Source organism: Salmonella sp. A7, assembly GCF_020181675.1.
Taxonomy (GTDB): Bacteria; Pseudomonadota; Gammaproteobacteria; order Enterobacterales; family Enterobacteriaceae; genus Salmonella; species Salmonella enterica.
This window is the reverse complement of the sequence record NZ_CP084001.1, coordinates 1382444-1495627: the sequence shown is the minus strand read 5'-3', so window position 1 is coordinate 1495627 and position 113184 is coordinate 1382444. Positions and strand designations below refer to the sequence as shown.

The window sequence follows — 113184 nt, the reverse complement described above, 5'->3', positions numbered from 1 at the left end:
GCCAAGCACAATAAAACCTAAAATAGTTTTAATCGTGCCTTTTACCACATCGGAAAACGCTTTTTTCTGCGCCACCAGACCAATCAGCGCAATTAACCCTACAAGCACCGATGGCACTTTTAAAATATCAACAACAAAATTCAGCGTTTCAAGGATAAACATATCCACCTCGCCAGCAATAATTATTGTTTAGCGAACCATGCGCGCAGCTGCGTTTCCAGTTCGTTGATGTCGATGATGTTATTGATCACCACCAGTTGGCTTTCCGGTACGCTGGCGCTGGCCGCGATATCTTTGGCCATTACAAAAAGATCGGCAGCCCCGGGCGTGGCCGATGAGAGATCGGAGTGTTCCACTTCAGCGTCAATATTGAGTTTCTTTAATACTTTTTTAATGTTCATTTCTACCATAAAACTACTACCCAGGCCGGAACCGCAAATTGCCATGATTTTCATTATTGTCACCTTTTAAAAGTAGAGTTGGTCTGCATCACGCACGGGCGTAATGTTATTTACCGCAAGAAAATGGAATAAAATCAGAAACGGTCAATAATCGTTTTAATGTCCTCCAGGTTTTTTGCCTGATGTAATTTTTCCATATCTACATCACTGGAAAATAATTCCGCCAGCGCCGATATCATTTCGATATGACTGTGCTTATCAGGCGCCGCCAGCATAATAATGATGTCAACCGGATCGAATTCGTCTGCGCCAAATGAAACGCCGCGCTGTAGTTTCAGTAACGATAAACCTAACCCTTTCGCCCCCTCTTCCGGCCTCGCATGCGGCATCGCTAACCCTGGCGCTAATACATAATACGGCCCAAGCTTTTGGTGCTGCTGAACAATCGCCGTAATGTATTCCGGTGCGATAACACCTGCGTCCAGCAGGGGTTTGCCGCAAATTTCCAGCGCCTGCGGCCACGTTTCCACGCTCTCCTGTAGCGTGATGGTTGCGTCAGATAACCAGGTTCCCAGCATGTTATTCGCCCCCACGGTGTATGAAATTATGAACAAACTTTATTCAAGCCATTCGATATTAGCTGCGATCGTTATCACAAAGATAGCGCTACCAGCGACTATTACTCAGAATTGTGATAGCGCTATCAAATTAAAATCATGGTGTGAAATCACAGCAAAAAAGCGGATTTAAGGCGTATACTGCCAATTATGCGAAGCAAAGAACGACAATAAAAAAGCATCTCAACATGTTGTAATGACGCAGGAATTTGTATGTCGATACCCCGTAAACGGCGCAGTACCGGTAAAGTGACTATCGCCGATGTAGCCCAACTTGCCGGTGTAGGCACGATGACCGTATCACGAGCCTTACGCACGCCGGAACAGGTCTCTGATAAACTCCGGGAAAAAATCGAAGCGGCAGTGCATGAGCTGGGCTATATGCCTAATCTCGCCGCCAGCGCGCTGGCGTCTGCCTCCTCGCACACCATCGCGATGGTCGTACCGAACCTTGCGGAAGCGGGGTGTTCTGAAATGTTCGCCGGGCTGCAACAAATTTTACAGCCCGCTGGCTACCAGATTATGCTGGCGGAATCGCAGCATCGCGTGGAACAAGAGGAGAAGCTGCTCGAAACGCTGCTGGCCTCCAACATTGCCGCGGCGATTCTGCTTAGCGTCGAACATAGCACTACCGTGCGCCAGTGGCTGAAAAATGCCTCTATCCCGGTGATGGAGATGGGCGCGATTCGCAGCGATCCTATTGATATGAATATCGGTATTGATAACGTTGCGGCAATGTATGAGCTGACGGAAATGCTGATTCAGCGCGGTTATCAGAATATCGGGCTGCTATGCGCCAATCAGGAGCAGTGGATTTTTCAGCAACATCTGCACGGCTGGTACAAAGCGATGCTTCGCCACCATATGTCGCCAAACCGGGTGATTAATGCCGCCTTGCCGCCCAATTTTTCTACCGGCGCGTCGCAACTGCCGGAGTTTTTACTGGCGTGGCCGGAGCTGGACGCGCTGGTATGCGTATCGGATGAGCTGGCCTGCGGCGCGTTATACGAGTGCCAACGACGGCGGATCAAAGTTCCGGACGATTTAGCGGTGGTCGGGTTTGGCGATAGCGATGTCAGCCGGGTCTGCCAGCCGCCGTTAACCACCATGGCCGTACCGCACCGTAAGATTGGCAGTGAAGCCGGACGGGCGCTGTTGGAAAGGTTAAATCAGGGAAACTGGAGCGATCGAAAATCCATCGCCTCCAGTTTATGTATGCGGGAAAGCTGCTAAAACGCTTATTCCGTCTCTTCCGGTTTCTCCTGGAGCGCGGCTTCGTTTTTGGCGTTGCGGGTCATCCACAGCGCCAGCGCTTTGAGCGAGTCCGGCGTAAACTCATCACAGCGCGCGGTGATCTCCTCCGGAGTCAGCCAACACACTTCGCTGACTTCATCTTCCTGAAGCGCGAAAGGCCCGTGGGAAACGCAGCTAAACAGAGCGCCCCAAACCCGGCAATGTGAGTCTTCAAAGTAAAACAGACCGTGTTCGGCAAACGGCACGCCTGCAATACCCAACTCTTCTTCCGCTTCGCGGCGGGCAGATTCCAGTAGCTGCTCATCAGCCTGGACCACGCCGCCTGCGGTAGCATCTAACATACCGGGCAAAAAATCTTTTGTTTCGGTACGACGCTGCACCAGAATTTTACCCATACCATCATGAACGACGATATACGTCGCACGATGCCGTAAGCGTTGCGCACGCATCTGTTCCCGGCTGGACTGTGCAATGACTTCATTGTCTTCATTCACAATATCCACCCATTCCGTACTTGCCAAACGACGCTGTTCCACCATCAGGAAACCTTCTTATTTCTGGCGCTCTTACGGCGCATTTACGTTTGTGAGGTAAATTACGAGTTAATTGCAACCTGCGCAATGATACTTTGATCATTGAGTGCGATTACGCTCAACACATTATCATCCAGAATACCGTAGCTTGCCGCATACCCGCCTTTCGGGATGCTCACTGACCCAGGATTAAAGTGATACAGTCCTTCCTGCTGTTGCGCCACCGGCAGATGCGTATGACCATAGACCAACACATCGCCAGTATGCAGAGCGGGCAGATTCGTCGGCCCGAAGAGGTGCCCATGCGTTAAAAATAGCCGCCTCTCTTGCGTCAATATTTGCTGCCACGGCGCTGTTATCGGGAAATGCAGCAGCATCTGATCCACTTCGCTATCGCAGTTGCCGCGCACGGCAATGATTTGCGTCGCCACCGCGTTCAGGCGTTCGGCGACCTGGGCGGGCGCATAGCCTTCAGGCAGCGCATTGCGCGGCCCGTGGTTAAGGACATCGCCTAATATCACCAGCCAACGCGCGCCGCTTTGCGCGAACCGCTCAAGCACGCGTTCCGTGGCGGGTAAAGAACCATGAATGTCCGATGCGAACATCAGTTTCATCGCTCACTCCTCGTTGTGAAAAACGGCGTTATGATACTGGAATATGAATAGATTTTCAGCCTGAACGCTTCGAGGAAAGCGCAATAAAACGCTGTACGGAAGCACGCTGCCACTGGAATGTCGCATACGCCGCCAGCGACGCCGGCACGTCATCGCCATGCAGCGCCAGACGATTGATCATCAATGCCAGATCGGTATCGGCAATGCACCATTCACCAAATAAATTTTGCGTCCCCTGCCCCAATAGCGCTTCAGCCGTCGCAAACAGTTTTGCCGCGCTGGCTTTTCCAGCCTCGCTTAGCGGCGCTTTTTTCGCCCCGGCAAACACCACGTCGGTAGGCCGTTCTTCGCGAAGCGGCAGTAAATCGCTGCGTAGCCACGCCTGAATCTGTCGCGCGCGGGCGCGTTTTTGTAAATCGTGCGGGTAGATACGCTCCCACTGCGGCGGCGCGAAACGCTCCTCCAGGTATTCCGCAATAGCGGACGACTCGCTCAGCTCAAAATTGTCGGCCTCAAGCACCGGTACGCGCTGCGTCAGCGCATATCCCCGCCAGCCAGGTTGCAGATGTTCTCCCTGGTCCAGATCGCGGGTTTTCAGAGTAAAGGAAAGCCCTTTTTCTTGTAATGCCACCCAGGCGGACAAGACGTAGGGAGAGAAAAAGTTCGCATCCGACCACAGCACAATAACAGGCTTACTCATAATGTCCTCTTGAGGGCGTATTAGGTTTCTTCCCAAAATATAGCGTCTTTCGCCTGCTGTCACCTGATGAAAACTCACACACATCAGGAGGCTTTCTATACTTAATTCAGCCCAGACTCTTTACGCATATGCAGGAGCCAAAATGATTGACCTTTACTACGCCCCCACGCCCAACGGGCATAAAATAACGCTGTTTCTGGAAGAGGCGGAGCTGGCGTATCGTTTGCTAAAAGTAGATATCAGCAAGGGCAATCAGTTTCGCCCTGATTTTTTGGCTATCTCTCCCAATAATAAAATTCCTGCCATCGTCGATCACGCCCCGGCAGACGGCGGTCAACCGCTTAGTCTTTTTGAATCCGGCGAAATTCTTCTCTACCTGGCGGAAAAAAGCGGCAAACTGCTTAGCGGGGAGCTGCGTGAACGCCATACCACGCTGCAATGGCTGTTCTGGCAGGTCGGCGGGTTAGGGCCGATGCTGGGCCAGAATCACCACTTTAACCACTTTGCGCCGCAGGCCATCCCCTATGCGATTGAACGCTATCAGGTTGAAACGCAACGCTTATACAACGTCCTGAATAAACGCCTGGAAACCTCCCCGTGGCTGGGCGGCGACCACTACAGTATTGCGGATATCGCCAGTTGGCCGTGGGTTAACGCACATCAGCGTCAGCGAATCGATCTTGATACCTACCCGGCGGTGTATAACTGGTTTGAACGCATTCGCACGCGTCCTGCGACAGCGCGCGCACTGTTACAAGCGCAACTGCACTGTAACAGTACGAAAGCGTAACGCGGTAGCATACATCATGTATGATGTAGAAGTGTATACACGGAAAAAACCTGCGTCCGGCACCCTTATTCGTATTAAAAACCTGACATTAGGGAAGAGGAAATCCTCCCTACTCTGGAGGTCATATGCAGATTCTGATTACCGGCGGTACGGGCCTGATAGGGCGTCATCTCATTCCCCGGCTGTTAACACTGGGGCACCAGGTGACGGTCGTTACGCGCAATCCCGATAACGCGCGTCAGATTCTCGATTCCAGAGTGACATTATGGAAAGGGCTGGCGGAACGTGAGCACCTCAATGAGATTGATGCCATCATCAATCTGGCGGGCGAACCGATTGCCGACAAGCGCTGGACGTCGCAACAAAAAGAACGGTTGTGCCAAAGCCGCTGGGCTATCACGCAAAAGTTGGTGGATTTAATTCATGCCAGCGCAACGCCGCCCTCGGTGTTGATATCCGGCTCCGCCACGGGCTATTACGGCGATCTGGGCGACGTTGTCGTCACTGAAGATGAGCCGCCGCACAACGAATTTACGCATAAACTTTGCGCCCGCTGGGAACAGATTGCCTGTCGTGCGCAGAGCGACCAGACCCGCGTCTGCCTGCTGCGTACCGGCGTTGTCCTGGCGCCGCAAGGCGGGATTCTGGGGAAAATGGTTCCGCCGTTTCGCCTCGGACTCGGCGGTCCGGTGGGTAATGGTCGGCAATATCTGGCCTGGATTCACATCGACGATATGGTCAACGGCATTCTGTGGCTGCTGGATAACGATCTTCGCGGTCCCTTCAATATGGTCTCGCCGTATCCCGTCCATAATGAGCATTTTGCTCATGCGCTGGGTCGCGCGCTGCGCCGTCCGGCGATTATTCGCATTCCGGCGACGGCAATTCGCTTATTGATGGGAGAGTCGTCAGTGCTGGTGCTGGGCGGACAGCGGGCGCTGCCAAAACGGCTTGAAGCCGCCGGATTCGCATTTCGCTGGTATGATTTAGAAGAGGCGCTGGCGGATGTGATTCGCTAGTTCCCAAAGCGCCGTATCCTGCCCGGTAAGCGATGCGCCGCCGGGCTTCTTTTATTTCAGCGAGCCTTTCAGGAATTGCTGTAAACGCGGGCTTTGCGGATTGCCGAACACCTGCTCCGGATCGCCCTCTTCTTCAATTTTCCCCTGATGCAGAAAAATAACGTGCGAAGAGACATGGCGAGCGAAGCCCATTTCATGCGTGACCACCACCATCGTTTTGCCTTCTTCCGCCAGTTGTTGCATGATGCGCAACACTTCGCCGACCAGTTCAGGATCGAGCGCCGAAGTAGGTTCATCGAACAGTAAAACGTCAGGTTCCATCGCCAGCGCGCGCGCAATAGAAACGCGCTGCTGTTGGCCGCCGGAGAGATGGACGGGATATTTGCCCTGAGCGCGCTCATCAATCCCCACCTTCGCCAGATATTTCAACGCCCGCTCGCGCGCGTCGTGCTTGCTTAATCCCAGTACCTGAATCGGCGCTTCCATCACATTTTCCAGCACCGTCATGTGGCTCCAGAGGTTAAAGTGCTGAAACACCATCGTCAGGCGGGTACGCAACAAGCGTAGCTGATTTTTATCCGCCACTTTGAGCTGCCCGTCTTTGTCGCGCACCAGATTAATGTTCTGACCGTTCACGATAATCGCGCCTTCGCTCGGTTTTTCGAGGAAGTTAATACAGCGCAAAAAAGTGCTTTTACCGGAGCCGGACGAGCCGATGATGCTAATCACATCTCCGGCGCGGGCCTGCAGCGATACCCCTTTCAGCACTTCATGACCGCCGTAGCGTTTGTGCAAATCGATAACGTGTAATTTATTTTCTGACATCATGTTACTCGAATTATTTAGAGGACACGTGCTGCAACCAGCGTCTTTCCGCCCGACGGAACAGGCTTATCAGGACATACGAAATGAGTAAATACAACACGGCGGCAATGCCAAACGCGGTAAACGGCTGGTAAGTCGCTGAGTTAATATCGCGGGCGATTTTCAACAAATCCGGCACCGTCGCGGTAAACGCCAGCGCCGTAGAGTGCAGCATTAAAATCACTTCGTTGCTGTAGGCAGGCAAGGCGATGCGTAATGCCGACGGCAAAATAATGCAGCGATACATTTTAAATGACGAGAAGCCATAGGCCCGTGCCGCTTCAATTTCACCGTGCGGCACCGAGCGAATCGCCCCGGCGAAAATTTCCGTGGTGTACGCGCAGGTATTCAGCGTCAGCGCCAGTACGGTACAGTTCAGTCCGCTGCGGAAAAACGCGTTAAGAAGATCGGTGCCTTTGACTATCTCCAGCGTATACATCCCCGAATAGAACACCAGTAGCTGTACGTACAGCGGCGTGCCGCGAAAAATATACGTAAACAGCCAGATGGGAAAACGGATGAATTTATTACTGGAAACGCGGCCTACCGCCAGAATCACCGCCAGAAGACCGCCCATCACCACCGATGAAATTAACAACCACAGCGTAATCGCCACGCCGGTAAAACGATAGCCATCCGTCCACAGCAGGGATTTCCAGTACTCCTGAATGATCTCAATCACAAATCGGCCCTCTTCACGCCCACGGAATAGCGACGCTCAAGTAAGAGCAGCACACCATTGGAAACGGTGGTAAATACCAGGTAGATGAGTCCACAGACCACGGCAAAATAGAAAGGCTCCCAGGTGCTTTTACCGGCAAGCTGCGTGGCTTTGACGACATCTTCCAGACCCAGCAGCGACACCAGCGCCGTCGCTTTGAGTATCACCTGCCAGTTATTGCCGATCCCCGGCAGGGCGTAACGCATCATCGCCGGGAACATAATCCGCCGGAAGGTTTGCCCGTGGGTAAAACCAAAGGCCGTCGCCGCCTCGATATGGCCTTTCGGCACCGCCATAAACGCGCCGCGAAAGGTTTCGGTAAAATAGGCGCCGTAGATGAAACCAAGGGTGATAATACCGGCCACCATCGGATCAATATCTATCTGGTCGATACCCAGCGAATCGGTCACCACGTTAAGCGCGATTTGCAATCCGTAAAATATCAGCAGCATTAAGACCAGATCCGGCACCCCGCGAATCAGGGTGGTGTACCCTTCAAAAATAAGCCCCGTTACCCGGTTTTGCGAAAGCTTCGCCCCCGCGCCGACGAGACCAATAAGCACGGCCAGCACAACGGAACTGAGCGCCAGTTCCAGCGTGACGATCGCGCCCTGTAAAATTACGCCTGAAAACCCGTACAACATGCAGCCTGTCCTGTTGTGTGTGGTGAAGTAAGAAGCCTCTTTTGCATTTTTGCCTCACATCACGCCGGATGGCGGCTGTGCCTTGCCCGGCCTACGATGCTCCCCGTAGGCCTGACACGCACAGCGCCATCAGGCAATGCAGACAGTCAACATTCTTTGGGCTTTATCTGCACCGACGGTGATTAACCGCCATAAACATCAAAATCAAAGTACTTTTTCGCCAGCTTTTCGTAAGTACCGTCAGCACGCATTTCAGCAAAGGCTTTGTTCAGCGCTTCGCGCAGCTCGTTATCCTCTTTGCGCAGCCCCATACCGGTTCCTACGCCGAATAACTTCTCATCTTTCACCGCCGGGCCGCCGAATTTATAGTCTTTTCCGACGGGCTGTTTAAGGAAACCTTCGCTGGCCGCGACCTCATCCTGGAACGCCGCATCAATACGACCCGCCGTCAGATCGGAATAAATGTTGTCCTGCCCCTGGTAAGAGACGATCTCAATCCCTTTCGGCGCCCAGTGCTCATTGCCGAAGGTCTCCTGCGTCGTCCCCTGTAGCACGCCGACGCGCTTGCCTTTCAGCGACGCGACGGTTGGCTGAATATCAGAGTTCTTCGCCACCACCAGACGGGAATCAGCGGCGTAAAGCTTGTCGGTAAACGCGATTTCCTGCTGGCGCTTTTCAGTGATGGACAGCGAGGACATGATGGCATCAATTTTCTTCGCTTTTAAAGACGGAATCAGCGCATCCAGCGGGTTTTCCACGAACGTACACTGTGTGTTGATACGTTTGCACAGCTCTTTGGCCAGATCGATATCAAAGCCGACCAATTCACCTTGTGCATTTTTGGATTCAAACGGTGCGTATGTAGGATCGGTACCGATACGAATCTTTTGTGGAATAGCGGCAAATGCTGCGGTAGCGCTGGAAAATGCCAGCACCAGAGAAAGGGATAACGCCAGTTTTTTCATAACTATCCTCAACAGACTGTCTTTCCAGGAGATCTTTACAGATCCGATGCGACTATCGTGCCATTAATCAGGCCGACAAGGCAAAGCATTCTACCTTGTCAGCCGGTTTATTTTGCATAAAAATCGATTAAGTATGCATTTATGCGCCTGTTCCGCAACGGCTTATGCACCAAAAAGGTGCAAAACATCTATTTTGCACCGTGATAGTTCCCCATCGCGGCGCGTTATCCCCTTTTCTCAATCGCCGTAGACATTAAAATCGAAGTACTTTTTGGCCATTTTGTCGTAAGTTCCGTCCTGGCGCAGTTCGGTCAGCGCTTTATCAAACGCGGCTTTTAGCTCGGTATCGTCTTTGCGCAGCCCAACCCCCGTCCCGTCGCCAAAATATTTTTTATCCTTCACGGAAGGACCGGCAAACGCATACTCTTTGCCCGCAGGCTGCTTCAGGAATCCTTCGCTGGCGGCGACTTCATCCTGTAATGCGGCATCCAGACGACCGGCGGTTAAATCGGAATAGATAAGATCCTGGTTGGCATAAGCCACCACATCCACACCTTTAGTGCGCCAGTTATCATTGGCATAAGCCTCTTGCGTGGACCCTTGCAGCACGCCGACATGCTTGCCTTTCAGCGATTCCAGCGTCGGCTGAATGGGAGACCCTTTTGCCGCAATCAGGCGTGAATCCGCCGCGTAAAGTTTGTCGGAAAACGCAATTTCTTGCTGGCGTTTATCGGTGATAGAGAGCGATGAAATAATGGCATCAATTTTTTTCGCTTTTAGTGAGGGAATAAGCGCATCAAAGTCGCTGGCGACCCAGGTACATTTCACCTGCATACGCTTACACATTTCATTACCGAGATCGATATCAAAGCCAATAAAGTCGCCTTTGGCATCTTTCGATGAGAAAGGCGCGTAGGTGGTATCTGTTCCAATACGAACCGTTTGCGGAAGCGCGGCGTAACTGGCCGCCGTCGCGCCCAGACCTATCAGCAAAGACAAAGCGAGAACGGTCTTCTTCATACATACCCCTCAAGTAGCGTTATTTTCTTATGTTTTACGTGGTGTTGTGTGTTTGCAGACTTTTTCATGCAGGTCTTATGCCATTTTCACGTCAGCAAAACGATTCGACGTTAAATTTGTTAATAAAACGTTGCAATATTGTCCTGATGTTGAAGATAGCAGGTATGACGGTTGAACCGCAGCGTTTCGACGGCTTTTAACGAATTAAATGTTGAGGATATGATCGCGGTTACAAAATTGCCCTGAAACAGGGCAACAGGGACAATAATGCACGCTAAACAGACAACGCTATGCGCCCTGCCAGCGAACAAAAAGATCGTGCGGAAGGGGGATATCAAACTGATCCAAAACTCGGTTAACCGTTTGATTTATAACATCATCTAACGTCTGAGGAAGATGATAAAAAGCCGGAACCGGCGGCATAATCACCGCGCCTATCTCAGCGGCCTGGGTCATTAAACGCAAATGCCCGATATGCAGCGGCGTTTCGCGCACACACAGCACCAGAGGTCGCCGCTCTTTTAATATCACATCCGCCGCGCGGGTAAGCAGTCCGTCAGTATAACTGTGGACAATCCCCGACAGCGTTTTAATCGAACAAGGCAAGATAACCATTCCCGCCGTCGGGTAAGAGCCCGAGGAAATGCTGGCGGCAATGTCGCGCGCATCGTGCGTCACATCGGCCAGCGCCTGCACCTCGCGCAGCGAAAAATGGGTCTCCAGCGCCAGCGTTTGCCGGGCCGCCTGGCTCATCACCAGATGCGTTTCCACGCTATCGACATCGCGCAAAATTTGTAATAAGCGCACGCCATAAATCGCTCCGCTGGCGCCGCTAATTCCTACAATGAGTCGTTTCATGTTCTCTTACCGTTTACGAGCGCCGTTCATCCCACTGTGTTACGTAATCGGCTCAAAGTGGGTCTGAAGAGATACCATGACAAAAGAATCCCTATCATAAAAGCCAGCTCAACCAACATTATCACTACCCCTTGCTCACTAAACCAGGTGCCGACCATAATGGCAAAATTGGTGATAATGACAAATCGGGCCGTCCAGGGAAAAAGCGGCGATCGATAGCGTAGCAAATCGCTGGCGTACGTTCCATTACGCACCGATTGTCGGAAGCGATACTGGCACCATCCGATGGTTATCCATGCCAGGCAACCCACCTGCCCGGTACTGGCGATCAGATATAAATAAAATTGCTGTGCGGGAATATAGCGGGTCAGCAACGACACCAACGCCAGCAAGGCCGTGATTAAAATAGCATACACCGGCACGCCGCCGCCGTTCGTTTTCCCAAAGCAGGCTGGCGCAAAGCGATCGCCCGCCATAGACCACAGCATACGCGAACTGGCGTAAATGGCCGAGTTAGCGGCAGAAACCGCGGCGGAAAAGATCACCAGCGTCATCAGCGTATCCGCCCCCGGAATGCCCGCGTGGGAGAATACCCATACAAAGGGACTTTGTCCATTTGGCGTCAGTTCATGCGGATAGACCAGCGCCAGCACCGCAATCGCCAAGCCGTAAAACAAAATGATTCTGAGACCGATCCCCAGGATCACTTTCGGTAAAATAATGTGCGGCGATTCGGTCTCCCCTGCCGCATTTCCTACCAGTTCCACCCCCTGGAAGGAGTAAATCACGATCGTCATACAAACCACAATTTGCTCCCAACCGTGGGGAAACCACATTCCGTCTGTTTTTAACGTCGGGTGCCAGTCACTATGGCCCATTAGCGAGTAGATCATGACCCCGCCCGCGCAGATAAACAGCACGATCGCGAAGACCTTAATGGCCGAAAGCCAGTATTCGCATTCGCCAAAACTTTTTGCGGAGGTGAGATTGATAGCCGTCAGGATGAGCAGAATCGCCAGGCAGAACATATATACCGGAACCGCGGGGAAAAGCTGGTGAGCAATAAACCCTGCGGCAGTGAGGTCGGCTGCCAGGGAAAAGACCCAGCTAAACCAGTAAAGCCAGCCAATGGTATAGCTCCAGCAAGGTGACGGCATAAACATCAGCGCGTAATGTTGAAATGAACCGGAGTGAGGAAAGGCGCATGATAATTCGCCAAGACACATCATCGTTGCCAGCATAATGGTTCCGGCAAACAGATAGGCCAGTAAGGTTCCCGCCGGCCCGACGCTGCTTAACGGTTCGGCAATGCCGATAAATAAGCCGGTGCCAATCGTGCCGCCCAGCGACATCATCAGCAGATGCCGTTTCTTCAGGTTACGCCGCAGACCGCCTTCAGGCTCTGCTGGCGGTGATTGTTGCAGGGTATCCATCGTTACTCCCTGTCTTTCGTGAGGTCAAAGATGCCGCCGCGACATAGCCGCGGCGGTTATGCGTTAACGCGTAAACCTCCAGGCGACGCCTTTGGTCTGGCAGGCCATTAACAGGCCCGTATAATCCAGCTCAAAGCGAACCACATCGCCTACTTTTAGCGACTGACGACAATCTTCAATATCCACCAGCGTATGATCGCTGGTTTGCCCTAAGATAGTGATAGCGTCGTCGCATGGCACACAGTTATCCGATGGCACATCCTGACGACCAAACGCCAGCAATGCGCGTCGGCGTATGCCACGATCGACAAAGGTTTTACTTTGCAAAAAGGCATCGACGCCCAGCTCCCCGACCGGGACGGTCGGTTTACTGTTCAGTTCGATGATTTCCGCTTCCAGGATATACATATCGGAACAGGCTTTATCGACCGGTTTTGCGGAGTGGTGAAATTCATTCAGGTATTTCATGTCCACATATTCAATGCCGAATTCATGCAGTCCGCCGATGCGCAGATGATTCAGCCCCTGCGGCCAGATACCTTTATCCAGCAGGTGATAGCTGGTGCAATTTCCCGCAGAAAGCCGCCGGACAGGAATACCGCTGTCGGCTTCCAGCCGGGCGGCCAGCGCCAGAAAATCCTCGCCATTTTTTACCGTTGGCAACACGGTGCCGTAACAATTAAAGTTGGTGCCCAGTCCATATAATTCCAGACCGGGCAGACCCGTAATCAGAGTCACGGTCTCAAGAATGCGTTGATATTCACCAAACCAGATACCCTCGCGTAAATCGCCCATATCCACCATCAGTAATACCTGATGCGTTTTCCCCTGGCGTTGGGCTTCCTGCGATAATGCCCGTAATACCACCGGCTCGCTATTTAAACTAATATCCGCGTAGCGCACCACATCTTCGATTTCACTCAGACACGGGCTGCGTAACAGGCAGGTCGTACATCCTGTCTCGCGTATTTTTTTCAAATTATAGGTTCGTGATTCAGCAATAACGGTAATTCCACCGTTGAATACCGCCTGCGCGGTTTCCACGCAGCCGTCAAAAACTTTATTGACAGCCATCACGTCAATACCGCTGCTTGCCAGCAGAGCTTTTTCCGTGCGGGCGTTTTCTTCCAGCTTGCGTAGATTTATTTCCAGAACTGGCATATACATTTTATTTTCCTCCCGCCATGCTTAAACGGGCATTACGTTTCTGCGCCCGATGGTAAATGTACTCCGCGACGACAACCGCCAGCACGGCTCCGCCAATAATCTTCCCGGCGTACTGGAAATATCCGCCCATATCAATTTGAGAAGGCGGAATAAATAACAGCGCAACGGCAAAGGCGATAGAAAGAAAACCCAGCGCGGGTAAAATAGCCGGTAAAACCTTGCCCGGAATTTTAAAACTTCTTGGCGTATCCGGCTGAGTCTTACGTAAACGCCAGAACGCCGGGAACATCACCAGATAAGGAATAAAATAGGTGATGGTCGTTAGCGCCGTTAACATCCAGTAAGCCGCCGCAACGCTTGGCGAAATAAAAGTCGAAAAACACAGGACCGTGACAATAATCGCCTGTACAGTCAAGGCAAAGGCGGGCGTTTTCCACACCGGATGTAATTTGCCGATTCGGTCCCCCAGCAGATTATCTTCACGCGAGGCTTCCTGGAGCATATAAATCGGCCCCACCAGCCAGGAGTTAATCTGCCCGAGAGCGCCAAAAAACATACAGATGGCCATAACAGGAATTAACCACGGCATATGCAGCGTGTCCGCAGCAGCATGCATAGCCTGCATGACGCCTGCCACGATGTCGGTTTTCCCGGCGGGTAAAAGCGTGTTTAGCGCCCAGGTACCGACCATATAGATCCCAACGATAACGGCGGCGGAGACGGCCATCGCTCGCGGAAAATCACGCTGTGGATTACGGGTACGCCCGGCAATCATCGGGGCGACCTCCAGTCCGGCAAACGCAAACATCATGCTGGATAAGAAAACGATCGTATCCCAGTGCCCGAGATCTGGAATCCAGTTTTTCGCTGTAGTGTAGTCCGTCTGCATCTGGTGTCCGGTACATAGCCATACCACCGCCAGCAAAATGAGGATGGCGGAGGGAATAAATACGCCGCACCAGGCGCTGATGCTATTAATAATTTTTGTCCATTCCATCCCGCGGATATTCATCAGCGTTAATAGCCAGAAAATTACCGCGGAACCAATACCGATAAATGCTTTATTTTCCGCCAGGCCGCCGCCGATCATATAGCCCAACGCGGTAAAGCCGAATTGCAGCATTAATGGGAAAAACAGTACGCAGGAAAAGAGAAAACAAACCACGACAATCCATGCAATACGTTTACCAAATGCCTCTTTAATCCAGACAAATATCCCGCCATCTTTCGGCCAGCCGGTTGACAGCTCGCCGCATACCATCGCTAAAGGAAAAAACAAGCAGAATGCGGCTATCACCCATAACAACATGGCCGATGCCCCGTAAGGCGCCACGTTAGGGATTTGCCGCAAACTCAGAATAGCGATGACATTCATAAAGACAATGTCTTTGATGCCAAGTAAGCCAGAATTCGTGTTACTCATGGCCATCTCCTGTTATGCATTCAGGCATCACTGCCCTCTTCTTATCATCTGACGACGGGCTTCAGCATGAAACTGAAGCCCAAAACAGTATTAATAAATGTCGTACTTGACCATGTCTTCGTAACTGTCTTCCCGACGAATCAGACGCGTCTCACCATTTTTATCGATCATCACCACGCCCGTGCGCGGACGGTTGTTATAAACGGTTTGACTTTCAATGGTGTATGCCCCGGCATCAAGAAACGCGACAATATCGCCAACATGAGTCTCCTTCGGCAGTAAAAACTCTTCGCCTTTCACTCCCATGTGGAAATAATCTCCGCCATCACACAGCGGCCCGGCTAATTTTATCCAGGCGTCATGCGCTGCCGTCATGCGAGAGGCGTTATAGACATAAAAGAACCAGTCAAAATGCTGGCTGTCAGAGAGTACGCTGTAACCAGCGTCGACAAATTTCCATTCAACGTGGCATTCCACATTGCCGTTAAGATCGTAATTTGTTTTACGTTTTTCGCAGGAGACTTCCGTCAGTAAAACCGCCGCCGACCCGGTCACTTTACGTCCCGGTTCAATACATATTTCCACATCGGTACGCCATTTATGCACTTCGCGAATGACCGCATCGGCAAAATCCTGGGCGGTAATACCGGCATACATATTATCTTTTAACGGGTCGCCATTCTCGTCGTCATATTTATAGGGAACCGGAATTCCGCCGCCCACGTTGATCAAATCAAATTTAATACCGAGCACCTCTTCCAGGCGACGGGATTCATCCACCAGCACTTTAGTCGCTTTTGCGAAAGGCTCTGACTCCGGCACCTGATCGCCCACATGCATATGCAAGCCGCGCAAATGCACATAAGGCATCGCCAGAATGCGGCGGCAGGTTTCTTCCGCCTGTTCCAGGTCGAGACCCGACTTCGCATGGAAAGCGGTAACCAGTTCCGCATGCGTCGCCGAGGGAACATTCGGCTCTACGCGGACGCAAACATTGGCGACTTTCTTCAGCCTGCGAGAGATGGCATCAATATGTTCCAGCTCATAGAGGCTATCAACATTAATAAGATACAGATCGTTAGCGATGGCATATTCCAGATCGGCAGGCTTTTTCACCACGCCGTTGAAGACGATCTGATCGCCGCGAAAGCCTATCTCCAGACACTTGCGAACCTCATATTGTGAGTTTGCCTCCGCGCAAATTCCGGCGTCACGAATGGCTTTCAACACCCCCATGACCGAGCAGGTTTTTGACGCAAAGAAGGTTTTGGTATTTTTATGCGCCGCAAATGCCTGCTGGATTTCATGAATGTTACGAATAATCTCCGGCTCAGAAAACACATAGAACGGCGTGGGGTACTGGCGCGCCAGAGCGTCCAGATCGACCCCTTCAAAACACAAATGACCGTCTTTGTGCTGGAAACGGCGATCGCCGTTGATTACCTGCTCACGTAGCTGGTTGTAATTCTGCATAATCGAGTCAGTCATAACGCCCTCTGCTTAATGTTTATGGTAAAAATCCGCATTCTTTACAGGGATAAAGCAAAAGGTATGCCACTATTTTTTATCAAAATAATCAATTAGTTATAAAAATAAGTTTTTCCTCATTTTCGTCATTGAGTTTGCTATTCATCACAACGACGAAAATTCGTCACTTTTATAATGACAACATGAACAATAGATATGAGGAATGCGTGTATGGCATCCACCAATCAGGAACTGGCCTCGGCGCTCAGGATGTTTTCCCGCTTTTTCGATTTGATTCATCAGCCGTTGGCCGTCATTAATGAGCGTGGTGAATACGTTTACTACAATCAGGAAAGCGCGGATCTGGACGGCTACAGTATTGAACGGGCAATGGGAAAACATATGCTGGATGTCTATCCGGGCATGAAAGAGACCCAAAGTACGATGCTTTCATCGTTAAAAAAAGGCGTGGAATACATTGGCCATTATCAAATTTATTACAATGCGCGAGGCCAGGCCGTTGACTATCAACACACCACCGCGCCGCTCTATGCAAGCGATGGCGGCATGGTCGGCGTTATCGAAATCGGCAGGAATATGTCCGGCGTCAGGCGGCTCCAGGAGCAGGTGGTAGAACTGAACCAACTGCTGTATGCCGATCACCATGAGAAGCACCATGCCATTATTACCGAAAACCCGGAAATGCTCAGTAATATTGCCAAAGCCAAACGGCTGGCCGCCAGTAATATTCCGGTGACGATTGTCGGGGAGACGGGTACGGGTAAGGAGCTATTTTCCCGCCTGATCCATCAATGCAGCAAGCGGGCGAATAAACCATTTATCGCCCTGAACTGCGGCGCTCTACCGCCTACGCTTATCGAAAGTACGCTTTTCGGCACCGTGCGCGGCGCCTATACCGGCGCGGAAAATAGCCAGGGCTATCTGGAGCTGGCAAACGGGGGAACGCTCTTTCTTGATGAGCTGAACGCCATGCCGATAGAGATGCAAAGTAAGCTGCTGCGATTCTTGCAGGATAAAACCTTCTGGCGGCTCGGCGGACAACAGCAACTCCACTCTGATGTCAGGATCGTTGCCGCCATGAACGAAGCGCCCGTCAAATTAATTCAACAAGAACGCCTGCGGGCAGATCTTTTTTATCGGTTGAGCGTCGGAATGTTGACGTTACCGCCGCTGCGCGCCCGCCCGGAAGATATTCCCTTACTGGCGAATTATTTTATTGATAAATACCGTAATGACGTGCCGCAGGACATTCACGGATTAAGCGAGACGGCGCGTGCTGATCTGCTCAATCACGCCTGGCCGGGTAATGTCAGGATGCTGGAAAACGCGATTGTACGCAGCATGATCATGCAGGAAAAAGACGGACTGCTCAAACACATCATTTTTGAACAGGACGAGTTAAATTTAGGCGTACCGGAAACCGCGCCGGAAAATCCCCTTCCCTCGTCACCCGATCCGCAGTATGAAGGATCGCTGGAGGTACGGGTTGCCAACTACGAAAGGCATTTAATAGAAACCGCGCTGGATACGCATCAGGGGAATATTGCCGCCGCGGCCCGCAGCCTTAACGTATCGCGCACCACGTTACAGTACAAAGTACAAAAATACGCTATTCGCTTCGGCGTGGTGCGTAATTGACATCGGCCAGCGGCATTGCGCCGCTGGCAAAGCCATTAGCCTTCGTTATGCATTTCCAGGTTTTCCATTTCGTTCTGGAACAGCACCGCTTTGGCGTCGTCATTACGTAATGAATCCAGGAAGTCGAGGTATTGCTGGTCGACGTCTTTGGTGACATATACCCCGTTAAATACCGAACACTCAAACTGCTGGATATCCGGGTTTTCCGCGCGTACGGCTTCGATCAGATCGTTCAGGTCCTGGAAGATAAGCCCGTCTGCGCCGATGATCTGACGAATCTCATCCACCTCGCGACCATGCGCGATCAGCTCATTGGCGGTCGGCATATCAATGCCATAGACGTTAGGGAAACGAATTTCCGGCGCGGCGGACGCCAGATAAACCTTCTTCGCGCCGGCTTCCCGGGCCATCTCGATGATCTGCTCTGATGTGGTGCCACGCACGATGGAATCATCCACCAGCAGGACGTTCTTATCGCGGAATTCCGCGCGATTAGCATTGAGCTTACGGCGCACGGATTTACGGCGTAGCTGTTGGCCCGGCATGATAAAGGTACGTCCCACGTAACGATTTTTGACAAATCCCTGGCGGTACGGCTTGCCGAGAATACGGGCAATTTCCAGTGCGATATCGCAGGAGGTTTCCGGGATAGGGATCACGACGTCGATGTCCAGATCTTCCCATTCACGAGCGATTTTTTCGCCAAGTTTGGTGCCCATATTCACACGAGCGCTGTAGACGGAGATCTTGTCGATAAAGGAGTCCGGGCGAGCAAAATAAACGTACTCAAACAGACAGGGGTTACTGACCGGGTTATCCGCGCACTGGCGCGTGAACAGTTGCCCCTTTTCGGTAATATAGATAGCTTCGCCCGGCGCGACATCGCGCAGGAATTCAAAGCCCAGCGTATCCAGCGCCACGCTTTCAGAAGCGACCATATACTCCGTACGACCATCGCCAACGTCACGCTTGCCCAGCACTAATGGGCGAATGCCGTGCGGATCGCGAAAAGCCACCATACCGTGACCGATAATCATCGCCACGCAGGCATAGGCGCCGCGGATTTGACGGTTAGTCGCGGCAATCGCGGCAAAAATATTGTCGGCTTCCAGCGGATAGTGACGGAAGTTGTCGAGCTCGCTGGCGAAAATATTGAGCAGGATTTCGGAATCGGAGGTGGTGTTGATATGACGGCGCTTTTCTTCAAACAGCTTTTTACGTAGCTCGTGCGCGTTAGTCAGGTTGCCATTATGGGCCAACGTGATGCCATACGGCGAGTTAACGTAAAAAGGTTGCGCTTCCGAAGCGCTGGAGCTGCCTGCGGTAGGGTAGCGCACATGGCCGATCCCCATGTTGCCCTGCAAACGCTGCATGTGGCGAGCTTCAAAAATATCGTTCACCAGTCCGTTTGCCTTACGCAAGCGGAAGCAGTTATTCGCATCAATGGTGATGATACCGGCAGCATCCTGACCACGATGCTGGAGCACTGTTAACGCGTCATAAATCGACTGGTTGACCGGCATAACACCGGCGATACCGACAATACCGCACATACGTCATTTTCCTCGTTAAGCCACATCTCAGAACCTGTTACGTCCTGGGCAAGAAACTCGACGAGCTTTGCAGATAGTCAAAGAACCATCTGATGATGAAGCTGAACTGCGGGATGAGCTGCGATTTGCTCCAGTCTTCGCTTTTCGACAAGCCGGTAAAGGTATCAAGGAAGAACAGAATGGCGGCGACAATCAGCGCCCCTCGCAGTGCGCCGAAACAGATCCCCAACACCCGGTCAGTTCCCGACAGGCCGGTCTTTTCTACTAGCTGACCTATCACAAAATTCACGATAGCGCCGACGATAAGCGTCGCGATAAACAGTACCGCGATAGCAATCCCATTACGAACCAGTTCGTCTTCAAAGCCCGTAAACCAGACAGACAGGTAAGTGTAGTAGTGACTGGCGACAAAGAAAGCACAACCCCACGTCACCAGCGATAACGCTTCACGAACAAAGCCGCGGATCAGGCTAACCAGACAGGAAAAAGCAATCACCGCGATAATGGCGTAATCAATCCAGACCATAGATGTCCCACGATTTTACGCCCTGTCGTCCTGTTCGGGGCGCATTCTAACAGAAAAAGAAAACGTTTGCGTAGGGATTTCCTTCCCACGCGTAAATAAAAATGGCGCTGAAAAAATATTCAACGCCATCACACTTTTTATCTCTTCGGGCACGACCAGAAGAGCTGCCATCGGCCTGATAAGCGCAGGATACCAGGTTTATTCCTTCTGCCGGATGGCGGCGTAAACGCCTTATCCAGCCTACAGGACTTCGGCTATTACCAGATGAACACCGTAGGCCTTAACGCTGCGCAGTCGGGCAAAACGCGCCTTAGTTCGGGCTATACCCCATCACCACGCCGCTTAACCCGGAAATCTGCTTGAGCTCGCCAAGCGATCCTTTCATCTTATCTTTCGACGCATCCGGCCCGACGAGAATACGGGTTATTTTACCCTGTACCGGCGTTGAGGGGGAAGTATAAACCCGGAACCCGGCGGAACGAAGCTTGCCGACTATCTCGTTGACTTTATCCGCGTTTTTCAGCGCGCCCAACTGTACGACATAAGCTTTGCCGGTCGGCGCAGGTTTATCGTCGGCGGCCGGTTTCGGCGCGGGCGTCGGCGTGGAAGCGACGACAACCGGCTGTTGCGGTTTAAGCTGCGGCTTTGGCTTTTCAACCGGCTTCGGTTTAGGCGTCTCCGCCGGTATCGGATCAAGCTCGACATTGTTAGACGCCATGCGCGACGGGTCCAGCGATGGCGCTGCCGCATCTCCCGCCCGCACCTCTTCAGCCGCCCCTTCCGGCGGCTGTGTCGGTAGCGCCTGCGTTGCGGCAGGCATCATATCCGGCTCATCGCGGTCGCCAGGCTTCGGTACCAGTGGAATCGCAGCAAATTCATCCTGATAATGCTTTTTCTGTCCGTCCAGCAGACCGGGAAGCACAATAACCCCCAGCGCGACTAACACAATCGTGCCGACTAAACGATTCTGAAACTTACTCGCCACCGATTCTCCCCGCGTCTATCACTTCCATAACATGTGCGACGGTGTGGAACGATCCGCACACCAGCACGGTATCTTCTGGCTGCGCCGCGTCGATAGCGGCCTGCCATGCCTGCGCGACGCTATCATAGACATTCCCTTTCCCCAGATGTTCCAGAAGTTGTTCCGCCGTCGCGCCGCGCGGCCCCTCTAACGGAGCACAATACCAGTCGTCAACCACGCTTTTCAACCAGGCTAACGTGCCGGCGATATCTTTATCATGCAGCATACCAATCACCGCAAGCACGCGCCCGCGTTTCGGCAACATTTTCAGACGACCCGTCAGGTATTCCGCCGCGTGGGGATTATGGGCGACATCAAAGATAACGCGCGGCGACTCACTCACGATTTGAAAACGTCCCGGCAAGGTAGCCTGCGCAATACCGTCGCGAATCGCCTGCTCGTCAATGTTCAACCTGCTGGCGCGCAGCGCGGCCAGAGCGGTGGCGGCATTCGGCTGAGGAACCTGCGGCAACGGCAGTCCGGCAAGCGTGCCGTCGCCATCGGTAAACGCCCAGTGGGTCGCTGTCACCTCATAACGCCAGTCAACGCCGCGACGCCGCAACAGCGCGCCGGTCTCCTGCGCGACATCCGCGATGGTTGCCGGCATTTCCGGTTCGCCGACGATAGCGGGTTTTTCCGCGCGAAAAATCCCGGCCTTCTCGCGGCCGATACTTTCGCGATCCGGCCCCAGCCAGTCAGTATGGTCAAGCGCGATGCTGGTAATTACCGCTACATCGGCATCCACAATGTTCGTGGCGTCCAGGCGGCCACCCAACCCGACCTCCAGAATCACCACGTCAAGGTTAGCCTGTTTAAACAGCCACAATGCCGACAACGTACCATATTCAAAATAGGTCAATGAAATATCGCCGCGCGCCGCTTCTATTTCCGCAAAGGACGCGGTATGCGCGGATTCCGCTAATTCTTTCCCCTGCACGCGCACGCGCTCGGTGTAACGTACCAGATGAGGCGAACTATAGACGCCCACACGGTATCCCGCCGCGATTAACACCGACTCCAGCGTTCGACAGGTCGTACCTTTACCGTTGGTTCCCGCCACGGTAAAAACGAACGGCGCAGGCTTGAGGATGTCCAGACGCGCTGCCACCTGGCTTACGCGCTCAAGGCCTAAATCGATACTCTTGCTGTGCAGGTTTTCCAGATAAGAAAGCCACGAGGCCAGGGGCGACGCAGCTTGAGGTATAGATTTGTTTTTCATTGATTCCGCTGCTTCTTTACGGTGAAAAGCAAAAGGGCAGAGCCTGCGGCCCTGCCCTTTTCAGTTATCAGGCCTCAGACTCCTGATCCGGCGCCGGAGGCACCACCACGCCTTCACGCGGGGCGTCCGGGTTCGGCGCGGGCAGATTCATCAGCTTCGCCAGAATGCTCGCCAGCTTCAGGCGCATTTCCGGGCGGCGGACTATCATATCAATAGCGCCTTTTTCGATCAGGAACTCACTGCGCTGGAATCCTGGCGGCAGTTTTTCGCGAACGGTCTGTTCGATAACGCGCGGGCCGGCGAAGCCAATCAGGGCTTTTGGCTCGGCGATGTTGAGATCGCCCAGCATCGCAAAACTGGCGGAAACGCCGCCCATTGTCGGATCGGTCAATACCGAGATGTAGGGCAGACCACGTTCCTGCATTTTAGCCAGCGCCGCCGAGGTTTTCGCCATCTGCATCAGCGACATCAGCGCTTCTTGCATACGCGCGCCGCCGGAAGCAGAGAAACACACTAACGGACAGTTATCTTCCAGCGCCTGTTCAACGGCGCGAACGAAGCGTGCGCCAACGACAGACCCCATTGAGCCGCCCATGAACGCGAATTCAAACGCGGCGGCGACAACCGGCATACCGTGAAGCGTCCCTTTCATGACCACCAGCGCGTCTTTCTCGCCGGTTTCTTTCTGCGCGGACGCCAGTCTGTCTTTATATTTTTTGGAGTCGCGGAACTTGAGCACGTCTTTTGGCTCCAGCTCGCTACCCAACTCCACAAGGGAACCTTCATCTAACAGGCTATGCAGGCGATTGCGCGCCGACATGCGCATATGATGGTCACACTTAGGACAGACCTCAAGATTACGTTCCAGCTCAGCGCGGTATAAAACCTGACCGCAGCTATCACACTTGGTCCACACCCCTTCAGGAATGCTTGCCTTGCGGGTGGGAGTAATGTTGCTTTTAATTCGTTCAATCCAGCTCATTGGTGACCTTTCTGCCTGAACCTTAGTCAGCTTTATTATAAGGGGCGCATAATGCCATTTTTGCCCCCAACAGACCATGAATGTTGCACATTAAAACATAACAGCCCGAAACTTTGGATAAAAAAGTGGTCGAACCGCTGAGTTACTTTCTATTTTGCGGCACGCGACGCAGCGCGCTTATGCCGGACAATCTCAATGACGCCAGGTAATATCGAAACCACGATAATCCCCACAATCAGCAGCTTAAGGTTATCCTGAATCAACGGTATCGTACCGAAGAAATAACCGGCGTAGGTAAAGAGCAGTACCCACAGCAGCGCGCCGATGACGTTATAGGCTGCAAAATGCCGATAGGACATGTGCCCCATCCCTGCCACAAACGGCGCAAAGGTTCTGACGATCGGCACGAAGCGAGCGAGAATGATAGTTTTACCGCCGTGTTTTTCATAAAACTGGTGGGTTTTATCCAGATAACTGCGGCGGAAAATTTTCGAATTCGGATTACTGAACAGTTTTTCGCCGAACAGTCGACCAATCGTGTAATTTACCGCATCGCCGACAATTGCGGCGATCAGCATTAACGCCACCATAACATGCACATTGAGATCGTTGGTTTCCAGCGAAGCCAGCGCCCCGGCGACAAACAGCAGCGAGTCGCCCGGCAGGAACGGCGTGACGACCAGGCCGGTTTCACAAAACAGAATCAAAAACAAAATAGCGTACACCCAGACGCCGTACTCCGCGACCAGCTCCGCCAGATGCACATCGATGTGCAGAATAAAATCAATAATAAAGTAGATCAGGTCCATATTTGTCTTTGCCTTTCTACCCGACACGTTTCGGGTGTACGATTCGGATTAGTCCGCCAGAAATAGCGGGCCCATTGGCGGTTTTGGAAGGTCAAACCGGTCAGGGTAATCCACCGCAACCAAATATAGCCCTTCCGCCTTCGCCGTTGCCGCCGCCAGCGTTCTGTCCCTGGCCGCTAACAGCTCTGCGATCCAGCTCTCCGGCTGGTTGTGAGCACCTACTTCCAGCAGGCTGCCGACAATATTCCTGACCATATGATGAACAAAGGCATTCGCTTTGATATCGACCACCACATAAGGGCCGTGGCGAGTAACGTTGATGTGCATCACATTACGCCACGGCGTGCGCGACTGGCACTGCACTGCGCGAAACGAGGTAAAATCATTTTCACCAAGCAGACACTGCGCCGCGCGATGCATCCGCTCTGCATCCAGCGGCTCATAGTGATGCGTCACGCCTTTTGCTAACACCGCAGGACGCAGTCGATGATTGTAGATGATATAGCGATAACGGCGAGCCGTAGCGCTAAATCGCGCGTGAAAATCATCCGGTACAGTTTTCACCCAGCGCACGGCAATGTCACCAGGCAAATTCGCATTTACCCCCAGCGTCCATGCCGCATCTTTGCGCAATGCGGTCGTTTCGAAATGGACAACCTGCCCGGTGCCGTGAACGCCGGCATCGGTACGCCCGGCGCAGAACACGTTAATAGGTTCATTTGCCACCTGCGAGAGCGCTTTTTCCAGCTTTTCCTGCACGCTGCGCACTTCATTCTGACGCTGCCAGCCATAATACTTGCTGCCGTCGTACTCAATACCCAGCGCAATTTTATAGACCGGCGATGATTGCTGTCCGGACATCAGTACAGATACTCCTGCACCAGCTTCTCCGCAATTTTAACGGCCATCAGCGCGCCGCCGAAACGCACGTTGTCCGCCACTGACCAGAACTGAATTTGTTCCGGCATACCGTAATCATTATGCACACAGCCAATAGAGAGCTGTGGATTGCCGGAAGCGTCGCCCACCTGCGTCGGGTAATCCGTCTCTTCTGACAGTACGATATCTTCACCGCGGGAAAACGCCTCGCGCGCCTCTTCCGCCGCCAGCGGACGGAGCGCTTCAAAGCTCACCATCTGCGCATGGCCATAGAACACCGGCGACTGCACGACACTGGCGGAGATCATCACGCCATCGTCCTGCAAAATTTTACGCACTTCATCGACGATACGACGTTCCTGGCGCACGCTGCCTTCACGATCCGGCAGCAGCGGCAGCATATTGAACGCCAACTGGCGGCCAAAGAAATCATCTTCATCAATCGGTATGCCGTTAAGCAGCTTCGCACTCTGTCCGGCCAGCGCATCGACCGCTTTTTTCCCCTGTGCGGACGCTGATAACATACTGGTGACGGCGATGCGCGACAGTCCCCCCTGATCGATTAACGGCTTGAGCGCCGCCAGCAGTTGACTGGTCAGACTATCGGCGACCGCAATCACGTTACGGTTACGGTAATCCGCCAGTACATACGGGTTAACTTCCGGCACGACCAGCGGCACATCAGGCTCCAGCGCGAACAGACCGCTGGAATCTATCACCAGGCAACCTGCATTAGTCGCGTCGTCTATCCAGGCAGCCGATGCCTCTGCGCCGGCAACGAAAAACGCCAACTGCGCCTGCGTCCAGTCAAAGTCCGCCGCATCCTGGACAATGACCGACTTGCCACCAAAACGGAGGTGCTCGCCCGCGCTTTCATGACGCGCCAACGCATAAATTTCACCGACCGGGAACTGGCGTTCAGCCAGTGTTTCAAGCAGGGCTTCGCCTACGGCGCCCGTTGCGCCCAGAATGGCAATGTTCCAGCCTTCAGACATGGTGATTTACTCCAGAAATACATAAGCGTCCCTGTCGCATTATTCGACAGGGAGCATTAAGAAGACATTAATGTGCCGGGTGATGAACAGCGTTAAAACCTAGCTTACACAGCAAGGCGGCTGCCGTTTCGTCGTCACACATCACGTATAAAGACGACCATTCACGGCGCTCAAGATAATTTTTACGCAATTTATCAAATTCACCCGGAATTCCAGCGACTTTACGCAGCGGCGCATCGTCGCGGCGCACATCATACACCAAATGCGCCAGTCTTTTCAGCGTCGGTTGATCCAGCGGGCCGTGAAGCGTAATACGACCAAACTCAGGCGCAGGCAGTAATGTCTCCAGCGCGACATGCTGCTCGCGACCGGTAAACGCGCTATACGCCTCAAAGACCTGGGTGGTGCCGCGCGCTTTGCCTTCCAGCGTATAGCCGGCAATATGCGACGTGCCGATATCCACGGCTTCCAGTAGCGCGACGTTAAGATCCGGTTCGCCCTCCCACACATCAAGCACCACGCTCAGCGGCTGCCCGGCATTAAGTCGCGCCAGCAACGCGGCGTTATCCACCACCGGACCGCGGCAGGCGTTAATGAGAATGGCGCCGGGTTTCAGTCGACGGATCAGCGTCTCATCGGCCAGATGCAGCGTTTTGTACGGTCCGTCTTTATAAAGCGGCGTATGGAAAGTCAGGACATCCGCTTCCTGCACCAGCTCATCCAGCGTACGAAAATCACCCTCGTCCCCGCGTGCGGCGCGTGGCGGATCGCACAGCAACGTGCGGATACCTAACGCTTCAAGCCTGGTCTGTAGCCGGCTTCCGACGTTACCCACGCCGACAATCCCTATAGTGCGATCGCGTAACGAAAAGCCGTCACGTTCGGCCAGCATCAACAGCGCGGAAAACACATACTCCACCACGGCGATAGCATTACAGCCGGGCGCGGCTGAAAAACCGATGCCCGCCTGCTTCAGCCATGCCTCATCCACATGATCGGTGCCTGCCGTAGCAGTACCAACGAAGTTAATCGGCGTGCCGCTCAGCAGCGATTCATTCACTTTCGTGACCGAACGCACCATTAACGCATCGGCATGGTTCAATTCTTCAACGGGGATCGGGCGACCCGGCACTGCCTTTACCTCACCCAGGCGGCTAAATAATTCGCGGGCGTAAGGCATATTTTCATCAACGAGAATTTTCACGACTGTCGTACCTGTTTGAGAACGAGAGTTAACCGAACAAGTGTGCCATAATCTGGCCGCCAGGCATATATTGCTCAGATTTATGGTTAAAGGATAATTAATTATGCATCCCATCTCCGGTGCCCCTGCACAGCCTCCAGGCGAAGGGCGTAATCCTCTTTCCGCTGCGAGCGAGCAGCCGCTTTCCATGCAACAGCGTACGGTACTGGAAAGGCTGATCACGCGCCTGATTTCACTGACCCAGCAGCAAAGCGCGGAAGTATGGGCCGGAATGAAACACGATCTGGGGATAAAAAATGACGCGCCGCTACTGTCGCGCCACTTCCCCGCCGCTGAACAGAATCTTACCCAGCGTCTGGGCGTAGCGCAGCAAAATCACGCCAATCGTCAGGTGCTTTCACAGCTAACAGAGCTGCTTGGCGTCGGGAATAATCGTCAGGCCGTCAGCGATTTTATCCGTCAGCAATACGGTCAAACCGCGCTTAGCCAGCTTACGCCCGATCAACTTAAAAACGTGCTGACGCTTCTGCAACAGGGGCAGCTTTCCATTCCGCAGCCGCAGCAACGTCCGGCAACGGATCGGCCATTATTGCCTGCTGAACATAATACGTTGAATCAGTTGGTGACGAAGCTGGCGGCCGCGACCGGCGAGTCAAACAAACTTATCTGGCAATCAATGCTGGAACTCTCCGGCGTGAAAAGCGGCGAGCTCATTCCGGCAAAGCAGTTTACCCATCTGGCGACATGGCTACAGGCGCGGCAGACGCTGTCACTACAACACGCGCCTACGCTACATACGCTGCAGGCTGCGTTAAAACAACCGCTGGAGCCAGACGAGCTCACGGCGATCAAAGAGTATGCCCAACACACTTATCAAATTCAGCCGCAAACGGTGCTGACCACCGCCCAGGTGCAGGATTTACTTAACCATATTTTCCTGCGTCGCGTAGAGCGGGAGGCGAATGAGCTCGAACCGCTCTCTATTCAACCCATCTACCGCCCGTTCGCGCCGATGATTGAAACCGTGAAAAATCTGTCTGCACGGCCAGGCCTGTTGTTTATCGCGCTAATAATTGTACTGGCGCTTTTCTGGCTGGTTTCTTAACCGCGCCGGAACGATAATATCGTCACCAGGATGCCAACCACCGCGGAGATCGCTCCCGCGAGGAATACGGAAGGATAGCCGCATGACGTGGCCAGCATGCCCGCCAGCGGGCCGGTAACGCCGTAGGAGATATCCTGAAACGCGGCGTAGCCGCCGAGCGCCGTACCGCGTACCTGTGCAGGTACGCGTTTCACAACCTCCACGCCCAGCGCCGGGAAAATCAATGAACACCCTGCCCCGGTGAGCGCCGCGCCTACCAGCGCTATCCAGGCCGTCGGCGCCAGCCACAAGAGCAGCAGTCCTGCCGTCTCAACCAGCAATGAGACAACGGCGACCTTCACGCCGCCAAAGCGGTCCGGCATCCAACCGAACAATATGCGCATCAGTACAAACGCACCGCCAAACGCGGTCAGGGTGAATCCCGCCATCGTCCAGCCATTGCTGACAAAATAAAGTGAAATAAACGTACCGATGACGGCAAAGCCCACGCCCTGCAATGCCAGGCCCAGGCCCGGTTTCCAGATAAGCCCGACCACGCTCCACAGTGAAGGTCGCTCCCCCGTATACGCAGGCACTTTACGCACGGTGCCGTTGAATGCCCAGGCCAGCAGCGGTAAAACCATCGTCGTTCCCGCCAGCGCCGCGAAGCCAAAGTGGCTATGGATCAGCAAGCCCAACGGCGCACCGGCCGCCAGCGCGCCGTAAATCGCCATTCCGTTCCACGACATCACCTTACCGGAACGCGTTGGGCCAACCAGCCCCAGTCCCCAGGTCAGGGTTCCGGTCAGCAGCTGGCTTTCGCCAAATCCGAGGATCAAACGCCCGACAATAAGCAGCGCGAATTTTACCGGCGCGGAAACCGGCAACAGCGCTGCCAGGAGCCAGGCGGCGCCCGCCAGCCCGCAGGCAAACATCCCCTGTAACGCCGATCGTTTAGCGCCATATTGATCCGCCAGCCGTCCGGCATAGCCGCGCGTCAGTACCGTCGCAAAAAACTGAATGCCCACGGCGATCCCAACCATCGTATTGCTATAGCCCAGTTCGTGATGGACAAAAAGCGGGATGACGGGTAACGGCAGGCCGACCGTCATATAGGTCAGGAAAACCGCAAAGGCGATGCGGAACAGCGAAAAATTCGCAGACGGGGTCGTTGTTTTTTGGCTAACTGCTGTCATGCATTACTCCAGAATGCAGAGTAAGGCGGGGAAAGGCCACGCCCCCCTCTACCTGAACGTCAGGATTAAGGTGCGTTGGATAACGTTAAACGCTTACGCATTATCGGAAGGATAATGTAGAGAGTGAAGTCTGCCTGTGAGACGCGAAACTTGTCAACCTTGAAATTGCAGCCAGGGTATCAACGCGGCGGCGTGTCATCAAACAGAAAGGGAAAGACCGCTTTCATCCCTCTCACCTTAAACCGCCCGGTCACCTGCTTGCGCTGTTCTGGCGTCAGTAACCTGAACATCATCTCCCAGATATCTTCAGGCTCCGCTTCCTGTAAGGAAATGGGTTCTGGCGTCGGTTCCTCTCCGCTGTCGTCCAGATAACGATGAACATAAAGAGGGAAAACAGATATATGAAACTCCTCGGCCTTTGATTTAACACGCTTACGCCTGACACCCTCTTTCCCTTCGCTGTACTTATACAAACGGCGCCAGAGTGGATTCCACAGTTACGGGTTGGGAAGGCACACCCTTTCCTCGGCGGAGAAAAAGTGGATGTTCTGTTGGCTACAGAGTCAACGCCCATCCACCTGGAAGTTTATACCCGTTGGGAAGAGGGACGCTGGAAAATTTACCGCGTTCGGGATGCTGATAAGGGTTATGAACAGCCGATTTATGACGCAGGCGCCATCACCCAGGCTGAGGCCTGGTCAGCGAAAGTCGCGCAGGAATATAAGAAGCATTAAAAAAGGGAACCGCCATCGGTCTCTTGTTCGTACCGGAGAGGTTAAAGCGCCTATTGCATCAGGCGCTTATTCCGTCGCTGAAAACAGTAAGCCGAAAATAACCCAGGCATTATTTAAAATATGAAGTATTATCGGTATCATTAACCCACGGCTTCTCATTCGAACAACGCATAATATCGATGAAAAAACAAACAGATAAACAAAAGTCACCGCAAAGAGATATTGTGTATGCATAAATGCAAAAGCGAGTGAGGTAATAATAATACCGGAAACTCTTGAGTACCGACCCCAACCGATACTGCTGTTTAATAAAAACCCTCTGAATATAATTTCCTCCGCCACAGGAGCCAGAAAGCACATCGCCAGCGTGTTAAGAAATTTATGAAGAAAAAATTGCCTTGATAACTCGGCCATCCAGGGTTCCGGGCCACTAAAAGCATTGTAGAGAACGGTAAGGCACACCAGGGCCAGCGCCGGAAAAAAACATTCCACAAATGATAAGCGGCCCAATGATAAAAACGGATAATACTTTGAATAAATACTCCAGGCGGCAATCGCATAGACAAAAACAATACTATATATAAAAGGCGCAGCCAGACCTGCCAAATAAAGCCAGGCATAGGAAGGCGAAAATGAGGCAAAAACAAAAATGCCAAGCAAACCAAATAAAACAGCCACACAACTCAAACTATGCCTAATTTTATCTAATGTATTAGTTGGCATTTATAGAATATCCATATGATTTGTTGTTCCCTGAATGAAAAAACAGGTCGCATTAGCGACCTGTTTCATTATTGATACTACAACGTAATAGTCAGGCTTACAACTTACGCATCACCAGCGTGGCGTTGGTGCCGCCAAAACCGAAGCTGTTAGACATTACAGTAGTCAGTTCACGCTCGGTCGTTTCGGTCACGATGTCCAGACCCGCAGCCTGCTCATCCAGCTCTTCGATGTTGATACTCGGCGCGATAAAACCGTGCTCCAGCATCAGCAGAGAGTAGATAGCTTCCTGCACGCCTGCGGCACCCAGCGAGTGGCCGGTCATCGCTTTGGTCGCGGAGATAGCCGGGCTGTTATCGCCAAACACTTCACGGATTGCACCGAGTTCTTTCACGTCGCCTACCGGAGTAGAGGTACCGTGAGAGTTCAGGTAGTCGATCGGCGTGTCTACGCCGTGCATCGCCATCTGCATGCAACGTACTGCGCCTTCACCAGACGGAGCAACCATGTCTGCGCCATCGGATGTTGCGCCGTAACCGACGATTTCCGCATAGATATGCGCGCCGCGCGCCAGAGCGTGTTCCAGCTCTTCGACAACAACCATACCGCCACCGCCTGCGATGACAAACCCATCACGGTGCGCATCATAGGTACGGGACGCTTTTTCAGGCGTATCGTTATATTTGGTGGACAATGCCCCCATCGCGTCGAACTCACAGGCCATTTCCCAGCACAGCTCTTCGCCGCCGCCAGCAAAAACGATGTCCTGTTTGCCCAGTTGGATCTGTTCAACCGCATTGCCGATACAGTGTGCGGAGGTCGCGCAAGCGGAGCTAATGGAGTAGTTCACGCCATAAATTTTAAACGGCGTAGCGAGGCAGGCGGAAACGCCGGATGCCATTGCTTTCGTCACCACATACGGGCCCACGGCTTTCAGACCACGCGGGCTACGCATGGCGTCTGCGCCAAAGACCTGGAATTTCGGGGAGCCGCCGCCGGAACCTGCAATCAGGCCGACACGCGGGTTATTCTGATAGACTTCCGGCGCCAGACCGGCGTCGGCCACTGCCTGCTCCATAGACAGATAAGCATAGATGGAGGCGTCGCTCATAAAGCGCACGACTTTGCGGTCAATGAGGCCAGTGGTATCCAGTTTTACGTTGCCCCATACCTGGCTACGCATGCCGGCGTCCTTCAGCTCCTGAGAGAAAGTGATCCCTGAACGTCCTTCACGCAGAGATGCCAGGACTTCCTGCTGGTTATTACCGATGCTGGAAACGATGCCCAGGCCAGTAATCACTGCACGTTTCATTCAATACCTCTGTAATTCGCACTATTTTTAAGTTTCGATTGGCACAATAGCGTACACTTGTACGCCGAACAAGTCCGATCAGCCATTTAGTAAGGAAATTTGCGCCATCAGGCACACATCGTTAAGATCGCGATACCGCCCGTCAGACGAGTAACTTACGTGAAACAATACGCCATACAACCCGCCACACTCGAATTTAACGCTGAGGGTACACCTGTTTCCCGAGATTTTGATGATGTCTATTTTTCTAATGACAATGGACTCGAAGAGACACGCTACGTTTTTCTTGGCGGCAATCGTCTTGCGGAGCGATTTCCCGTACATTCACATCCATTATTTATAGTCGCGGAAAGCGGTTTTGGCACCGGACTCAACTTCCTGACGCTGTGGCAGGCGTTTGACGGCTTTCGTTCTGAGCATCCACAGGCGACGCTGCAAAGGTTACATTTCATCAGTTTTGAGAAATTCCCGTTAACGCGCGGCGATCTGGCGCTGGCGCACCAACACTGGCCGGAGCTCGCGCCCTGGGCAGAGCAGCTGCAGGCGCAATGGCCGCTGCCGCTCCCGGGATGCCACCGCCTATTGCTGGATCGGGGTCGGGTGACGCTGGATTTGTGGTTTGGCGATATTAATGAACTGACCGACCAACTGGACGCCACGCTGAATCAAACAGTCGACGCCTGGTTCCTCGACGGTTTTGCCCCGGCGAAAAATCCGGATATGTGGACGTCAAACCTGTTTAACGCGATGGCGCGGCTGGCGCGGCCCGGCGCAACGCTGGCGACGTTTACCTCGGCGGGTTTCGTTCGTCGGGGATTACAGGAAGCCGGTTTTACCATGCAAAAACGCAAAGGCTTCGGACGTAAACGCGAGATGCTTTGTGGAGTGATGGAACAACACCTCATGCCGACCCTTTCCGCGCCCTGGTTTTACCGCAGCGGAAGCGAAAAACGTGAAACGGCGATCATTGGCGGCGGCATCGCCAGCGCGCTGTTATCACTGGCGTTACTGCGTCGCGGCTGGCAGGTGACCCTCTATTGCGCGGACGACCAGCCCGCCCAGGGCGCTTCCGGTAATCGACAGGGCGCGCTTTATCCGCTCCTTAGCAAACATGACGCCGCCATTAATCGCTTTTTCCCGACCGCATTCACCTTTGCCCGTCGCCTGTATGATGCCCTGCCCGTCTCTTTTGATCATGACTGGTGCGGCGTGACGCAGCTCGGATGGGATGAGAAAAGCCAGCAGAAAATTACCCAGATGCTGTCCCTGGCGCTGCCCGCCGGACTGGCCTCGGCGCTCAATGCCGAAGAGGCGGAACAGGCGGTTGGCGTGACGACACGCTGCGGAGGAATTACCTATCCGGCAGGCGGCTGGCTGTGCCCGGAACAATTAACTCGCGCAGTCATCGCACTGGCGACCGAACAGGGTTTACAAATGCGCTTTTGCCATACGCTCACGTCGCTCGTTGCGCAGGAGTCGCGCTGGCAACTGCGCTTTACGTCAGGTGAAACCGCCAGCCATGAGACCGTCGTCCTGGCGAACGGCCATCAGATTAACCGTTTTGATCAGACCCGGCCGCTGCCAGTTTATGCCGTCGGGGGGCAGGTCAGTCATATTCCCACCACCCCCGCCCTCTCGGCGTTGCGTCAGGTGTTATGCTACGACGGCTATCTGACGCCGCAAAATCCGCATAATCAGCAGCACTGTATTGGCGCCAGCTATCACCGGGGCGATGAAAGCACCGTCTGGCGCGAAGAAGATCAGCGTCAGAACCGACAGCGTCTGCTTGACTGTTTTCCGGATGCGAAATGGGCCACAGAGGTTGACGTTAGCGGCAACAGCGCCCGTTGCGGCGTGCGTTGCGCCACCCGCGACCATCTGCCGATGGTGGGCAATGTCCCGGATTACCACGCCACGCTGACGCATTACGCCGATTTAGCCGATAATAAAACGTCGGCGGCGCCTGCGCCTGTGTATCCAGGTTTATTTATGCTCGGCGCGCTGGGATCGCGCGGTTTGTGCTCAGCGCCATTATGCGCAGAAATTCTGGCGGCGCAGATGAGTAACGAGCCGATTCCACTGGATGCCGGTACGCTGGCGGCGTTAAATCCGAATCGGTTATGGGTGAGAAAGTTATTGAAGGGAAAAGCGGTGAAGTAATGGGTCAGTCAATAGCGGAAGGCGGCAAGCGTCGCCTTCCGGCCCACGGCGTTATTGTTTTGCCTTGTCGAACAAATTGTCCCACATCGCTTTGACTAACGCCTGATCGCGCGGCGACAGTTCGCCGGCGCCGATCGCTTTTTCCAGACTTTGGCTAACGTTGGCATAGACCGCCTCGACGGAGTGGTCATCACCGCTCTCCAGCTCGGCAATGGCTAACGTCAGGTGGCCACGCAGGTATCCACTGGCAAAAAGCTCATCGTCGCTGGCGTGCTCTACCATATCGTCAATTAATGCCAGAATGCGTGATTCAAACTCCGCGATCATCTTCTTTCCTCATTGTAAACGTGGCGCTGGCTTTAATTAAGCGCTTCCGGCCACGGGAACTGTTCCGCCTTAAGTTCGGGCGTGTGATAGTAATTCTGTAGCGCTTTGATGAAGCGGGCCGGACGTTCAGGAATGCCCTGCTCCAGATACGCCATTACCTGCGCATGAACCCGGCGCTGAAACGCCACGCGATCCGGCTCAATATCGCCTTCCAGATTGTCGCAACTGACGTTAAAGGGATACCCCGCCGCCACGCAAAATAACCAGTCGAAAGCCTGTGGCTTCACCTCCACGTCTTCGAATTGACTTTGAGTCTGCGCGTCGCGTCCGTCCGGGCAGTACCAGTAACCAAAGTCAACCAGTTCGCGGCGCGCCTTGCCGGCGATACACCAGTGAGAAATCTCATGCAGCGCGCTGGCGTAAAACCCATGCGCAAAGACGATGCGGTGATACGGTACCTGCGCGTCAGCAGGAAGATAGATCGGTTCGTCGTCGCCTTTAATCAGACGGGTATTAAATTCTTCGGCAAAGCAGCCGTTAAAAATCTCAATTAACTGTTCGTAATGGTGCGTACTGTTCATTAGTTCATCCCCAACCATTGGAGGATCTCCTGTCCGTGGCTATCATAAAGTAACCTGGCGCTCATTACCGCCGAGACAATAACGATCATCGGTCTGATAAGCTTTTGGCCTTTGCTCAACACTAGACGCGACCCCATTCGCGCCCCTAAAAACTGACCAACCAGCATCACAAAGCCCGTCGCCCAGATCACTTTGCCGCCGATGATAAATAACAGCAGGCCGCCAACGTTGGAGGTAGCGTTAAGCACTTTGGCATGTGCCGTGGATTTCGCCAGGTTATAGCCACATAAGGTGACAAACGCCAGAGCGTAAAACGACCCGGCGGCAGGCCCGAAAAAGCCGTCGTAAAACCCGACGCATCCCCCGGCTATCAGCGCGAACGGTAATCCATACAGGCGACGCTGGCGATCTTCCTCGCCCAGCTTCGGCATCAATAAAAAATAGAGGCCGATGAAAATCACCAGGATGGGCAAGATCTGGCGCAAAATATCCGCCTGCACGTGCTGCACCAGCAGCGCGCCGCTCATCGAGCCAATGAACGTCATCAGAATATTGAGCTTTTGCTCCGCCAGGTTTACCACTTTACGGCGAATAAAATAGAGCGAAGACGAGAGGGAGCCGCCGCACGCCTGTAATTTATTGGTCGCCAGCGCGTTTGCCGGCGACATCCCGGCGGCCATCAGCGCAGGGATAGTGAGCAGCCCTCCGCCCCCGGCGATAGAATCGATAAATCCTGCCAGTACGGCGACAAAAAACAGCACCACCAGCAGCAGCGGGGAGACCATAAACAGATCATAAAAATTGTCCATCAGAGTACATGCTCATCCAGTAGCGCCTGGCAGGAAGGCGGCAACGGCGGCGGTGTCTTCTTCTCAGGCTTTGTGGTGCCAGGTTTTGGCGGTTCGAACCAGCTTTGCAGTTCAGCGCCGCATCCATCACCCGGCGGGGGTAAAGGTTGATCTTCGCACTCCAGGCTGTCGGCAGGGCAGCGTAAACGCACGTGCATATGCGCGCGATGCTGGAACCAGGGGCGTACTTTACGTAGCCAGTCACGATCGTTTCCGGCATCGAGGCAAAGCTGTTGTTTAATAGCCGGATTGACGAAAATACGGGTGACGTCATTGTCTTGTGCCGCCAGTTTGATCAGACTGGCGATATCCGACGACCAGCGCGACGGCACAACATGTTTACCGTCGCGGGACACCAGATCTAACGCCTGCGGGCGCAATAGCTGCGCCTGGCTCCAGCGCGTTTTCGGCAACTGCAAGAAAATATCCACATCAAGCCCGGTCTGATGACTGGCGTGTCCGCCATTAAAGCGGCCTCCGGCAGGCATCCCCATGTCGCCTATCAGGACGGTTCCGAGCCCCCGTTGCTGCGCCTGATGACTCAACCGCTGGATAAACATGACCAGATCCGGGTGGCCGAAATAACGGCGCTGATCGGTGCGCATCACCTGATAATTATCGGACTGTACCGGCAACGTGTCGGCGCCAATGATGCATCCGTTGGCAAAGCTACCGATAGACTGGGCTGCGCCGGGGACAGGATGAGTTATTTTCTGCCACGGCGTCGCCGCCAGGCTGGCGCTACTGACAAACCATGCCAGCAGCGCAATCGCGGTTTTTTTCATTTCTTACCAGCGTGGAATCTCTGTCTTTACATCCGCATTCTGTGCCCGATGGCGCAGCAGGTGATCCATCAGCACGATCGCCAGCATGGCTTCTGCGATCGGCACTGCGCGAATCCCCACACACGGATCGTGGCGCCCTTTGGTGATCATCTCGACTTCTTCACCCATCCGGTTGATCGTACGTCCCGGCACGGTAATGCTGGAGGTAGGCTTCAGCGCCATATGCGCCACAATGTGTTGCCCGCTACTGATGCCACCGAGGATGCCGCCAGCGTGGTTGCTCTGAAAACCCTGCGCCGTGATTTCATCGCGATTCTGGCTGCCGCGCAGCGCCACCACGTTAAATCCTTCGCCGATCTCCACGCCTTTCACCGCATTGATGCTCATCAGCGCATGGGCGATGTCCGCATCCAGTCGGTCAAATACCGGTTCGCCAAGCCCTGCCGGCACGCCGCTCGCCATCACCGTCACTTTCGCGCCGATGGAGTCACCCTCTTTTTTCAGCGCGCGCATCAGTTCGTCCAGCGCGTCAAGTTTGTCCGCATCGGGACAAAAGAACGGATTAAGCTCAACCTGACGCCAGTCTTTAATCTCCAGCGGAATGTCGCCCATCTGGGTCAGGCAGCCGCGGATTTCGATGCCGAACTTTTCCGCCAGGTATTTCTTGGCGATCGCCCCTGCCGCTACGCGCATCGCGGTTTCACGCGCGGAAGAACGTCCACCGCCACGGTAATCGCGCAGGCCGTATTTCTGCTCATAGGTATAATCCGCGTGTCCCGGACGAAAAACATCTTTAATCGCGCTGTAGTCCTGCGAGCGCTGATCGGTGTTTTCAATCAGCAGGCCAATGCTGGTGCCGGTCGTCACGCCATCAAACACGCCGGAGAGAATTTTTACCTGATCCGGTTCGCGGCGCTGGGTAGTATAGCGCGAGGTGCCGGGGCGGCGTCTGTCGAGATCGTGCTGCAGATCGGCCTCCGTTAACGGGATGCCGGGCGGCACGCCATCGACGATACACCCAAGCGCCAGCCCGTGTGATTCGCCGAAAGTGGTTACGCGAAAGAGTTGTCCAATTGTGTTTCCTGCCATCACGGCTCCGTTATCGTTGTTGTCGTTTGCGTGTTTTAATCTTTATAAATATTGAAATGTTCACGGGCCGCGAGCAACTGCGCTTTGGTCAACATAAAGACGCCATCGCCGCCGTTGTCAAACTCCAGCCAGGTGAACGGCACATCCGGATACTGCTCCATCAGATGTACCATGCTGTTTCCGACTTCACAAATCAGAACGCCGTCATCGGACAGATAATCCGGCGCATTTCCCAGGATACGGCGGGTCAATTTTAGGCCGTCAGTGCCGGACGCCAGCCCCAGCTCAGGTTCGTGGCGATATTCGTTCGGCAGATCGGACATATCCTCCGCATCGACATAAGGCGGGTTAGTGACAATCAGATCGTACTGAACTTTCGGCAGATCGCGGAACAGATCGGAACGGATTGGCGTCACGTGATGGATAAGACCGTGTTCTTCAATGTTATGCTCGGCGACAGCCAGCGCATCCGGCGAAATATCGACCGCATCAACCTCTGCGTCCGGGAAAGCATAAGCACAGGCGATGGCGATGCAGCCGCTACCGGTACACATATCCAGAATATATTTCGGCTGTTGGCTAATAAGGCCGGCGAAGTGGTTATTAATCAGCTCGCCAATCGGCGAACGCGGCACCAGCACGCGCTCATCGACATAAAATTCGTGGCCGCAGAACCAGGCTTTATTGGTCAGATAGGCGACCGGGATACGCTCGTTAATGCGACGAATCACTCGCTCGACAATGCGGTGTTTTTCGCTGGACGTCAGCCGCGCGGTCCGCATATCTTCCGGAATATCCAGCGGCAGATAAAGAGACGGCAACACCAGTTGCACCGCTTCATCCCACGGGTTATCGGTACCGTGTCCATACCAGATATTCGCCGCGCTAAAGCGGCTTACCGCCCAGCGCAACATGTCCTGAATGGTATGCAGTTCACTTACTGCTTCATCGACGAAAATTTTATCCACGTATTCCTCCAGGGCATGCTCGCATTAAATTCGGCGGCTAGTTTGCCACGAAGACAGGGATAAATCAGCATTGACGCGGCGGGAGAATACGAAAAATCCGTTTTGACCGTTCGGATATCCTCCGGGTCGGGTAAACTAAGGCAAAAGATCAGACGAGACCCACGAATGAAAAAGAAAACATCGCTCAGCGAGGAGGACCAGGCGCTGTTCCGTCAGCTGATGGTCGGCACCCGAAAGATTAAACAGGATACTATCGTCCATCGGCCACTGCGCAAGAAAATCACGGAAGTCCCTACCCGAAGGTTAATTCAGGAACAGGCGGACGCCAGCCACTATTTTTCTGATGAGTTCCAGCCGCTGCTCAATACGGAAGGGCCGGTAAAGTATGTCCGTGAAGATGTCAGCCATTTCGAGCTAAAAAAAATGCGCCGCGGCGACTATTCGCCAGAACTGTTTCTGGATTTACACGGCTTAACGCAGCTTCAGGCCAAGCAGGAATTGGGAGCGCTAATTGCCGCCTGCCGTCGGGAACATATTTTTTGCGCCTGCGTCATGCATGGACACGGTAAACATATTCTGAAACAGCAAACGCCGTTATGGCTGGCGCAGCATCCGCATGTGATGGCCTTTCATCAGGCACCAAAAGAGTACGGCGGCGACGCCGCGCTGCTGGTGTTGATTGAAGTGGAAGAGTGGCAACCGCCCGAATTACCCTGATGCGGAATTGCCGGATGGCGGCGCAAGCGGCTTATCCAGCCTACGAACAGCCAGCGCTGTCGTAGGCCTGATAAGCGAAGCGCCATCAGGCAGCAAAGATTAAATCGCTTTCGCCATTTTCAGATTGCAGGGACTCATTTGCCAGTTGAATGTCCCCTTGCCGCTTACATCAAGCGTAACGTTGGCAATTGCGGACGTCGTGAACATCGGCGGCGTTTCGCCCGGACAAAGCTCAGATACCAGGTATCCGACCAGAGGTAAGTGAGAGATCACCAGCACCGATCCGATCTCTTCATTGGCCAGCGCCTGGAGGTAGGCGCTGACCAGACCGACATCGCCACAGGGCGTTAGCTCCGGCAGGACATCCACCTGAGCCGGCAGATTCATACAATCGCCGACCACATCTAACGTCTGTTCGGCCCGAAGAAACGGACTCACCAGAACACGTTCGATATCCACTTTTTGACCTTTCAGCCAGTTCGCCATCAGGCGAGACTCGTCACACCCACAAGGGGTCAAGGGACGAACCGAATCACTGGCGGCATCGAGGGCTGCGTCGCCGTGACGCATGATAAAAACTTGCATATTGCACCGCTTTTGTTAACCAGTTTCACCAACACGCTTACCACATGCCCCTATTGGCTGCGGCAAAAATGCGGTGGCCGGCATTGTGCCTTATCCATTCACCGAATGAAACGCTGTTTTTTACCTCAATGGCGTAAGTATAGTCAATCCTTGATTATTATTTCGCCATTAAGGAGGCATTCAGTGCGGATTCATATTCTCTTTGACCTCAATTTCCCTGGTCAGTTTCCCCATTCGTCCAGAAATGCTCCCTGCGCTCCGCCATGCGCACTAATTGTTCACAAGGCGCGTAACGAGGACCGTAAAGTGCGGCCAGGCGCTGTAATGTCGCCACCATTTCACCCGGCCCGAGAGCATCCATATAGCGGAACGGGCCACCGAGGAACGGCGGAAAACCGATACCAAACACGGCGCCAATATCGCCATCGCGCGCGCTGCGAATCACTTTTTCGTCGAAACAGCGCGCCGCTTCGTTAAGCATTAACATGACACAGCGCTCTGCCACCTGCTGCGCAGATAGTCGACTCTGCCCTTGCACGCCAATAAGCTTATAAATAGCAGGGTCAACCTGTTTTTTGCTTTTACGCCCTTTTTCGCCATAAAGATAGAAACCGCGGCCATTTTTTCTACCTTTGCGATCGTCATTCAAAATTGAAGCGACAACATTTGCAGGCGCGCTAAAACGTTCTCCATACGCCGCCTCAAGCACAGGAATAATTTTAGTGCCCGTGTCGATTCCTACCTCATCCAAAAGTTGGATTGGCCCCACCGGAAAACCAAATTTTACCAGGGCGGCGTCAATATGTTCGACACGTTCGCCTTCAGTCAGCATCCGAATCGCCTCATTGATATATGGCGCAAGAATTCGGTTAACATAAAACCCGGCTTTATCGCTGACGACTATCGGGGTTTTACCCTGTTTTTTCGCCAGCTTAACGGTCGTGGCGATGGTCTGCGCGGAAGTAGACGCGTGAGGAATGACCTCAACCAGCGGCATTTTCTCGACCGGGCTAAAAAAGTGCAATCCAATCACCTGTTCCGGTCTGGCCGCATTCGCCGCAATATCGCCAATCGGCAGGGAAGAAGTATTGGAGGCAAAAATGGTGTGAGCAGCGCAATTTTGTTCCACTTCCGCCACCATCTGTTGTTTTAACGGCAGATCTTCAAACACCGCTTCAATGATCAGATCACGATGACTGAAACCACGATAATCTGTCGAACCTGATATCAACGCCAATTGTTTATCGCGTTCGCTGGCTTTGATATGGCGGCGGCGTACTTTTGTTTCAAGCAGATCCCAGCTGTACTTCAGAGCATGATTGATCCCCTGAGTATTTATATCCTTAATTCGTACTGGCAATCCGCCTTTACAGGCCGTAACCCAGGCGATACCGCCACCCATTAATCCGCCGCCTAAGATGCCCACGCTGTTCAGCGGGCCGGGCGGCGCATCGCTACCGGGATCTTTTTTCACCTCGGTACTGGCAAAGAAAATAGCGCGCAGCGCCTGCGATTGAGGCGTCATCGCCAGCTCGCCGAAAGCGCGCGCTTCCGCGTCATAGCCGCTACTGCTGCCCTGCGCCAGTCCCGTTTCAATCACATCAATGATCCGCTCCGTCGCCGGATAATTACCCTGCGTTTTTTGCGCCGTCTTTTTACGCACCAGGCGAAATAACAGCGCGCGCCCCAGCGGCCCCGCCAGGATACGTTCCCGGACCGGTAATGTCCGTTGCGCCAGGCGTTCTTTTTTAGCCAGCTCGACAGCCGCTTCCAGTAAAATAGTTTGCGGCACCACATCATCAACCAGCCCGGCTTTAAGCGCCTGTCTGGCGCGAAGCTGTTTACCTGTCAGGATCATATCCAGCGCGGTACTGACCCCCACCAGCCGCGGAAGACGCTGCGTTCCGCCCGATCCCGGTAAAAGCCCTAACTGTACCTCCGGCAGTCCGAGAATAGTTTTAACGTCGTCGGTACAGATACGTCGATGGCAGGCCAGCGCCATTTCAAGGCCGCCCCCCAGACAGGCGCCATGAATGGCGGCGATAACCGGAACAGGCAACGCCTGGATCTCCGCCATCAGTTGTTGCCCCTGACGCGCCAGCGTTTCCGCTTCCTGCGCATTTTGGCAGTGACCTATCATGTTGATATCAGCGCCAGCAATAAAGTTATCTGCTTTGGCTGAGATAAAAACAACGCCCTGCAACGCTTTATTTTCCCGGATCTGCTTCAGGATGGCGCGTACCTGCGCGGCAAACTCCGCTTTCAGGGTGTTCACCTTTTCTCCAGGGACATCAATAGCGACAACCGCGACATTATCCAGACGCACGTTAAGTATAAAAGCTGATGTGGTAGTCATTATTCCGCCTCCAGAACCATCGCCGCGCCAAGACCGCCAGCCGCGCAGGCCGTGACCAAGCCAAAACCTCCGCCCCGACGCCGTAATTCATGCAACGTTTGGGTTATCATCCGCGCGCCCGTTGCGGCAAAAGGATGCCCGTAGGCGATTGAGCCGCCAAGCACGTTGAATTTAGCGTCATCCACCTCCCCTGTCGCCTGCGCACGACCAAGCACCTCACGGGCAAATCGTTCGCTGCCCAGCAGTTGTAAGTTCGCCAGAGTCTGAGCGGCAAACGCTTCATGCATGTCGAAAAGCGTCAGATCGGCCATCGTCAACCCGGCCCGCTCCAGCGCCAGCGGCGTTGACCAGGCCGGCCCCAATAGCATGTCCTGCCAGACATCAATAGCGGTAAAGGCGTAGCTGCGCAGATAACCAAGCGGGCGCAGCCCCAGCTCTTTAGCGCGGGATTCGGTCATCAGAATAACGGCGGCAGCGCCGTCGGTCAGCGGTGTACTATTGGCGGCGGTCACGGAGCCATGTTTTCTGTCAAAAGCCGGACGCAGTTTAGCGTAGTCCGCCAGCGTGGAGGTGCCGCGAATGTTGTTGTCTTCTGCAAAGGGGTTTTTATACGGCGGCACATAGGTCGTCATCACTTCTTCCGCCAGTTTGCCCTCCGCCCATGCCTGCGCGGCGCGCTGATGTGAACGATGCGCCAGCGCGTCCTGCTGTTCACGCGTAATACCATACGTTTTCGCCATCTGTTCGGCGGTATCGCCCATGCGCAGACCGGTGGAATACTCAGCAACGGCGGGAGGAACGGGCAGCAGGTCGCGTAAGCGCAGACGAGAAAAAAGCGTCAGCCGTTGGCGGGTCGTCCGGGCTTTATTGACATCAACCAGTACCCGCGCCAGGGCTTTACTCACGCCTATTGGCAGTACCGACGACGAATCCGCGCCGCCAGCGATACCCGCGCGTATCGTGCCGGCCATCAGGCTTTCCGCCACATTCGCTACCGCCTGAAAACTGGTGGCACAGGCGCGGCTTACGCTATAGGCATCGGTATGAACATTCATCCCCGTACCCAGCACAATTTCGCGCGCAATGTTGGGCGCTTCCGGCATTTGTACTACCTGACCAAAAACCAGTTGCTCAATGGCATCGGCTGGAATTTCACTGCGCGCCAGCAGCTCGCCTACCACCATCTTGCCGAGATCAACAGCGGGAATACCATGAAATGCAGTGGCCTGACGAGCGAAGGGGGTTCGTAACCCACTGACAATAGCAATGCGATCGCCCTGGCGGGTGACCAACGGTAAAGCCTGACGCATAGTACTCCCCTGTAAAAAAATAAATTAGTGGTCTGACCTGATCACAGTCTTAACCAATTTTTTACATTTAGCCAAGCAGAGAGAAAAGAAAGTGGGAGCTAAGGCACAGTGAAGGGAAGCGACAAAAAAAGAAAACGCCTCCGCCAGATGATGACGGAGGCGTCGTGAATGAACGGATTAACGCAGGCCGAGCTGGAAGATCAGCGTTTCTGCTTCGCAGGCGAAAACAAAATCAATATCCAGACGAACGCCTTCGGATTCCTCAATAAAGGTTGGCGTAATTTGGCAAGGTTCAGACTCCACGCTACGCGCTTTTTCGGTTAACGCCGCCAGCGTCTCTTCAGCCTCTGCGCGGGTAGCGAATACGCGGCTGTATGACGCGGTGCAATCGGAGTTGTCCATGATGGTTCCAACGTCCATACAGCAGCAAACCGGGGTTTCATCAGCACTGCATTTACTCATTGTAGATTTCCTCTGTATTTGCACCCAGGGTGCCAGATAAACGATGGGGATATTTTACGCTCCCGGCATTCGCCTCTCCAGTCGTTAATGGTGGGAAACGCGTTAAGTGACCGAAATCACACTTAAAAATGATCTAAAACAAAAATCGCGCGATCGGGTGACCGTTAAGCCCGCCGATTTTGCCAGCCAGATCTCGTTTCTAAGATCACAATTGAAAAAACTTATAAACATACTTGCAACATTCTAGCTGGTCAGACCTATACTCTCGCCACTGGTCTGATTTCTAAGTCGTACCGCAGACCCTACACTTCGCGCTCCTGTTACAGCATGTAACATAGTTTGTATAAAAATAATCAATGAGGTTATGGTCATGAGCCAGAAAACCCTGTTTACAAAGTCTGCTCTCGCAGTCGCAGTGGCAATCATCTCCACCCAAGCCTGGTCTGCAGGCTTTCAGTTAAACGAATTTTCTTCCTCTGGCCTTGGCCGGGCCTATTCGGGTGAAGGCGCAATCGCAGATGATGCGGGTAACGTTAGCCGCAACCCGGCGTTAATTACTATGTTTGACCGCCCGACGTTTTCAGCGGGCGCGGTTTATATAGATCCTGATGTTAATATTAGCGGGACATCGCCATCTCGTCGGACGTTAGATGCGGATAACATCGCGCCGACGGCCTGGGTGCCGAACGTCCATTTTGTCGCCCCGATTAACGATCAGTTTGGCTGGGGAGCTTCTATTACCTCTAACTATGGTCTGGCGACAGAGTTTAACGACACATACGCCGGCGGCTCGGTAGGCGGTACGACCGATCTTGAAACCATGAACCTGAATTTAAGCGGCGCTTATCGCTTAAATGAGGCCTGGAGCTTCGGCCTCGGCTTTGATGCGGTATACGCGCGTGCAAAAATCGAACGTTTTGCGGGCGATTTAGGCCAGTTGGTCGCGGCACAGAATCCGGCGCTGGCGCCGGTCGCGGGTCAGATTCCCAGCGACACCAAGATTGCCCACCTGAACGGTAATCAGTGGGGCTTTGGCTGGAATGCCGGTATCCTTTATGAACTGGATAAAAATAACCGCTACGCGCTGACCTACCGCTCGGAAGTCAAAATTGACTTTAAAGGCAACTACAGTAGCGATCTTCCCATCGCTATAAACCGCTTTAACCTGCCTATCCCAACGGCAACCGGCGGCGCGACGCAGTCAGGCTACCTGACGCTGAATCTGCCGGAAATGTGGGAAGTGTCCGGTTATAACCGTGTGGCGCCACAGTGGGCCATCCACTATAGCCTGGCCTATACCAGCTGGAGCCAGTTCCAGGAATTGAAGGCAAAATCGACCGCTGGCGATACGCTCTTTGAGAAGCATGAAGGCTTTAAAGACGCTTATCGCATTGCGTTGGGCACCACCTATTACTACGATGACAACTGGACGTTCCGTACCGGTATCGCCTTCGATGACAGCCCGGTACCAGCGCAAAACCGTTCTATCTCTATTCCGGACCAGGACCGTTTCTGGCTGAGCGCCGGTACGACTTACGCCTTTAATAAAGATGCGTCTGTCGACGTTGGCGTCTCTTATATGCATGGTCAGAGCGTGAAAATTAATGAAGGCCCTTATCAGTTTGAATCTGAAGGGAAAGCCTGGCTGTTCGGTACTAACTTTAACTACGCGTTCTAATCTCTTTCTGAAACGGATCAAAAAGGTGAGCATTGCGCTCACCTTTTTATTTACTGCCGTTTATTCCGAGTCGATCTCTTTGAGTTCGTCCTGAATCGCCTGCGCGTTCGGGTTTTCCTGCGGCTTGAGTTTTCCGCCATTGGCGATAAAGTCATGACGCTGGAAGTACGCCTCGCGCACCATAATATAAGGATCGGAAGACTGGCGCAGCAAACCATCGGAGTCCAGCAACTGCGCGCGGGTTTCTATCCCTTCGATAGTCCATTTTCCTATGGACATTGGCCAGGTCAACCACGAGAGCACCGGATACAAGGTATCCGCCATATCCCCGCCATCTTCACGCAGCGTGAAGCTGCCGTAGAACGGAAGTTGCATATAAGGCCCATACCCCACGCCATAATGGCCCAGCGTACTGCCAAAGCGATGCGGTTCAACGCGCTGCAGCTTAGGATTCGCCATTCCCGCGACGTCAATAAAGCCGCCCATCCCTAATAAGGTATTCAGGAAGAAACGGGTGAAATGCACCATACCCTGATAAGGATCGCCCTGCAGGAAATAGTTCACCATGATCGCCGGTTCTTCGAGGTTGCCGGTGAAATTACTTAAACCGTTACGCGCAGGCTGTGGAACATAATCACGCCAGGCGACCGCGACCGGCCGAACAACATACGGGTCCAGCACATTAAAGTTGAAGTTGTACATGGTGCGGTTAAACCCTTCAAATGGGTCTGAACGCCCCTGCTGTTCTGTACCGGAACTCGCACACCCGACCAGCAGTGTGGTTCCCAGCGCCAGCGCCGACAGGCGAAGCTTCATAGATGTCTCCCTGTGAATTATGGCTATCGCTGATTGCCATCCATGACGGAACGCTACCGTATCCGCCTGTTTAGGTGTGAGCGATTTTAACAGCACGTCAAACGATGTCTATATGCGCGATCTCATTGCTCTGAGCATAGCCTGGTAACGCAACAACGTGACGGCCCTATTCTAACGAAACAGATAAAAACGAGCGTGATCATTTTTATTTTTTCGGAGAATGCCCCGGCCTGGGTAAATGAAAAACCGCTACGCTTTATTAATATGTGTTAATCAGCAGAGATCATCATGGATAGCCTTAACGACGATAAAATTAACCGGCACAGCAGTGACCTGGAAGTTGAAAGCGAAGAAAAACAAAGCGGTAAAGAGATTGAAGTGGATGAAGATCGTCTTCCCTCCCGCGCCATGGCGATTCATGAACATATTCGCCAGGATGGTGAAAAAGAGATGGAACGCGATGCGATGGCTTTGCTCTGGTCAGCCATTGCCGCAGGACTTTCTATGGGGGCATCACTCCTGGCGAAAGGAATTTTCCACGTGCAGCTTGAAGGCGTTCCCGGCGGCTTTTTACTGGAAAATCTCGGCTATACCTTTGGTTTTATCATTGTCATCATGGCCCGCCAGCAATTATTTACTGAAAATACCGTTACTGCCGTATTGCCGGTAATGCAAAATCCCACTCTGAGTAACGTTGGCCTGCTGATGCGCTTATGGGGCGTAGTCTTATTGGGCAACCTTATTGGCACCGGGGTTGCGGCGTGGGCATTTGAATATATGCCTATATTTGATGAAGAGACCCGCGACGCCTTTGTCAAAATTGGTATGGAGGTCATGAAAAATAGCCCAACGGAGATGTTTGCCAACGCGATTATCTCTGGCTGGATCATCGCCACAATGGTATGGATGTTTCCTGCTGCAGGCGGGGCAAAAATTGTGGTCATTATTTTGATGACCTGGCTTATCGCGCTGGGCGATACCACCCATATTGTCGTCGGTTCCGTTGAAATTTTGTATTTGGTTTTCAACGGCACACTGCCCTGGAGCGACTTTCTCTGGCCCTTCGCCCTTCCCACACTTGCCGGAAATATCTGCGGCGGCACCTTTATTTTCGCATTGATGAGCCACGCGCAGATCCGCAACGATATGAGCAATAAGCGTAAGGAAGAAGCGAGGCTACGCGGCGAACGCCTGGAACGGGAGCGGAAAAAAGCGGAAAAACAGCGCTGAGTGGCGACGCTTTAACCAGTCAGGCGGCGCTACACTTACTCCGGCGAATAAAAAACGCTATACTGGCGCCGCGTTGTCCCCTTAGTTAAATGGATATAACGAGCCCCTCCTAAGGGCTAGTTGCAGGTTCGATTCCTGCAGGGGACACCATTGATACCCAGGACATTCTCTTCTTGCTGCATAGCCTTTCGAGCGGTTCCCCTTTCATGTTGCTTTTATTGCCCCTATGCAATATCACCGGACATGCCATACGTTCAGCAAAAAGTCGTCATCGGCCGGTTATGACCGATGACATCCCGATGTGGTCTAGAAGCGGTACTGCAACCCCGCGGTAACCGTATAGTTATTATTAGCTATACCTGCGGCATCGCCACCAAAATACGCCGTATCACCGCTGGTTTTATCTATGATTTGCGTACCGCCCTTACCTTCTTCATATTTACTGTAAGCAAACTCAGCAAAGATTTTTGCATTACTGGTAATATAATATCCGGCGTCAATAGAAGCGCCATAATATCGTGAATTTTCCGTTTTTTCACGGAAGGTAAGTTTGCGCATGTAGTGTTCGTCATTATCATGCGCATTTACCCAGTCGCTGTATTTAAACAGTACATTACACTCAAAGTCATTAATACGATAATCACCCGCCAGCCCGATATAGGGCATTTCGAAACGCTGGCTATAACCTATGCCGCGCACGCCATGAGGAAAATTACCAATATATCGACCATTATCATAAATATAAGACCCGCCTCTTGCCGTCCAGCTAAAACGGGTTTCCTGATAGCCCGCTGTTACGCCCGCCTTGTAGTTATCGCCCTGCAATAACCAACCTTTCACGTTCAAATCGTATTCATTAGCATAGTTGACGCTGGTGTCCGGATGAATTGAACGATCGGTCCAGCCTGGCTGCTCACTGCTCATCCAGTCATGGTCAACCATATGACCCGATCCCGACGCCAAAGACGTCCAGCCGCGGGCGTCCAGCGTCATGAACGAATAGGGTTCCCATGATAAATCCCCCTGCAACGTGGCGACATTTTTTATTTTCCAGTCCAGTTGACTCAGCTTCCGCCCGGTGTCGGTATCATAAACCAGCTCCCTGGATTTACCATTTAACACTCCCACGGAAAGGGATGTCGTGACGCTCTCAGGAGAGACGTCCGGAATAAATAAGGTAGACTCCGCATAAGCCGACTCAGAAAATACGGCGATCATCATTACTGCAATAGCATGTTTTTTCATTTCTCTTGTCCTCATATTCAGATGTAATCTGGAGAGGTAATGAAGTTTTCATCTTGTCAAATCGTCGGACAAGAGTACATTTATTACGCCAGAGAAATTGACGCATTTTTACTTTATATTGAAGTTAAGAAATAGAATTCGATGCTCAGGAGAATAATAAGCAAGCTATAATCATGATGGAATGATTTACCATTACGGTGATGCGGCGTTATCTGGCTAACGACATCGTTGCTGATGTTGTCAGCCAGATTGAAAGTAACTGTAATATCAGAATTTATAATGCTCTTTACTTAAACCATATTTTTTCATGCGCAGATAAAGTTTTTTACGGGGAATTTGCAGGTACTCCGCCACTTCATTAATTCGTCCCTGATGAATATTTAATGCTTCGGTAATGATTTGTCGCTCATACTCTTCAACGCGCCGGTCAAGCGGGGTCGGCTCCTGCAGAAGTAACTGCGGGTTGACCGTTTCCGCCAGCGGCAGCACGCCAACAGCAAAAAGCTCTGCCGCATTAGCCAGTTCGCGCACATTGCTTGGCCAGGCGCGTCGCATTATTCCTTTCAGTAATTCCCCCGCTATTTCCGGCACTGGATGATTGAGTCGCAGGCAGGCTTTTCGAAGATAATGGCGAAATAACGGCTCGATATCATCCGGTCGCTGAGAAAGAGACTGGCAGGCGATTTGGGTCATGGCGAAACAGTAGTAAAGCTCGGCCGCAATCTGGTTAGCTGCCGCCTGCTCCACCAGCGAAGCGCTGCCAACGCCCACCAAACGAAAAGGCCGATGCTCCAGGCTTTGTAAACGCGCCAGATGGTGCTGCTGTTCGCGTGTCAGATATTCGGGATGACTCAACACCAGCGTACCTCCTTGCGCCTGGTCGATGAATGTCTCCAACTGCCCGGCATTCTCCGGCGTGAGTTCATAGCGTACAAACGGCCCTTTCGCGTTACGCCCCAGTTGATGGAGATAACGGGCGCCAGTCATACGTCCAGTGCCATGCTCACCGTAAAACCATACGGCAATGTCCGTTTCCGCCAGTTGTTGTAACCGTTGTCGAAACTGATTCATCCACTCGCTGCGCCCAATCAGTTCAACCTGTAACGTCTGCTGGCAATATTGCCGCCGTGCAATGACCGACCGGCGCTGGCGTAGCGCGTCTTCAATTAATATCAACAGCTTGCCCGGATCGACGGGTTTTTGCAGAAAATCCCAGGCGCCCTTTTTCACCGCATCAACCGCCATCGGTACATCGCCATGTCCGGTAATCAATAAGATTGGCAGTTGATCGTCATCCTGATGAAACAGCGTCATAAGATCGATACCGGAACACCCCGGCATACATACATCGCTCAAAACGATCCCCTCCCAATCCGCTTTTACCCACTCTTTGGCCTCGAAAGGATGGGTAAAGCCACGCACGCGGTAGCCTGCCTGCTCAAGCATTTGGGTATAGGCGTCAAGTACATCAACGTCATCATCAATCAGCAAAATAGAACATTCATCATTCAACATCATCGACATCCGTTACCGAGAATTGCAGCACCACGCAAGCGTTACGCGTCAGCGTCGACGCCAGACGCAGGTCGCCCTTCATTTGCGCCATCAGCGACACGCTAATCGACAGCCCAATACCCAATCCGACAGCTTTACTGGTAGTAAATGGCTTGAGTAAAGAGGGCAACAGCGCCACAGGCCAGCCAGGGCCGTTATCTGCAATATAAACCTCCAGCGCCTCTCCCTGCGTCTGCCACGTCACCGCGATCGCCGCATCATGCGAACAGGCGTCAAGCGCATTCGCCAGTACATTCACCAGAACCTGCTGAATACGCACTTCATCGCCGCTAACCCATACGGTGTCGGTTGGCAGTGAAAGCGCTCCCTGCCGGGATTGGTGGCGCATGGCCAATAACTCCCATGCCGCCACGAAAGTTTGGCGCAGATCAACGGGATACAATGGCGTTTCCAGCTCCGCCCGGCGGGTAAACTGCCGCAGCGAACGGATGATGGCGTCAATCCGGTTAATGAGCCCTTCCGCTTTGGTGAGAGTATTTCTCGCCTGTCCGCTCTGACCTTGTTCAATCGCGCGTCCCGCCGTAAATAAATACATTGAAAGCGCATTCAGCGGCTGGTTAATTTCATGCGCCAGCGTGGTCATGGTCTGGCCGACTACCGCCAGTTTCGCCGTCTGAATCAACTCATCCTGCATGGCGCGCAGGTCGGCTTCTATCTCTTTGCGCTCGGCGACCTCTTGTTCAAGCTGCCTGCGTTGCATATTGAGCTGGCCCAGCGTATGACGTAGCAAACGGGCTATCCGTCCTAGCTCATCGCGCCCGTAAACCGGGATAGTCGAGTCGGTTCTCCCCAGCCCTATCTGTACCACAGCCTGATTAAGCGCGGTAAAACGCTTTACCAGCCGGGAACGGATAAAATAGTGGTTGAGTCCCCAGGCCAGCAGCAACGCCAGGAGCGTTGCCACTAAAATAAGCCCACCGCTAACGCGGACAATCTGTTCCAGGCGTTGATTGAACGTCTGCATTTGCTGGTGACTACTACCTAACTGCGCCTCAAGCAGCGTGCGAAAGCGCCCTAGCGTAGCCTCTCTGGCGCGGCTGGCGTCCAGTAAGGCTTTTTGCGCCGCAACATAATCGCGCATGGTATCGGGCATCTTATTTTTTACCATCCCGATTTCCAATAGTTCGTCGATGGTTTGCCGCAGCGTGATTGTACTGGGCCAGTCATCCAGCGCACGAATATTCTCATCCGCCGTTTTTTTTAGGTTTTCCAGATAGCGAATATGGGTCTCTACCAACATCCCGTCATTATTGCCGGACTTGAGCTCATTCAATCTGTCGCGCAGGTCGTCAACAATCTGATTTTCAATTCGCGCCAGGGTATATACCTGTTGCTGCTCGTTCTGCACCTCGCGCGAACGTTGCAAGTACTGCGCTGCATCGCCCTGATTCGCCTCAATTTGATCGAGCAGCGTCCCCTGCTGCCAGGTAAAATCCTGTACCAGCGAATTTAGCTCCGTGGTGAAATCATCATGGAGCCAGTCAATGCGAGCGGAAAGCTCGCTGACTTTCTCCCGCACCAAAAACATGTTGTAGAGGGCGTTGTCCAGTTCCGCCAGTAAGGTCCGGCTATCCTGTAAAATGACGGCCAGTTGCCGGCGTTCAGCAAGCTGAAGCCCCTGACTGAGACGCTCAATCTTATCCAGATGCTGAATAATCTGCGTACGTAACTGCAAACGTACCGTCGTGTTCGGCGCCAGCAAAAATTCATTGAGCTGATCCACGGCCAGATTCAGGTTCCCCTCAATTAAAAAAGCGGAGTGGATACGAGGAAAATATTCATCAAGCGAATAGCGAACCTGCGAACTTTGCTCATGCCAGGAATAAAGGCTGACCATACTGACAATCAGCGTCAGTAATGCGCCCGTTAAAAATGCGCCCCGTAAACTGTTGCTGATACTGAGCTGACGAAGCCGTTGCAATAATCTCCCCTTCATTTCAGCTCTTCCAGTTTGTGAATCGCCAGCCGCTGATTGTTCAGAAACCAGATCTGCCACTCCATCATTTTTTGTTCGGCAAAGCTTTTATTATCAAACTGCGCCAGCCAGGTTTCATCTTCGCTGCTTGCCGCATCCACCGGGACGCTGGTCAATAAGGCTCTGATTTCAGGTAAGGGGCGTTTAAGCCGCGTTTCTGCACTGTGCAACGCTCGCCATGCATCTTTAAGCTGCGCAAGACGAAAACTGATCGCGGTATCAAACATGCGTTGTACCAGTTGCTGACGCTTCAGGATCAGACGATAGTTCAACGGCGGCTGGGCCATCAAACGCTGTTGTTGCGCGGCGCGAGGATTATCGGCGCTAAGCGGTGCGACGGGATACTTACCGGTATTCGCGTCAGCCAGTATCCTTTGCCCTTTCGGACTTAATAAGTAATGAATAAAAGCACGCGCTTCGTCTGCATGACGGCTGTTTTTCAACACCGCGACGTAAGTGGGCGACACCGCAGAATACGGGAAATAGGTAAAAGTAAGATTAGGATCGTTAAGTAGCAAATTAGCATAGTTATCAATGACCGGCCCGGCAACGCCAAGCCCGCTTTTGATTTTATCCGCTACGCCGAAACTGCGAGAGGAAATCGTGACCAAATTACCCGAGATTGCCAGCAGCGTCGCCCATCCTGCCGTCCAGCCTTTTTGCTGCAACAGCGACTCCACCATCAAATGATTGGTGTCTGAGCGTGACGGACTGCTCATTAATAGAGCGCCCTGGTAACTGGGCAGGCCCATATCCTGCCAGTCGGCAGGCGGCGGAAGATGGCGCGCAGCGAGCGCTGAACGATTGATCAATAGCCCAAATCCGGATACCGCTACCGCCACTGAAGTTGAGCGGATAGAACGCGGCACCAGCTTCTGGCTGGCGGCAGGCGCGCTATCTAATAGCGCCAGCTTTTGGTGCTCCTGAAGGTGTTGCAACAGCATGGGGGATGACGTCAGGATCAGATCGACATTTTCCGCATTCGCCGTATCAAGTAATTGCTCTAAAGAACCGCTGGTGCGGTTGAGCGTACGAATCATGACGGAACCCGGCTCCGTCTGCCAGCGCTGGATAATCCAGGCGGTCGCGCTGGGTGAAAAGGTCGTTGCCATCACCAGCTCGCGGCTGTACGCCTGGCAAGAACCGAACATCGCCGCCAGCCATAGCGTAAAAGCGCCCACTCTGGCGAAACGACCACAGCATGAGAAAAGTCGATTTGTGATCCCGTTCATAAATATCGATATCACATAAAGAAAATATTGAGACAAAACTTACCCTTTTATTTCTGTTGGCATCCAGAACAGCGTTATTTGAATAATAACGGGTCCGTCGCTCGAAAACATCAATAAAGCGTATCAGATTACTGGCAGCAAATTTGTTAATATCCGCACATGCTAACGATAAAACGGCCATGCCAATAATTAAAGTTTCACCACCCCCTTCAGGATGGGTCAAAAATAACCTTTAAATTCACCCAATTGAGTCAATTTTGACACATTTCTTCGACTTGAATTTTATTGTCACTCCTTTCACTCTACCGACAAAACCTCCTGATGTTCATCTCACTATAAAATACAGGTGACTCCATGTTAACAATATTAAAAACAGGGCAATCGGCGCATAAAGTCCCACCGGAAAAAGTCCAGACCACATATGGTCGATATCGTATACAGGCATTGTTAAGCGTATTTCTGGGATATCTCGCTTACTATATAGTCAGAAACAATTTCACATTATCGACGCCTTATTTAAAAGAGCAATTGGATCTCAGCGCTACGCAAATCGGCCTGCTGAGTAGTTGTATGCTTATTGCTTACGGAATCAGTAAAGGCGTAATGAGCAGTCTGGCGGATAAAGCCAGCCCAAAAGTCTTCATGGCGTGCGGTCTGGTACTCTGCGCGATTGTTAACGTTGGGCTGGGATTCAGTAGCGCATTCTGGATATTTGCCGCTCTGGTGGTCTTCAATGGCCTTTTTCAGGGCATGGGCGTCGGCCCCTCGTTTATTACTATTGCAAACTGGTTCCCTCGTCGGGAGCGCGGACGCGTAGGCGCCTTCTGGAATATCTCGCATAACGTTGGCGGCGGGATCGTCGCGCCTATCGTCGGTGCGGCTTTTGCGATATTGGGCAGCGAACACTGGCAAAGCGCCAGTTATATCGTTCCGGCCTGCGTCGCCGTCATTTTTGCCTTAATTGTTCTGGTATTGGGAAAAGGTTCGCCGCGCGAAGAAGGTCTTCCCTCCCTGGAACAGATGATGCCGGAAGAAAAAGTCGTACTGAAAACGAAGAATACGGCAAAAGCGCCGGAAAATATGAGCGCATGGCAAATCTTCTGTACTTATGTGCTGCGCAATAAAAATGCCTGGTATATTTCGCTGGTGGATGTCTTCGTCTATATGGTGCGGTTTGGCATGATTAGCTGGTTGCCTATCTATCTGTTGACAGTAAAACACTTTTCAAAAGAACAGATGAGCGTCGCGTTTCTCTTTTTCGAATGGGCGGCGATTCCCTCTACGCTACTGGCAGGCTGGCTGTCAGATAAACTGTTTAAGGGCCGCAGAATGCCGTTAGCCATGATTTGCATGGCGCTGATTTTTGTCTGTCTGATCGGATACTGGAAAAGTGAATCTTTGCTGATGGTAACGATTTTCGCCGCCATTGTAGGTTGTCTGATTTACGTCCCACAATTCCTCGCGTCCGTACAGACAATGGAGATAGTCCCCAGCTTTGCCGTAGGTTCCGCCGTCGGATTACGTGGGTTCATGAGCTATATTTTCGGCGCCTCGTTGGGCACCAGCCTGTTTGGCGTCATGGTGGATAAACTGGGCTGGTACGGCGGATTTTATCTTCTGATGGGCGGTATCGTGTGCTGCATTTTATTCTGTTACCTCTCCCATCGCGGCGCGCTGGAACTGGAACGTCAGCGCCAGAATGCGTTACATCATCAGGACTCGCTGCAGCTTGCGGACGCGCAATAAACGATTAGCCTTCCCGGGGAACAGAAGCGCCGACAATGTCGGCGCTATCTATTCGCTGACATCGTATATACCCAAAATAATTCGAGTTGCTTAAAGGCGGCAAGGGAGTGAGTCCCCAGGAGCATAGATAACGATGTGACTGGGGTGAGCGACAAATCTGCCGGGAGCAGATTTGAACGTCGCGTGCGACGGCCCATCAGGGCGAGGCCCATGGATGGGCCGGGTAATCCGTAGCCAACACATAAGCAACTTGAAGTAGGAAGGGTATCTACTGACTAACGCTTACCGTATCCCACCATAAAGCGAATAATTAACCCACATGCCGGTGCGAGAAAAAGCAATAATCCGCTAACGATGTCATCGCCATCCTGCAGCCATACATTGAGTAAATAAATCAGCGCGGCAAGGATAACCATTCCCGTAAAAGAAGAAACCGCAGAAAAAGCCCCCATCACCTGACCGATATAGCAACTCACGGCAAGTATACTTATTGCAAGAAATGTCCATAAATAGATCATCTATAATACCTCCTGTCTATGGCAAGGCTTCCATATAGCCTTACGGTCCCTCTCACTTCTCCTTTAAGATAAACCTTATCAGCAAGTCATTTCCATAACATTTATCTCACATTTTATTTTTTTAATCATTTTTCAATGACCTTCGTCTGAAATAAAATTATTACTGTAAAAACAATGCATTAAAAATAATGATTAGCTTATTTTTGCTACGGGAGAAATATTTACGCTTCTTGATAAAGAATTTCTGGGCGCGAGTAAATAACTGGTGGTACATTAGCCTGCCTGGCGTTCATGCCCTCGTGGTTTAGTACTGACTTAGTTTTACACTCCTTACGGGAACCATTGTCGTACATGATGGCCTAACTATACGTAAATCATTCAAGTTACCCTGATGGGCTTACTCAAGTAAGTGCTTTGGATAAGCGAACGCAACTTGAAGGATGATGCGTATTTCAGAGTGTACCGCTGCGGATAATGACTCTTCTGCGATACATTATTTTCGTATCTACAGAAGGTATTTTATGTTTCCTCAAAGCAAATTTTCACGCGCGTTTTTGCACCCGCGCTACTGGCTGACGTGGTTTGGCGTTGGCGTCCTCTGGTTACTGGTGCAGCTTCCCTACCCGGTTTTGCGTTTTCTGGGCACCCGCACCGGTAAACTGGCGCGCCCCTTCCTGAAGCGACGTGAGTCGATCGCCCAGAAAAATATTGAACTCTGTTTTCCGACCCTCTCCCGGGAAGAAAGGGAAAAACTGATCGCCGAGAATTTCCACTCTCTTGGCATGGCGCTGCTTGAAACGGGCATGGCCTGGTTCTGGCCTGATAGCCGGGTTCGCAAATGGTTTGATGTGGACGGGCTGGACAACCTTACCCGTGCGCAGGCGCAAAATCGCGGCGTAATGGTCGTTGGCGTGCATTTTATGTCGCTGGAGTTGGGAGGCCGGGTAATGGGTCTCTGCCAGCCGATGATGGCGACCTATCGTCCGCATAACAATCCGCTCATGGAGTGGGTGCAGACGCGCGGTCGCATGCGCTCAAATAAAGCGATGATCGGCAGAAACAATCTGCGCGGCATTGTGGGCGCGCTAAAAAAAGGGGAAGCCGTTTGGTTTGCTCCCGACCAGGACTACGGCCCTAAAGGCAGCTCCTTTGCGCCATTTTTCGCGGTTGAAAACGTCGCCACCACCAACGGCACCTATGTACTGTCCAGGCTGTCTGGCGCCGCCATGCTGACCGTTACAATGGTAAGGAAATCCGATAACTCGGGTTATCGTCTGTATATTACCCCTGAAATGGAAGGTTACCCGGCAGATGAAAATCAAGCCGCTGCCTATATGAATAAAATTATTGAGAAAGAGATCATGCGCGCCCCGGAGCAATATCTCTGGATTCATCGCCGTTTCAAGACTCGCCCGTTGGGAGAAGCGTCACTCTACATCTGAAAAAGGCCGCAAGGCCTTTTATTTTGTCATTTCGCATTGCCATAATATTCACATCATAAATTACTCATTCCTGCTTTTAGCGATAAGTCTCCTGTTTACAGGCGATTTTTTACTGTGTCGGCGGCGTCGCCCAATAGCGATTCATCACTGTCAGAAATTAAACTGTCGCCGATTCCCGACACTTGTAAGTTACTAAAAGTAAATAAGAAAATGCCTCTTGTTTCACCTCATTTTTAGGCGTACATTAGCGCCGTCTGGAGCGATGACGCGCAGAATTCTGAGGTGATGCAGGCGGTCGAAACACGAATAATTCTCAATTTCGTATTGTCCGGCATCAACTCTCTATAATCAGGTAAGTGTAAGTTCATTTAGGCGTACGACAGGTACGCGGAGAGATGAAACGTGAAATATTTCTTTATGGGCATTTCATTTATGGTCATCGTTTGGGCCGGTACTTTCGCCCTGATGATTTAAAAGTACAATGCAAAGAAAAACAGGAGCCATGGGGCTCCTGTTTGCTTTTCTACTCCGTGCTCGCTTCAACGGGTTTTGGATGTGACGGCAGCACGCCATCGGCGCGGAACATCGCTTTAATCCCTCTGACGGCCTGGCGAATGCGGTCGCGATTCTCTATTAATGCAAAGCGTACATGGGTGTCGCCATAATCACCAAAGCCTATCCCTGGAGAAACACAAACCTTCGCCTCATTCAGCAGCTTCTTGGCAAACTCAAGCGATCCCATCGCCGCATATTGCTCCGGGATTTTCGCCCAGACGTACATTGAGGCTTTCGGCATTTCAACCATCCAGCCCGCCTCATGCAGCCCCTTCACCAGCACATCGCGACGACGTTTATACTGCTCGGCGATATCGCGCACGCACTGCTGATCGCCTTCCAGAGCGGCGATAGCCGCCACCTGAAGCGGGGTAAAGGTGCCATAATCGTGATAACTTTTAATGCGCGCCAGCGCGCTGACCAGGGTTTTATTGCCCACCATAAACCCAATACGCCAGCCCGCCATATTATAGCTTTTCGACAGCGTGAAAAATTCGACCGCCACGTCGCGCGCGCCAGGCACCTGCATAATGGATGGCGCTTTCCAGCCGTCGTACACGATATCGGCATACGCCAGATCGTGCACTACCAGCACATCATAACGTTTAGCCAGAGCGACCACTTTTTCAAAAAATTCCAGTTCGACGCACTGGGCCGTAGGGTTAGACGGAAAACCCAAAATCATCATTTTCGGTTTCGGATAACTTTCGCGAATAGCGCGCTCCAGCTCGTTGAAGAAATCCACCCCCTCTACCAATGGAACCGAACGCACCTGCGCCCCGGCGATAACGGCGCCATAGATATGAATCGGGTAACTGGGGTTCGGCACCAGAACCGTATCGCCATGATCCAGCGTCGCCAGCATTAAATGCGCCAGTCCCTCTTTGGAACCGATGGTCACAATCGCTTCGGTTTCCGGATCGATATCGACATCGTAACGTTCCTGATACCAGTGAGAAATCGCGCGGCGTAAGCGCGGTATGCCGCGAGACGTGGAATAACCGTGCGTATCCGGACGCTGCGCGACGGTGCAAAGTTTTTCGACAATGTGGGGAGGGGTTGCGCCATCAGGATTACCCATACTGAAATCAATAATATCTTCGCCGCGCCGACGCGCAGCCATTTTGAGTTCAGCGGTGATGTTAAAAACATAGGGCGGAAGGCGATCGATACGCGTAAAGCGACGTTCAGGGCGGAAGTCAGCCATAATATCCTCAGATTAACGTTAGCGCCCGGACCGTCCGAGCGACGCTGCCACGATGGTGGCTCCTTTAGAAAATAGCCTGAAAATTTTCTTCCTGTCGAGAGGCTAATGAAAATATTTTTTAGCGACGAAAAAGAGGAACAACAGTAAAAATTTACTTTTTAAGCGTGTCGTTATAGCATCAAAAAAAAACAATATTATTAACAAATTGATATCTTTGAATTTACCTAAAGCGGTACAGCCGACGATAATTTCCTGTCAATAAACCTTATCTCAAATAATCCCCTTTTGATTTTGTGGTTTTTCCTCTTTAATCAAAACCCTTACTAACGCTAATGGTATTCGATCATGTCATATTGCGGTATTTTTCAGAGACATTTCCCCGAAAATAAAGATCCTTTCCGGCAAGCTGCCGCGATGAAACCGTAAATAAGGCAGCGAACCGGGTACGTATAATAAAATAAATCCCTGTTTTCGCCTGACTAACCGCCATGACGTGATGACTCAACGCGCTGGTGTTTGACCTTTCGCTCAGCAAGAGTAAAGTGAAATAATTCAGTCAGTTGAAGTATTCATGCACAGGAAAGGCAATGAAAAAAACCGCGTGAGGCTCGCGGTTTGAGACTGGCAAGAGAATGATTAATTGCCTGATGACGCTGCGCTTATCAGGCCTACAGATGACACACTTTTGTAGGCCGGCTAAGGCGTTTATGCCGCCATCTGGCTTATAGAATATGACCTAATGTCTGGCGCAGATGCGCGCCGGAACCTAACAAGCCAGGGTTATCATGGACAATCAGATAGACCGGAATACCGTGTACATAATCTTTAAAGCGGCCTTTATCTTCAAAGCCACCACGGAAGCCGGACGCTTTAAAAAATTCCAGGAAGCGCGGGACAATACCGCCAGCGATATAAACGCCGCCAAATGTCCCCATGGTTAACGCCAGGTCGCCGCCAAATCGCCCCATTATGACGCAAAAGAGCGACAACGCGCGGCGACAATCGATACAGCTATCCGCCAGGGCGCGTTCGGTAATATCTTTCGGGCGCAGATTTTCCGGCAGACGGTTGTCGGACTTAACAATCGCCCGGTAAAGATTCACCAGCCCCGGGCCAGACAGCACGCGCTCGGCGGAAACATGGCCAATTTCGGCGCGCAATATTTCCAGAATCATAGCTTCTTCTTCGCTATTAGGCGCAAAATCGACATGCCCGCCTTCGCCCGGAAGGCTAATCCAACGCTTATCCACATGCACCAGATGCGCCACGCCCAAGCCGGTTCCCGCGCCATACACCGCAATAGGTTTGCCGTCTACCGGTTCGCCGCCACCGAACTGAATTAAATGCTCTTTTTTCAGCATCGGGATCGCCATCGACACGGCGGTGAAATCGTTGATGATTTCCAGATGGCTAAAGCCGAGATTTTTTTTCATTTCCGCAATAGAAAAAGCCCAGGTATGGTTAGTCATCGCTACCCAGTCACCGGTAATCGGGCAGGCTATGGCGATACAACCATCTTCCACGCTGACGCTATGCTCATCGAGATAAACGCGCACCACGGCCTCAAGACTGGGATAATCCAGGCCGGAATACGTTTTGGCCTGCGAGATTTCTCCACTGGCGATATCACACAGGGCAAGACGCGCATTCGTGCCGCCTACATCTCCTACTAAAGCATACTTTGTCATTCTTCTACTGCTCCGCTAAAGTCAAAATAAGTCTTTGTCACACTGTAAATTCATGGGGGCATAACAACAACGGCCATCAGGCTGACTGCCTATAAATATAGATCTTCATCACAGAATTACTTTCTTGTTTCAGCACCAATTGCAGCAATGCCGTCGGGCAGGCTGTGCAAAATAGGTATACGACCCCCGTGTAAGGAAGAGATTATGTTCCACCCGCGTGCCCGAACGATGCTGCTGCTGTCGCTCCCCGCGCTGATTATTGGCGTAGCGTCAAGCCTGGTTTTAATCGCTGCGATGAAAGTCGCGTCGGTTTTTCAGCAATTTCTTTGGCAACAACTGCCCACCAGCATCGGCATCGCTTATGATTCGCCGTTCTGGATAGTGGGTATGCTCACGCTAACTGGGATCGTGGTGGGTTTGATTATCCGTTACAGTCCCGGACACGCTGGCCCCGATCCGGCCATCGAACCGTTAATCAGTATGCCGGTCTCGCCATCTGCGCTGCCCGGGCTGCTTCTCGCCTTAATCATCGGCCTTGCTGGTGGGGTAAGTTTGGGGCCAGAGCATCCGATAATGACAATAAATATCGCGCTGGCGGCGGCTTTCGGTTCCCGCCTGTTTCCGCGTATCACGGCGTTAGACTGGACGATTCTGGCCTCAGCGGGCACCATCGGCGCGCTATTCGGCACGCCCGTCGCCGCAGCGCTGATTTTTTCGCAAACCCTTAGCGGCTCTAACGATATTCCTATGTGGGATCGCCTGTTTGCGCCGTTAATGGCGGCAGCGGCGGGGTCACTCACTACCAGCCTGTTCTTTCATCCGCATTTTTCGTTACCCATCGCCCATTACACGCAGATGCGGCTGGTGGACATTGCCAGCGGAGCGATCGTCGCGGCGATCGCCATTGCTGCAGGGATGGTCGCCGTCTGGTGCCTTCCGCGTCTGCATGAGTTGCTGCACCGACTAAAAAATCCGGTCCTGATTCTCGGCATTGGCGGTTTTATACTGGGTATTCTGGGCGTCATTGGCGGGCCGCTTACCCTCTTTAAAGGCCTGGACGAAATGCAACAAATGGCGTTTAGCCAGACGTTGGGCGCGGGAGATTATTTTACCTTAGCCGTCGTCAAACTCGCCGCGCTGGTCATCGCGGCGGCGAGCGGCTTTCGCGGCGGGCGCATTTTTCCGGCTGTGTTTATCGGCGCGGCGCTGGGGCTCATGCTCCATGCTCATGTTGAGGCCGTACCCGCGGCGATTACCGTCTCCTGCGCGATTCTTGGCTTAGTGCTGGTAGTGACGCGTGACGGCTGGCTCAGTCTGTTTATGGCGGTAGTTGTCGTACCGGATACCAATCTGCTGCCGCTGCTCTGCATTGTGATGCTCCCCGCCTGGCTATTGCTGGCGGGAAAACCGTTGCTGGCCGCCAACCGTCACGAACCCTAATCTGGCGCAGCGGGGGCCATTATCCCCCGTTGCGGGCTTCCAGCGCCCGGGTCACGGTACGCAGTAATTCCGGCAGATCGGCTTTTGGCAACATCACTTCAATAAATGACAGACGTTGTGGGCGCGCCAGCCGTTCGAGGACCTCCGCCAGTTGGATAGCCTGCGTCACCCGCCAGCACTCCGCCTGTTGCGCCGCGTTTAGCGCCGGTGGTATCTGCGTCCAGTTCCAGCTCGCGATGTCGTTATACCGCTGGGCCGCGCCGTGAATGGCGCGCTCTACGGTATAGCCGTCATTGTTGAGCAGCAGGATGACCGGCGCCTGCCCGTCGCGTAACATCGAGCCCATCTCCTGAATCGTGAGCTGCGCCGCGCCATCGCCGATAATCAGAATCACCCGCCGATCGGGGCAGGCGGTTTGCGCGCCAAACGCGGCGGGCAAGGAATAGCCGATAGATCCCCACAGCGGCTGTACCACAACCTCCGCGCCGTCAGGAAGCGACAGCGCGGCAGCGCCAAAGGCGGCGGTCCCCTGGTCGACAAGGACAATATCGCCGGGTTTGAGATACTGCTGTAAAGTTTGCCAGAAACTTTCCTGGGTCAGTTCTCCCTTATCAATCCGCACTGGCTGTCCGGCGGAACGCGTCGGCGGCGGCGCAAAAGCGCATTCAAGGCACAGTTCGCGCAGCGTAGACACCGCCTGCGCCATCGGGAGGTTGAACCAGGTTTCGCCGATGCGCGACGCGTAAGGCTGAATCTCCAGCGTGCGTTCCGCCGGCAATTGTTGGGTAAATCCGGCCGTAAGGGTATCGACAAAACGGGTGCCGACGCAGATAACCCTATCGGCGTCCTCTATGGCCTGACGCACTTCTTTGCTGCTGGCGCCAGCGCTATAGGTGCCAACGAAGTTCGGGTGCTGTTCATCAAAAAGCCCCTTCCCCATCAGTAGTGTCGCATGAGCGATGGGCGTTTCCGCCATCCAGCGCTGCAACAGTGGTCGTAAACCAAAACGCCCGGCAAGAAAGTCGGCCAATAGCGCAATGCGCCGACTGTTCATCAGGCACTGACGGGCGTGGTAACGAAAAGCCGTCTCCACGCCGCTTTGCGCTTCATGCACGGGCAACGCCAGCGCCTGCGTAGGCGGGATGGCCGTTTTTTTCGCCACGTCGGCGGGCAACATGATGTATCCTGGCCTGCGTGCGGCAAGCATTTCACCCAATACGCGGTCAATCTCGAAACAGGCGTTCTGTTCATCCAATATTGCGCTGGCAACAGATATCGCCTGACTCATGCGATAAAAATGACGAAAATCGCCGTCACCGAGGGTATGGTGCATCAATTCGCCACGCTGCTGCGCAGCGCTACAGGGCGCGCCGACGATATGCAAGACCGGGACATATTCCGCGTAACTGCCCGCGATACCGTTAATAGCGCTAAGTTCTCCCACGCCAAAGGTGGTGAGTAGCGCTCCAGCGCCCGACATGCGCGCATAACCGTCCGCGGCATAAGCGGCGTTCAGCTCATTGGCGCATCCCACCCAACGCAAGGTCGGGTGGTCAATCACATGGTCAAGAAACTGCAAGTTATAATCGCCCGGTACGCCAAAAAGATGGCCAATGCCGCATCCTGCCAGTCTGTCCAGCAAATAGTCGGCCACGGTATAGGGGTTTTGCATGACAGCTTTCCTTCTGACGTTGACATTATGTTGAGTATTAAGGAATGGCGATGGCTGTCCAGCCACGGCGGGATGAAAGCCTGGAAAACAATGTTTACAGCGGTGAACAGTAAAATCCGGATACCGCCTGGCGAGTGTAACCGTATACACTATTTATTCACGCCACAGGGGGAAAGGTCATGATTTATCAGCCCGATGAAAATCGTTATCACACAATGGAGTATCGTCGCTGCGGGCGCAGCGGCGTCAAACTTCCCGCCATTTCGCTGGGGTTATGGCACAACTTCGGCGATGCGACACGGGTAGAAAATAGCCGGGCGCTGCTGCAACGCGCGTTCGATCTGGGCATTACCCACTTTGATCTCGCCAATAATTATGGGCCGCCGCCGGGCTCCGCAGAATGCAATTTTGGCCGTATTCTGCAGGAAGATTTTTTACCGTGGCGCGATGAGTTAGTCATCTCCACCAAAGCGGGCTACACCATGTGGGATGGCCCTTATGGCGACTGGGGCTCACGGAAATACCTTATCGCCAGCCTCGATCAAAGCCTGAAACGTATGGGGCTGGAGTATGTCGACATCTTTTATCACCATCGTCCCGATCCCGAAACGCCGCTTAAAGAGACGATGAAAGCGTTAGATCACCTTGTGCGCCAGGGCAAAGCGTTGTACGTGGGGATCTCTAACTATCCTGCCGATCTGGCCAGACAAGCTATCGATATTCTGGAGGATCTCGGCACGCCTTGCCTGATTCATCAGCCTAAATATTCGCTTTTTGAGCGTTGGGTAGAGGACGGGCTGCTGGCGCTGTTGCAGGAAAAAGGCGTCGGTAGTATTGCCTTCTCGCCGCTGGCGGGCGGGCAGCTCACTGACCGTTATCTGAATGGCATTCCGGAAGATTCCCGCGCGGCGAGCGGAAGCCGTTTCCTTAAACCAGAACAGATTACCGCCGACAAACTGGAAAAAGTTCGCCAGTTGAATGAACTGGCTGCGCGACGGGGCCAAAAATTGTCTCAGATGGCGCTCGCCTGGGTGCTGCGTAACGATAACGTTACCTCGGTACTGATTGGCGCCAGCAAACCGTCGCAAATCGAAGACGCCGTAGGAATGCTGGCCAATCGCCGTTTTTCGGCGGCGGAATGTGCAGAAATTGACGCTATTCTGGAGGGCCGGTTTTAGCAAAAAATGCTCTCCTTCATGATTTAAGAGTTAAGGCGATGAAACAAATCTTTACTGCTTTGTAATATTGCATTAACAGGCCGGCGACGGCTCGATCGTGAAGGAGAGAAAGTATGTTCAGGTCACTGATTCTGGCGGCAACCTTGCTGGCTTTTACACCGCTTGCCGCGAATGCGGGCGAAATCACCCTGTTGCCCTCAATAAAATTACAGATTGGCGATCGCGATGATTACGGTAACTACTGGGACGGTGGTCGCTGGCGCGACCGTGATTACTGGCACAACCATTATGAATGGCGTAAAAATCGCTGGTGGCGCCATGACAACGGCTATCATCGCGGCTGGGATAAGCGTAAAGCGTATGAACGCGGTTATCGGGAAGGCTGGCGCGATCGCGACGATCATCGCGGGCGAGGCCGGGGTCACAAACATCATCACTAAGCCTCCTGCTGAATAACAGCCCGATGACGCCCACGCATCGGGCCTGCTATCTTTCTGTCTTTATGACAATCCCATTACCGTTCCAACCAGCAACCAGATATTCAGGGCGACGACCAGCACGACAATTATCCAGCCAATCTGTTTTACCCGCCGGGTGTTCACCAGCTCGCCCATTAGCGTAGCGTTACTGGTGAAAATCAGGAGCGGCACCAGCGCCAGCGCAATACCAAAACTCAGCAGCACCTGACTCATCACCAGAATTCGGGTAGGGTCCAGCCCCATCAAAATCACAATAAATGAGGGCAGCATGGTAATGGTGCGCCGTACCCACAGCGGAATGTGAAAACGGACAAACCCTTGCATCACCACCTGCCCCGCCAGAGTCCCTACCACGGTGGAGGAAAGCCCTGCCGCTACCAGACTAAGACCAAACACCGTTGCCGCCGCATGGCTTAGTAACGGTTCCAGCGTCAGGTATGCCTGATCGAGGTCGGCGATGCCAGTGTGGCCGCTAAAATGAAACGCCGCCGCGGCGGTTGCCATCATTGCCAGATTGACAAAACCGGCAATCGTCATGGCAATAGCGACATCCCATTTCGTTGCTGAGTACCGTTGTTGCCGCGTTCCGCCGTGCAGATGCTGCGTTAATGACGAGTGCAGATAAATCACGTGCGGCATAATCGTCGCGCCAAGCACGCCGGCGGCTAAGAATACGGCTTCCGGGTTCGGTAGCGCCGGGATAACAATTCCTTTGCCGAGCTGCGCCATATCAGGCTGAGAGAAAAACAGCTCCACAATGTAAGCAGCGGCGACAAAAAGCAGTAAACCGCCGATGACTTTTTCAAGCGGTTTTTGACCGCGGCGTTGTAACATTAAAATCAGAAACGTCGCGATACCGGTCAATACCGCGCCCTGTAATAAAGAGACGCCCAGGATCAGCTTAAAACCTATTGCCGCGCCGATAAATTCAGCTAAATCGGTGGCCATCGCGATGATTTCCGCCTGTACCCAGTAAAACCAGACTACCGGGCGCGGATAATGGTCGCGAATTTGCTCCGCCAGGTTCTTACCCGTGGCGATTCCGAGTTTTGCCGAGAGGATTTGAATCAGCATCGCCATCAGGTTCGCCCAGACCACCACCCAGAGTAGCTGGTAGCCAAAGCTGGCGCCGGCCTGAATATTGGTCGCGAAGTTACCAGGATCGATATAACCAATCGCGGCAATGAACGCAGGTCCCATTAATGCGAGCCGTAGCTTGCGCGCCGCCCGTCCGCTGCTATTCTCTACGCGATTGTCAGTCATCTTTTGCCTCAAAAACATAGCCTTTGCTATGTTTTATGCTATGTTTATTGATAATGATTATCAAGTGCATTTCAATGGGTACGGGTGATTACTTTGATAGTGTGAAACGATAGACCGATACGATGGCGACCTGTATCAGAACAGTTTGGCTTAACATTACAAGATTAGCACACTGATATAACTTTTCATTTTCATATTCAGTACAGTAAAAGTGTATTACAGATCACTAATTTTGAATCTCGTCACAGGTCCTTATTATAGTGTGTGTTGGATCTCGTTTTCTTTACGGCTGTTGCATAGAATGTGCACGAAAATTAAACCTGCCTCATATTTGGAGCAAATATGGACCGCGTCCTTCATTTTGTCCTGGCGCTTGCCGTTGTTGCGGTACTCGCACTGCTGGTTAGCAGCGACCGTAAAAAAATTCGCATTCGTTACGTCATTCAGTTACTTGTTATCGAAGTATTACTGGCCTGGTTCTTCCTGAATTCGGATGTTGGCCTTGGCTTCGTAAAAGGTTTCTCCGAGATGTTTGAAAAACTGCTCGGATTTGCCAACGAAGGGACAAACTTCGTCTTCGGCAGTATGAACGATCAAGGTTTGGCGTTCTTCTTCCTGAAAGTATTGTGCCCGATCGTCTTTATTTCCGCGTTGATCGGTATTCTTCAGCATATCCGTGTTCTGCCAGTGGTCATCCGCGCTATTGGTTTCCTGCTGTCCAAAGTAAACGGTATGGGCAAACTGGAATCTTTTAACGCCGTCAGCTCGCTGATCCTCGGCCAGTCTGAGAACTTTATCGCTTATAAAGATATCCTCGGCAAAATGTCCCGTAACCGCATGTACACCATGGCTGCAACGGCGATGTCGACCGTTTCCATGTCTATTGTGGGCGCGTATATGACCATGCTGGACCCTAAATATGTGGTCGCAGCGCTGGTTCTGAACATGTTCAGCACCTTTATCGTACTGTCGCTGATCAACCCCTATACCGTTGATGCCAGCGAAGAAAATATTCAGATGTCGAACCTGCATGAAGGCCAAAGTTTCTTCGAAATGCTGGGCGAGTACATTCTGGCAGGTTTTAAAGTGGCGATTATCGTCGCGGCGATGCTGATCGGCTTCATCGCGCTGATCGCGGCGCTGAACGCGCTGTTCGCAACGGTTACCGGTTGGTTCGGTTACAGCATCTCCTTCCAGGGCATTCTGGGTTACATCTTCTACCCGGTCGCATGGGTAATGGGCGTACCGTCCAGTGAAGCGCTGCAGGTAGGAAGTATCATGGCGACCAAACTGGTTTCCAACGAATTCGTGGCGATGATGGATCTGCAGAAAATCGCCTCTACCCTCTCTCCACGCGCTGAAGGCATTATCTCCGTCTTCCTGGTGTCCTTCGCGAACTTCTCTTCCATCGGTATTATTGCGGGCGCGATTAAAGGCCTGAACGAAGAGCAAGGCAACGTGGTTTCCCGTTTTGGTCTGAAGCTGGTGTACGGTTCTACGCTGGTGAGCGTACTGTCCGCCTCTATCGCGGCGCTGGTACTGTAAGTCTGCGTTTAATGTAGAAACCGGGGAGCTATCCCCGGTTTTTTTATGCCGCTTATTTACCTAACGGGCGCGGGCGGCCAATCAGATATCCCTGCAAACTGTGTACGCCAAGCTGCAATAGCAGATCGCGCTGCGCAGGCGTTTCAACAAACTCAGCCACGACGCTCAACGATTTCGCTTTCGCTAAATCAGTGATGGATTTCACGATCATCGCATCCAGGGAGTCCGTCAGAATATCTTTTACGAAACAACCGTCGATTTTAATGATGTCCGCCTTGAGGCGTTTTAGCCGTTCATAGTTTGCATAACCGGTACCGAAATCATCAATGGCGATTTTTAGGCCAAACTTACGCAGCTGGTTGATATTGTGCATACTGATTTCGGAATGAGAGAAGGCCTGTTCTTCAGTAATTTCGATGATGACCGAAGCAGGCGGGACGCCATAGCGTTTAAAAAGCTGCATAATGCGCGACGCCGTCTCTTTTTGCAGCAGCGTCAGCGGCATCAAATTAACCGAGAAACGCGCCCCCTGCTCCGCCGAAGGATGCGCGGACAACCATTGCAGGAGCGCTTCCATCACCTGCATATCAAACCGTACGCTCAGGTTAAACTGGGCGATAAGCGGAATGAACTGATTCGGCATCATGATACCGTCGTCGCACCGAAGCCGCGTCAGAATCTCGTCATACCCTTTTCCCTGCGCGTCGCGAATGGGTTGCGCATACAAAACCAGCGCGCCGCGCTCCAGCGCCTGACGGATTTTCTGCAACCGCAGCACCCGTTCCGTCGTCTGCCCGGAAGCGGCTTCAATACTCTGGGTCAGTGCAAGCACCCGACGGTGCGAACAGGATTGCTCCGCCAGCCAGCTTAATTGCCCCAACAGCGGTTGCAAGGTTTCCTGGCGTCCATCGAATGTTCCCCACGATGCGCCATATTCCATGTCCAGACCGGTATTGTTCCAGTAAATTTTGCGGTTATTAAGCACATTGAGCATATATTGCAGGCGGGCTTCCGTCTCCGGTCCCGTCAGTACCAGCAATAATTCACTGCCCGGCAGATGGAAAATTTTCTCCTTTTCCAGCAGCAGCGGCTGCAACACGCGAAACACCTCGCGTTCGCAATGCACGCGCATCTGCATACCGTAATGACGGCTCAGAAATTCCAGGTTTTCCATGCGTAGATAACACACGCTTTGCCCGGTATCCTGTAAAAGAAACTGCTCCAGCGCACGCAGGTTAGGCAGCTGCGTCAACGGATCGGTCAACGCCTGCGAGTGCCATTGTCGATTCAACCATTCGCTACGCTGATTAATCCGCGCCATGTACAACAAACAAATACTAAAAGAAATGAGAACTGAAAGGATAAATGCCAGCGAATATTCTGAGCCCACGCCCTGCAGAAAATTGCGGTTATAGCTAAGCAGGAATAGCGCAGTGAGAGCCCAACTAAAATTCAACAGCGGATAGCTGATTTTCCCCACGCCGATGGTAAATCCAATGAACAGGACTGGCACCAGATAGCCAGCAATATACTTTGTCTCGAAAGGCGTACACAGCACCGCTAATAGCGTCGCCAGAGTGGCAAACCAGAGAAGCGTAAACAGGCGTTTTTCTTTGGCGAGATAAGGAGCGATATCCCTCCGCCAGAAAATACGAATATAGTGCGGGCTGACTATCATCCGCAGCGGATAATAGAAAAAGAGGGTAAAAATAAGCGCGGCAGAAATCAGACTCAATAAATCAACAATCGAGAAAATAGCGGTGCCGGTGCCAAAGAAGGTAGAGATGGTCACCGGGAAAGCCAGGTAGTGCCCCGCCAGATGCATACTGATTTTTATGCCAAACGGCGTCATTAACCCTAACCAGAAAACGCGTAGCCAGATGCCTTGGTTGGGTATTCCGTAGCGCCAGCGCGCGCCCAGCTGCCAGCGTACGATAGCGCAAACCAGCAACACGGGAAACGTCTGGCAAAATAGCAGCACCATCGCCTGTGGCAGAGGTAAATGAAAATTCCATTCATTAGTCAACATCATTCCGCCTACCATCGGCGCGACGCCACGGCGGCCAAATAAGAACAGCACGGAAAACATGACGCAGAGCGGTAGCCAGGCCAGAAAGATATAGCTGGAATCAATTGTGGCGCGGGGAGAAATGAGACGAGATAGCAGAATAGCCGGAACGGTCAGGCAGAAAGCCAGTAAAAATATTTTTATATTTTTTAATACGTTACACTTATCCGGCATTGCTTTAATGCTCACATCATTATATAAGGCGCATGAATAATAAGTATATTCGCATTATGAAGCAATCTAACAAAAGCTCATATTGACCGCAAAAGCAGCGGCAAACAAACGCACCTGAAGAACAGATCAGACGCCATGAATTTTGTGACAAAAAGCAAAAACCCCCGCTTTTCAGCGAGGGTTTGAATATTGGTGGAGCTAAGCGGGATCGAACCGCTGACCTCTTGCATGCCATGCAAGCGCTCTCCCAGCTGAGCTATAGCCCCATAGTGCTTTTACGTATACGCCAAATTTATCGGGAGTAAATTTGGTGGAGCTAAGCGGGATCGAACCGCTGACCTCTTGCATGCCATGCAAGCGCTCTCCCAGCTGAGCTATAGCCCCACTACGTAAAGCTTGTCGAGTTGACGGGCGGCATCATATGAATTCCCTCGGCATGTGTCAACGGCAAAATGAACTTGCCGAATTCAATCGCTGAAAAAGCATTCAAATAAAGGACATTGCGGCACAACTCGCATTCAGTAGTTAAACACGTCACGGTTTCGACTAAAATGGTGCTATAAAATGAACCACTAATTAACCCCACGACTATTCAGGGAATCGTTATGTTCAAGGAACGGATGACGCCAGAAGAACTCGCTAATCTCACCGGTTACAGCCGACAAACCATCAATAAATGGGTACGGAAAGAAGGCTGGGCAACATCGCCCAAACCTGGCGTCCAGGGCGGTAAAGCCCGTCTGGTTCATGTAAACGAACAGGTTCGTGAATATATCCGCAGCGCTGAACGTTCAGTTGACCATCACGCAGACACATTCACGCCTGCCAGCAACGCATCGCTTGAAGCGCTGCTTATGACGCTCGCCAAAGAGATGACCTCATCCGAGCAGAAACAGTTTACCTCTCTCCTCGTGCGTGAAGGGATTACCGGTTTGTTACAACGCTTAGGGATACGCGATAGCAAATAATATGAAAAGATTACGCAGTAAAATGACCACTGAAGAGCTGGCTGAATGCCTCGGCGTGGCCAGACAAACCGTCAATCGCTGGATCAGAGAACAACACTGGAAAACCGAAAAATTTCCCGGCGTCAAAGGCGGACGCGCAAGACTCATCCATATTGATGCCAGCGTGCGGGAGTTTATTCTCAATATTCCGGCTTTTCGCAAACTGCCTGCGTTTTATCAGGCGGAAGAGGCTTTCGCAGAATATGCGAACGCGGCGCACAGTCACGCTTATCGACAAATTATTGATGCCGTTGAAAATATGTCTGCTCAGGAACAGGAAAAACTGGCGCTGTTTTTATCGCGGGAAGGTATTCGCGGATTTCTGACGCGTTTAGGTATCAATGAGGCGGACTAACAAATAATAAACGGCAGGCGTCTGCCCTGCCGTTTATTCTGTTTCAGCTGGCGTTACTGCTGGCTTTCACGCTCGGCGATAAAGCCCAGCGCTTTGTTGATGCGCTCAATGCTGCGGGTTTTGCCAATCGCATGTACGGTGACATCCAGCGCAGGCGACTGCCCGGCACCGGTCACAGCCACACGCAGCGGCATCCCTACTTTACCCATCCCCACTTCCAGCTCATCCGCCGTGGCCTGAATCGCGTGGTGGACGTTTTCTGCTGACCAGTCCGTAATCGCCGACAGCTTGTCGCGCACCACTTCCAGCGGCTGACGCGCCACCGGGCGGAGGTGTTTTTTCGCCGCATCGGCGTCAAACTCGCTGAAGTCTTCATAGAAGTAGCGGCAGCTCTGCGCCATCTCTTTCAGAGTTTTGCAGCGTTCGCCCAGCAACTTCACCAGTTCAGCAAGCTGCGGGCCGTTACGGGTGTCGATATTTTCCTGCTCGATATGCCACTGCAAATGCGTCGCCACATATTCCGGCGCCAGCGTATTGATATAGTGGTGGTTCAGCCACAGCAGTTTATCGGTGTTGAACGCGCTCGCAGACTTGCTCACCGCACCGAGGGAGAACAGCTTGATCATCTCTTCGCGGGTGAAGATTTCCTGATCGCCGCTGGACCAACCCAGACGCACCAGATAGTTCAGCAACGCTTCCGGCAGATAACCGTCATCGCGATACTGCATCACGCTCACCGCACCGTGACGTTTAGACAGCTTTTTACCGTCGTCGCCGTTAATCATCGACACATGCGCGTACATCGGCACCGGCGCGTTTAACGCTTTCAGAATGTTAATCTGGCGCGGAGTATTGTTGATATGGTCTTCGCCACGAATCACATGGGTAATTTCCATATCCCAGTCGTCCACCACCACACAGAAGTTGTAGGTCGGCGAACCGTCGGTACGACGAATGATCAGATCGTCCAGCTCCTGATTGCTGAATTCGATCGGCCCACGGATCTGATCATCAAAAATAACGGAACCGTCCTGCGGGTTAGCAAAGCGCACCACGCATGGCTCATCGTCGGCATGATGTTCGTGACTGTGGCGGCAGCGCCCGTCATAACGCGGCTTCTCGCCTTTCGCCATCTGATCTTCACGCAGTTGCTCCAGACGCTCTTTAGAGCAGTAGCATTTATAGGCCGTTCCCGCCTCCAGCATCTCGTCAATCACCGCGTTATAGCGATCAAAACGTTTGGTCTGGAAATATGGGCCTTCGTCCCATTCCAGGTTCAGCCAGTTCATACCATCCATGATGGCTTCAATGGCTTCCGGCGTGGAACGCTCAAGATCGGTGTCTTCAATACGCAGCACGAACTCACCGCCGTGGTGACGTGCGAAAAGCCAGGAATAAAGAGCAGTACGCGCGCCGCCGACGTGCAGATAACCTGTCGGGCTAGGCGCGAAGCGAGTTTTGATTTTCATGAAATGGCCTTACGTTTATAAAGATGCCGACAACCGGCAAATCCTGGAAAGATGAATAGCCTTGTATTCTATCACTGTGGCTTGATTCCTCAATGTTGATCCGGTCAGAACGCTACGCTTTGCTATTTCCGTATAGAAATCATGCAGCGCGGAGTAATTCACGATCGTTTTGTTTAATTTTACGACGAACAAACAAAAACTTTAGAAAATGCGTTGACTCATTTTCAACTCTCCCTATAATGCGACTCCACACAGCGGGGGTGATTAGCTCAGCTGGGAGAGCACCTCCCTTACAAGGAGGGGGTCGGCGGTTCGATCCCGTCATCACCCACCAACTACTTTATGTAGTCTCCGCCGTGTAGATAAGAAATTGAGAAGTGGGTGATTAGCTCAGCTGGGAGAGCACCTCCCTTACAAGGAGGGGGTCGGCGGTTCGATCCCGTCATCACCCACCACTTTCTCGCCAGCTAAATTTCTTATTGTGAAGTACCGAAGTGGGTGATTAGCTCAGCTGGGAGAGCACCTCCCTTACAAGGAGGGGGTCGGCGGTTCGATCCCGTCATCACCCACCACTTCGGGTCGTTAGCTCAGTTGGTAGAGCAGTTGACTTTTAATCAATTGGTCGCAGGTTCGAATCCTGCACGACCCACCAATGTAAAAAAGCGCCCTAAAGGCGCTTTTTTGCTATCTGCGATTTATAAGATTCGAACCTGCCGCAAGTTCGGGTCTTGCCTGATGCGCTGCGCTTATCAGGCCTACAGACGACACCGCACACGTAGGCCGGATAAGACGTTAGTCGCCATCCGGCGCAGACGACACCGCACGCGTAGGCCGGATAAGACGTTAGTCGCCATCCGGCGCAGACATCATACCGTCAACGCCGCCACCAGTTTCTCCAGTGCTGGCGTTGCCTGCTGCTGGTCATACACAATATACAAATCCGCCGGAATACGTTCCTCTAACGGACGGAACACCACACCCGGCCAGCTCATTTGCGCATAGCCATCAGCCATCAACGTAATCCCAATCCCCATACTGATCATCGCCAACACCGTTTGCGGCTCAACCACTTCCCGAATAATCATTGGCGAGAAACCCGCCTGTTGGCATACACGTTGTAAAAATCCCCAATCAGAATGCACGGAAGGCAGCGTGACAAAATATTCATTGCGCAACGCCGCCAGCGGCACAGAATCTCTGGATGCCAGATCGTGATCTTCCGGAACTGCAACCATGAATGCAGATTCATGCAAACGTATGCTGGTAAAACCGACTGCCGGTTCGATAGCCATACGCCAGATCCCTGCATCAAGCTCCCGACGCTCTAACAACGCCATTTGCATACCTGGAGACTTTTCGCGAAAAAGTACTTCAACATTGGGGTTTGCTTTCAAAAAGTGACGCATTGCAGGACGCATTCTTCCCCACAGCGCCGTACCAACCACACCCAGTTCAATGCGCCCCGCTTCACCGCGACCAATCTGCTCCACTCGCGCCAGCGCCTGGTTTGCATTGGCTAACAAGCGACGTGACTCCTCCATTAAAACTTTCCCGGCATGGGTTAATGCAACGCTGCGGGAATGACGAATAAACAACAATGTACCCAGTTGCTGTTCAAGTTCTTTGATATGGATACTCAAGGGAGGTTGTGACATATTTAACCGGGCAGCAGCCCGGCCAAAATGCAATTCTTCTGCAACAGCGAGGAAATAACGTAATAGCTTTAGATCAATACGATGGGCTCGTTCCATCACTATCGCACTCCAGCAATAAGGGATAACGTCTGGAATTTACCATATTACCTAGTAAAAAATAGATTTAACGACAAGATACCCAATATACATAAATACAATAGATAACACCCCGGGTAAAACATTTGGTGCAGGAATAGGTATACGGCATAAAGTAAAAAATGCGCCAATACCAAATCCAATACTGGAGGAGAGAATAATTTCTTTCATGCTGTGTCCTTGTTCATAAAAATGGACTGGCGAACATCCTCTCGCCAGTCAAATAAAATTAATGTGCTAATGATTTGGTCGACAGTTTTTCTGGATGGTGCTTATATTTAAAGAACAATGCAAAAATAACGGCCAATGCCAGAGCGTAGGCGGCAAAGACCAGCCAGATGGTTTGCCAATCTTTTACGCCATCAATAGAAAAATAATCCACGGCCATACCGCTTAAAAGAGACCCAATCCACGCCCCCACGCCGTTAACCATGGTCATAAACAGCCCCTGCGCGCTGGCGCGAATACTTGAGTCCACTTCCTGCTCTACAAATACCGACCCTGAGATGTTGAAGAAATCAAATGCGCAGCCATAAACAATCATCGACAGCAGCAATAGCACAAAGCCAAACGGGGATGGATCGCCAAAGGCAAAGAAGCCGAAACGCAGCGTCCACGCCAGCATGCTCATCAGCATTACCGTTTTAATACCAAAGCGTTTAAGGAAGAATGGAATGGTGAGGATAAAGCCCACTTCCGCCATCTGCGAAACTGAAAGCAAGATAGAGGGATACTTCACCACAAAACTATCGGCAAACTCAGGATTACGGGCAAAATCATGCAGGAACGGATTACCGAAGACATTGGTAATTTGCAGCACCGCCCCCAACATCATCGCAAACAAAAAGAAGATTGCCATGCGTGGATTTTTAAACAGAACAAAAGCATCCAGTCCGAGCTTACTGGCAAGCGTGGTGTTCGCCTTCTTCTCGGCTACCGGAATTTTCGGTAACGTCAGCGCATACAGGGCCAGCAATAACGATGCGCCAGAAGCGATGTATAATTGCGCACTGCTCAGTTCCAGCCCCATCAGGCTCACCGTCCACATCGCAACAATAAAACCTATTGTGCCGAAAACGCGCACAGGCGGAAATGACGTTACCGGATCCTGACCTGCTTTCGCCAGACAGGAGTACGAAACGCTATTGGATAATGCAATCGTTGGCATATACGCCATCGCATTAACCAACATCACCCAGAACATCGTCTGGGGATCGGTAACAGTGGTGGCGTACAATAAAGCCCCCGCGCAAACCAGATGGCAAAGCATATAGGCTCGTTCAGCGCGCAGCCATTTATCAGCAATGATCCCCATAATGCCCGGCATGATAATCGCTGCCAGTCCTTTTGAGCTGTAGACCATACCGACATTCGCGCCGGTAAAATCCAGTGTATTGATCATGTAAGAGCCCAGGGTAACCAGCCAGCTCCCCCAGATAAAATATTGCAAGAACGACATGACTTTTAAGCGGGACGTAATACCCATTTTTTTATTCCTTGCCGTGAGATAAAGCCCCAATACGGGGCCGTAGTCATTGTGTTTAGTCCAGCTTACGTAAAAAGCCGCAAATCAGATTTATAAAGTTCTGCCGGGAAAGTTCAGCCGCAGCCAGCGTTTGCGCATGGGAGAGTTTTACATCGCCCAGCCCTTCCGCCAGATTGGTGATCGCTGAGACAGCAACAACTTTGAGACCACAATGACGTGCGCTAATCACCTCAGGGACAACGGACATTCCGACCACATCGCCGCCAATAATCTGCATCATGCGGATTTCTGCCGCCGTTTCGAAGTTCGGACCCGGATAAGAAACAAATACGCCTTCAGTGAGGGGGAATCCCTCCTCTGCCGCAACGGACTGAAGCATGGCGCGATAATCTGCGTCATAAGCATTAGCCAGCGAGAAGAAGCGATCGCCATAACGATCATCGTTTGGCCCCACCATCGGCGTACCGGGCATCGTATTAATGTGATCGCTAAGCGCAACCAGGCTACCCGGCCCCACTTCCGGACGCAGAGATCCTGCCGCATTGGTGCAGAACAACACTTCACAGCCCAGTAATTTCAACGTGCGAATGGCATCGGTCATCACCGCCATTCCACGCCCTTCATAAAAATGCCCGCGGCCTTTCATACAGGCCACCGGAACACCCGCCAGATGACCGAGCACCAGTTCACCAGCATGGCCGTGTACGGTGCTGACGGGAAATCCCGGCAATTTCTCGTAAGAAATGGCTACCGCATCTTCGATTTGGTCCGCCAGAGCACCCAACCCGGAGCCTAAAATAAACGCGACTCGCGGGGTAAATGCCGGTTTATGTGCATGAATAATATCAACACAATACTCAGGATTATGAGAAAAAAAAGCGTGAGGCATAAGTTTCCTTGTTCTATCGGATTTAATTTGACTCCTTTTTATAACGACCATCGCCCCTTGCTGACCAATACACTTTTCACGTGTCATCAATAGCCATTTAATATCGATAGATTTAGATCGCTTCTGTATTAATACAGAGGGAAAACAGTATTGGTTTTTGCTTGCACTTCATATTAACAATATGCCGCTTTCATATTTATAAATTGCCTCTTTTTAATTAACCCATTAATAATTATCGGCATAGGGAAATATGCTATGAAAAAAATCCTTACTCTGACGCTTTCTTCTTTACTCATTATTCCCACACTCACCCATGCGGAATTTAAAGGCGGGTTCGCCGATATCGGCCTCCATTACCTCGACTGGACATCAGACACCACGGAAAAAACCAGTAAAAAATCTCATAAAGATGATTTTGGGTACCTGGAACTGGAAGGCGGAGCGAATTTTAGCTGGGGAGAAATGTACGGTTTTTTCGACTGGGAAAATTTTTACAATGGCCGCCACGCTAAACCCGGCAGCGAACAGCGTTACACCTTTAAAAATACTAACCGTATTTATCTGGGCGATACAGGATTAAACCTCTATCTCCATGCCTACGGGACGTACGGTTCACCTCATCGCGCTAATTTCCATGATGACATGTTTCTCTATGGTTTAGGCTATAACTTCGCAGGTAACGGTTACTGGTTTAAACCCTTCTTTGCCAAACGTTATACCGATCAGACCTACTACACAGGCGATAATGGTTATGTATTAGGTTGGGTGGCCGGCTATAGCTTCTCGTTGGGTAGTGAGAATTTCAGCGTAACGAACTGGAATGAGTATGAGTTTGACCGCGATGCGTCCTACGCTGCGGGCAATGGCGGGAAAGATGGCATTAATGGCGCAGTAGCGCTGTGGTGGAATGCGACTCCTCACCTGACCACAGGAGTACAATATCGTTACGCTGATAATAAGTTAGGAGAATCCTTCCTGCAGGATGGCATTATTTATTCCATCAAATACCTGTTTTAATACACTGCCCTGTCAAAAATGGCAGGGCAAGACCGCACCTCACGCACGGACAGATAGATATTTATAGCTGATACAGCGGATCTTTCGCCCTCGCGGCGGTTAATTCGCTGGCCTGGGTGCGTACTACATCCCATAACGCCTGCGCCGCGGTGGATAAAGAACGGTTTTTTCGCCGCGCCAGCATGAGCTGCCTTTCAACTACGGGCGTCAGCCGTTTAACCTGTAAGTGGCTGCCCTGCGGGAGCGGTAACGCCAGCGCGGGCAGCACGCTGATGCCGATTCCCGCTTCCACCATTGGAAAAAGCGTGGCCGGGTGACCAATCTCCTGAACAATATTGGCATCAATCGAAAAGTGGGCCAGCGCCGCATCAATCAGCGGTCGACTGCCGGAAGCATAATCCTGTAAGACCAGCGACGCCTGTTTAAGATCCTGCCAGCTTACCCATTCCTGATGCGCCAGCGGATGATCCTGGCGACACAACAGTAAAAAAGGCTCTGATAAGATGGCTTCACACTGTAAATCCACCGCTGCGCCAGGATCGATAACGATGCCAAAATCCACTTCTCCCTGGCGGATACTCTCCAGCACCCACTGCTGCGGACGATCGTGCAATACAAAATCAATAGCGGGATAAAGTGAATTACTTTGGGCAATGCATTGCGGAATAAGATGCGCAGAAATGGTTTGGCTCGCGGCAACGCGCACGGTGCCGGTTAATTGTGTCCCTACTCTGCCTGCATCGCGCAGTATGCTGTTCAGTTCATCAAGCACCCGCTCCAGACGCGTCGCCAGTTGTTGCCCCGCCTCGGTCAGCACCACCTCACGCGTAGTGCGATCCAGCAGTCTGACGCCGGTTTGCCGCTCCAGCTCTTTTACGCTATGACTGACCGCAGACTGGCTCAGTCCAATCCTGTCCCCTGCCCGACTAAAACTTTTGGCCTGGGCGACGGTAATAAAAATACGCAGTTGACGCAGTGAATAGTTCATCGACTAGATTCATATATAGATGCAATAAATCAATTTTATTTCTCAAAGCGAAAAACGCAAAATAGCTGCACCGACTTTCAGGAGTTTTTATGAAACTTTTTCGTATCCTTGACCCTTTCACGCTGACACTTATCACCGTGGTACTGCTGGCCTCTTTTTTCCCGGCGGAAGGTGGCTTTGTGCCTGTCGTTGAAGGCATTACGACAGCGGCCATCGCTCTGCTGTTTTTTATGCATGGCGCGAAGCTTTCACGTGAAGCGATCATCGCTGGCGGCAGCCACTGGCGGTTGCATCTGTGGGTCATGTGCAGCACTTTTGTGCTCTTCCCTGTCCTCGGCGTACTGTTTGCCTGGTGGGCGCCTGTCAATGTCGACCCTATGCTCTACAGCGGCTTTCTGTATCTGTGTATTTTGCCCGCCACCGTGCAGTCTGCGATTGCGTTTACTTCACTCGCGGGCGGTAACGTCGCGGCCGCGGTGTGCTCAGCGTCTGCGTCCAGTCTGCTGGGCATTTTCCTGTCGCCGCTGCTGGTCGGTCTGGTAATGAATATTCATGGCGCGCAGGGCAGTCTGGAAGAGGTGGGCAAAATTATGCTGCAACTGCTGCTGCCTTTTGTGCTGGGACACCTGTCTCGCCCGTGGATCGGCAACTGGGTCGCGCGCAACAAAAAGTGGATCGCGAAAACGGATCAGACCTCTATTCTGCTGGTGGTCTACTCGGCGTTCAGCGAAGCGGTGGTCAACGGCATCTGGCACAAAGTCGGCTGGGGATCGCTGCTGTTTATCGTCGTGGTCAGCCTCATACTGTTGGCGATCGTCATCGCTATTAACGTCTTTGTCGCCCGTAAATGCGGCTTCAATAAAGCCGACGAAATCACTATTGTTTTCTGCGGTTCGAAAAAAAGCCTGGCCAACGGGATCCCGATGGCCAATATTCTTTTTCCGACGTCAGTGCTGGGTATGATGGTATTACCGCTGATGATCTTCCACCAGATCCAACTGATGGTCTGCGCAGGGCTGGCGCGGCGCTACAAACGCCAGACCGAGAAGTTACAGGCGCAGCAGGAAAGCCGCGCCGCGAAAGCTTAAAGCGGGCGTTTCAGGGGCTGCACCAGTTGCGTCAGCCCCTCGGTTTTAATCAGCAGCGTGATTTGCATCAACTCCCCCAGTTTACCCGCCGGAAATTGATCTTTACGGGCAAACCACAGCAAATACTCTTCCGGAAGGTCGATCAATCGACGTCCCTGATATTTGCCAAAGGGCATCACGGTGTTGGCGATTTCAACCAGCTGCTCTTTTTCCATCTCAGGCACCCAGTAAGCGGATCATTTCCGCTTCATCAATCACGGTAATACCCAGTTCCTGCGCTTTGGCAAGTTTGGAACCCGCCGCTTCACCGGCAATCACCAGATCGGTTTTCTTCGATACGCTGCCTGCCACTTTCGCGCCCACCGCCACTAAACGCGCTTTAGCGTCATCGCGGGACATCTGGCTCAGGCTACCGGTTAGTACCACGGTTTTACCGGCAAACGGGCTATCGATCTCTTGCACATTAATGACTACCGGCGCGGGCCAGTGAACCCCTTCCGCCAGTAGCTGCCCAATCACGTCACGATTACTCTCTTCGGCAAAAAAGTTAAAGACGTGCGTAGCGACCACAATCCCCACGTCAGGTACTTTCTGCAACTCGTCAATGGTGGCGGCCTGCAGCGCCTCCAGCGTGCCGAAATAAGCCGCCAGCCCCGCCGCCGTCGCTTCACCCACTTCACGGATGCCCAGCGCATAGAGAAAACGCGCAAAGGTCGTCGCTTTGGCTTTTTCCAGCGCGTTAACAACATTTTGCGCGGACTTTGGCCCCATTCGGTCCAGGCCGGTCAGTTTACCCGCCGTCAGACGGAACAGATCCGCTGGCGTATGGACATACTCCCTTTCCACCAGTTGGTCGATGATCTTATCGCCCATCCCGTCTACATCCATCGCCCGGCGCGACACAAAATGTTTCAGCGACTCTTTACGCTGCGCGCCGCAAATTAGCCCGCCGGTACAACGGGTAACGGCTTCGCCTTCAACGCGCTCTACGTCCGATCCGCACACCGGACAGTGCGTTGGAAACACAATCGGACGCGTCTCTTCAGGGCGTTCGGACAGAACCACGTTGACCACCTGAGGGATCACATCGCCTGCCCGACGGATAACCACCTTATCGCCAATACGCAAGCCAAGCCGTTCAATTTCATCGGCATTATGCAACGTGGCATTGCTGACCAGCACACCAGCCACCTGAACTGGTTCCAGACGCGCCACCGGCGTAATCGCCCCGGTGCGCCCGACCTGAAACTCAACATCGCGCACAAAAGTCATCTGCTCCTGAGCAGGGAATTTAAACGCCACCGCCCAGCGCGGCGCGCGGGCCACAAAGCCCAGCTGTTCCTGCAAAGCCAGCGAGTTGACCTTAATCACCACGCCGTCGATATCAAAACCGAGCGTGGGGCGATCTTTTTCGACGTTGTGATAAAAATCCAGTACCGCCTGGGGAGAATCGCACAGCGTCACGCGATCGCTGACCGGTAGCCCCCACGCTTTAAATTGCAGCAAACGTCCCAGATGCGTATCCGGCAACTCGCCGCCTTCCAGAATACCGACGCCGTAGCAGAAAAATGTTAGTGGTCGCTTCGCCGTAATACGCGGATCGAGCTGACGCAGCGAGCCCGCCGCCGCGTTACGCGGGTTAGCAAACACTTTGCCGCCAGTACGGCGCGCGTCTTCATTGATCTTTTCGAACCCGGCCTGCGGTAAAAATACCTCTCCGCGAACTTCAAGACGCGCCGGAATGTTATCGCCATGCAGCTTTAAAGGAATGGCACGAATCGTGCGCACGTTTGAAGTGATATCTTCACCGGTGGTGCCGTCGCCACGCGTCGCAGCGCTCACCAGCACGCCGTTTTCATACAGAATGCTGACCGCCAGGCCATCCAGTTTTAGCTCGCAGCACCAGATGACATTTTCCGTGCTTTTTAGACGATCCTGCACTCGCTTGTTAAACGCCAGGAAGCTTTCTTCATCAAATACGTTATCGAGCGACAGCATCGGTACTTCATGGCGAATCTGGTTGAATGCCGTCAGCGGCGCCGCGCCAACGCGCTGCGTGGGCGAATCCGGCGTGATAAGGTCCGGACGTTGCGCCTCCAGCTCTCGCAGTTCCCGCATCAGGCGGTCATATTCGGCGTCGGGAATCTCCGGCGCATCCATCACATGATACAGATATTCATGATGGCGAAGCGTGGTTCGCAGTTCTGTCAGTTGTTGTTCGATTGGTTCCATATCACACCATCAATGATAAAAAACCCCCGACAGGCGGGGGTTACGTTAAAAATGTCACACCTGCGTTAACCTCAGGCGTTAGCGTCCATCACCTCGCGGATGCGGTCCTGATATTCGCGCAGTTTCTGCGGCGTCATCATCCGACGCTGGTCATCCAGCACAACGCCGCCGACCTCATCAGCGATATGCTGCGCGGATTGCAGCATCAGCTTGAAGTTCTGCAGCGCATCGCCGTAAGACGGAACCTGCATAAAGATAGTGACGCCAGGCGTAGTGAAGTCCGTCATTTCAGGATCAAACGTTCCCGGATTGACCATATTCGCGAGACTGAACAAGGCCGGGCCGCTGCCGTCCGGGCTCAAATGACGATGGAAAATATTCATATCGCCAAATTTAAAGCCTGACTGCTGAATACTGTTCAGTAACACTTCACCATTAAGCTCGCTGCCATGATGGGCCGCGACGTTCATAATGATGACCGCCTCTTTACGCTGCGGTTTTTCCACAACCGGCGCTTCTTCCACTACCGGTTCTGCCTCAACCACAGGTTCCGCAGGCTGGAAGGTTTGCGCTGATGGCGGCGGCGCGGGCTGCGCAACAGGCTGCGGCGTTTGCGACGGCGGTGCAGGCTGCTGTTGCGGCGGCTGTACCGGCGGCGCAGATGGCTGAACCTGCTGAGGCTGCGGCGCAGGTTGGACCGGTTGCTGAACCGGCTGTTGCATCGGCGCTTGCGGCTGCGGCGGCGCCGCTGGACGCGGTTGCGCAGACGCATAAGGCGGCTGGTACTGGTGTTGCGGCGACTGACGAGGGGCATCATGCTCCTGCGGCTGGCCGGGGGCATGATTTACGCGGTGAACACGAACTTCACCCACGCCTTCGTCTTCTTCAACATCGTCGTCATACGAGTCGTCGTCGCGTTTCGATTTCATGCGTTTTAGTGGACGATCGCGGAACATAGAAGATCGTTCTTTACGGCTGGTCCAGAAACCATGTACCAGTAAAGCGATTATGGCGATCGCGCCAACAATGATTAATATCAGACGCAAATCCTGCATCATTATATTCTCTGTTGTTCTAACACCTTGCCACCACGGCAAACATTTACTCACTAAGAGTATTTGCCGATTACGTCAAGTGCAAGTGTACTGTTGGCTTTCGCAGCATAAAGATGAAGGAAAATGTACTTTTTGCTGTTTTTTCGAACATTTCCGAACTATCCACCGTCTGATAACCGGGTAAGATATCCCACGTTTACCCAGGGCTTTAAGAAAAAGGAGTATGTCCTGAATATGGTTTCATCATCCACAACCGTACCACGTAGCGGCGTCTATTATTTCTCGCAAGGATGGAAGTTAGTCACCCTACCGGGAATCCGCCGCTTTGTTATTTTACCTTTGCTGGTCAACATTGTGCTGATGGGCGGCGCATTTTGGTGGCTGTTTACGCAGCTTGACGCCTGGATACCTTCGTTGATGAGTCATGTGCCGGACTGGCTGCAATGGCTGAGCTATCTGCTGTGGCCGATTGCGGTTATCTCTGTTCTGCTGGTCTTTGGCTATTTTTTCTCTACCCTCGCCAACTGGATCGCCGCGCCGTTTAACGGCCTTTTAGCCGAACAGCTTGAGGCGCGGTTAACCGGCGCCACGCCGCCAGATACCGGCATACTCGGCATCATGAAAGATGTACCGCGCATTATGAAACGTGAATGGCAAAAGCTGGCGTGGTATCTGCCGCGCGCTATTGTGCTGCTGGTTCTCTATTTCATTCCTGGCATTGGCCAAACCATCGCGCCGGTGTTGTGGTTTTTGTTCAGCGCCTGGATGCTGGCGATCCAGTATTGCGACTACCCGTTTGATAACCACAAAGTGCCGTTTAAAACGATGCGCGCCGCGTTGCGCACGCAGAAGGTCGCGAATATGCAATTTGGCGCGCTCACCAGCCTCTTTACGATGATTCCGGTGCTTAACCTTTTCATTATGCCTGTTGCCGTCTGTGGCGCGACGGCAATGTGGGTTGATTGCTGGCGTGCTAAACACGCGTTATGGAAATAACGTAAAAATGTATAAATAAGAGATGGCTTAGAGCCTATCCCACCAGGCGTTATTGGCGCAGCCAGTTTGGACACGGACAGCGCGCAAAAACCGGAGCGTACACGTAGTACGTGAGGATTTTGAGCACTGCCCAGGACCAAAATGGCAAGTAAAATAGCCCTAATGGGATAGGCTCTTATGCTGTCTCTTATTCTATACTGATAACCATTATTTCCCATCAGCATATAGATATGCGAAATCTTTACTTCCCCATATCTGGCTGGAAGGTATGCTGGGAAGGTATCCCAATTTCATATAGTTAAGGACAGGCCATGAGTAAGATTTATGAAGATAACTCGCTGACTATCGGCCATACGCCGCTGGTTCGACTGAACCGTATCGGTAATGGACGCATTCTGGCGAAGGTGGAGTCGCGCAACCCGAGCTTCAGCGTCAAGTGCCGTATCGGCGCCAATATGATTTGGGATGCCGAAAAGCGTGGCGTACTGAAACCTGGCGTGGAACTGGTGGAGCCGACCAGCGGCAACACCGGTATTGCGCTGGCGTATGTCGCCGCCGCGCGCGGTTACAAACTCACCCTGACCATGCCGGAAACCATGAGCATTGAACGCCGCAAGCTACTCAAAGCATTAGGCGCGAATCTGGTGCTGACCGAAGGGGCGAAAGGGATGAAAGGCGCTATTCAGAAAGCCGAAGAAATTGTCGCCAGCGATCCGCAAAAATATCTCCTGCTCCAGCAGTTCAGCAACCCTGCCAACCCGGAAATCCATGAAAAAACCACCGGCCCGGAAATCTGGGAAGACACCGATGGTCAGGTGGATGTGTTTATCTCCGGCGTCGGTACTGGCGGTACGTTAACCGGCGTCACGCGTTATATCAAAGGGACGAAGGGTAAAACCGATCTTATCACCGTTGCGGTAGAACCCACTGACTCCCCGGTTATCGCCCAGGCGCTGGCTGGTGAAGAGATCAAACCGGGCCCGCATAAAATTCAGGGCATCGGCGCAGGCTTCATCCCAGGCAACCTGGATCTGAAACTGATTGATAAAGTGGTTGGCATCACCAATGAAGAAGCCATTTCTACCGCGCGCCGTCTGATGGAAGAGGAAGGTATTCTGGCGGGAATTTCTTCCGGCGCCGCGGTTGCTGCAGCGCTTAAGCTGCAGGAAGATGAAAGCTTTACCAATAAGAATATTGTGGTTATCCTACCTTCATCAGGTGAGCGTTATCTGAGCACCGCGTTGTTCGCCGATCTCTTTACTGAGAAAGAACTGCAACAGTGATGCCAGCATGTTAAAAACGCGTAAAAAAGCACCTTTTTGGGTGCTTTTTTGTGGCCTGCTTCAAACTTTCACCTCACCTGGCATTGATTCACCCTGCCGGAACTGGTATTTAACCAGACTAATTATTTTGATGCGCGAAATTAATCGTTACAGGAAAAGCGTTAGCTGAATCGATTTTATGATTTGGTTCAAATCTTCCTTTCGCGGCATAATGTTTAATGACGAGCGAAACGTCAGCGGCCATAAGTTGCCAGCAACGGATTGCGTAGAACACCTTTTGTGTCGCGTCCCGTTTACGCCGGCGCTAACAATACAGGCTAAAGTTGAGCCGCCAGGCTAGACTTTAGTTCCACAACACTAAACCTATAAGTTGGGGAAATACAATGTTCCAGCAAGAAGTTACCATTACCGCTCCGAACGGTCTGCACACCCGCCCTGCTGCTCAGTTTGTTAAAGAAGCAAAAGGCTTCACTTCTGAGATTACTGTGACTTCCAACGGCAAAAGCGCCAGCGCGAAAAGCCTGTTTAAACTGCAGACTCTGGGCCTGACTCAAGGCACCGTCGTCACCATCTCCGCAGAAGGTGAAGATGAGCAGAAAGCGGTTGAACATCTGGTCAAACTGATGGCGGAACTCGAGTAAGTTTTTTTCCGGGTTCTTTTAAAAATCAGTCACAAGTAAGGTAGGGTTATGATTTCAGGCATTTTAGCATCCCCGGGTATCGCTTTCGGCAAAGCACTGCTGCTGAAAGAAGACGAAATCGTCATTGACCGGAAAAAAATTTCTGCCGACAAGGTTGATCAGGAAGTTGAACGTTTTCTGAGCGGTCGTGCCAAGGCATCTGCGCAACTGGAAGCGATCAAGACAAAAGCTGGTGAAACGTTCGGTGAAGAAAAAGAAGCCATCTTTGAAGGGCATATTATGCTGCTCGAAGATGAGGAGCTGGAGCAGGAAATCATAGCCCTGATTAAAGATAAGCACATGACGGCTGACGCAGCCGCACATGAAGTTATCGAAGGTCAGGCCACTGCCCTGGAAGAACTGGATGATGAATACCTGAAAGAGCGCGCGGCTGACGTACGTGATATCGGTAAGCGCCTGCTGCGCAACATCCTGGGTCTGGCCATTATCGATCTGAGCGCGATTCAGGAAGAAGTTATCCTGGTTGCCGCTGACCTGACGCCATCAGAAACTGCACAGCTGAACCTGCAGAAAGTGCTGGGCTTCATCACCGACGCGGGCGGACGCACGTCTCATACCTCCATCATGGCGCGTTCTCTGGAACTGCCGGCGATCGTAGGTACCGGTAGCGTCACCTCTCAGGTGAAAAACGGCGACTATCTGATTCTGGATGCCGTAAACAACCAGGTTTACGTCAACCCGACCAACGATGTTATTGAGCAACTGCGCGCCGTCCAGGAGCAGGTTGCGACCGAGAAAGCGGAACTCGCAAAACTGAAAGATCTGCCGGCAATCACGCTGGATGGACATCAGGTTGAAGTTTGCGCCAACATCGGTACCGTTCGTGACGTTGAAGGCGCTGAGCGCAACGGCGCGGAAGGCGTTGGTCTGTATCGTACTGAATTCCTGTTCATGGATCGCGACGCGCTGCCGACGGAAGAAGAGCAGTTTGCCGCCTATAAAGCGGTCGCTGAAGCGTGCGGCTCGCAGGCGGTTATCGTCCGTACCATGGACATTGGCGGCGACAAAGAGCTGCCGTACATGAACTTCCCGAAAGAAGAGAACCCGTTCCTGGGCTGGCGCGCCGTGCGTATCGCCATGGATCGCAAAGAGATCCTGCGTGACCAGGTTCGCGCGATTCTGCGTGCCTCCGCTTTCGGTAAATTGCGCATTATGTTCCCGATGATCATCTCTGTTGAAGAAGTTCGCGCGCTGCGCAAAGAGATTGAAATCTACAAACAGGAACTGCGTGACGAAGGTAAAGCATTTGACGAAAGCATTGAGATTGGCGTGATGGTGGAAACACCGGCTGCGGCGACAATTGCGCGTCATTTAGCCAAAGAAGTTGATTTCTTTAGTATCGGCACCAATGATTTAACGCAGTACACCCTGGCAGTTGACCGTGGTAATGATATGATTTCACACCTTTACCAGCCAATGTCACCGTCCGTACTGAACTTGATCAAGCAAGTTATTGATGCTTCTCATGCAGAAGGTAAATGGACTGGCATGTGTGGTGAGCTTGCAGGCGACGAACGTGCTACACTTCTGTTGCTGGGGATGGGTCTGGACGAATTCTCTATGAGCGCCATTTCTATCCCGCGCATTAAGAAGATTATCCGTAACACGAACTTCGAAGATGCGAAGGTGTTAGCAGAGCAGGCTCTTGCTCAACCGACAACGGACGAGTTAATGGCGCTGGTTAACAAGTTCATTGAAGAAAAAACAATCTGCTAATCCACGAGATGCGGCCCAATTTACTGCTTAGGAGAAGATCATGGGTTTGTTCGATAAACTAAAATCTCTGGTTTCTGATGATAAGAAAGACACCGGAACTATTGAGATTGTTGCCCCGCTCTCTGGCGAGATCGTCAACATCGAAGACGTGCCGGATGTAGTTTTTGCTGAAAAAATCGTTGGTGATGGCATCGCTATCAAACCAACCGGTAACAAAATGGTCGCCCCTGTTGACGGTACCATCGGCAAAATCTTTGAAACCAACCATGCGTTCTCTATCGAATCCGATAGCGGCATTGAGCTGTTCGTTCACTTCGGTATCGACACCGTTGAGCTGAAAGGTGAAGGCTTCAAGCGTATTGCTGAAGAAGGTCAGCGCGTGAAAGTTGGCGATCCGGTCATCGAGTTCGATCTGCCGTTGCTGGAAGAAAAAGCCAAGTCTACCCTGACTCCGGTTGTTATCTCCAACATGGATGAAATCAAAGAACTGATCAAACTGTCCGGTAGCGTGACCGTGGGTGAAACTCCGGTTATCCGCATTAAGAAGTAATTCTTGCCGCAGTGAAGAATGGCGCCTTTGGGCGCCATTTTTTTTGCCTGTGGCCGGATAAGGCGCTTGCGCCGCCATCCGGCGATGGTGCGGCGCACTGCCTGATGGCGCTACGCTTATCAGGCCTACAAGGTTGCGAACATTTCAGCGCCAATCCACGGGTTACAACTGCGAGGTCACCGGGCGAAAGCACTTCTCGCGCATCAGGATCTTCATCCCATCCGGGCCACTCTCCAGCATCCTGCGTTCGGAATCGGACACTTGCAACTCGCACTGATAGCCGCCAGTGATACCAAACATCGCCCGCGCTACGCAAATATCTTCCAGCGCGTCCAGCCCGCTCGTTTCAAAATGCCCCACGATACGTCCCTGCTGGCGAACTACCAGCCGATAACTCTTCATCGCGCCTCCCCTGCCGGCGGCAGAATTAACTCATCACAGCCACACTGCTGTGTCCAGGTCATCACCTCCAGCACGCGCTGCGCCGCATCTTTTGCCGCGGTCGTCAGTTTTTTTCCCTGCACAATACCGCTGACCAGCTCGGCGCAGAAGAGATCTCCCGTCCCTTTTAATTCCGTCGCCACCCGCGGGTGGGCAAAGACCTCCACGACCTGCGCGGTAACGACGGCAACCGTTATGGTCTCCAGCGATTCGCCCGGCGCGCTGGTGATAACCACCCATTTCAGCGTATCGGAAAGCAGCGATTGCGCCGCCGCCACCGCCTCTTCCAGCGTGCGACACGGTTTACCACTCAGCATCTCCAGCTCAAATACGTTCGGCGTTAGCCCCTGCGCCTGCGGCAACAAATGTGTGCGATAAGCCTGCGGAATTTCCGCCTGCACATACATTCCACTGTCGGTATCGCCAATGACCGGATCAACAAGAATACACACATCCGGATGCGAAGCCCGGATCGCCATTAGCCACTTCGAAAGCAAGACAATTTGGTCTGCGCTGCCCATGTAACCGGTGGTAATCGCTTTTAATTCACGTAGAGCATCGCGCTCATTCAACGCCGTAAGGTAGCCTGCAAACCACTCGGCGGGAATAATGCCGCCATAAAACGTTTTATAGTGCGGCGTATTGCTGAACAGCACCGTCGGGACAGCCGCCACGCGTAATCCCTGCGCTTTAATGGCCGGAACAGCGATGCTGTTGCCTACGCTGCCGTACACGACCTGTGACTGGACGGCGACGATATCGGTCTGTAACGCCCGATGGTTGTCGTCGAAGAGCACTGACTGAATATCACTCTCTTGTCCCATAAAATTTTCCTCTCGCTGGACAGCAGGCTACCGCCTCATTATCATTGTCATATGCTAAAATTCATTTTGTCATAGGTCAATAATGATCGACGGAAAAACCGCTAACGAAATTTTTGACAGTATCCGTCAACACATTATTGCCGGCACGTTACGGGCAGAGGATTCGCTCCCGCCGGTACGGGAGCTGGCAAACGAATTAAAGGTGAACCGCAATACCGTCGCAGCGGCGTATAAACGGCTGATAACGGCGGGACTGGCGCAAAGTTTAGGCCGCAATGGGACGGTGATTAAAGGCAGTCCGTCTCCCGTAGCGCTGGAAGGCGGCGATCCGCATACGCCTCTGCACGACCTTTCCGGCGGCAATCCCGATCCGCAGCGTCTGCCTGACCTCAGCCATTATTTTGCCCGTCTCAACCGCACGCCGCATCTCTACGGCGATGCGCCCGTTTCCCCTGAACTACACGCCTGGGCGGCGCGCTGGCTACGGGATGCCACTCCCGTCGCAGGCGAAATTGATATCACCAGCGGAGCTATCGACGCTATCGAAAGACTGCTTTGCGCGCATCTGCTGCCGGGCGACAGCGTCGCGGTGGAAGATCCCTGTTTTTTAAGCAGTATCAATATGCTGCGCTATGCCGGTTTTAGCGCCAGCCCGGTCAGCGTAGATAGCGAAGGAATGCAGCCTGAAAAGCTGGAGCAGGCGCTAAATCAGGGCGCGCGGGCAGTGATCTTAACGCCGCGCGCGCACAACCCTACCGGCTGTAGTCTGAGCGCTCGCCGTGCCGCTGCGCTGCAAAATATACTGGCGCGTTACCCTCAGGTACTGGTCATTATCGACGATCACTTCGCCTTGCTTTCTTCGTCGCCCTGGCAGCCGGTTATTGCGCAGACAACGCAACACTGGGCGGTGATACGCTCCGTTTCCAAAGCCCTCGGCCCCGATTTACGTCTTGCTATTGTCGCCAGCGACAGCGCGACCTCGGCAAAACTTCGGCTGCGGCTAAATGCCGGTAGTCAGTGGGTCAGCCATCTGTTACAGGATCTGGTCTACGCCTGCCTGACCGACCCTGAGTATCAGCACAGGCTGGCGCAAACGCGGCTGTTTTACGCCGCCCGGCAACAAAAACTGGCCCGCGCCCTACAGCAATATGGCATCGCCATTTCTCCCGGCGACGGCGTGAATGCCTGGCTCCCGCTGGACACTCATAGCCAGGCTACCGCGTTTACGCTGGCAAAATCCGGCTGGCTGGTACGTGAGGGAGAAGCCTTTGGCGTAAGCGCGCCGTCTCACGGTCTACGTATCACGCTGTCGACATTAAATGACAGCGAGATCAACACGCTGGCGGCTGATATCCATCAGGCGCTAAATCGCTAACAGGAGAAAATAACGTGCGAGTTCATTTTGTTGTCCATGAGTCGTTTGAATCCGCTGGCGCTTATCTGAAATGGGCTGAAGATCGCGGTTATACCATTTCATGGTCGCGCGTCTATGCCGGAGAAGCGCTACCGCCCAATGCCGATGAGTTCGATATGCTCGTGGTATTTGGCGGTCCGCAGTCGCCGCGCACCACCCGCGAAGAGTGCCCATACTTTGACTCTCGCGCCGAACAGCACTTAATTAATCAGGCGATTACGGCCCGGCGAATGGTTATCGGCATTTGTCTTGGTTCACAGCTCATTGGCGAGGCGCTGGGCGCCGCTGTGTGCCAAAGTCCGGAAAAAGAGATTGGTCACTACCCTATTACGCTCACTGAAGCCGGTCTGCGGCATCCGCTTATCACCCACTTTGGCTCCCCGTTAACCGTCGGCCACTGGCACAACGATATGCCAGGACTCACCGATCAGGCGACCGTGCTGGCTGAAAGTGCCGGCTGTCCACGTCAGATAGTGCAGTACGGCAATTTTATCTACGGCTTCCAGTGTCATATGGAATTTACCGTCGAGGCGGTTGAAGGATTAATCCAACATTCGCAACAGGAGTTGGCCGACGCGCAAGGGAAGCGTTTTATCCGCTCGGTCGCCGAGATGCGCGCATGGGATTACCAGCAAATGAATGAAAAGCTGTGGCGTTTTCTGGATGAACTCACGCTGGCGCACTCACAGAAATAACCACACCAGGAGTGCAACTTATTACCCGGCTAACGGTCTGAGGTGCAGTGATTCTCGCATGAAAAAGGATTTTACCATGAAGAAAATTGTCTGCGCCGTCGTTGCGCTCCTGCTGGCCCTACCCGCCTGGGCGAAGCTAAACGCCCACGAAGAAGCGCGCATTAACGCCATGCTTAATGCGCTGGCGCAGAAAAAGGATCTGACATTCGTTCGTAACGGTGATGCGCATAACTGCGAGGAAGCCGTATCGCACCTGCGCTTAAAACTGGGTAACACGCGCAATCGTATCGACACCGCCGAACAGTTTATCGATAAAGTCGCGTCGTCGTCGTCCATCACCGGAAAACCCTATATCGTTAAAATTCCCGGTAAAAGCGATGAAAACGCGCAGCCTTATTTACATGCGCTTATTGCGGAAACGGATAAAACGCTATAACACACGGGTGCCATACGACGATGGCACCTCGTTTAAATCCCTGCCCCCTGGCTGAAATGCTCTTCACCAAACACGCCGGTAGACAAGTAACGGTCGCCGCGATCGCAGATGATCGCCACCACTATCGCGCCGGGCGTGGCTCGTGCGACGCGTAACGCACCCGCTACCGCGCCGCCGGAACTCACGCCGCAGAAAATCCCTTCACGCACCGCCAGTTCACGCATGGTGTTTTCGGCATCATTCTGATGAATATCCAGCACCTCATCCACCAGCGAAGCGTTAAATATGCCCGGCATATATTCCGCAGGCCAGCGGCGAATTCCCGGAATACTGCTGCCCTCTTCCGGCTGCAGGCCAACGATAGTGACCGGCTTTTCCTGCTCGCGCAGAAAACGCGACACGCCGGTAATGGTGCCGGTCGTGCCCATGCTGGAGACAAAATGCGTTACCCGCCCCTGCGTTTGCCGCCAGATTTCCGGGCCGGTGGTGGTGTAGTGAGCGTAGGGATTATCAGGATTATTAAACTGATCGAGCAGTTTGCCCTCGCCTCGCTCAGACATAGCGAGCGCTAAATCGCGCGCCCCTTCCATTCCCTGCTCTTTAGTGACCAGAATCAGTTCCGCGCCATAGGCCCGCATTGCCGCCCGACGCTCCTGGCTCATGTTGTCTGGCATCAACAGCTTCATGCGATAACCTTTCAGCGCGGCGATCATCGCCAGCGCAATGCCAGTGTTGCCGCTGGTCGCTTCAATCAGGACATCGCCCGGTTTAATTTCCCCGCGCTTTTCCGCCTCGACAATCATCGATAGCGCCGCGCGATCTTTCACCGATCCTGCTGGATTATTGCCTTCCAGCTTGACCCAGATTTCACTGCCGTTATCCGGCGCCAGACGTTGTAATTTGACCAGCGGCGTATTGCCGATGGTTTGTTCTAATGTATTCACGTTTTCAGCTCAATAAAAATGCCGGGTGGCGCTGTGCTTACCCGGCCTACAAAATCACGATATACGCTGTAGGCCCGGTAAGCGAAGCGCCACCGGGCGATAACTATACAAATTAACCTATCAGGCCGATTGCGCCAGAGCAAGTTCCTCTTCACGCGTTTCAATACGCTGGTCGCCGTTATACAGACGCGCTTTTTGCAGTCCAACAAACAAACGCTCGCCGCGAACCGGAACATCCTCACCCGCCATCACCACCGTCAGCGGATCGTGATACCACCCCAGCGGCTGTACCACTAACTGTGTATAATGACCTTTCGGGCTGGCCTCAATGACCTGTACTGGTAGCGGAGAATCCAGGCTGGTGCGGCGGCTAATATCCACCTCCCACGGACGCAGGAACAGATCGACCGGCCCCTGGTACGCGGGCGTATAACCCAGCGGCCAGCGATGCGCGCCAACGTGAAACTGCCCGCCGCGGACGGTGCCTGTCAGGCGGTTCACCTCGCCCATAAACTCCAGTACGAAGCGGGTTGCCGGTTCACGCCACACCCGATCCGGCGCATCAGCCTGTTCGATATTGCCCTGACTCATCACCACCACCCGATCCGCCACTTCCGTCGCTTCTTCCTGATCGTGGGTGACAAAGACGCTGGTGAATTTCAGTTCTTCATGTAGCTGGCGCAACCAGCGACGTAACTCTTTACGTACCTGGGCATCCAGCGCGCCAAAGGGTTCATCCAGCAGTAGAATTTGCGGTTCCACGGCAAGCGCGCGCGCCAGCGCCACGCGCTGTTTTTGTCCGCCGGAAAGCTGGGCGGGGAAACGATCCGCGAGGTGCGCCAGTTGCACCATCTCCAGCAATTGCGTCACTTTCGTTTTAATCGCCGCCGCAGTTGGGCGGTCGCGTCGCGGCAGCACCGTCAGACCAAAAGCAATGTTGTCAAACACCGTCATATGGCGAAACAGCGCATAGTGCTGAAACACAAAACCGACTTTACGCTCACGCGCGTGCAGGCGGCTAACGTCCGTACCGTGGAAACGAATATGGCCGCTGGACTGATGTTCCAGCCCAGCAATAATGCGCAGCAGCGTCGTTTTGCCGGAACCTGACGGCCCCAACAAGGCAACCATCTGGCCGGAAGGAATATCCAGCGAGATATCATTCAGTACCTGAGTACGACCAAACGATTTCTTAATTCTGGCGATCTCAATGCTCATGATTTTCCTCCTGTTGCGCGCGTTTTTCCTGATTCTCCAGACGCCATTGCAACATGCTCTTCAAAAACAGGGTAATAATCGCCATTAGCGTCAACAATGCGGCGGCGGTAAAGGAGCCGACGGTGTTGTAGTCCTGCTCCAGTAATTCAATCTGTAACGGTAGCGATAACGTTTCGCCGCGAATCGAGCCGGACACCACCGACACCGCGCCAAACTCGCCAATCGCGCGGGCGTTGGTTAACACCACGCCGTAAAGTAGCGCCCAGCGAATATTCGGCAATGTCACGCGGCGAAACATTTGCCAGCCGGATGCGCCCAGTAAAATCGCCGCCTCATCTTCCTGACTGCCCTGGCTGAGCATCACTGGCACCAGTTCGCGCACCACAAACGGACAGGTGACAAAAATAGTGACCAGTACCATCCCCGGCCAGGAGAACATCATTTGCAAATTATGTTCATCCAGCCAGCCGCCCAACGGGCCGTTGGAGCCATAAAACAGCAGATAAACCAGACCGGCCACCACCGGCGAGACGGCAAAGGGAATATCCAGCAGGGTCAGCAGTAGCTGACGTCCGGGGAAGTTAAAGCGCGTCACCAGCCACGCCAGCAGAATGCCGAACACCAGATTCACCGGCACTGCGATCAAGGCAATCAACACCGTCAGCCAGATAGCGTGCAGCATGTCCGGATCGGCCAGATTTTGCAGTACCGGCATTAACCCTTTGCTGAACGCCTGCACGAAGATGTAAATCATCGGCACCAGCAGGATAAACGCCGAAACCAGCATCCCGACGCCAATCAAAAACCATTTTCCCCAGTTAATGCGGGGGACGTCGTATCGCTTCAATTGAGTCACTTCCGCCATTAATGACCTACCACACGTCGACCAAAGCGACTTTGCAAGGTATTGATAGAGAACAGCAGCAGCAAGGATGCCGCAAGGATCACCGAGGCAATGGCGCTGGCGGCGGGGTAATCAAACTCCTGCAAACGCACAAAAATCATCAGCGAAGTCACTTCTGTTTTCCAGGCGATATTTCCGGCGATAAAAATCACCGCGCCAAACTCGCCCAGGCTACGGGTAAAAGAGAGCGCCACGCCGGCAATCAGCGCAGGCGACAGCTCAGGCAGCACGACTTTGCGAAAACTTTGCAGGCGGGTGGCCCCCAGCGTTTGTGCCGCTTCTTCATATTCCGGCCCCAGCTCTTCCAGTACCGGCTGGACGGTGCGTACCACAAATGGAATGCTGGTAAAGGCCATCGCCACCGCAATACCGAGCCAGGTATAGGTCACTTTGATATCAAACTGCGCTAGAAACTGACCGTAGAAACCGTTCACAGAGAACAGCGAGGCCAGCGTTAACCCCGCTACTGCTGTCGGCAGCGCAAACGGCAGATCCATCAGCGCATCCAGCAACGTGCGCCCAGGAAAACGGTAGCGGGTTAAAATCCACGCCATCAACAGGCCAAACACGCCGTTAAAAATCGACGCCACAAATGCCGCCAGTAGCGTCACTTTATAGGCAGCCACCACCTGAGGGTTGGTCACGACATCCCAGTATTGCGCCCAGCTCATCTGTGAGAGCTGCATCACCAGCGCGCTCAACGGCAACAGTAGGATCAGGCAGACAAACAGCAAACTGGTGCCGAGGCTTAACGTAAAGCCGGGCAGCACGCGTCGGGAAGAAACGGCAAGCATTACTTACGCCCCGCCGCCAACAGTTTGTCCAGCTCGCCGCCGCTGGCAAAGTGCGTTTTCATCACCTCAGGCCACGTGCCAAACTTGTCTTCCACGCGGAACAGTTCGGTCTGCGGGAATTTATCTGCTTGCTTGCCCATGATTTCCGGGTTACTCACGCGGTAGTAGTAATGGGTAATGATGGTCTGCGCCTGCGGGCTATACAGCCAGTTCAGGTAAGCTTTGGCGGCTTTTTCTGTGCCGTTGGCCTGCACGTTTTTATCCACCCAGGCAACCGGGAACTCAGCAAGAATGTTCGTTTTCGGGATCACCACTTCAAATCCCTGGGCTTCATATTGTTTGCGGATGTTGTTCACTTCCGATTCAAAACTAATCAGCACATCGCCCAGACCACGCTCGGCAAAGGTAGTCGTAGCGCCGCGACCGCCGGTATCAAACACTTCGACGTTTTTCAGGAACTGGGTCATAAACTGTTCGGTTTTGGCTTTATCGCCGCCGTCCGCGTTATCCGCCGCGCCCCATGCCGCCAGATACGTATAGCGGGCGTTGCCGGAGGTTTTCGGGTTAGGGAAAATCAGCTTCACGTCGGAACGTACAAGATCGCTCCAGTCGTGAATATTTTTCGGGTTCCCCTTGCGCACCAGGAAGCCCATCGTGGAATAGAATGGTGAACTGTTGTTCGGCAGACGGCTTTGCCAGTCGGCAGGGATCAGTTTGCCTTTATCATGGAGAATCTGTACGTCGGTCACCTGATTGTAGGTCACGACGTCTGCCTTCAGCCCCTGCAAAATCGCCAGCGCCTGTTTTGATGACCCGGCATGAGACTGCTTAATCGTCAGCTTATCGCCGCCGTTATCCTTCGCCCATTGTTGCTCAAACGGCGGGTTAAGGGCGGCAAACAGCTCGCGGGAGACATCGTATGAGCTGTTCAGCAGCTCCGTTGCCTGCGCCTGCCCTGCCAGTAACAGCATTGCTGCCAGCGTCGGGGGTCTCTTTTTCAGTAAGTTAACGGCCATTGCGCACCCTTATAAATTTAATGACTTTCTTATGGTCATCATATTTATAACCAGCGCTAAAGGAGTAACGGTTTTATATACCGTTTGATGATTTGAAAGTTGAAAAGGGAATAAGAGAATCCCTCCCCACGCGGCGCGGGGAGGAGACCGGCATCAATCAGACGCCTACGCTCACGCTTTCAGGCAGGGTACTGCCGCCATCAATGACGTTTTGCGTTCCGGTAAGATAGCTGGACTCATCGGAAGCCAGAAATGCCGCCAGTTCCCCTACTTCCAGCGGATCGGCAAGACGGCGTAGCGGAATGGCTTTTGCCATTTCCGTTAATACCGATTCCGGATCGTCAGGATTAGACTGACGGGCAATGCTTTCCGCCATCGGCGTTCTTACATAACCGGGGCAAATGGCATTCACGCGAATACCGGACTGCGCATACTCCACCGCCAGCGATTTGGTTAAACCGACAATGGCGGCTTTTGACAGCGCATAGGCCGTTTCACCCGGGTCCGCCACCATATCTCCCGTGACGGAAGACATCATCACAATGCGGCCATCTTTACGTTTAATCATCTCCGGCAGGACGGCTTTGGTGACGTTCCAGACACCTTTAATATTAATATCAATGTGGAAATCGCGATCTTCTTCACTCATATCGAGGAAGTTGCCCAGACGGCACACGCCAGCGTTATTCACCAAAATATCAATTCTACCTTCAGTCTCTTTGGCGCGCGCAACCGCCGCCTGCACCGAAGCAAAATCTCTGACGTCAGCCTTAACGGCAGTACAGCGATGCCCGCGCCCGCCCAGCTCATCCGCCAGCTTTTCAATCTCATCGGAGATATCCAGCAAGATTAAGTTCGCGCCGTGGCGTGCGAATACGCGAGCGATCCCTTCGCCAATGCCCTGCGATGCGCCCGTAATCAATGCTGTCTTGCCCGTGAGTTTACCCATTTTCAATGTCTCCTTTTGAATATGGAGTCTTACACTCCATTAACACTGAAAATACAGTAATAACAAATAAGTGCTGAGGAATAGCTCACTAATTCAGGTAAATATTAGGTAAAAAAATCCCCGCGGAGGCGGGGATGGGCATTTTTATGCTGTTCTGCCTGATGGCGCGGCGCTTATCAGGCCTACCAATCGTAGGTCGAATAAAGCGTTTGCGCTGCCATCCGACAGGGTTTTACCTTATAGCGCTAACAGGCGATCCAGCGACGGCGCAAAATAGTAGCCGCCAGTCACCGGTTTGGTGAAGCGCAGCATCGCGTCGCGTTTACCGTCGGTATCGCCGAACATACTCAGAAGCTGCTGTTCGATATTGTGCAGGCGTGCGCAGTAAGCGCAGAAATAGAGACCATGAGTACCGCTGGCGGTGCCGTATGGCAGGCTCTGGCGCACAATCTTCAGCCCTTTGCCATCTTCTTTGAGATCGACGCGGCTCAGGTGAGACGTTGCCGGACGCGCATCGCCGTCAATCTCTTCATTGGCTTCTTTGGTACGCCCGATCATCATCTCCTGATCGTGAATACTCATCCGGTTAAGTTGCTTGAGATTGTGTTCCCAACGCTGCACGAACACATAACTGCCGCCGGCATCCACGCCATCTTTGATCACCGCCACTTCACGACGCGTCTCTTCGCCCGCTGGGTTCTCTGTCCCGTCGACAAAGCCGCTCAGATCGCGTTCTTCCACCCAACGGAAGCCGTGAACTTCTTCTTTCACGTCGATACAGTCACCGAAGGCTTCCATCGCCGCCTGGGCAACAGAAAAATTCACATCGTGGCGCAGGGAAAGGATATGGATCAGCACGTCATACTGCGTGGCCGGCGCCAGCCCTTTACCATAAGGAATAAAATCTTTCAGTTCTTCCGCCCCGACGCCGCCGCTCAGGGCGCGCCAGGTGTTGTTGCCAAACGCCACAACGGCCCCAAGATGGGCGTCCGGAAATTTGACTTCGAAGGTCGCCAGTTTATCGGCAAATGTTCTGCTGGCCGCGCGCAGGGCGTCCAGGTCGCCTTTCACATTGGCTTCAATCCAAATTGCCGCACGGCAATGTTCCGGCAAAATGCCACTTTGAACCTGAGACATGATTCCTCCTGAAAATGAGAATGCCACGCAGTCGTGGCATTAATGGAGGCTATTTTACCTTGTTTTTAAGCGAAGCGGTTTGTTCAGGCGCAAATTAACGACGCCAGATAATTTTGCGCACGTCCCAGTTTTTTAAGACGTCATCAGGAGGCATTAAGCCTTCCGGTCCGCTCCACTCGCCGGAGAAAACATAGCTAATATGCTGACTTCCCTCGGCTTTACATTCGACGCTGGTATGGCTATCGCTGGAAACCGGCTCGCAGTGACCAAACGCTTTGCTGTAAAGGTCGCTAAACGGCGTACCGATTTTGCCCCCCGCGGCGGTTGGGATATCGCTGTCCAGCACATCAATACGGCTCACGGTTCCCTGCTCGCCGTTGATCACCATCGCGACATTGTCGCCCTTCATCGCTTCGAAAAAGCGCACCACGTTACCGTTATCGGTTTTCATACCGCTACGCAGGCGATAATCGCCATCTAATGCCTCTGCAATAGCCGGCTCTTCCAGCGGCGTGGCGGCGGTCAGCGCTCCCACGCCTTGCTCAGTGACTTCTGTCGAGGAACCAAACCAGTTCCATGGATTTGCGGCAGACCAGTTGACCGAGGAAAGCGTTGAGCAGCCGGTCAGCGCCAGCGGCAGTGCGAGTAAAGTCAAACGCAGCGATTTCATCTCACTTCCTTTCTTTTATTAATTAACGTTGGTTGGAGTGCGGGTTCGCCAAAAAGTGCCGTTATTCTTTCTCAAGGGAAAAACAGGCACGCAAACGTTGATTGGTTAACAGCCAGATCAGCGCGACGATGTCCGCCAGCAGCAGCGCCAGCCCGACGCCGTTGACCGGGTCGCCACCCAGCCACATCACCGGCAGCCAGCACAACGACACCAGTTGAGCAAGGATCAGGAGTCCGCGCAGCCAGCGCCACACACCAGGAACCGCTTCACGCCGCCCGCTGAGTAAAAATGCCACTACCGCCGGAACGCCGGGCAACAGCCCCAGCCAAAAATTGTCATGGTCGGGATAAAAAAAGTTTAACAAAGTATTACCCTGTCCACGGGATGAACCGGCAATGACAAAGAGTACCCAGGCGCGCGCCTGAAGTAGCAGTACGCACCAGAACAGAAACGGCAGGCGTAAACGCCCGTGTACATCATAATCGGCTGGATGAAACTCAGTACTCTTCATCTTCAATCAGGCGTTTACCCAAACTTAGGGCGTCAGAATGCTCATACCCCAGACGTTCATACATGCCCAGCACAACGTCGTTATCATCACGCACCATAATTTGGATTTTCGGACACCCGCGGGCGATGAGTTTTTTTTCCAGCCGGTTAAGCAACGCATTCGCAATGCCGCGCCCGCGGAACTCCGGGTGAACGCCCAGGTAATACGCCGAGCCGCGATGCCCGTCATAACCGCCCATTACCGTACCGACAACTTCGCCGCTAACTTCCGCAACGAGGAACAAGCTGACATCGTGATTCACCTTGCGTTCAATATCCATTTCAGGATCGTTCCATGGACGCAGCAGGTCGCAACGCTCCCAGAGGGTGATCACCTCTTCGAAATCTTCCTGGCGAAAAACGCGTATTTCCATGGTATTCGTTGCCTTTTCGGGTGGAAAAACCAAGATTATGGCGCAAACATCTGATTCAGCCAATATCTGACGCGATGTCGCGGAAAAAATGGCATAATGGCGATGTGTCACGTATTGAAATGAAAAGTAAAACAATTCTCATCACCAACCGTCGTAACGGATTACGCGATACGATATAACATCTTGAACTTAATTTTCACAACTCAGGCCGTATGAGCACTTTTAAACTCCTAAAAACTCTCACATCGCGCCGCCAGGTACTCAAAACAGGTCTGGCGGCCCTGACGCTGTCAGGTATGTCGCACGCAATAGCCAAAGAAGAAACGCTAAAAACCAGTAATGGTCACAGCAAACCCAAAACCAAAAAAACCGGCAGTAAACGGTTGGTGATGCTCGACCCCGGACACGGCGGCATCGATACCGGCGCGATTGGCCGCAACGGTTCTCAGGAAAAACACGTCGTGCTGGCAATTGCCAAAAACGTGCGCGCTATTTTGCGAAATCACGGAATCGATGCGCGTTTAACCCGGACAGGGGATACCTTTATTCCGCTGTACGATCGAGTGGAAATCGCCCATAAGCACGGCGCGGATCTGTTTATGTCCATTCATGCCGATGGTTTTACCAATCCGAAAGCGGCGGGCGCTTCCGTTTTTGCGCTTTCCAACCGCGGGGCCAGTAGCGCCATGGCGAAGTATCTCTCCGAGCGTGAAAACCGCGCGGACGAAGTGGCGGGTAAAAAAGCCACTGACCGGGATCATCTATTACAACAAGTTTTGTTTGATCTGGTGCAAACCGATACGATTAAAAACAGTCTGACGCTGGGTTCGCATATTCTCAAGAAAATCAAACCTATACATAAATTACACAGCCGCACTACCGAACAAGCGGCTTTCGTGGTGCTAAAATCACCGTCAATTCCGTCGGTACTGGTCGAAACCTCGTTTATTACCAATCCGGAAGAAGAACGTCTGCTGGGCACGACGGCGTTTCGCCAGAAAATCGCTACGGCGATCGCCAACGGCATCATCAGTTATTTTCACTGGTTTGATAATCAGAAAGCACACACGAAGAAACGGTAATCATGAAACCCGATGCACATCACGTAAAACAGTTTCTGCTACGCCTGCAGGATGATATTTGCCAAACGTTATCCGCTGTGGATGGCGCAAACTTTGTCGAAGATAGCTGGCGACGCGAAGCGGGCGGCGGCGGACGCAGCCGGGTATTACGCAACGGCGGGATTTTCGAACAGGCGGGCGTTAATTTCTCTCACGTTCACGGCGATGCGATGCCCGCGTCCGCCACCGCGCATCGGCCAGAGCTGGCCGGGCGTAGCTTTGAAGCGATGGGCGTATCGCTGGTGGTGCATCCGCACAATCCGTATATTCCCACCAGCCATGCTAACGTGCGCTTTTTTATTGCCGAAAAACCGGGCGCCGATCCGGTGTGGTGGTTTGGCGGCGGGTTCGATTTAACGCCCTACTACGGCTTTGAAGAGGATGCCGTTCACTGGCACCGCACCGCCCGCGACCTGTGTCAGCCGTTTGGCGACGATGTGTATCCGCGCTATAAAAAGTGGTGCGACGACTACTTTTTCCTCAAACACCGCAACGAACAACGCGGTATCGGCGGCCTGTTTTTTGACGATTTGAATACGCCGGATTTCGACCACTGCTTCGCCTTTATGCAGGCGGTCGGTAACGGCTACACCCAGGCGTATTTACCGATTGTCGAACGACGCAAAGCGATGGTCTGGGGCGAGCGGGAGCGTAATTTTCAACTTTATCGCCGCGGGCGCTACGTGGAGTTCAATCTGGTATGGGACAGAGGCACCCTGTTTGGTCTACAAACCGGCGGGCGCACTGAATCTATCCTGATGTCAATGCCGCCGCTGGTGCGCTGGGAGTACGACTGGCAGCCAGAAGCGGGTAGCCCGGAAGCGGCGCTGAGCGAGTTTATTCAGGTACGCGACTGGGTGTAATTGCCTTATAGCGCCACGCTTATCAGGCCTACAACCACAACTGCACCGCCCCGTAGGCCGGATAAGACGCAAAGCGTCGCATCCGGCACAAGAATGCCATCAAGCCCATTGCCGCATCCGTTGATGCAGCGTCAACGACGGTTTTTCGGCAAATAATTGCTGATAATCGGTAGCAAATTGCCCCAGATGCCAGAATCCCCACTGCATCGCGGCATCTTTGACCGTGGCGCTCTGCGACCACGGGCTAATCAGTTCCCGGCGTACTGCGTTTAAGCGAATACGTTTCAGCCACGCATTGGGGCCAATGCCCAAAATGGCGTGAAACGCATTTTGCAGCGTGCGACGGCTTACGTGTAGCTGGTTACATAAGTCGAGCACCGTCAGCGGCTCCGACATATTTTCCAGCACATATTCCCGCGCCCGCGACAGTAGCCTACGATATCCCTGATGGCTGATGCTTTCGGCGCTATGAATCGGCTTCGCCTCTTCCAGCATCGTGCCCATCGCCAGCAACAAATTATCACTCAAGACCTTACGCACCGCAGGTTGATGCAGGGTTTCAGGACTCTCGCTAAAGGTGGCCAGCGCCTGCTGCACAAAGCCCCACAGCCCCGCTTTATGCTGCTCTTTTACCTCCAGCGCTAACTGGTTACGCAGCATATGCAGCACCCTTTCCGGGTTATGCAAAAACGTGGCCTGACGGGAAATAACATCTTCCGAGATAACGACGCCCAGAATGGTGTAATCATCCGGCGTGCTCAGTTCAAACTCGGTGCCTCCCGGTCGGGTGGCAATCTCGGCGCTGCCGAGCCCCTGCGCGCCGATAAATCCCTGTTCGCCGCGCGTCGCCGGAATACCAAACCAGAAAGAGTTTGGCCAAACCAGACACGACTGACGCAGCGCCAGGCCGGTGTATTCACGGAACACCTGAATCTCATCAAGCAGGATTTCCGTGAACTCGCCATGAAATTTACCCGGGTGTAACTGATCGTAGATCTGCTGCCAGGCGGTGATAGTCAGAGCATGTTCATAGACATCCGTCGTCCGTCGCTGATGAACATTGTCCACCTCGACTCTGGGCGTAAGTTTAACGTCTTCGGGTAACGCTTCATGATAAAGATGGTGCAAATTCGCTGTACGGGTCTTTTTCATGATCTTCTATGCCGGACGCCCGCCAGGACGCCCGGCCCTCCGACAGATTAATTTTTGATGCGATAGCGACTACTGCGTTTACGCAACGCTCCGTCAGAAAAGAGTTGTTCCAGCACGTTTCTGGCCTGCTCCAGCGGCCAGCCAAAATGCGCGGCAACCTCTCCCGCCGTCATTCCCTGGCGTACTGATGCCAGCAGCGCCAGTAACGCTTCAGCGAACTCAGGCGTTGCGGGTACCTGGGGCGCTTTCTCAGTCGGCGTTGTCGCACGCGCAAACCCGCCAATCAGCCACTGGGTGTCCTCTTCCGGACGACCAATTTCTTTGCGGCTAATCACACGGCCTGTGCGCTGCGCGGCGGCGCTTCCGGCATCCAGCGCCGCACGACACGCCGCCAGATCGCCCTCCACCACCAGCGTGAGCCTGCCAGGGTCGAGCACTTGATGACTGAGCAAACGAACGTTGGCCGCTTTCAGCATGGCATCCGCCGCATCGACGGCGGCGACCATTCCGTCCACTTCCAGTAATCCCAGGGCATTGATCATTGGCAGCCTCCGTTACGCACGCTGGACAGGGTTACGGGCGATATCCAGCACGGCGTCGGTAAAGGCATTGCAGGCGGCTTTACACGCGGCCTGGCTTCCCGTTAAGAACGCGGCCGAATAGTTGGTTTCCGACGGCGGCGGCACGTAAGTCACCAGCTGAACGTCAGCGGATTTCATCGCCGCGTCAATGCCGAATGTCGCTTCCAGCGGCGGCGCCACCAGGTAGGCCATTGGATCGCCCAGCGCGATACCTGCGGTAGACGAGAGGTACGAGCCGGTACGCGAAACCACATGCGCCAGGAATGCGGTATTTTCCGCATCGTTCGCCCACTGGAACGCCGCGCCGTTTTCAATGCTGGCGACCATTGCATCCAGACCGGCGCGCACTTCCGCCGGGTTCGGTCCGCCCAGCATAATCAACACCTCACCGGCGGTCGGCGACGGCCCGTGAGCCGCCCCGGCATAGAGGGAGCGGCCATAGACCACTTCCACCATCGCCTGTTTTGTCGCTTCGTCAGCGGCAATATAGGTCACATCATCAGAATCTGCCGTGATGAGTCCGAGGCTACGGATATGTGGCGGTAATTTAAGTTCCCGCGCAAAGCCGTCATTCACGGAGGCAATCACGCGCATGGCAGTCACTGAAGGTCGAATCAAATCTAATGCAGGCATGATGTCTCCTTAACGGGTCATGTTGATGCCGGACGCTTTCTGCTCCAGCATCCGTTTGGCCAAATCCACAATCACGGCGGCGGCTTCTACTGGCGGCGTCCCCCCCTGATGAATGTTTGAAATACAGGTTCTGTCGGCCTCGACGGTGGTCGCCACGCGCGGGGAATAGACGGCGTAGCAGGAGAGGCTTTCCGACTGCCCCAGCCCCGGACGTTCGCCCACCAGCAGGATGACGACCTTCGCGCCAAGAATTTCGCCAATCTGATCTTCAATCTTCACGCGGCCATAGCGCACAAAGAACGGCGTGCCGACGTTCAGCCCGGCCTGCTTCAGACCGGCAAGCAGCGGCGGCAGGATCTCTTCATAGTTGGCGGTGATCGCATCCGTAGAGAGGCCATCGGAGACCACTACCTGCACATCCGGGTTCATCACGCACTGCGACTTCAGCGCGTCAATGGCTTCCGGGCTCAGGCGACGCCCCATATCCGGGCGCGTCAGGTACAGGTTTTTGTCGCTGATTTCCGAACGCACTTCCAGCAGCCCTTGCGCTTTTACCCACTCTTCCGGCACTTCTTTGAGCACGGTATCTTTCGAACGGGAGTGATCCGCCAGGAAGCGCAACAGCGCCTGGGTACGTGGACGCGGCCCGGCACGACCCGTACAGACGCGTGCCGCAGTACTGCGACGCAGTTCGGTCAGCACGTCCGCACGATGCGGGTTCTCGACGCCAATCCAGGCTTTTGCCTCCGCAGAACCTAAATCCAGCGCGCAGCTTTCGGTCACCGTCGGCGCGGCGCACTGCGGCTTTGCGCCTTCCTGCGTTGACGGCGCGACGGGCTGCGGTACGTCCTGTCCCATTGACGCCATCACGCTACGTACAATTTCTTCAATCTGTTTTTGATCCATGGTGTTATCCCCGCGTCATCAGAAGAACAGTGACGGATCGCCCGCCCGTTTGGTCAGACGACCGTTTGCCATAATGCCCATCGTTTCCAGCCAGCGTTCAAACTCCGGCGATGGCCGTAAATTCAGCAACTGACGGACGGTGGCGGTATCGTGGAAAGCGGTGGTCTGGTAGTTGAGCATGATGTCGTCGCCGAGCGGCATCCCCATGATGTAGTTACAGCCGGCAGTGGCGAGCAGAATCATCAGGTTTTCGTTAAGGTTCTGGTCGGCGTCGGCATGGTTGGTATAGCAGCAGTCGCAGCCCATCGAGATGCCGCTCAGCTTGCCCATAAAGTGATCTTCGAGACCGGCGCGGATAATCTGCCTGTCGTTGTAGAGATATTCCGGCCCGATAAAGCCCACCACGGTGTTCACCAGGAACGGATCGTAGTGGCGAGCCAGCCCGTAGTTACGCGCTTCCATCGTCACCTGGTCGGCACCAAAGTTCGCGCCAGCAGAGAGCGCAGACCCTTGCCCGGTTTCAAAGTACAGGCAGTTTTCCCCGGCGATGCGGTTGAACTCCGCCCCCACAGCCCGCGCTTCGTCGAGCATCGCCAGTTCCACACCGAACTCTTTTAAGCCCTTCTCGCTGCCGCAAATGCTTTGGAAAATCAGTCCGCCCGGCGCGCCGCGACGAATCGCTTCAATCTGGGTGGTGACATGCGCCAGCACGCAGCCCTGGGTCGGAATATTGAATTTATCGATAACGCCGTAAACGGTGTCGAGCACGCGGGTCAGGTTCTCCACGTCATCGGTCACCGGGTTAACGCCGATCACCGCATCGCCCGCGCCGAAAGAAAGCCCTTCGTAGATTTGCGCGGCGATACTCTGTACATCGTCACGGGTATCGTTCGGCTGCAAACGGCAGCTAAAAGTGCCCGGAATACCGATGGTGGTATTGGCTTTTTTGATCACCGGCATTTTCTTGCCGCCGTAGATCAGGTCAGCGTTGGAGCAGATTTTCGCTACTGCCGCCACCACTTCGGAGGTCAGGCCTTTGCGGGTAAACGCGATGTCGTCCACGGAGGTTTCATCGCTCAGCACGTATTCACGCAATTCGCTGATGCTCCAGTTTTTAATCCGGTTATAGGCCGTTTCGTTGACGTCGTCCTGAATCAGGCGCGTCACGCAGTCCTCTTCATAGGCAATCACCGGATTGTTGCGGATATCCGCCACCGTCATTTCCGACAGTACCTGTTTTGCCGCTACGCGCTCCTGCGAACTTGCCGCGGCAACCCCGGCCAGCACATCCCCCGAACGCAGTTCGTTGGCTTTAGCCAGTACCTCTTTTACATCCTTAAACTGATAAACATTGCCGAACAATGTGGTCTTTAGTTTCATAAGTCGTTCCCTCAGGAAGGAAATGCGAGTGATTTCACCGTCACCGGCACAACCGATCCGCCAAAAAGAGGCGTACCAATGTCGATATAGTCTCCCGCCCGCACGACCACCTCATCGATGACCGCCAGCGGAAGTTGCGGTAACTGTGGGCGCAATAACATGCCCAGCGCTTTACCAAAATCCTGCTCGGCCACCACCAGCAGGGGATATGGATTGGGATAACGCGCGACAAAAGCCGTCAGCGCGTTGATGACCGTGAGTAATGCGGCGTAACGCACCGGGAGCGTGGCGGGAAGCGCCAGCACGTAAGCGTCGGTTTGCGGGTCGAGATCAAGCTGGAGAAGCGCCTGCCGCCAGGCGTTCACCAGATCGGCGTCATCCTGCGGGATCGCCACCGGCAGGTTGCGCAGCGGCAGTTGGACGTCTTCCAGCCAGATAGTACTGCCGGAAAGCGAGAGCGTATGGGCCCCAGCGCCAATCACCGTGGCGCGCACGGTTTGCGCCGGAAACTGCACGTTCATCTCGCGCAGACGCGGGTGCTCATGCAGCGCGGTCGCCAGCAGCGGCCCGATATCAGAAAAGCAGAACGGATCGGCAGGTTGGTTGCGGTAGCATTCACCTACCCCACCGGAAAGGGTGATCACCTCCGGCGTAATATCGGCGGGCAGTAGCCCGGTTTGCATCAGCGATTGCGCCAGCGGCGAGAGCGCGCCGGTGATAACCTCGACGATGAGATCCGCCATCCGCCGCGCCACCTGCCCCAACTGTGCGGCAGCTAAGGCGCGAGCATCAGTACCCGAACCGAACACCTCATCGATAATCATCTGCCCCGGCTGATGGGCATAAACCACGCGCCCCTGAGCGTCGGTTTCCAGCAGGCGACCACCGACGTTAAGGCAGGCGGTGCCGCTGACTTTTCCCGCGTCAAACAGCGCGTAGTTAGACGTGCCGCCGCCGATATCAATATTCAACACCCGACACATCCGCTGCTCAGACAAGCTTTGCGCTCCGGCGCCGTAACCGGCAATGACCGATTCCAGATGCGGCCCGGCGCTGGCGACCACAAAGTCGCCCAGCGACTGCGAGAGCGTCATGACCGCCGGACGGACGTTGCGGGTTTTGGCGCTTTCGCCGGTGATAATGATAGCCCCTGAGTCCACCGATTCAGGCGCGATGCCTGCGGCCTGATACTGGGCCAGAATCAGCGCTTTAAGTTCGGCCTCTTTCAGACCGCCCTGCTTATCCACGGGCGTAAAGAAGACCGGGCTTTGCCAGCTAATGTCGCGTTTGATGAATTCGTAGCGCGGCACCTGCGACACCGCCGCACGGTTAACCAACTCCAGGCGCGAGAAGATCACCTGCGTGGTGGTGGTGCCGATATCGATACCGACGCTCAGTAGCTGGCGAGTGTTCACGATTGCGCCTCCGCTTCGGTTTTCACCTGGGCGGCGTCATCTTTCGGCACCAGCATCATCGCCACGCCAATCGCCGTCACGCCGCCGATCAGCTTGCCGACAATCATCGGGAAGATCATGGCGTTCATGTTGGCAGCGGCGAAGCCTAAATGGTCGCCCAGCGCGAACGCCGCAGAGACGGCAAATGCGCAGTTAATCACTTTGCCGCGGGTATCCATCTGCTTCATCATGCCGAACATGGGGATATTGTTCGCCAGGGTCGCTACCATGCCTGCCGCCGCAATATTATTTACGTTCAGCAGCTTACCGACATTCATCAACGGTTTTTCAAACCAGCGGGTCAGTAACAGCACCATCGGATACGCGCCGAGCAGCACGCAGGAGATAGAGCCGATCACTTCAATGGCGCGCATCACTTCGCCAGGTTTGTCGCCTGGCGCCATAAAGATCGGGTCGAGCCCCGGAATCAACTCCCAGCCCAACAGGAATTTAATCACCGCAGCCGCCAGACCGATGGTGATCAGCGCCACCAGAAATTTGGCGAAAATCTGGAAACCGTTGATCATTTTTTCCGGGATGAACTTCAGCCCCAGCGCTACCAGCACCGCGACAATCAATACCGGGATCATGTTCATCAGGATCAGCGCGAAGGTAAACTCCACTGGCTGACCATTGATCTGCACGCCTGAGTACATGGCGATCAATCCCCCCGCAATGCAGCCAATGGGAATGGTGACGATACCCGCGAGTACGCCAAGCGCCAGGTAGCGGCGGTCAGACGGTTCGATAATGCCGAGCGCCACCGGAATGGAGAACACAATGGTCGGCCCCATCATCGACCCAAGTATTAACCCTGAGTATAGCCACGCCGCGACATCACCGCCGGCCAGCTCTTTGGCGAGGAAGAATCCGCCCATATCACAGGCCAGCAGCGTACCCGCGAACATGGATGGGTTCGCGCCCAGCATTTCGTATACCGGGATAATAACCGGCCCCAGTACATGCGCCAGCACCGGCGCCAGCGCGGTCATACCGACCATCGCCAGTCCCAGCGCGCCCATCGCCATAAAGCCCTCTTCAAACTGGCCGCCAGACCCCTCAATACTCTTACCGAATTTACCGAGGAAGCGCGCCGACCCGCCGAACTGCGACAGGATTCTGTCCACGGCGGCAATCAGCATAAAGAACATCATGATGTACATGATGATTTCGTTAATTCCCATAGCCCTTACTCCCTGCCATTTATGATTTGTAGGCCGGATAAGACGTTTACGTCGCCTCCGGCATTAACGCCGTGTTATTGCCGGATGGCGGTGCGAGCACCTTATCCGGCCTACAGGCATTACCCGGCAGCCGCGTACAGATCGATAATCTGTGCCTGTGTGGCGGTGCGTGGGTTACTGCGCAGACAAATATCCTCCAGCGCGGCTTGCGCCCATGCGCTGTAGTGTTCGGGTTTGGCGCCAGCGTCAGCCAGCCGTTTGCTCTGCCCTACTTCGGCAATCAGCTCGCTCACCGCCGCAATCGCATCGCGATCGTCCGATTTCTTATTGGTTAACGCCCGACCGATTTGACTGAAGCGTTCGCGGCATACCATCCGGTTAAAGCCCATGACCGTTGGCAGCAGCATGGCGTTGGCCTGGCCGTGCGGAATATGCAGCGCCGCCCCTGGCTGGTGCGCCATCGCATGACACAGCCCCAGACCAGCGCTGGAAAAGGCCATTCCCGCCATACAGGAGGCCAGCAACATATTTTCACGCGCCGCCAGATCGTGGCCGTAACCCACGGCTTTCGGCAGCGATTTGCCAATCATCGCTATCGCGCCAATCGCCAGGCTGTCGGTAAACGGCGTGGCGTTGAGCGCGCTGTAGGCCTCAATCGCATGAGTCAACGCATCGATACCGGTCATCGCCGTCACGTTTGGCGGAACGCCTTCGGTCACGGCAGCATCAAGAATCGCCACGTCCGGCATTAGTGACGCGTGCGCCAGCACCTGCTTGCGCCCGCTGACCGCGTCGATAATCACCGTCACGTTGGTGGTTTCAGAACCGGTTCCGGCGGTGGTCGGCACCGCAATCAGCGGCAGACGCGGGCGTAATGTACTGCGCTCGGTCATGGCGCTCAGCGTCTGGTCAGGGTTAGTCACCAGCAGGGCGACCGCTTTCGCCGCGTCCAGCACCGAACCGCCGCCAAAGGCCACTACGCCGTCGCACGCCGCCTCACGCAGTTGCGCCACCGCCGCGCAGACGTCGGTGATGCACGGCTCGCCTGGCGGACACGGCCAGACCGTCATCGCCACGCCCTTCATCGCCAGGCTACGTGCCAGCGGCGCGGTCATTCCCGCCTGATGCAGGAAGCTGTCGACCATCACAAACAGATGGCTTACGCCTCGCGCTTGCGCTTCCTGTCCACAGGCGCCGAGCGCCCCAAGTCCGCACAGCGTGACCGGCGGTACGCTGAACGTTTTCACCCGTTGCAGATTCAGGGTGTCGAATGCCTGAAACAGCGCCGTCTGTAGTTCAGCTTGCATAGAGTCCCTCCGCTTTCGCTCTCCCGCTGTTGGCTATCGCCAGCGGGGTCATAAACAGGCTGTGCTGCGGTAAATGCACCTGTAACTCCGGGAAACGCTGGCGAAATAACGCCTCCACGCCCGGCTGCATACAGGAACCGCCCGCCAGCCATAAATCAGCAATTCCTTGCCCTTCAATGTGGCGAGCAACGATTTCCGCCATTTTTTCGTACACCGGCTTCACTACCGGCCAAATCTCCTGCGCATTGCTGCGCTTGTACTGTTCCGCCTCTTCCAGGGGAATACGGCGGTTGCCCGCCAGCGTCAGGGAGAT

At 53.3% G+C, this 113184-nt stretch carries 110 protein-coding genes, 7 tRNA genes and 1 pseudogene (2 of these 118 only partly in view); 36 read left to right on the top strand and 82 right to left on the bottom strand.

The window, feature by feature from the left end; translation table 11 throughout:
- The 3 genes from LCS67_RS07125 to LCS67_RS07115 all read right to left on the bottom strand — a co-directional run.
- Positions 1 to 162 carry the start of a PTS ascorbate transporter subunit IIC gene (locus tag LCS67_RS07125; protein WP_001522266.1) on the bottom strand. 1230 nt of this gene lie to the left of the window's left edge, so only the first 162 of its 1392 coding nucleotides appear in the window; its start codon is at positions 160 to 162; its stop codon lies off the left edge, out of view.
- A 20-nt stretch (positions 163 to 182) separates the two neighbouring features.
- On the bottom strand, positions 183 to 455 hold the full coding sequence (locus tag LCS67_RS07120) for a PTS sugar transporter subunit IIB (protein WP_000699818.1): 273 nt from the start codon (positions 453 to 455) through the stop codon (positions 183 to 185).
- Positions 456 to 535: 80 nt separating this feature from the next.
- Complete coding sequence (locus LCS67_RS07115; RefSeq protein ID WP_000901810.1) at positions 536 to 979, bottom strand: PTS sugar transporter subunit IIA; 444 nt, start codon at positions 977 to 979, stop codon at positions 536 to 538.
- Positions 980 to 1231: 252 nt separating this feature from the next.
- Here LCS67_RS07115 and LCS67_RS07110 point away from each other — a divergent pair, with 252 nt between their 5' ends.
- Positions 1232 to 2251 (top strand): LacI family DNA-binding transcriptional regulator, encoded by a 1020-nt coding sequence (locus LCS67_RS07110; protein ID WP_000026949.1) that lies wholly within the window; start codon positions 1232 to 1234, stop codon positions 2249 to 2251.
- Between the two features lie 5 nt (positions 2252 to 2256).
- On the opposite strand, the gene yfcD is transcribed toward LCS67_RS07110, so the two are convergent.
- Genes yfcD through yfcF form a run of 3 tightly spaced genes read right to left on the bottom strand, consistent with a single transcriptional unit; the run spans position 2257 to position 4119 of the window.
- The gene (yfcD, locus tag LCS67_RS07105) at positions 2257 to 2811 is read right to left on the bottom strand and encodes an NUDIX hydrolase YfcD (protein WP_000230216.1); all 555 of its coding nucleotides are present in this window, start codon (positions 2809 to 2811) and stop codon (positions 2257 to 2259) included.
- Between the two features lie 56 nt (positions 2812 to 2867).
- A complete protein-coding gene (yfcE, locus tag LCS67_RS07100) occupies positions 2868 to 3419 on the bottom strand; it encodes a phosphodiesterase (RefSeq protein WP_000772458.1) in 552 nt (183 codons plus the stop codon).
- Positions 3420 to 3474: 55 nt separating this feature from the next.
- On the bottom strand, positions 3475 to 4119 hold the full coding sequence (gene yfcF / locus LCS67_RS07095) for a glutathione transferase (protein WP_000043010.1): 645 nt from the start codon (positions 4117 to 4119) through the stop codon (positions 3475 to 3477).
- A 142-nt stretch (positions 4120 to 4261) separates the two neighbouring features.
- Between yfcF and yfcG the strand changes: the two genes are divergently transcribed.
- Together yfcG and LCS67_RS07085 are read left to right on the top strand one after the other, a co-directional pair.
- The gene (gene yfcG, locus LCS67_RS07090; RefSeq protein WP_000566563.1) at positions 4262 to 4909 is read left to right on the top strand and encodes a GSH-dependent disulfide bond oxidoreductase; all 648 of its coding nucleotides are present in this window, start codon (positions 4262 to 4264) and stop codon (positions 4907 to 4909) included.
- A gap of 125 nt (positions 4910 to 5034) precedes the next feature.
- Positions 5035 to 5928 (top strand): TIGR01777 family oxidoreductase, encoded by an 894-nt coding sequence (locus LCS67_RS07085; RefSeq protein WP_001166274.1) that lies wholly within the window; start codon positions 5035 to 5037, stop codon positions 5926 to 5928.
- A 51-nt stretch (positions 5929 to 5979) separates the two neighbouring features.
- On the opposite strand, the gene hisP is transcribed toward LCS67_RS07085, so the two are convergent.
- The 10 genes from hisP to LCS67_RS07035 all read right to left on the bottom strand — a co-directional run bounded on the left by hisP (position 5980) and on the right by LCS67_RS07035 (position 16511).
- Positions 5980 to 6753: a histidine ABC transporter ATP-binding protein HisP gene (gene hisP / locus LCS67_RS07080; RefSeq protein ID WP_001293591.1), complete on the bottom strand. Its 774-nt coding sequence runs from the start codon at positions 6751 to 6753 to the stop codon at positions 5980 to 5982.
- A 13-nt stretch (positions 6754 to 6766) separates the two neighbouring features.
- Positions 6767 to 7474 (bottom strand): histidine ABC transporter permease HisM, encoded by a 708-nt coding sequence (gene hisM, locus LCS67_RS07075; protein ID WP_000569771.1) that lies wholly within the window; start codon positions 7472 to 7474, stop codon positions 6767 to 6769.
- Complete coding sequence (locus tag LCS67_RS07070) at positions 7471 to 8157, bottom strand: histidine ABC transporter permease HisQ (protein WP_000965498.1); 687 nt, start codon at positions 8155 to 8157, stop codon at positions 7471 to 7473. Before LCS67_RS07070 ends, hisM begins: the two co-directional genes overlap by 4 nt.
- 182 nt (positions 8158 to 8339) lie before the next feature.
- Positions 8340 to 9122 (bottom strand): histidine ABC transporter substrate-binding protein HisJ, encoded by a 783-nt coding sequence (gene hisJ, locus LCS67_RS07065; protein WP_000731868.1) that lies wholly within the window; start codon positions 9120 to 9122, stop codon positions 8340 to 8342.
- Between the two features lie 237 nt (positions 9123 to 9359).
- On the bottom strand, positions 9360 to 10142 hold the full coding sequence (gene argT, locus LCS67_RS07060) for a lysine/arginine/ornithine ABC transporter substrate-binding protein ArgT (protein WP_000754418.1): 783 nt from the start codon (positions 10140 to 10142) through the stop codon (positions 9360 to 9362).
- Positions 10143 to 10430: 288 nt separating this feature from the next.
- Positions 10431 to 11000, bottom strand: a complete 570-nt coding sequence (locus tag LCS67_RS07055; protein ID WP_000825682.1) for a UbiX family flavin prenyltransferase — start codon at positions 10998 to 11000, stop codon at positions 10431 to 10433.
- A 26-nt stretch (positions 11001 to 11026) separates the two neighbouring features.
- Complete coding sequence (locus LCS67_RS07050) at positions 11027 to 12433, bottom strand: amino acid permease (RefSeq protein WP_000380360.1); 1407 nt, start codon at positions 12431 to 12433, stop codon at positions 11027 to 11029.
- 63 nt (positions 12434 to 12496) lie between these two features.
- Positions 12497 to 13600: an alanine/ornithine racemase family PLP-dependent enzyme gene (locus LCS67_RS07045; protein ID WP_000281907.1), complete on the bottom strand. Its 1104-nt coding sequence runs from the start codon at positions 13598 to 13600 to the stop codon at positions 12497 to 12499.
- Between the two features lies 1 nt (position 13601).
- Positions 13602 to 15023 carry an APC family permease gene (locus LCS67_RS07040; RefSeq protein WP_000072512.1) on the bottom strand — a complete coding sequence of 474 codons (1422 nt, stop codon included), beginning with the start codon at positions 15021 to 15023 and terminating at the stop codon, positions 13602 to 13604.
- 90 nt (positions 15024 to 15113) lie between these two features.
- Positions 15114 to 16511 (bottom strand): diaminopimelate decarboxylase family protein, encoded by a 1398-nt coding sequence (locus LCS67_RS07035; protein WP_000132314.1) that lies wholly within the window; start codon positions 16509 to 16511, stop codon positions 15114 to 15116.
- A gap of 210 nt (positions 16512 to 16721) precedes the next feature.
- On the opposite strand from LCS67_RS07035, the gene LCS67_RS07030 reads away from it, so the two are divergent.
- Positions 16722 to 18149: a sigma-54 interaction domain-containing protein gene (locus tag LCS67_RS07030; protein WP_000168925.1), complete on the top strand. Its 1428-nt coding sequence runs from the start codon at positions 16722 to 16724 to the stop codon at positions 18147 to 18149.
- A gap of 35 nt (positions 18150 to 18184) precedes the next feature.
- Here the strand turns inward: LCS67_RS07030 and purF are convergent, their stop codons facing one another.
- The 9 genes from purF to pdxB all read right to left on the bottom strand — a co-directional run bounded on the left by purF (position 18185) and on the right by pdxB (position 27340).
- Positions 18185 to 19702, bottom strand: coding sequence for an amidophosphoribosyltransferase (gene purF / locus LCS67_RS07025; RefSeq protein WP_000334205.1), 1518 nt, complete (start codon positions 19700 to 19702; stop codon positions 18185 to 18187).
- A gap of 37 nt (positions 19703 to 19739) precedes the next feature.
- Entirely contained in the window at positions 19740 to 20228 is a 489-nt protein-coding gene (gene cvpA, locus LCS67_RS07020; RefSeq protein ID WP_000262102.1) for a colicin V production protein, read from the bottom strand.
- 310 nt (positions 20229 to 20538) lie between these two features.
- Entirely contained in the window at positions 20539 to 21213 is a 675-nt protein-coding gene (dedD, locus tag LCS67_RS07015; RefSeq protein WP_000157030.1) for a cell division protein DedD, read from the bottom strand.
- Positions 21203 to 22471 (bottom strand): bifunctional tetrahydrofolate synthase/dihydrofolate synthase, encoded by a 1269-nt coding sequence (gene folC, locus LCS67_RS07010; RefSeq protein WP_000792275.1) that lies wholly within the window; start codon positions 22469 to 22471, stop codon positions 21203 to 21205. Before folC ends, dedD begins: the two co-directional genes overlap by 11 nt.
- A gap of 67 nt (positions 22472 to 22538) precedes the next feature.
- Positions 22539 to 23453, bottom strand: coding sequence for an acetyl-CoA carboxylase, carboxyltransferase subunit beta (gene accD, locus LCS67_RS07005; protein WP_000118383.1), 915 nt, complete (start codon positions 23451 to 23453; stop codon positions 22539 to 22541).
- Positions 23454 to 23602: 149 nt separating this feature from the next.
- On the bottom strand, positions 23603 to 24262 hold the full coding sequence (locus LCS67_RS07000; RefSeq protein WP_000364318.1) for a DedA family protein: 660 nt from the start codon (positions 24260 to 24262) through the stop codon (positions 23603 to 23605).
- 48 nt (positions 24263 to 24310) lie between these two features.
- The gene (gene truA / locus LCS67_RS06995; protein WP_000016628.1) at positions 24311 to 25123 is read right to left on the bottom strand and encodes a tRNA pseudouridine(38-40) synthase TruA; all 813 of its coding nucleotides are present in this window, start codon (positions 25121 to 25123) and stop codon (positions 24311 to 24313) included.
- A complete protein-coding gene (locus LCS67_RS06990; protein WP_001289141.1) occupies positions 25123 to 26136 on the bottom strand; it encodes an aspartate-semialdehyde dehydrogenase in 1014 nt (337 codons plus the stop codon). The genes truA and LCS67_RS06990 overlap by 1 nt, the downstream gene beginning before the upstream one ends.
- Before the next feature lie 67 nt (positions 26137 to 26203).
- Positions 26204 to 27340 carry a 4-phosphoerythronate dehydrogenase PdxB gene (pdxB, locus tag LCS67_RS06985; protein ID WP_000699179.1) on the bottom strand — a complete coding sequence of 379 codons (1137 nt, stop codon included), beginning with the start codon at positions 27338 to 27340 and terminating at the stop codon, positions 26204 to 26206.
- 103 nt (positions 27341 to 27443) lie between these two features.
- Between pdxB and flk the strand changes: the two genes are divergently transcribed.
- On the top strand, positions 27444 to 28445 hold the full coding sequence (flk, locus tag LCS67_RS06980; RefSeq protein ID WP_000553396.1) for a flagella biosynthesis regulator Flk: 1002 nt from the start codon (positions 27444 to 27446) through the stop codon (positions 28443 to 28445).
- Here flk and LCS67_RS06975 read toward each other — a convergent pair.
- Together LCS67_RS06975 and LCS67_RS06970 are read right to left on the bottom strand one after the other, a co-directional pair.
- Complete coding sequence (locus tag LCS67_RS06975; RefSeq protein WP_000127728.1) at positions 28442 to 29620, bottom strand: MFS transporter; 1179 nt, start codon at positions 29618 to 29620, stop codon at positions 28442 to 28444. The genes flk and LCS67_RS06975 overlap by 4 nt on opposite strands.
- Positions 29621 to 29799: 179 nt before the next feature.
- Positions 29800 to 30117 (bottom strand): hypothetical protein, encoded by a 318-nt coding sequence (locus tag LCS67_RS06970; protein WP_043942888.1) that lies wholly within the window; start codon positions 30115 to 30117, stop codon positions 29800 to 29802.
- Between LCS67_RS06970 and LCS67_RS06965 the strand changes: the two are divergent.
- A pseudogene (locus LCS67_RS06965) lies at positions 30097 to 30354 on the top strand (DUF3828 domain-containing protein); the annotation flags it as partial. The gene LCS67_RS06970 and the pseudogene LCS67_RS06965 sit on opposite strands and share 21 nt — an antisense overlap.
- Positions 30355 to 30420: 66 nt before the next feature.
- Here LCS67_RS06965 and LCS67_RS06960 read toward each other — a convergent pair.
- Together LCS67_RS06960 and fabB are read right to left on the bottom strand one after the other, a co-directional pair.
- Positions 30421 to 31077: a CPBP family intramembrane glutamic endopeptidase gene (locus tag LCS67_RS06960; RefSeq protein WP_001142909.1), complete on the bottom strand. Its 657-nt coding sequence runs from the start codon at positions 31075 to 31077 to the stop codon at positions 30421 to 30423.
- Positions 31078 to 31174: 97 nt separating this feature from the next.
- Positions 31175 to 32389, bottom strand: a complete 1215-nt coding sequence (gene fabB / locus LCS67_RS06955) for a beta-ketoacyl-ACP synthase I (protein ID WP_000817159.1) — start codon at positions 32387 to 32389, stop codon at positions 31175 to 31177.
- Between the two features lie 159 nt (positions 32390 to 32548).
- Here fabB and mnmC point away from each other — a divergent pair, with 159 nt between their 5' ends.
- The gene (gene mnmC / locus LCS67_RS06950; RefSeq protein ID WP_000816077.1) at positions 32549 to 34549 is read left to right on the top strand and encodes a bifunctional tRNA (5-methylaminomethyl-2-thiouridine)(34)-methyltransferase MnmD/FAD-dependent 5-carboxymethylaminomethyl-2-thiouridine(34) oxidoreductase MnmC; all 2001 of its coding nucleotides are present in this window, start codon (positions 32549 to 32551) and stop codon (positions 34547 to 34549) included.
- Between the two features lie 51 nt (positions 34550 to 34600).
- Here the strand turns inward: mnmC and LCS67_RS06945 are convergent, their stop codons facing one another.
- The 6 genes from LCS67_RS06945 to prmB are packed head-to-tail and all read right to left on the bottom strand — an operon-like array spanning position 34601 to position 39147.
- Positions 34601 to 34876, bottom strand: coding sequence for a YfcL family protein (locus LCS67_RS06945; protein WP_000559749.1), 276 nt, complete (start codon positions 34874 to 34876; stop codon positions 34601 to 34603).
- Positions 34877 to 34908: 32 nt separating this feature from the next.
- Entirely contained in the window at positions 34909 to 35457 is a 549-nt protein-coding gene (locus LCS67_RS06940; protein ID WP_001089211.1) for an elongation factor P hydroxylase, read from the bottom strand.
- Positions 35457 to 36266 carry a sulfite exporter TauE/SafE family protein gene (locus LCS67_RS06935; RefSeq protein WP_000368600.1) on the bottom strand — a complete coding sequence of 270 codons (810 nt, stop codon included), beginning with the start codon at positions 36264 to 36266 and terminating at the stop codon, positions 35457 to 35459. Before LCS67_RS06935 ends, LCS67_RS06940 begins: the two co-directional genes overlap by 1 nt.
- On the bottom strand, positions 36266 to 37090 hold the full coding sequence (gene mepA / locus LCS67_RS06930; RefSeq protein ID WP_000750428.1) for a penicillin-insensitive murein endopeptidase: 825 nt from the start codon (positions 37088 to 37090) through the stop codon (positions 36266 to 36268). The genes LCS67_RS06935 and mepA overlap by 1 nt, the downstream gene beginning before the upstream one ends.
- 3 nt (positions 37091 to 37093) lie before the next feature.
- Positions 37094 to 38179, bottom strand: coding sequence for a chorismate synthase (gene aroC / locus LCS67_RS06925; protein ID WP_000918457.1), 1086 nt, complete (start codon positions 38177 to 38179; stop codon positions 37094 to 37096).
- Positions 38180 to 38214: 35 nt separating this feature from the next.
- Positions 38215 to 39147 (bottom strand): 50S ribosomal protein L3 N(5)-glutamine methyltransferase, encoded by a 933-nt coding sequence (gene prmB, locus LCS67_RS06920; protein ID WP_001542329.1) that lies wholly within the window; start codon positions 39145 to 39147, stop codon positions 38215 to 38217.
- 165 nt (positions 39148 to 39312) lie between these two features.
- On the opposite strand from prmB, the gene smrB reads away from it, so the two are divergent.
- Complete coding sequence (gene smrB / locus LCS67_RS06915) at positions 39313 to 39864, top strand: endonuclease SmrB (protein WP_000730794.1); 552 nt, start codon at positions 39313 to 39315, stop codon at positions 39862 to 39864.
- Positions 39865 to 39963: 99 nt separating this feature from the next.
- On the opposite strand, the gene sixA is transcribed toward smrB, so the two are convergent.
- The 4 genes from sixA to LCS67_RS06895 all read right to left on the bottom strand — a co-directional run bounded on the left by sixA (position 39964) and on the right by LCS67_RS06895 (position 44577).
- Positions 39964 to 40449 (bottom strand): phosphohistidine phosphatase SixA, encoded by a 486-nt coding sequence (gene sixA / locus LCS67_RS06910; protein ID WP_001195801.1) that lies wholly within the window; start codon positions 40447 to 40449, stop codon positions 39964 to 39966.
- Positions 40450 to 40657: 208 nt separating this feature from the next.
- Positions 40658 to 42805: a fatty acid oxidation complex subunit alpha FadJ gene (fadJ, locus tag LCS67_RS06905; protein ID WP_023214275.1), complete on the bottom strand. Its 2148-nt coding sequence runs from the start codon at positions 42803 to 42805 to the stop codon at positions 40658 to 40660.
- Positions 42805 to 44115, bottom strand: coding sequence for an acetyl-CoA C-acyltransferase FadI (gene fadI, locus LCS67_RS06900; protein WP_001248132.1), 1311 nt, complete (start codon positions 44113 to 44115; stop codon positions 42805 to 42807). Before fadI ends, fadJ begins: the two co-directional genes overlap by 1 nt.
- A 177-nt stretch (positions 44116 to 44292) precedes the next feature.
- Complete coding sequence (locus LCS67_RS06895) at positions 44293 to 44577, bottom strand: YfcZ/YiiS family protein (RefSeq protein ID WP_000030902.1); 285 nt, start codon at positions 44575 to 44577, stop codon at positions 44293 to 44295.
- 370 nt (positions 44578 to 44947) lie between these two features.
- Between LCS67_RS06895 and fadL the strand changes: the two genes are divergently transcribed.
- Entirely contained in the window at positions 44948 to 46255 is a 1308-nt protein-coding gene (gene fadL / locus LCS67_RS06890; RefSeq protein ID WP_001518618.1) for a long-chain fatty acid transporter FadL, read from the top strand.
- Positions 46256 to 46315: 60 nt separating this feature from the next.
- Here the strand turns inward: fadL and mlaA are convergent, their stop codons facing one another.
- Positions 46316 to 47071, bottom strand: coding sequence for a phospholipid-binding lipoprotein MlaA (mlaA, locus tag LCS67_RS06885; RefSeq protein ID WP_000776787.1), 756 nt, complete (start codon positions 47069 to 47071; stop codon positions 46316 to 46318).
- Between the two features lie 288 nt (positions 47072 to 47359).
- On the opposite strand from mlaA, the gene LCS67_RS06880 reads away from it, so the two are divergent.
- Positions 47360 to 48301, top strand: a complete 942-nt coding sequence (locus LCS67_RS06880; protein ID WP_000377772.1) for a formate/nitrite transporter family protein — start codon at positions 47360 to 47362, stop codon at positions 48299 to 48301.
- Positions 48302 to 48376: 75 nt separating this feature from the next.
- Positions 48377 to 48451 (top strand) — tRNA-Arg (locus LCS67_RS06875).
- A gap of 156 nt (positions 48452 to 48607) precedes the next feature.
- Here the strand turns inward: LCS67_RS06875 and pgtE are convergent.
- The 4 genes from pgtE to pgtC all read right to left on the bottom strand — a co-directional run bounded on the left by pgtE (position 48608) and on the right by pgtC (position 54247).
- Positions 48608 to 49546, bottom strand: coding sequence for an omptin family outer membrane protease PgtE (gene pgtE, locus LCS67_RS06870; RefSeq protein WP_000716005.1), 939 nt, complete (start codon positions 49544 to 49546; stop codon positions 48608 to 48610).
- Positions 49547 to 49813: 267 nt separating this feature from the next.
- Positions 49814 to 51061 carry a two-component system response regulator PgtA gene (gene pgtA / locus LCS67_RS06865; protein ID WP_000930843.1) on the bottom strand — a complete coding sequence of 416 codons (1248 nt, stop codon included), beginning with the start codon at positions 51059 to 51061 and terminating at the stop codon, positions 49814 to 49816.
- Positions 51051 to 53057, bottom strand: a complete 2007-nt coding sequence (gene pgtB, locus LCS67_RS06860) for a two-component system sensor histidine kinase PgtB (protein WP_000678493.1) — start codon at positions 53055 to 53057, stop codon at positions 51051 to 51053. The genes pgtA and pgtB overlap by 11 nt, the downstream gene beginning before the upstream one ends.
- On the bottom strand, positions 53054 to 54247 hold the full coding sequence (pgtC, locus tag LCS67_RS06855) for a phosphoglycerate transport regulator PgtC (protein ID WP_000467985.1): 1194 nt from the start codon (positions 54245 to 54247) through the stop codon (positions 53054 to 53056). Before pgtC ends, pgtB begins: the two co-directional genes overlap by 4 nt.
- 435 nt (positions 54248 to 54682) lie before the next feature.
- Here pgtC and pgtP point away from each other — a divergent pair, with 435 nt between their 5' ends.
- Positions 54683 to 56074: a phosphoglycerate transporter PgtP gene (pgtP, locus tag LCS67_RS06850; RefSeq protein WP_000955752.1), complete on the top strand. Its 1392-nt coding sequence runs from the start codon at positions 54683 to 54685 to the stop codon at positions 56072 to 56074.
- A gap of 275 nt (positions 56075 to 56349) precedes the next feature.
- On the opposite strand, the gene LCS67_RS06845 is transcribed toward pgtP, so the two are convergent.
- The gene (locus tag LCS67_RS06845; protein WP_000639886.1) at positions 56350 to 56592 is read right to left on the bottom strand and encodes a YfdY family protein; all 243 of its coding nucleotides are present in this window, start codon (positions 56590 to 56592) and stop codon (positions 56350 to 56352) included.
- A gap of 521 nt (positions 56593 to 57113) precedes the next feature.
- On the opposite strand from LCS67_RS06845, the gene lpxP reads away from it, so the two are divergent.
- Both lpxP and ypdK read left to right on the top strand, forming a co-directional pair.
- Positions 57114 to 58034 carry a kdo(2)-lipid IV(A) palmitoleoyltransferase gene (gene lpxP / locus LCS67_RS06840; RefSeq protein ID WP_000484431.1) on the top strand — a complete coding sequence of 307 codons (921 nt, stop codon included), beginning with the start codon at positions 57114 to 57116 and terminating at the stop codon, positions 58032 to 58034.
- Positions 58035 to 58436: 402 nt separating this feature from the next.
- Positions 58437 to 58508 carry a membrane protein YpdK gene (gene ypdK, locus LCS67_RS06835; protein WP_010723117.1) on the top strand — a complete coding sequence of 24 codons (72 nt, stop codon included), beginning with the start codon at positions 58437 to 58439 and terminating at the stop codon, positions 58506 to 58508.
- 49 nt (positions 58509 to 58557) lie between these two features.
- On the opposite strand, the gene alaC is transcribed toward ypdK, so the two are convergent.
- Both alaC and glk read right to left on the bottom strand, forming a co-directional pair.
- Positions 58558 to 59796 (bottom strand): alanine transaminase, encoded by a 1239-nt coding sequence (gene alaC, locus LCS67_RS06830; protein ID WP_000763118.1) that lies wholly within the window; start codon positions 59794 to 59796, stop codon positions 58558 to 58560.
- Positions 59797 to 60518: 722 nt separating this feature from the next.
- Entirely contained in the window at positions 60519 to 61484 is a 966-nt protein-coding gene (gene glk, locus LCS67_RS06825; RefSeq protein ID WP_000170380.1) for a glucokinase, read from the bottom strand.
- Positions 61485 to 61688: 204 nt separating this feature from the next.
- Between glk and LCS67_RS06820 the strand changes: the two genes are divergently transcribed.
- Complete coding sequence (locus LCS67_RS06820; protein WP_031569377.1) at positions 61689 to 62924, top strand: ion channel protein; 1236 nt, start codon at positions 61689 to 61691, stop codon at positions 62922 to 62924.
- 19 nt (positions 62925 to 62943) lie between these two features.
- Here LCS67_RS06820 and LCS67_RS06815 read toward each other — a convergent pair whose 3' ends face one another.
- Positions 62944 to 64596 carry an alpha-keto acid decarboxylase family protein gene (locus LCS67_RS06815; RefSeq protein WP_031569380.1) on the bottom strand — a complete coding sequence of 551 codons (1653 nt, stop codon included), beginning with the start codon at positions 64594 to 64596 and terminating at the stop codon, positions 62944 to 62946.
- Between the two features lie 179 nt (positions 64597 to 64775).
- Between LCS67_RS06815 and mgrA the strand changes: the two genes are divergently transcribed.
- Positions 64776 to 65774, top strand: coding sequence for an L-glyceraldehyde 3-phosphate reductase (mgrA, locus tag LCS67_RS06810; protein ID WP_000640290.1), 999 nt, complete (start codon positions 64776 to 64778; stop codon positions 65772 to 65774).
- Between the two features lie 113 nt (positions 65775 to 65887).
- Positions 65888 to 66214, top strand: a complete 327-nt coding sequence (ypeC, locus tag LCS67_RS06805) for a DUF2502 domain-containing protein YpeC (RefSeq protein WP_000490098.1) — start codon at positions 65888 to 65890, stop codon at positions 66212 to 66214.
- Positions 66215 to 66274: 60 nt separating this feature from the next.
- On the opposite strand, the gene LCS67_RS06800 is transcribed toward ypeC, so the two are convergent.
- Positions 66275 to 67516 (bottom strand): Nramp family divalent metal transporter, encoded by a 1242-nt coding sequence (locus LCS67_RS06800; RefSeq protein ID WP_031569383.1) that lies wholly within the window; start codon positions 67514 to 67516, stop codon positions 66275 to 66277.
- Between the two features lie 342 nt (positions 67517 to 67858).
- Here LCS67_RS06800 and nupC point away from each other — a divergent pair, with 342 nt between their 5' ends.
- A complete protein-coding gene (gene nupC / locus LCS67_RS06795) occupies positions 67859 to 69061 on the top strand; it encodes a nucleoside permease NupC (protein ID WP_000376343.1) in 1203 nt (400 codons plus the stop codon).
- Between the two features lie 52 nt (positions 69062 to 69113).
- Here nupC and LCS67_RS06790 read toward each other — a convergent pair whose 3' ends face one another.
- From LCS67_RS06790 to LCS67_RS06780, 3 genes are all read right to left on the bottom strand, one after another.
- The gene (locus LCS67_RS06790) at positions 69114 to 71303 is read right to left on the bottom strand and encodes a sensor domain-containing phosphodiesterase (protein ID WP_001112937.1); all 2190 of its coding nucleotides are present in this window, start codon (positions 71301 to 71303) and stop codon (positions 69114 to 69116) included.
- Positions 71304 to 71493: 190 nt separating this feature from the next.
- Positions 71494 to 71569: transfer RNA gene (locus LCS67_RS06785), tRNA-Ala, on the bottom strand.
- Between the two features lie 42 nt (positions 71570 to 71611).
- Positions 71612 to 71687: transfer RNA gene (locus tag LCS67_RS06780), tRNA-Ala, on the bottom strand.
- A 221-nt stretch (positions 71688 to 71908) separates the two neighbouring features.
- Between LCS67_RS06780 and LCS67_RS06775 the strand changes: the two genes are divergently transcribed.
- Both LCS67_RS06775 and LCS67_RS06770 read left to right on the top strand, forming a co-directional pair.
- The gene (locus LCS67_RS06775) at positions 71909 to 72271 is read left to right on the top strand and encodes a MerR family transcriptional regulator (protein WP_000472034.1); all 363 of its coding nucleotides are present in this window, start codon (positions 71909 to 71911) and stop codon (positions 72269 to 72271) included.
- Between the two features lies 1 nt (position 72272).
- A complete protein-coding gene (locus LCS67_RS06770) occupies positions 72273 to 72665 on the top strand; it encodes a MerR family transcriptional regulator (RefSeq protein WP_000826514.1) in 393 nt (130 codons plus the stop codon).
- 53 nt (positions 72666 to 72718) lie between these two features.
- Here the strand turns inward: LCS67_RS06770 and gltX are convergent, their stop codons facing one another.
- Positions 72719 to 74134, bottom strand: coding sequence for a glutamate--tRNA ligase (gltX, locus tag LCS67_RS06765; protein ID WP_000695623.1), 1416 nt, complete (start codon positions 74132 to 74134; stop codon positions 72719 to 72721).
- 258 nt (positions 74135 to 74392) lie between these two features.
- On the opposite strand from gltX, the gene LCS67_RS06760 reads away from it, so the two are divergent.
- The 4 genes from LCS67_RS06760 to LCS67_RS06745 all read left to right on the top strand — a co-directional run bounded on the left by LCS67_RS06760 (position 74393) and on the right by LCS67_RS06745 (position 74786).
- Positions 74393 to 74468: transfer RNA gene (locus LCS67_RS06760), tRNA-Val, on the top strand.
- A gap of 45 nt (positions 74469 to 74513) precedes the next feature.
- Positions 74514 to 74589: transfer RNA gene (locus LCS67_RS06755), tRNA-Val, on the top strand.
- Between the two features lie 41 nt (positions 74590 to 74630).
- Positions 74631 to 74706: transfer RNA gene (locus LCS67_RS06750), tRNA-Val, on the top strand.
- Positions 74707 to 74710: 4 nt separating this feature from the next.
- Positions 74711 to 74786 (top strand) — tRNA-Lys (locus LCS67_RS06745).
- Between the two features lie 214 nt (positions 74787 to 75000).
- Here the strand turns inward: LCS67_RS06745 and LCS67_RS06740 are convergent.
- The 4 genes from LCS67_RS06740 to xapA are packed head-to-tail and all read right to left on the bottom strand — an operon-like array spanning position 75001 to position 78299.
- On the bottom strand, positions 75001 to 75885 hold the full coding sequence (locus LCS67_RS06740; RefSeq protein WP_000438884.1) for a LysR family transcriptional regulator: 885 nt from the start codon (positions 75883 to 75885) through the stop codon (positions 75001 to 75003).
- Between the two features lie 51 nt (positions 75886 to 75936).
- Positions 75937 to 76095 carry a XapX domain-containing protein gene (locus tag LCS67_RS06735; RefSeq protein ID WP_000658729.1) on the bottom strand — a complete coding sequence of 53 codons (159 nt, stop codon included), beginning with the start codon at positions 76093 to 76095 and terminating at the stop codon, positions 75937 to 75939.
- A gap of 58 nt (positions 76096 to 76153) precedes the next feature.
- Positions 76154 to 77410 (bottom strand): nucleoside permease, encoded by a 1257-nt coding sequence (locus tag LCS67_RS06730; RefSeq protein ID WP_000513240.1) that lies wholly within the window; start codon positions 77408 to 77410, stop codon positions 76154 to 76156.
- Between the two features lie 55 nt (positions 77411 to 77465).
- Positions 77466 to 78299: a xanthosine phosphorylase gene (xapA, locus tag LCS67_RS06725; protein ID WP_001119741.1), complete on the bottom strand. Its 834-nt coding sequence runs from the start codon at positions 78297 to 78299 to the stop codon at positions 77466 to 77468.
- A 255-nt stretch (positions 78300 to 78554) separates the two neighbouring features.
- On the opposite strand from xapA, the gene LCS67_RS06720 reads away from it, so the two are divergent.
- The gene (locus LCS67_RS06720; RefSeq protein ID WP_000722937.1) at positions 78555 to 79316 is read left to right on the top strand and encodes an outer membrane protein OmpK; all 762 of its coding nucleotides are present in this window, start codon (positions 78555 to 78557) and stop codon (positions 79314 to 79316) included.
- Positions 79317 to 79377: 61 nt separating this feature from the next.
- Here the strand turns inward: LCS67_RS06720 and LCS67_RS06715 are convergent, their stop codons facing one another.
- Positions 79378 to 80304, bottom strand: a complete 927-nt coding sequence (locus LCS67_RS06715) for a LysR family transcriptional regulator (protein WP_001109835.1) — start codon at positions 80302 to 80304, stop codon at positions 79378 to 79380.
- Positions 80305 to 80393: 89 nt separating this feature from the next.
- Here LCS67_RS06715 and LCS67_RS06710 point away from each other — a divergent pair, with 89 nt between their 5' ends.
- Positions 80394 to 81392, top strand: a complete 999-nt coding sequence (locus LCS67_RS06710) for a bile acid:sodium symporter family protein (RefSeq protein WP_000765569.1) — start codon at positions 80394 to 80396, stop codon at positions 81390 to 81392.
- On the opposite strand, the gene LCS67_RS06705 is transcribed toward LCS67_RS06710, so the two are convergent.
- The 3 genes from LCS67_RS06705 to zipA form a co-directional block, all read right to left on the bottom strand.
- Positions 81389 to 81607 (bottom strand): DUF3820 family protein, encoded by a 219-nt coding sequence (locus LCS67_RS06705; RefSeq protein WP_001519708.1) that lies wholly within the window; start codon positions 81605 to 81607, stop codon positions 81389 to 81391. The two genes, LCS67_RS06710 and LCS67_RS06705, sit on opposite strands and share 4 nt — an antisense overlap.
- Position 81608: 1 nt before the next feature.
- Positions 81609 to 83624, bottom strand: coding sequence for an NAD-dependent DNA ligase LigA (ligA, locus tag LCS67_RS06700; protein ID WP_000433271.1), 2016 nt, complete (start codon positions 83622 to 83624; stop codon positions 81609 to 81611).
- A gap of 71 nt (positions 83625 to 83695) precedes the next feature.
- A complete protein-coding gene (gene zipA, locus LCS67_RS06695; RefSeq protein ID WP_000983115.1) occupies positions 83696 to 84682 on the bottom strand; it encodes a cell division protein ZipA in 987 nt (328 codons plus the stop codon).
- A 231-nt stretch (positions 84683 to 84913) separates the two neighbouring features.
- Between zipA and cysZ the strand changes: the two genes are divergently transcribed.
- The 5 genes from cysZ (at position 84914) to crr (ending at position 89925) form a co-directional block, all read left to right on the top strand.
- The gene (gene cysZ, locus LCS67_RS06690; RefSeq protein WP_000255008.1) at positions 84914 to 85675 is read left to right on the top strand and encodes a sulfate transporter CysZ; all 762 of its coding nucleotides are present in this window, start codon (positions 84914 to 84916) and stop codon (positions 85673 to 85675) included.
- A 311-nt stretch (positions 85676 to 85986) separates the two neighbouring features.
- Positions 85987 to 86958 (top strand): cysteine synthase A, encoded by a 972-nt coding sequence (cysK, locus tag LCS67_RS06685; RefSeq protein WP_000036904.1) that lies wholly within the window; start codon positions 85987 to 85989, stop codon positions 86956 to 86958.
- Between the two features lie 383 nt (positions 86959 to 87341).
- On the top strand, positions 87342 to 87599 hold the full coding sequence (gene ptsH / locus LCS67_RS06680; protein WP_000487600.1) for a phosphocarrier protein Hpr: 258 nt from the start codon (positions 87342 to 87344) through the stop codon (positions 87597 to 87599).
- Positions 87600 to 87647: 48 nt separating this feature from the next.
- Entirely contained in the window at positions 87648 to 89375 is a 1728-nt protein-coding gene (ptsI, locus tag LCS67_RS06675) for a phosphoenolpyruvate-protein phosphotransferase PtsI (protein WP_100521911.1), read from the top strand.
- A 40-nt stretch (positions 89376 to 89415) separates the two neighbouring features.
- Positions 89416 to 89925: a PTS glucose transporter subunit IIA gene (gene crr, locus LCS67_RS06670; protein ID WP_000522253.1), complete on the top strand. Its 510-nt coding sequence runs from the start codon at positions 89416 to 89418 to the stop codon at positions 89923 to 89925.
- Positions 89926 to 90087: 162 nt separating this feature from the next.
- On the opposite strand, the gene LCS67_RS06665 is transcribed toward crr, so the two are convergent.
- Both LCS67_RS06665 and pdxK read right to left on the bottom strand, forming a co-directional pair.
- Positions 90088 to 90327 carry a hypothetical protein gene (locus tag LCS67_RS06665; RefSeq protein ID WP_000844541.1) on the bottom strand — a complete coding sequence of 80 codons (240 nt, stop codon included), beginning with the start codon at positions 90325 to 90327 and terminating at the stop codon, positions 90088 to 90090.
- On the bottom strand, positions 90324 to 91190 hold the full coding sequence (gene pdxK / locus LCS67_RS06660) for a pyridoxine/pyridoxal/pyridoxamine kinase (RefSeq protein ID WP_000529601.1): 867 nt from the start codon (positions 91188 to 91190) through the stop codon (positions 90324 to 90326). The genes LCS67_RS06665 and pdxK overlap by 4 nt, the downstream gene beginning before the upstream one ends.
- An 82-nt stretch (positions 91191 to 91272) precedes the next feature.
- Between pdxK and ptsJ the strand changes: the two genes are divergently transcribed.
- Genes ptsJ through LCS67_RS06645 form a run of 3 tightly spaced genes read left to right on the top strand, consistent with a single transcriptional unit; the run spans position 91273 to position 93735 of the window.
- Positions 91273 to 92565: a transcriptional regulator PtsJ gene (gene ptsJ / locus LCS67_RS06655; protein WP_000565101.1), complete on the top strand. Its 1293-nt coding sequence runs from the start codon at positions 91273 to 91275 to the stop codon at positions 92563 to 92565.
- Positions 92566 to 92579: 14 nt separating this feature from the next.
- A complete protein-coding gene (locus tag LCS67_RS06650; RefSeq protein ID WP_001263755.1) occupies positions 92580 to 93299 on the top strand; it encodes a GMP synthase in 720 nt (239 codons plus the stop codon).
- A 58-nt stretch (positions 93300 to 93357) separates the two neighbouring features.
- Positions 93358 to 93735 (top strand): YfeK family protein, encoded by a 378-nt coding sequence (locus LCS67_RS06645; RefSeq protein ID WP_000710726.1) that lies wholly within the window; start codon positions 93358 to 93360, stop codon positions 93733 to 93735.
- 32 nt (positions 93736 to 93767) lie between these two features.
- On the opposite strand, the gene cysM is transcribed toward LCS67_RS06645, so the two are convergent.
- The 10 genes from cysM to LCS67_RS06595 all read right to left on the bottom strand — a co-directional run bounded on the left by cysM (position 93768) and on the right by LCS67_RS06595 (position 102290).
- A complete protein-coding gene (cysM, locus tag LCS67_RS06640; protein ID WP_001093873.1) occupies positions 93768 to 94679 on the bottom strand; it encodes a cysteine synthase CysM in 912 nt (303 codons plus the stop codon).
- Between the two features lie 120 nt (positions 94680 to 94799).
- Positions 94800 to 95897, bottom strand: a complete 1098-nt coding sequence (gene cysA / locus LCS67_RS06635; RefSeq protein ID WP_000021076.1) for a sulfate/thiosulfate ABC transporter ATP-binding protein CysA — start codon at positions 95895 to 95897, stop codon at positions 94800 to 94802.
- Entirely contained in the window at positions 95887 to 96762 is an 876-nt protein-coding gene (cysW, locus tag LCS67_RS06630) for a sulfate/thiosulfate ABC transporter permease CysW (RefSeq protein WP_000852705.1), read from the bottom strand. Before cysW ends, cysA begins: the two co-directional genes overlap by 11 nt.
- Positions 96762 to 97595: a sulfate/thiosulfate ABC transporter permease CysT gene (gene cysT / locus LCS67_RS06625; protein ID WP_000881745.1), complete on the bottom strand. Its 834-nt coding sequence runs from the start codon at positions 97593 to 97595 to the stop codon at positions 96762 to 96764. Before cysT ends, cysW begins: the two co-directional genes overlap by 1 nt.
- The gene (cysP, locus tag LCS67_RS06620; protein ID WP_000290285.1) at positions 97595 to 98611 is read right to left on the bottom strand and encodes a thiosulfate/sulfate ABC transporter substrate-binding protein CysP; all 1017 of its coding nucleotides are present in this window, start codon (positions 98609 to 98611) and stop codon (positions 97595 to 97597) included. Before cysP ends, cysT begins: the two co-directional genes overlap by 1 nt.
- A gap of 157 nt (positions 98612 to 98768) precedes the next feature.
- On the bottom strand, positions 98769 to 99560 hold the full coding sequence (gene ucpA / locus LCS67_RS06615) for an SDR family oxidoreductase UcpA (RefSeq protein ID WP_000517460.1): 792 nt from the start codon (positions 99558 to 99560) through the stop codon (positions 98769 to 98771).
- A gap of 237 nt (positions 99561 to 99797) precedes the next feature.
- Positions 99798 to 100697 (bottom strand): porphyrinogen peroxidase, encoded by a 900-nt coding sequence (gene yfeX / locus LCS67_RS06610; protein ID WP_000084583.1) that lies wholly within the window; start codon positions 100695 to 100697, stop codon positions 99798 to 99800.
- Between the two features lie 94 nt (positions 100698 to 100791).
- Positions 100792 to 101367, bottom strand: coding sequence for an RpoE-regulated lipoprotein (locus LCS67_RS06605; protein WP_000838968.1), 576 nt, complete (start codon positions 101365 to 101367; stop codon positions 100792 to 100794).
- A 61-nt stretch (positions 101368 to 101428) separates the two neighbouring features.
- A complete protein-coding gene (locus LCS67_RS06600) occupies positions 101429 to 101878 on the bottom strand; it encodes a DUF2919 domain-containing protein (protein WP_000842940.1) in 450 nt (149 codons plus the stop codon).
- A complete protein-coding gene (locus LCS67_RS06595) occupies positions 101865 to 102290 on the bottom strand; it encodes a GNAT family acetyltransferase (protein ID WP_000406008.1) in 426 nt (141 codons plus the stop codon). Before LCS67_RS06595 ends, LCS67_RS06600 begins: the two co-directional genes overlap by 14 nt.
- Positions 102291 to 102502: 212 nt before the next feature.
- On the opposite strand from LCS67_RS06595, the gene amiA reads away from it, so the two are divergent.
- Together amiA and hemF are read left to right on the top strand one after the other, a co-directional pair.
- Positions 102503 to 103372: an N-acetylmuramoyl-L-alanine amidase AmiA gene (gene amiA, locus LCS67_RS06590; RefSeq protein WP_000102880.1), complete on the top strand. Its 870-nt coding sequence runs from the start codon at positions 102503 to 102505 to the stop codon at positions 103370 to 103372.
- 2 nt (positions 103373 to 103374) lie between these two features.
- A complete protein-coding gene (gene hemF / locus LCS67_RS06585) occupies positions 103375 to 104274 on the top strand; it encodes an oxygen-dependent coproporphyrinogen oxidase (RefSeq protein ID WP_000801343.1) in 900 nt (299 codons plus the stop codon).
- A gap of 99 nt (positions 104275 to 104373) precedes the next feature.
- Here the strand turns inward: hemF and eutR are convergent, their stop codons facing one another.
- From eutR to eutJ, 9 genes are all read right to left on the bottom strand, one after another.
- Positions 104374 to 105426: an HTH-type transcriptional regulator EutR gene (gene eutR, locus LCS67_RS06580; protein WP_080183996.1), complete on the bottom strand. Its 1053-nt coding sequence runs from the start codon at positions 105424 to 105426 to the stop codon at positions 104374 to 104376.
- Between the two features lie 47 nt (positions 105427 to 105473).
- Entirely contained in the window at positions 105474 to 105968 is a 495-nt protein-coding gene (gene eutK / locus LCS67_RS06575) for an ethanolamine utilization microcompartment protein EutK (RefSeq protein ID WP_000606266.1), read from the bottom strand.
- Positions 105969 to 105980: 12 nt separating this feature from the next.
- Positions 105981 to 106640, bottom strand: coding sequence for an ethanolamine utilization microcompartment protein EutL (eutL, locus tag LCS67_RS06570; RefSeq protein WP_001111056.1), 660 nt, complete (start codon positions 106638 to 106640; stop codon positions 105981 to 105983).
- A gap of 9 nt (positions 106641 to 106649) precedes the next feature.
- On the bottom strand, positions 106650 to 107546 hold the full coding sequence (gene eutC / locus LCS67_RS06565) for an ethanolamine ammonia-lyase subunit EutC (protein WP_000372354.1): 897 nt from the start codon (positions 107544 to 107546) through the stop codon (positions 106650 to 106652).
- A gap of 18 nt (positions 107547 to 107564) precedes the next feature.
- Entirely contained in the window at positions 107565 to 108926 is a 1362-nt protein-coding gene (gene eutB / locus LCS67_RS06560; protein WP_000769990.1) for an ethanolamine ammonia-lyase subunit alpha, read from the bottom strand.
- 11 nt (positions 108927 to 108937) lie between these two features.
- Entirely contained in the window at positions 108938 to 110341 is a 1404-nt protein-coding gene (gene eutA / locus LCS67_RS06555; RefSeq protein ID WP_100521910.1) for an ethanolamine ammonia-lyase reactivating factor EutA, read from the bottom strand.
- Entirely contained in the window at positions 110338 to 111564 is a 1227-nt protein-coding gene (gene eutH, locus LCS67_RS06550; protein ID WP_000512357.1) for an ethanolamine utilization protein EutH, read from the bottom strand. The genes eutA and eutH overlap by 4 nt, the downstream gene beginning before the upstream one ends.
- Positions 111565 to 111683: 119 nt before the next feature.
- Positions 111684 to 112871, bottom strand: a complete 1188-nt coding sequence (gene eutG, locus LCS67_RS06545) for an ethanolamine utilization ethanol dehydrogenase EutG (RefSeq protein WP_001147505.1) — start codon at positions 112869 to 112871, stop codon at positions 111684 to 111686.
- Positions 112861 to 113184: the end of an ethanolamine utilization protein EutJ gene (eutJ, locus tag LCS67_RS06540; protein WP_000929669.1), read on the bottom strand. Its footprint extends 516 nt past the window's final position; the window shows 324 of its 840 coding nt (coding positions 517–840); its start codon lies beyond the right edge, outside the window; the stop codon is at positions 112861 to 112863. Before eutJ ends, eutG begins: the two co-directional genes overlap by 11 nt.

What these genes read in the sequence shown, in the direction of transcription:
- LCS67_RS07120 (WP_000699818.1), bottom strand. Translation starts at nt 455, where the DNA reads ATGAAAATCATGGCAATTTGCGGTTCCGGCCTGGGTAGTAGTTTTATG.
- LCS67_RS07115 (WP_000901810.1), bottom strand. Translation starts at nt 979, where the DNA reads ATGCTGGGAACCTGGTTATCTGACGCAACCATCACGCTACAGGAGAGC.
- LCS67_RS07110 (WP_000026949.1), top strand. Translation starts at nt 1,232, where the DNA reads ATGTCGATACCCCGTAAACGGCGCAGTACCGGTAAAGTGACTATCGCC.
- yfcD (WP_000230216.1), bottom strand. Translation starts at nt 2,811, where the DNA reads ATGGTGGAACAGCGTCGTTTGGCAAGTACGGAATGGGTGGATATTGTG.
- yfcE (WP_000772458.1), bottom strand. Translation starts at nt 3,419, where the DNA reads ATGAAACTGATGTTCGCATCGGACATTCATGGTTCTTTACCCGCCACG.
- yfcF (WP_000043010.1), bottom strand. Translation starts at nt 4,119, where the DNA reads ATGAGTAAGCCTGTTATTGTGCTGTGGTCGGATGCGAACTTTTTCTCT.
- yfcG (WP_000566563.1), top strand. Translation starts at nt 4,262, where the DNA reads ATGATTGACCTTTACTACGCCCCCACGCCCAACGGGCATAAAATAACG.
- LCS67_RS07085 (WP_001166274.1), top strand. Translation starts at nt 5,035, where the DNA reads ATGCAGATTCTGATTACCGGCGGTACGGGCCTGATAGGGCGTCATCTC.
- hisP (WP_001293591.1), bottom strand. Translation starts at nt 6,753, where the DNA reads ATGTCAGAAAATAAATTACACGTTATCGATTTGCACAAACGCTACGGC.
- LCS67_RS07070 (WP_000965498.1), bottom strand. Translation starts at nt 8,157, where the DNA reads ATGTTGTACGGGTTTTCAGGCGTAATTTTACAGGGCGCGATCGTCACG.
- hisJ (WP_000731868.1), bottom strand. Translation starts at nt 9,122, where the DNA reads ATGAAAAAACTGGCGTTATCCCTTTCTCTGGTGCTGGCATTTTCCAGC.
- argT (WP_000754418.1), bottom strand. Translation starts at nt 10,142, where the DNA reads ATGAAGAAGACCGTTCTCGCTTTGTCTTTGCTGATAGGTCTGGGCGCG.
- LCS67_RS07055 (WP_000825682.1), bottom strand. Translation starts at nt 11,000, where the DNA reads ATGAAACGACTCATTGTAGGAATTAGCGGCGCCAGCGGAGCGATTTAT.
- LCS67_RS07050 (WP_000380360.1), bottom strand. Translation starts at nt 12,433, where the DNA reads ATGGATACCCTGCAACAATCACCGCCAGCAGAGCCTGAAGGCGGTCTG.
- LCS67_RS07045 (WP_000281907.1), bottom strand. Translation starts at nt 13,600, where the DNA reads ATGTATATGCCAGTTCTGGAAATAAATCTACGCAAGCTGGAAGAAAAC.
- LCS67_RS07040 (WP_000072512.1), bottom strand. Translation starts at nt 15,023, where the DNA reads ATGAGTAACACGAATTCTGGCTTACTTGGCATCAAAGACATTGTCTTT.
- LCS67_RS07035 (WP_000132314.1), bottom strand. Translation starts at nt 16,511, where the DNA reads ATGACTGACTCGATTATGCAGAATTACAACCAGCTACGTGAGCAGGTA.
- LCS67_RS07030 (WP_000168925.1), top strand. Translation starts at nt 16,722, where the DNA reads ATGGCATCCACCAATCAGGAACTGGCCTCGGCGCTCAGGATGTTTTCC.
- purF (WP_000334205.1), bottom strand. Translation starts at nt 19,702, where the DNA reads ATGTGCGGTATTGTCGGTATCGCCGGTGTTATGCCGGTCAACCAGTCG.
- cvpA (WP_000262102.1), bottom strand. Translation starts at nt 20,228, where the DNA reads ATGGTCTGGATTGATTACGCCATTATCGCGGTGATTGCTTTTTCCTGT.
- folC (WP_000792275.1), bottom strand. Translation starts at nt 22,471, where the DNA reads ATGAAAAACAAATCTATACCTCAAGCTGCGTCGCCCCTGGCCTCGTGG.
- accD (WP_000118383.1), bottom strand. Translation starts at nt 23,453, where the DNA reads ATGAGCTGGATTGAACGAATTAAAAGCAACATTACTCCCACCCGCAAG.
- LCS67_RS07000 (WP_000364318.1), bottom strand. Translation starts at nt 24,262, where the DNA reads ATGGACCTGATCTACTTTATTATTGATTTTATTCTGCACATCGATGTG.
- truA (WP_000016628.1), bottom strand. Translation starts at nt 25,123, where the DNA reads ATGTCCGGACAGCAATCATCGCCGGTCTATAAAATTGCGCTGGGTATT.
- LCS67_RS06990 (WP_001289141.1), bottom strand. Translation starts at nt 26,136, where the DNA reads ATGTCTGAAGGCTGGAACATTGCCATTCTGGGCGCAACGGGCGCCGTA.
- flk (WP_000553396.1), top strand. Translation starts at nt 27,444, where the DNA reads ATGCATCCCATCTCCGGTGCCCCTGCACAGCCTCCAGGCGAAGGGCGT.
- LCS67_RS06975 (WP_000127728.1), bottom strand. Translation starts at nt 29,620, where the DNA reads ATGACAGCAGTTAGCCAAAAAACAACGACCCCGTCTGCGAATTTTTCG.
- LCS67_RS06960 (WP_001142909.1), bottom strand. Translation starts at nt 31,077, where the DNA reads ATGCCAACTAATACATTAGATAAAATTAGGCATAGTTTGAGTTGTGTG.
- fabB (WP_000817159.1), bottom strand. Translation starts at nt 32,389, where the DNA reads ATGAAACGTGCAGTGATTACTGGCCTGGGCATCGTTTCCAGCATCGGT.
- LCS67_RS06945 (WP_000559749.1), bottom strand. Translation starts at nt 34,876, where the DNA reads ATGATCGCGGAGTTTGAATCACGCATTCTGGCATTAATTGACGATATG.
- LCS67_RS06940 (WP_001089211.1), bottom strand. Translation starts at nt 35,457, where the DNA reads ATGAACAGTACGCACCATTACGAACAGTTAATTGAGATTTTTAACGGC.
- LCS67_RS06935 (WP_000368600.1), bottom strand. Translation starts at nt 36,266, where the DNA reads ATGGACAATTTTTATGATCTGTTTATGGTCTCCCCGCTGCTGCTGGTG.
- mepA (WP_000750428.1), bottom strand. Translation starts at nt 37,090, where the DNA reads ATGAAAAAAACCGCGATTGCGCTGCTGGCATGGTTTGTCAGTAGCGCC.
- aroC (WP_000918457.1), bottom strand. Translation starts at nt 38,179, where the DNA reads ATGGCAGGAAACACAATTGGACAACTCTTTCGCGTAACCACTTTCGGC.
- smrB (WP_000730794.1), top strand. Translation starts at nt 39,313, where the DNA reads ATGAAAAAGAAAACATCGCTCAGCGAGGAGGACCAGGCGCTGTTCCGT.
- sixA (WP_001195801.1), bottom strand. Translation starts at nt 40,449, where the DNA reads ATGCAAGTTTTTATCATGCGTCACGGCGACGCAGCCCTCGATGCCGCC.
- fadJ (WP_023214275.1), bottom strand. Translation starts at nt 42,805, where the DNA reads ATGACTACCACATCAGCTTTTATACTTAACGTGCGTCTGGATAATGTC.
- fadI (WP_001248132.1), bottom strand. Translation starts at nt 44,115, where the DNA reads ATGCGTCAGGCTTTACCGTTGGTCACCCGCCAGGGCGATCGCATTGCT.
- LCS67_RS06895 (WP_000030902.1), bottom strand. Translation starts at nt 44,577, where the DNA reads ATGAGTAAATGCAGTGCTGATGAAACCCCGGTTTGCTGCTGTATGGAC.
- fadL (WP_001518618.1), top strand. Translation starts at nt 44,948, where the DNA reads ATGAGCCAGAAAACCCTGTTTACAAAGTCTGCTCTCGCAGTCGCAGTG.
- mlaA (WP_000776787.1), bottom strand. Translation starts at nt 47,071, where the DNA reads ATGAAGCTTCGCCTGTCGGCGCTGGCGCTGGGAACCACACTGCTGGTC.
- LCS67_RS06880 (WP_000377772.1), top strand. Translation starts at nt 47,360, where the DNA reads ATGGATAGCCTTAACGACGATAAAATTAACCGGCACAGCAGTGACCTG.
- pgtE (WP_000716005.1), bottom strand. Translation starts at nt 49,546, where the DNA reads ATGAAAAAACATGCTATTGCAGTAATGATGATCGCCGTATTTTCTGAG.
- pgtA (WP_000930843.1), bottom strand. Translation starts at nt 51,061, where the DNA reads ATGTTGAATGATGAATGTTCTATTTTGCTGATTGATGATGACGTTGAT.
- pgtB (WP_000678493.1), bottom strand. Translation starts at nt 53,057, where the DNA reads ATGAAGGGGAGATTATTGCAACGGCTTCGTCAGCTCAGTATCAGCAAC.
- pgtC (WP_000467985.1), bottom strand. Translation starts at nt 54,247, where the DNA reads ATGTTCGGTTCTTGCCAGGCGTACAGCCGCGAGCTGGTGATGGCAACG.
- pgtP (WP_000955752.1), top strand. Translation starts at nt 54,683, where the DNA reads ATGTTAACAATATTAAAAACAGGGCAATCGGCGCATAAAGTCCCACCG.
- LCS67_RS06845 (WP_000639886.1), bottom strand. Translation starts at nt 56,592, where the DNA reads ATGATCTATTTATGGACATTTCTTGCAATAAGTATACTTGCCGTGAGT.
- lpxP (WP_000484431.1), top strand. Translation starts at nt 57,114, where the DNA reads ATGTTTCCTCAAAGCAAATTTTCACGCGCGTTTTTGCACCCGCGCTAC.
- alaC (WP_000763118.1), bottom strand. Translation starts at nt 59,796, where the DNA reads ATGGCTGACTTCCGCCCTGAACGTCGCTTTACGCGTATCGATCGCCTT.
- glk (WP_000170380.1), bottom strand. Translation starts at nt 61,484, where the DNA reads ATGACAAAGTATGCTTTAGTAGGAGATGTAGGCGGCACGAATGCGCGT.
- LCS67_RS06820 (WP_031569377.1), top strand. Translation starts at nt 61,689, where the DNA reads ATGTTCCACCCGCGTGCCCGAACGATGCTGCTGCTGTCGCTCCCCGCG.
- LCS67_RS06815 (WP_031569380.1), bottom strand. Translation starts at nt 64,596, where the DNA reads ATGCAAAACCCCTATACCGTGGCCGACTATTTGCTGGACAGACTGGCA.
- mgrA (WP_000640290.1), top strand. Translation starts at nt 64,776, where the DNA reads ATGATTTATCAGCCCGATGAAAATCGTTATCACACAATGGAGTATCGT.
- ypeC (WP_000490098.1), top strand. Translation starts at nt 65,888, where the DNA reads ATGTTCAGGTCACTGATTCTGGCGGCAACCTTGCTGGCTTTTACACCG.
- LCS67_RS06800 (WP_031569383.1), bottom strand. Translation starts at nt 67,516, where the DNA reads ATGACTGACAATCGCGTAGAGAATAGCAGCGGACGGGCGGCGCGCAAG.
- nupC (WP_000376343.1), top strand. Translation starts at nt 67,859, where the DNA reads ATGGACCGCGTCCTTCATTTTGTCCTGGCGCTTGCCGTTGTTGCGGTA.
- LCS67_RS06790 (WP_001112937.1), bottom strand. Translation starts at nt 71,303, where the DNA reads ATGCCGGATAAGTGTAACGTATTAAAAAATATAAAAATATTTTTACTG.
- LCS67_RS06775 (WP_000472034.1), top strand. Translation starts at nt 71,909, where the DNA reads ATGTTCAAGGAACGGATGACGCCAGAAGAACTCGCTAATCTCACCGGT.
- LCS67_RS06770 (WP_000826514.1), top strand. Translation starts at nt 72,273, where the DNA reads ATGAAAAGATTACGCAGTAAAATGACCACTGAAGAGCTGGCTGAATGC.
- gltX (WP_000695623.1), bottom strand. Translation starts at nt 74,134, where the DNA reads ATGAAAATCAAAACTCGCTTCGCGCCTAGCCCGACAGGTTATCTGCAC.
- LCS67_RS06740 (WP_000438884.1), bottom strand. Translation starts at nt 75,885, where the DNA reads ATGGAACGAGCCCATCGTATTGATCTAAAGCTATTACGTTATTTCCTC.
- LCS67_RS06735 (WP_000658729.1), bottom strand. Translation starts at nt 76,095, where the DNA reads ATGAAAGAAATTATTCTCTCCTCCAGTATTGGATTTGGTATTGGCGCA.
- LCS67_RS06730 (WP_000513240.1), bottom strand. Translation starts at nt 77,410, where the DNA reads ATGGGTATTACGTCCCGCTTAAAAGTCATGTCGTTCTTGCAATATTTT.
- xapA (WP_001119741.1), bottom strand. Translation starts at nt 78,299, where the DNA reads ATGCCTCACGCTTTTTTTTCTCATAATCCTGAGTATTGTGTTGATATT.
- LCS67_RS06720 (WP_000722937.1), top strand. Translation starts at nt 78,555, where the DNA reads ATGAAAAAAATCCTTACTCTGACGCTTTCTTCTTTACTCATTATTCCC.
- LCS67_RS06715 (WP_001109835.1), bottom strand. Translation starts at nt 80,304, where the DNA reads ATGAACTATTCACTGCGTCAACTGCGTATTTTTATTACCGTCGCCCAG.
- LCS67_RS06710 (WP_000765569.1), top strand. Translation starts at nt 80,394, where the DNA reads ATGAAACTTTTTCGTATCCTTGACCCTTTCACGCTGACACTTATCACC.
- LCS67_RS06705 (WP_001519708.1), bottom strand. Translation starts at nt 81,607, where the DNA reads ATGGAAAAAGAGCAGCTGGTTGAAATCGCCAACACCGTGATGCCCTTT.
- ligA (WP_000433271.1), bottom strand. Translation starts at nt 83,624, where the DNA reads ATGGAACCAATCGAACAACAACTGACAGAACTGCGAACCACGCTTCGC.
- zipA (WP_000983115.1), bottom strand. Translation starts at nt 84,682, where the DNA reads ATGATGCAGGATTTGCGTCTGATATTAATCATTGTTGGCGCGATCGCC.
- cysZ (WP_000255008.1), top strand. Translation starts at nt 84,914, where the DNA reads ATGGTTTCATCATCCACAACCGTACCACGTAGCGGCGTCTATTATTTC.
- cysK (WP_000036904.1), top strand. Translation starts at nt 85,987, where the DNA reads ATGAGTAAGATTTATGAAGATAACTCGCTGACTATCGGCCATACGCCG.
- ptsH (WP_000487600.1), top strand. Translation starts at nt 87,342, where the DNA reads ATGTTCCAGCAAGAAGTTACCATTACCGCTCCGAACGGTCTGCACACC.
- ptsI (WP_100521911.1), top strand. Translation starts at nt 87,648, where the DNA reads ATGATTTCAGGCATTTTAGCATCCCCGGGTATCGCTTTCGGCAAAGCA.
- crr (WP_000522253.1), top strand. Translation starts at nt 89,416, where the DNA reads ATGGGTTTGTTCGATAAACTAAAATCTCTGGTTTCTGATGATAAGAAA.
- LCS67_RS06665 (WP_000844541.1), bottom strand. Translation starts at nt 90,327, where the DNA reads ATGAAGAGTTATCGGCTGGTAGTTCGCCAGCAGGGACGTATCGTGGGG.
- pdxK (WP_000529601.1), bottom strand. Translation starts at nt 91,190, where the DNA reads ATGGGACAAGAGAGTGATATTCAGTCAGTGCTCTTCGACGACAACCAT.
- ptsJ (WP_000565101.1), top strand. Translation starts at nt 91,273, where the DNA reads ATGATCGACGGAAAAACCGCTAACGAAATTTTTGACAGTATCCGTCAA.
- LCS67_RS06645 (WP_000710726.1), top strand. Translation starts at nt 93,358, where the DNA reads ATGAAAAAGGATTTTACCATGAAGAAAATTGTCTGCGCCGTCGTTGCG.
- cysA (WP_000021076.1), bottom strand. Translation starts at nt 95,897, where the DNA reads ATGAGCATTGAGATCGCCAGAATTAAGAAATCGTTTGGTCGTACTCAG.
- cysW (WP_000852705.1), bottom strand. Translation starts at nt 96,762, where the DNA reads ATGGCGGAAGTGACTCAATTGAAGCGATACGACGTCCCCCGCATTAAC.
- cysT (WP_000881745.1), bottom strand. Translation starts at nt 97,595, where the DNA reads ATGCTTGCCGTTTCTTCCCGACGCGTGCTGCCCGGCTTTACGTTAAGC.
- cysP (WP_000290285.1), bottom strand. Translation starts at nt 98,611, where the DNA reads ATGGCCGTTAACTTACTGAAAAAGAGACCCCCGACGCTGGCAGCAATG.
- ucpA (WP_000517460.1), bottom strand. Translation starts at nt 99,560, where the DNA reads ATGGGTAAACTCACGGGCAAGACAGCATTGATTACGGGCGCATCGCAG.
- yfeX (WP_000084583.1), bottom strand. Translation starts at nt 100,697, where the DNA reads ATGTCTCAGGTTCAAAGTGGCATTTTGCCGGAACATTGCCGTGCGGCA.
- LCS67_RS06605 (WP_000838968.1), bottom strand. Translation starts at nt 101,367, where the DNA reads ATGAAATCGCTGCGTTTGACTTTACTCGCACTGCCGCTGGCGCTGACC.
- LCS67_RS06600 (WP_000842940.1), bottom strand. Translation starts at nt 101,878, where the DNA reads ATGAAGAGTACTGAGTTTCATCCAGCCGATTATGATGTACACGGGCGT.
- LCS67_RS06595 (WP_000406008.1), bottom strand. Translation starts at nt 102,290, where the DNA reads ATGGAAATACGCGTTTTTCGCCAGGAAGATTTCGAAGAGGTGATCACC.
- amiA (WP_000102880.1), top strand. Translation starts at nt 102,503, where the DNA reads ATGAGCACTTTTAAACTCCTAAAAACTCTCACATCGCGCCGCCAGGTA.
- hemF (WP_000801343.1), top strand. Translation starts at nt 103,375, where the DNA reads ATGAAACCCGATGCACATCACGTAAAACAGTTTCTGCTACGCCTGCAG.
- eutR (WP_080183996.1), bottom strand. Translation starts at nt 105,426, where the DNA reads ATGAAAAAGACCCGTACAGCGAATTTGCACCATCTTTATCATGAAGCG.
- eutK (WP_000606266.1), bottom strand. Translation starts at nt 105,968, where the DNA reads ATGATCAATGCCCTGGGATTACTGGAAGTGGACGGAATGGTCGCCGCC.
- eutL (WP_001111056.1), bottom strand. Translation starts at nt 106,640, where the DNA reads ATGCCTGCATTAGATTTGATTCGACCTTCAGTGACTGCCATGCGCGTG.
- eutC (WP_000372354.1), bottom strand. Translation starts at nt 107,546, where the DNA reads ATGGATCAAAAACAGATTGAAGAAATTGTACGTAGCGTGATGGCGTCA.
- eutB (WP_000769990.1), bottom strand. Translation starts at nt 108,926, where the DNA reads ATGAAACTAAAGACCACATTGTTCGGCAATGTTTATCAGTTTAAGGAT.
- eutH (WP_000512357.1), bottom strand. Translation starts at nt 111,564, where the DNA reads ATGGGAATTAACGAAATCATCATGTACATCATGATGTTCTTTATGCTG.
- eutG (WP_001147505.1), bottom strand. Translation starts at nt 112,871, where the DNA reads ATGCAAGCTGAACTACAGACGGCGCTGTTTCAGGCATTCGACACCCTG.